Source organism: Pseudomonas sp. P4795 (genome assembly GCF_048822895.1).
Taxonomy (GTDB): domain Bacteria; phylum Pseudomonadota; class Gammaproteobacteria; order Pseudomonadales; family Pseudomonadaceae; genus Aquipseudomonas.
Genome location: NZ_JBMFBT010000001.1, coordinates 1 through 115,343, shown reverse-complemented (window position 1 = coordinate 115,343; position 115,343 = coordinate 1). Strand labels below are relative to the sequence as shown.

The 115,343-nt window shown below is 57.3% G+C and carries 87 protein-coding genes and 4 pseudogenes; 40 read left to right on the top strand and 51 right to left on the bottom strand.

The features are described from left to right. Positions 1-56 precede the first annotated feature (56 nt). Entirely contained in the window at positions 57-3,167 is a 3,111-nt protein-coding gene (locus ACOI8A_RS00455; protein ID WP_420649064.1) for a multidrug efflux RND transporter permease subunit, read from the bottom strand. Positions 3,168-3,182: 15 nt separating this feature from the next. Beyond that, positions 3,183-4,340, bottom strand: a complete 1,158-nt coding sequence (locus ACOI8A_RS00450) for an efflux RND transporter periplasmic adaptor subunit (protein WP_420649063.1) — start codon at positions 4,338-4,340, stop codon at positions 3,183-3,185. 160 nt (positions 4,341-4,500) lie between these two features. On the opposite strand from ACOI8A_RS00450, the gene ACOI8A_RS00445 reads away from it, so the two are divergent. Both ACOI8A_RS00445 and ACOI8A_RS00440 read left to right on the top strand, forming a co-directional pair. Beyond that, positions 4,501-5,202 (top strand): response regulator, encoded by a 702-nt coding sequence (locus ACOI8A_RS00445; RefSeq protein ID WP_420649062.1) that lies wholly within the window; start codon positions 4,501-4,503, stop codon positions 5,200-5,202. A 4-nt stretch (positions 5,203-5,206) separates the two neighbouring features. Continuing rightward, positions 5,207-6,508, top strand: a complete 1,302-nt coding sequence (locus tag ACOI8A_RS00440) for an ATP-binding protein (protein WP_420649061.1) — start codon at positions 5,207-5,209, stop codon at positions 6,506-6,508. 119 nt (positions 6,509-6,627) lie between these two features. On the opposite strand, the gene pncA is transcribed toward ACOI8A_RS00440, so the two are convergent. The 4 genes and pseudogenes from pncA to ACOI8A_RS00420 all read right to left on the bottom strand — a co-directional run bounded on the left by pncA (position 6,628) and on the right by ACOI8A_RS00420 (position 8,354). Beyond that, positions 6,628-7,260 (bottom strand): bifunctional nicotinamidase/pyrazinamidase, encoded by a 633-nt coding sequence (gene pncA / locus ACOI8A_RS00435; protein ID WP_420649060.1) that lies wholly within the window; start codon positions 7,258-7,260, stop codon positions 6,628-6,630. Positions 7,261-7,321: 61 nt separating this feature from the next. Next, positions 7,322-7,642 (bottom strand): annotated as a pseudogene (locus ACOI8A_RS00430) (transcriptional regulator); the annotation flags it as partial. After that, positions 7,623-8,075 carry an RNA polymerase sigma factor gene (locus ACOI8A_RS00425; protein ID WP_420649211.1) on the bottom strand — a complete coding sequence of 151 codons (453 nt, stop codon included), beginning with the start codon at positions 8,073-8,075 and terminating at the stop codon, positions 7,623-7,625. The gene ACOI8A_RS00425 and the pseudogene ACOI8A_RS00430, both read right to left, overlap by 20 nt. Before the next feature lie 57 nt (positions 8,076-8,132). Further along, complete coding sequence (locus ACOI8A_RS00420) at positions 8,133-8,354, bottom strand: hypothetical protein (protein ID WP_420649059.1); 222 nt, start codon at positions 8,352-8,354, stop codon at positions 8,133-8,135. A gap of 182 nt (positions 8,355-8,536) precedes the next feature. Here ACOI8A_RS00420 and ACOI8A_RS00415 point away from each other — a divergent pair, with 182 nt between their 5' ends. Continuing rightward, positions 8,537-9,349 carry a crotonase/enoyl-CoA hydratase family protein gene (locus tag ACOI8A_RS00415; RefSeq protein ID WP_420649058.1) on the top strand — a complete coding sequence of 271 codons (813 nt, stop codon included), beginning with the start codon at positions 8,537-8,539 and terminating at the stop codon, positions 9,347-9,349. A 6-nt stretch (positions 9,350-9,355) separates the two neighbouring features. Beyond that, positions 9,356-10,186, top strand: coding sequence for an NAD(+) diphosphatase (gene nudC, locus ACOI8A_RS00410; RefSeq protein WP_420649057.1), 831 nt, complete (start codon positions 9,356-9,358; stop codon positions 10,184-10,186). Here nudC and ACOI8A_RS00405 read toward each other — a convergent pair. The 3 genes from ACOI8A_RS00405 to ACOI8A_RS00395 form a co-directional block, all read right to left on the bottom strand. Further along, positions 10,154-10,933 (bottom strand): TSUP family transporter, encoded by a 780-nt coding sequence (locus ACOI8A_RS00405; protein ID WP_420649056.1) that lies wholly within the window; start codon positions 10,931-10,933, stop codon positions 10,154-10,156. The genes nudC and ACOI8A_RS00405 overlap by 33 nt on opposite strands. Before the next feature lie 143 nt (positions 10,934-11,076). Continuing rightward, positions 11,077-11,556: a DUF1348 family protein gene (locus ACOI8A_RS00400; RefSeq protein WP_420649055.1), complete on the bottom strand. Its 480-nt coding sequence runs from the start codon at positions 11,554-11,556 to the stop codon at positions 11,077-11,079. A gap of 54 nt (positions 11,557-11,610) precedes the next feature. Then, the gene (locus ACOI8A_RS00395) at positions 11,611-12,174 is read right to left on the bottom strand and encodes a TetR/AcrR family transcriptional regulator (protein ID WP_420649054.1); all 564 of its coding nucleotides are present in this window, start codon (positions 12,172-12,174) and stop codon (positions 11,611-11,613) included. A 613-nt stretch (positions 12,175-12,787) separates the two neighbouring features. Between ACOI8A_RS00395 and pssA the strand changes: the two genes are divergently transcribed. Next, on the top strand, positions 12,788-14,131 hold the full coding sequence (pssA, locus tag ACOI8A_RS00390; RefSeq protein ID WP_420649053.1) for a CDP-diacylglycerol--serine O-phosphatidyltransferase: 1,344 nt from the start codon (positions 12,788-12,790) through the stop codon (positions 14,129-14,131). A 150-nt stretch (positions 14,132-14,281) separates the two neighbouring features. Here pssA and efeO (ACOI8A_RS00385) read toward each other — a convergent pair whose 3' ends face one another. From efeO (ACOI8A_RS00385) to efeU, 4 genes are read right to left on the bottom strand one after another with little or no spacing between them, the layout of a single operon-like run. After that, positions 14,282-15,106 carry an iron uptake system protein EfeO gene (efeO, locus tag ACOI8A_RS00385; RefSeq protein ID WP_420649052.1) on the bottom strand — a complete coding sequence of 275 codons (825 nt, stop codon included), beginning with the start codon at positions 15,104-15,106 and terminating at the stop codon, positions 14,282-14,284. A 21-nt stretch (positions 15,107-15,127) separates the two neighbouring features. After that, positions 15,128-16,426, bottom strand: a complete 1,299-nt coding sequence (efeB, locus tag ACOI8A_RS00380) for an iron uptake transporter deferrochelatase/peroxidase subunit (protein WP_420649051.1) — start codon at positions 16,424-16,426, stop codon at positions 15,128-15,130. A gap of 17 nt (positions 16,427-16,443) precedes the next feature. Then, positions 16,444-17,643 carry an iron uptake system protein EfeO gene (gene efeO / locus ACOI8A_RS00375; protein WP_420649050.1) on the bottom strand — a complete coding sequence of 400 codons (1,200 nt, stop codon included), beginning with the start codon at positions 17,641-17,643 and terminating at the stop codon, positions 16,444-16,446. Positions 17,644-17,651: 8 nt separating this feature from the next. Continuing rightward, positions 17,652-18,491 carry an iron uptake transporter permease EfeU gene (gene efeU / locus ACOI8A_RS00370; protein WP_420649049.1) on the bottom strand — a complete coding sequence of 280 codons (840 nt, stop codon included), beginning with the start codon at positions 18,489-18,491 and terminating at the stop codon, positions 17,652-17,654. A 271-nt stretch (positions 18,492-18,762) separates the two neighbouring features. On the opposite strand from efeU, the gene ACOI8A_RS00365 reads away from it, so the two are divergent. Then, a complete protein-coding gene (locus ACOI8A_RS00365) occupies positions 18,763-19,821 on the top strand; it encodes an AraC family transcriptional regulator (RefSeq protein ID WP_420649048.1) in 1,059 nt (352 codons plus the stop codon). Here ACOI8A_RS00365 and ACOI8A_RS00360 read toward each other — a convergent pair. Continuing rightward, entirely contained in the window at positions 19,802-22,999 is a 3,198-nt protein-coding gene (locus ACOI8A_RS00360) for a dermonecrotic toxin domain-containing protein (protein ID WP_420649047.1), read from the bottom strand. The two genes, ACOI8A_RS00365 and ACOI8A_RS00360, sit on opposite strands and share 20 nt — an antisense overlap. 244 nt (positions 23,000-23,243) lie before the next feature. Here ACOI8A_RS00360 and ACOI8A_RS00355 point away from each other — a divergent pair, with 244 nt between their 5' ends. The 5 genes from ACOI8A_RS00355 to ACOI8A_RS00335 are packed head-to-tail and all read left to right on the top strand — an operon-like array spanning position 23,244 to position 28,826. Beyond that, the gene (locus ACOI8A_RS00355) at positions 23,244-24,908 is read left to right on the top strand and encodes an AMP-binding protein (protein WP_420649046.1); all 1,665 of its coding nucleotides are present in this window, start codon (positions 23,244-23,246) and stop codon (positions 24,906-24,908) included. 16 nt (positions 24,909-24,924) lie between these two features. Beyond that, entirely contained in the window at positions 24,925-25,686 is a 762-nt protein-coding gene (locus ACOI8A_RS00350; RefSeq protein ID WP_420649045.1) for an SDR family NAD(P)-dependent oxidoreductase, read from the top strand. A 12-nt stretch (positions 25,687-25,698) separates the two neighbouring features. Continuing rightward, a complete protein-coding gene (locus tag ACOI8A_RS00345) occupies positions 25,699-26,889 on the top strand; it encodes an acetyl-CoA C-acyltransferase (RefSeq protein ID WP_420649044.1) in 1,191 nt (396 codons plus the stop codon). A 20-nt stretch (positions 26,890-26,909) separates the two neighbouring features. After that, a complete protein-coding gene (locus ACOI8A_RS00340; protein ID WP_420649043.1) occupies positions 26,910-28,037 on the top strand; it encodes an acyl-CoA dehydrogenase in 1,128 nt (375 codons plus the stop codon). 15 nt (positions 28,038-28,052) lie between these two features. Beyond that, positions 28,053-28,826: an enoyl-CoA hydratase gene (locus ACOI8A_RS00335; protein WP_420649042.1), complete on the top strand. Its 774-nt coding sequence runs from the start codon at positions 28,053-28,055 to the stop codon at positions 28,824-28,826. A gap of 137 nt (positions 28,827-28,963) precedes the next feature. Here the strand turns inward: ACOI8A_RS00335 and ACOI8A_RS00330 are convergent, their stop codons facing one another. The 8 genes from ACOI8A_RS00330 to ACOI8A_RS00295 form a co-directional block, all read right to left on the bottom strand. Then, positions 28,964-30,115 carry an acyl-CoA dehydrogenase family protein gene (locus ACOI8A_RS00330; RefSeq protein WP_420649041.1) on the bottom strand — a complete coding sequence of 384 codons (1,152 nt, stop codon included), beginning with the start codon at positions 30,113-30,115 and terminating at the stop codon, positions 28,964-28,966. A 3-nt stretch (positions 30,116-30,118) separates the two neighbouring features. Beyond that, the gene (locus tag ACOI8A_RS00325) at positions 30,119-31,225 is read right to left on the bottom strand and encodes an enoyl-CoA hydratase/isomerase family protein (RefSeq protein WP_420649040.1); all 1,107 of its coding nucleotides are present in this window, start codon (positions 31,223-31,225) and stop codon (positions 30,119-30,121) included. Between the two features lie 169 nt (positions 31,226-31,394). Further along, on the bottom strand, positions 31,395-32,213 hold the full coding sequence (locus ACOI8A_RS00320; RefSeq protein WP_420651238.1) for an alpha/beta hydrolase: 819 nt from the start codon (positions 32,211-32,213) through the stop codon (positions 31,395-31,397). Positions 32,214-32,254: 41 nt separating this feature from the next. Further along, positions 32,255-32,653: a Rid family hydrolase gene (locus tag ACOI8A_RS00315; RefSeq protein WP_420649038.1), complete on the bottom strand. Its 399-nt coding sequence runs from the start codon at positions 32,651-32,653 to the stop codon at positions 32,255-32,257. Beyond that, positions 32,650-35,493, bottom strand: a complete 2,844-nt coding sequence (locus ACOI8A_RS00310; protein WP_420649037.1) for a cytochrome P450 — start codon at positions 35,491-35,493, stop codon at positions 32,650-32,652. Before ACOI8A_RS00310 ends, ACOI8A_RS00315 begins: the two co-directional genes overlap by 4 nt. Positions 35,494-35,818: 325 nt before the next feature. Then, the gene (locus ACOI8A_RS00305) at positions 35,819-36,514 is read right to left on the bottom strand and encodes an HPP family protein (protein ID WP_420649036.1); all 696 of its coding nucleotides are present in this window, start codon (positions 36,512-36,514) and stop codon (positions 35,819-35,821) included. Between the two features lie 167 nt (positions 36,515-36,681). Continuing rightward, the gene (locus ACOI8A_RS00300; protein ID WP_420649035.1) at positions 36,682-37,860 is read right to left on the bottom strand and encodes an MFS transporter; all 1,179 of its coding nucleotides are present in this window, start codon (positions 37,858-37,860) and stop codon (positions 36,682-36,684) included. A 115-nt stretch (positions 37,861-37,975) separates the two neighbouring features. After that, the gene (locus ACOI8A_RS00295) at positions 37,976-39,355 is read right to left on the bottom strand and encodes a UDP-glucose dehydrogenase family protein (protein ID WP_420649034.1); all 1,380 of its coding nucleotides are present in this window, start codon (positions 39,353-39,355) and stop codon (positions 37,976-37,978) included. Positions 39,356-39,537: 182 nt separating this feature from the next. Between ACOI8A_RS00295 and ACOI8A_RS00290 the strand changes: the two genes are divergently transcribed. Continuing rightward, positions 39,538-40,476, top strand: a complete 939-nt coding sequence (locus ACOI8A_RS00290; protein WP_420651237.1) for a site-specific integrase — start codon at positions 39,538-39,540, stop codon at positions 40,474-40,476. 3 nt (positions 40,477-40,479) lie between these two features. Here ACOI8A_RS00290 and ACOI8A_RS00285 read toward each other — a convergent pair whose 3' ends face one another. The 5 genes from ACOI8A_RS00285 to ACOI8A_RS00265 all read right to left on the bottom strand — a co-directional run bounded on the left by ACOI8A_RS00285 (position 40,480) and on the right by ACOI8A_RS00265 (position 46,652). After that, complete coding sequence (locus ACOI8A_RS00285) at positions 40,480-41,025, bottom strand: PqiC family protein (protein ID WP_420649032.1); 546 nt, start codon at positions 41,023-41,025, stop codon at positions 40,480-40,482. Between the two features lie 16 nt (positions 41,026-41,041). Next, positions 41,042-42,697, bottom strand: coding sequence for an intermembrane transport protein PqiB (locus tag ACOI8A_RS00280; RefSeq protein ID WP_420649031.1), 1,656 nt, complete (start codon positions 42,695-42,697; stop codon positions 41,042-41,044). Positions 42,698-42,796: 99 nt separating this feature from the next. Next, complete coding sequence (locus ACOI8A_RS00275; protein WP_420649030.1) at positions 42,797-44,098, bottom strand: NAD(P)/FAD-dependent oxidoreductase; 1,302 nt, start codon at positions 44,096-44,098, stop codon at positions 42,797-42,799. Further along, positions 44,095-45,183, bottom strand: a complete 1,089-nt coding sequence (locus ACOI8A_RS00270) for a polyamine ABC transporter substrate-binding protein (protein ID WP_420649029.1) — start codon at positions 45,181-45,183, stop codon at positions 44,095-44,097. Before ACOI8A_RS00270 ends, ACOI8A_RS00275 begins: the two co-directional genes overlap by 4 nt. A 110-nt stretch (positions 45,184-45,293) precedes the next feature. Beyond that, positions 45,294-46,652: a glutamine synthetase family protein gene (locus tag ACOI8A_RS00265; RefSeq protein ID WP_420649028.1), complete on the bottom strand. Its 1,359-nt coding sequence runs from the start codon at positions 46,650-46,652 to the stop codon at positions 45,294-45,296. A 161-nt stretch (positions 46,653-46,813) separates the two neighbouring features. Here ACOI8A_RS00265 and ACOI8A_RS00260 point away from each other — a divergent pair, with 161 nt between their 5' ends. Further along, positions 46,814-47,713: a helix-turn-helix domain-containing protein gene (locus tag ACOI8A_RS00260; protein WP_420649027.1), complete on the top strand. Its 900-nt coding sequence runs from the start codon at positions 46,814-46,816 to the stop codon at positions 47,711-47,713. 252 nt (positions 47,714-47,965) lie between these two features. After that, entirely contained in the window at positions 47,966-50,092 is a 2,127-nt protein-coding gene (locus ACOI8A_RS00255) for a TonB-dependent siderophore receptor (protein ID WP_420649026.1), read from the top strand. A gap of 60 nt (positions 50,093-50,152) precedes the next feature. Here ACOI8A_RS00255 and ACOI8A_RS00250 read toward each other — a convergent pair whose 3' ends face one another. The 4 genes from ACOI8A_RS00250 to ACOI8A_RS00235 form a co-directional block, all read right to left on the bottom strand. Next, complete coding sequence (locus ACOI8A_RS00250; RefSeq protein ID WP_420649210.1) at positions 50,153-51,064, bottom strand: DUF2950 domain-containing protein; 912 nt, start codon at positions 51,062-51,064, stop codon at positions 50,153-50,155. A 26-nt stretch (positions 51,065-51,090) separates the two neighbouring features. Beyond that, the gene (locus ACOI8A_RS00245) at positions 51,091-52,536 is read right to left on the bottom strand and encodes a DUF3300 domain-containing protein (protein WP_420649025.1); all 1,446 of its coding nucleotides are present in this window, start codon (positions 52,534-52,536) and stop codon (positions 51,091-51,093) included. 292 nt (positions 52,537-52,828) lie between these two features. Beyond that, positions 52,829-54,031 carry a hypothetical protein gene (locus tag ACOI8A_RS00240; RefSeq protein ID WP_420649024.1) on the bottom strand — a complete coding sequence of 401 codons (1,203 nt, stop codon included), beginning with the start codon at positions 54,029-54,031 and terminating at the stop codon, positions 52,829-52,831. A 28-nt stretch (positions 54,032-54,059) separates the two neighbouring features. Beyond that, the gene (locus ACOI8A_RS00235) at positions 54,060-55,346 is read right to left on the bottom strand and encodes a tyrosine-type recombinase/integrase (protein ID WP_420649023.1); all 1,287 of its coding nucleotides are present in this window, start codon (positions 55,344-55,346) and stop codon (positions 54,060-54,062) included. 1,786 nt (positions 55,347-57,132) lie between these two features. Here ACOI8A_RS00235 and ACOI8A_RS00230 point away from each other — a divergent pair. The 3 genes and pseudogenes from ACOI8A_RS00230 to ACOI8A_RS00220 all read left to right on the top strand — a co-directional run. Next, positions 57,133-58,434: a site-specific integrase gene (locus ACOI8A_RS00230; RefSeq protein WP_420650992.1), complete on the top strand. Its 1,302-nt coding sequence runs from the start codon at positions 57,133-57,135 to the stop codon at positions 58,432-58,434. Between the two features lie 458 nt (positions 58,435-58,892). Further along, the gene (locus tag ACOI8A_RS00225; protein WP_420651266.1) at positions 58,893-59,228 is read left to right on the top strand and encodes a hypothetical protein; all 336 of its coding nucleotides are present in this window, start codon (positions 58,893-58,895) and stop codon (positions 59,226-59,228) included. Next, a pseudogene (locus ACOI8A_RS00220) lies at positions 59,149-59,526 on the top strand (site-specific integrase); the annotation flags it as partial. The gene ACOI8A_RS00225 and the pseudogene ACOI8A_RS00220, both read left to right, overlap by 80 nt. Positions 59,527-59,791: 265 nt before the next feature. On the opposite strand, the gene ACOI8A_RS00215 reads toward ACOI8A_RS00220, so the two are convergent. The 4 genes from ACOI8A_RS00215 to ACOI8A_RS00200 form a co-directional block, all read right to left on the bottom strand. After that, on the bottom strand, positions 59,792-59,884 hold the full coding sequence (locus tag ACOI8A_RS00215) for a hypothetical protein (RefSeq protein WP_420650994.1): 93 nt from the start codon (positions 59,882-59,884) through the stop codon (positions 59,792-59,794). Further along, positions 59,877-60,101, bottom strand: a complete 225-nt coding sequence (locus ACOI8A_RS00210) for an AbrB/MazE/SpoVT family DNA-binding domain-containing protein (RefSeq protein ID WP_420650991.1) — start codon at positions 60,099-60,101, stop codon at positions 59,877-59,879. Before ACOI8A_RS00210 ends, ACOI8A_RS00215 begins: the two co-directional genes overlap by 8 nt. 476 nt (positions 60,102-60,577) lie before the next feature. After that, positions 60,578-62,080, bottom strand: coding sequence for a sensor domain-containing diguanylate cyclase (locus ACOI8A_RS00205; RefSeq protein ID WP_420650990.1), 1,503 nt, complete (start codon positions 62,078-62,080; stop codon positions 60,578-60,580). A 177-nt stretch (positions 62,081-62,257) separates the two neighbouring features. Further along, complete coding sequence (locus tag ACOI8A_RS00200) at positions 62,258-65,098, bottom strand: cation-translocating P-type ATPase (protein WP_420650989.1); 2,841 nt, start codon at positions 65,096-65,098, stop codon at positions 62,258-62,260. Between the two features lie 268 nt (positions 65,099-65,366). On the opposite strand from ACOI8A_RS00200, the gene ACOI8A_RS00195 reads away from it, so the two are divergent. Continuing rightward, positions 65,367-65,930 carry a GNAT family N-acetyltransferase gene (locus tag ACOI8A_RS00195; protein WP_420650988.1) on the top strand — a complete coding sequence of 188 codons (564 nt, stop codon included), beginning with the start codon at positions 65,367-65,369 and terminating at the stop codon, positions 65,928-65,930. Between the two features lie 70 nt (positions 65,931-66,000). Next, positions 66,001-66,927: a universal stress protein gene (locus ACOI8A_RS00190; RefSeq protein WP_420650987.1), complete on the top strand. Its 927-nt coding sequence runs from the start codon at positions 66,001-66,003 to the stop codon at positions 66,925-66,927. A 59-nt stretch (positions 66,928-66,986) separates the two neighbouring features. Here the strand turns inward: ACOI8A_RS00190 and ACOI8A_RS00185 are convergent, their stop codons facing one another. The 8 genes from ACOI8A_RS00185 to ACOI8A_RS00150 form a co-directional block, all read right to left on the bottom strand. Next, positions 66,987-67,763 (bottom strand): helix-turn-helix domain-containing protein, encoded by a 777-nt coding sequence (locus ACOI8A_RS00185; protein WP_420650986.1) that lies wholly within the window; start codon positions 67,761-67,763, stop codon positions 66,987-66,989. Between the two features lie 39 nt (positions 67,764-67,802). Beyond that, complete coding sequence (locus ACOI8A_RS00180) at positions 67,803-68,384, bottom strand: GNAT family N-acetyltransferase (RefSeq protein WP_420650985.1); 582 nt, start codon at positions 68,382-68,384, stop codon at positions 67,803-67,805. A gap of 34 nt (positions 68,385-68,418) precedes the next feature. Next, positions 68,419-69,636 carry an acetate/propionate family kinase gene (locus ACOI8A_RS00175; RefSeq protein WP_420650984.1) on the bottom strand — a complete coding sequence of 406 codons (1,218 nt, stop codon included), beginning with the start codon at positions 69,634-69,636 and terminating at the stop codon, positions 68,419-68,421. Further along, complete coding sequence (locus tag ACOI8A_RS00170) at positions 69,624-71,990, bottom strand: phosphoketolase (protein ID WP_420650983.1); 2,367 nt, start codon at positions 71,988-71,990, stop codon at positions 69,624-69,626. The genes ACOI8A_RS00175 and ACOI8A_RS00170 overlap by 13 nt, the downstream gene beginning before the upstream one ends. Before the next feature lie 23 nt (positions 71,991-72,013). Then, positions 72,014-73,501: an NAD(P)H-hydrate dehydratase gene (locus ACOI8A_RS00165; protein ID WP_420650982.1), complete on the bottom strand. Its 1,488-nt coding sequence runs from the start codon at positions 73,499-73,501 to the stop codon at positions 72,014-72,016. A 14-nt stretch (positions 73,502-73,515) separates the two neighbouring features. Next, on the bottom strand, positions 73,516-74,550 hold the full coding sequence (adhP, locus tag ACOI8A_RS00160) for an alcohol dehydrogenase AdhP (RefSeq protein WP_420650981.1): 1,035 nt from the start codon (positions 74,548-74,550) through the stop codon (positions 73,516-73,518). Between the two features lie 76 nt (positions 74,551-74,626). Further along, positions 74,627-76,009 (bottom strand): NAD-dependent succinate-semialdehyde dehydrogenase, encoded by a 1,383-nt coding sequence (locus ACOI8A_RS00155; protein ID WP_420650980.1) that lies wholly within the window; start codon positions 76,007-76,009, stop codon positions 74,627-74,629. A gap of 72 nt (positions 76,010-76,081) precedes the next feature. After that, complete coding sequence (locus ACOI8A_RS00150; protein WP_420650979.1) at positions 76,082-76,735, bottom strand: BON domain-containing protein; 654 nt, start codon at positions 76,733-76,735, stop codon at positions 76,082-76,084. A gap of 203 nt (positions 76,736-76,938) precedes the next feature. Here ACOI8A_RS00150 and ACOI8A_RS00145 point away from each other — a divergent pair, with 203 nt between their 5' ends. After that, positions 76,939-77,643 (top strand): VIT1/CCC1 transporter family protein, encoded by a 705-nt coding sequence (locus ACOI8A_RS00145; protein WP_420650978.1) that lies wholly within the window; start codon positions 76,939-76,941, stop codon positions 77,641-77,643. Positions 77,644-77,664: 21 nt separating this feature from the next. On the opposite strand, the gene ACOI8A_RS00140 is transcribed toward ACOI8A_RS00145, so the two are convergent. The 3 genes from ACOI8A_RS00140 to ACOI8A_RS00130 all read right to left on the bottom strand — a co-directional run bounded on the left by ACOI8A_RS00140 (position 77,665) and on the right by ACOI8A_RS00130 (position 80,071). Then, positions 77,665-78,108: a hypothetical protein gene (locus ACOI8A_RS00140; RefSeq protein ID WP_420651236.1), complete on the bottom strand. Its 444-nt coding sequence runs from the start codon at positions 78,106-78,108 to the stop codon at positions 77,665-77,667. Continuing rightward, positions 78,098-78,352, bottom strand: a complete 255-nt coding sequence (locus tag ACOI8A_RS00135; RefSeq protein WP_420650976.1) for an Lpp/OprI family alanine-zipper lipoprotein — start codon at positions 78,350-78,352, stop codon at positions 78,098-78,100. The genes ACOI8A_RS00140 and ACOI8A_RS00135 overlap by 11 nt, the downstream gene beginning before the upstream one ends. A gap of 120 nt (positions 78,353-78,472) precedes the next feature. Continuing rightward, positions 78,473-80,071, bottom strand: coding sequence for an oleate hydratase (locus ACOI8A_RS00130; RefSeq protein WP_420650975.1), 1,599 nt, complete (start codon positions 80,069-80,071; stop codon positions 78,473-78,475). A 349-nt stretch (positions 80,072-80,420) separates the two neighbouring features. On the opposite strand from ACOI8A_RS00130, the gene ACOI8A_RS00125 reads away from it, so the two are divergent. The 8 genes from ACOI8A_RS00125 (at position 80,421) to ACOI8A_RS00090 (ending at position 98,424) form a co-directional block, all read left to right on the top strand. Continuing rightward, entirely contained in the window at positions 80,421-82,769 is a 2,349-nt protein-coding gene (locus ACOI8A_RS00125) for a response regulator (protein ID WP_420650974.1), read from the top strand. A 221-nt stretch (positions 82,770-82,990) separates the two neighbouring features. Beyond that, the gene (locus ACOI8A_RS00120; RefSeq protein WP_420650973.1) at positions 82,991-91,630 is read left to right on the top strand and encodes a GH36-type glycosyl hydrolase domain-containing protein; all 8,640 of its coding nucleotides are present in this window, start codon (positions 82,991-82,993) and stop codon (positions 91,628-91,630) included. Positions 91,631-91,704: 74 nt separating this feature from the next. Beyond that, positions 91,705-92,430: a Crp/Fnr family transcriptional regulator gene (locus ACOI8A_RS00115; RefSeq protein ID WP_420650972.1), complete on the top strand. Its 726-nt coding sequence runs from the start codon at positions 91,705-91,707 to the stop codon at positions 92,428-92,430. A 93-nt stretch (positions 92,431-92,523) separates the two neighbouring features. Further along, complete coding sequence (locus ACOI8A_RS00110; protein ID WP_420650971.1) at positions 92,524-93,489, top strand: HlyD family secretion protein; 966 nt, start codon at positions 92,524-92,526, stop codon at positions 93,487-93,489. Beyond that, positions 93,486-96,206, top strand: a complete 2,721-nt coding sequence (gene rbbA / locus ACOI8A_RS00105) for a ribosome-associated ATPase/putative transporter RbbA (protein ID WP_420650970.1) — start codon at positions 93,486-93,488, stop codon at positions 96,204-96,206. The genes ACOI8A_RS00110 and rbbA overlap by 4 nt, the downstream gene beginning before the upstream one ends. Next, a complete protein-coding gene (locus tag ACOI8A_RS00100) occupies positions 96,206-97,324 on the top strand; it encodes an ABC transporter permease (RefSeq protein ID WP_420650993.1) in 1,119 nt (372 codons plus the stop codon). Before rbbA ends, ACOI8A_RS00100 begins: the two co-directional genes overlap by 1 nt. 243 nt (positions 97,325-97,567) lie before the next feature. Further along, positions 97,568-98,002, top strand: a complete 435-nt coding sequence (locus ACOI8A_RS00095; protein WP_420650969.1) for a YeeE/YedE family protein — start codon at positions 97,568-97,570, stop codon at positions 98,000-98,002. 2 nt (positions 98,003-98,004) lie between these two features. Then, a complete protein-coding gene (locus ACOI8A_RS00090) occupies positions 98,005-98,424 on the top strand; it encodes a DUF6691 family protein (protein WP_420650968.1) in 420 nt (139 codons plus the stop codon). A gap of 113 nt (positions 98,425-98,537) precedes the next feature. Here ACOI8A_RS00090 and arsA read toward each other — a convergent pair whose 3' ends face one another. From arsA to ACOI8A_RS00075, 3 genes are all read right to left on the bottom strand, one after another. Continuing rightward, a complete protein-coding gene (gene arsA, locus ACOI8A_RS00085) occupies positions 98,538-100,298 on the bottom strand; it encodes an arsenical pump-driving ATPase (RefSeq protein WP_420650967.1) in 1,761 nt (586 codons plus the stop codon). A gap of 178 nt (positions 100,299-100,476) precedes the next feature. Then, positions 100,477-101,409, bottom strand: a complete 933-nt coding sequence (locus ACOI8A_RS00080) for a diguanylate cyclase (RefSeq protein WP_420651235.1) — start codon at positions 101,407-101,409, stop codon at positions 100,477-100,479. Positions 101,410-101,604: 195 nt separating this feature from the next. Further along, positions 101,605-102,366, bottom strand: a complete 762-nt coding sequence (locus ACOI8A_RS00075) for a YoaK family protein (RefSeq protein ID WP_420650965.1) — start codon at positions 102,364-102,366, stop codon at positions 101,605-101,607. A gap of 167 nt (positions 102,367-102,533) precedes the next feature. Between ACOI8A_RS00075 and ACOI8A_RS00070 the strand changes: the two genes are divergently transcribed. The 7 genes and pseudogenes from ACOI8A_RS00070 (at position 102,534) to ACOI8A_RS00040 (ending at position 108,842) form a co-directional block, all read left to right on the top strand. Beyond that, positions 102,534-103,211, top strand: a complete 678-nt coding sequence (locus tag ACOI8A_RS00070; protein WP_420651234.1) for a thermostable hemolysin — start codon at positions 102,534-102,536, stop codon at positions 103,209-103,211. After that, the gene (locus ACOI8A_RS00065; RefSeq protein WP_420651233.1) at positions 103,201-104,682 is read left to right on the top strand and encodes an AMP-binding protein; all 1,482 of its coding nucleotides are present in this window, start codon (positions 103,201-103,203) and stop codon (positions 104,680-104,682) included. Before ACOI8A_RS00070 ends, ACOI8A_RS00065 begins: the two co-directional genes overlap by 11 nt. Continuing rightward, positions 104,679-105,353 (top strand): TenA family transcriptional regulator, encoded by a 675-nt coding sequence (locus ACOI8A_RS00060; RefSeq protein ID WP_420651232.1) that lies wholly within the window; start codon positions 104,679-104,681, stop codon positions 105,351-105,353. The genes ACOI8A_RS00065 and ACOI8A_RS00060 overlap by 4 nt, the downstream gene beginning before the upstream one ends. Beyond that, complete coding sequence (locus tag ACOI8A_RS00055; protein WP_420651231.1) at positions 105,340-106,149, top strand: SDR family oxidoreductase; 810 nt, start codon at positions 105,340-105,342, stop codon at positions 106,147-106,149. Before ACOI8A_RS00060 ends, ACOI8A_RS00055 begins: the two co-directional genes overlap by 14 nt. After that, positions 106,146-106,783 (top strand): annotated as a pseudogene (locus ACOI8A_RS00050) (tetratricopeptide repeat protein). The gene ACOI8A_RS00055 and the pseudogene ACOI8A_RS00050 overlap by 4 nt, the downstream one beginning before the upstream one ends. 11 nt (positions 106,784-106,794) lie before the next feature. Next, positions 106,795-107,457: a response regulator gene (locus ACOI8A_RS00045; RefSeq protein ID WP_420651230.1), complete on the top strand. Its 663-nt coding sequence runs from the start codon at positions 106,795-106,797 to the stop codon at positions 107,455-107,457. After that, positions 107,454-108,842, top strand: a complete 1,389-nt coding sequence (locus ACOI8A_RS00040) for an ATP-binding protein (RefSeq protein WP_420651229.1) — start codon at positions 107,454-107,456, stop codon at positions 108,840-108,842. Before ACOI8A_RS00045 ends, ACOI8A_RS00040 begins: the two co-directional genes overlap by 4 nt. A gap of 74 nt (positions 108,843-108,916) precedes the next feature. Here ACOI8A_RS00040 and ACOI8A_RS00035 read toward each other — a convergent pair whose 3' ends face one another. Next, entirely contained in the window at positions 108,917-110,053 is a 1,137-nt protein-coding gene (locus ACOI8A_RS00035; protein WP_420651228.1) for a nickel/cobalt efflux protein RcnA, read from the bottom strand. An 8-nt stretch (positions 110,054-110,061) separates the two neighbouring features. After that, positions 110,062-110,337: a metal/formaldehyde-sensitive transcriptional repressor gene (locus ACOI8A_RS00030; RefSeq protein WP_420651227.1), complete on the bottom strand. Its 276-nt coding sequence runs from the start codon at positions 110,335-110,337 to the stop codon at positions 110,062-110,064. A 222-nt stretch (positions 110,338-110,559) separates the two neighbouring features. On the opposite strand from ACOI8A_RS00030, the gene ACOI8A_RS00025 reads away from it, so the two are divergent. From ACOI8A_RS00025 to ACOI8A_RS00005, 5 genes and pseudogenes are all read left to right on the top strand, one after another. After that, a complete protein-coding gene (locus ACOI8A_RS00025; RefSeq protein ID WP_420651226.1) occupies positions 110,560-112,272 on the top strand; it encodes a copper resistance system multicopper oxidase in 1,713 nt (570 codons plus the stop codon). A 10-nt stretch (positions 112,273-112,282) separates the two neighbouring features. Continuing rightward, entirely contained in the window at positions 112,283-113,146 is an 864-nt protein-coding gene (locus ACOI8A_RS00020) for a copper resistance protein B (protein WP_420651225.1), read from the top strand. Positions 113,147-113,201: 55 nt separating this feature from the next. Next, on the top strand, positions 113,202-113,585 hold the full coding sequence (copC, locus tag ACOI8A_RS00015) for a copper homeostasis periplasmic binding protein CopC (RefSeq protein WP_420651224.1): 384 nt from the start codon (positions 113,202-113,204) through the stop codon (positions 113,583-113,585). A 3-nt stretch (positions 113,586-113,588) separates the two neighbouring features. After that, positions 113,589-114,524: a copper homeostasis membrane protein CopD gene (gene copD, locus ACOI8A_RS00010; RefSeq protein WP_420651223.1), complete on the top strand. Its 936-nt coding sequence runs from the start codon at positions 113,589-113,591 to the stop codon at positions 114,522-114,524. A gap of 523 nt (positions 114,525-115,047) precedes the next feature. Continuing rightward, positions 115,048-115,343 (top strand): annotated as a pseudogene (locus ACOI8A_RS00005) (hypothetical protein); the annotation flags it as partial.

The window sequence follows — 115,343 nt, the reverse complement described above, 5'->3', positions numbered from 1 at the left end:
AGGCTAAAGGCGATCAGCGAACCTGCCAAAGTTGACAGGTATAACCACCAATTTTTTTATGACGAATGTCCATTCTTGCCAGAATATTTGCGCACCAGCTTCATGACTACAACAAAGAACACCGGCACGAAAATCACCGCCAGCGTCGCCGTGATCATCCCGCCAATCACCCCGGTACCAATCGCTTGCTGGCTCGCCGAGCTCGCACCCGTGGCAATCGCCAGCGGCACCACGCCGAGAATGAAGGCCAGGGAGGTCATGACAATCGGGCGCAAACGCAGGCGTGCTGCTTGCAGCGTGGCATCAATCAGGTCGTGACCTTCGTCATACAGACTCTTGGCGAACTCGATGATCAGAATCGCGTTCTTCGCCGACAGACCGATGATCGTAATCAAGCCAACTTTGAAGAACACATCGTTGGGCATCCCGCGCAACGACACCGCCAGCACAGCACCGAGCACGCCCAGCGGCACCACCAGCAATACCGACGTCGGAATCGACCAGCTTTCGTACAACGCCGCCAGACACAGGAACACGATCAGCAGCGACAGACCGAGCAAGATCGGCGCCTGGCTGCCGGACAAGCGTTCCTGCAACGACAATCCGGTCCATTCCTGACCCAGGCCTTTCGGGCCTTGCGCGACGAGTCGTTCGATTTCCGCCATGGCTTCGCCGGTGCTGTGACCGGGTTTCGGCTCACCGGAAATCGAGATCGCCGGGTAGCCGTTGTAGCGGGTCAACTGTGCCGGGCCTTGGGTCCAGGTAGCCCTGACGAATGCCGACAGCGGCACCATTTTTCCAGCATCGTTGCGCACATGCATTTTCAGCAAGTCATCGACCTGACTGCGGTGGTCGCCTTCGGCTTGCACCACAACGCGTTGCATACGCCCCTGATTGGGGAAGTCGTTGACGTACGATGAACCGACTGCGGTGGACAGCACGTTACCGACGTCAGCAAACGAGACGCCTAGGGCATTAGCCTGCTTGCGATCCACCTCAAGCTGCACTTGCGGCGCCTCGGCCAGCGCACTTTCGCGCACGTTCATCAGCACCGGGCTTTTTTCGGCGGCAGCCAGCAGTTCGGTGCGCGCCTGCATCAACGTCGCATGGCCGAGGCCGCCGCGATCCTGCAAGCGGAATTCGAAACCGCTGGAGGTGCCGAGGCCGTCAACCGGCGGCGGTAGCACCGAGAACGCCATGGCGTCTTTGATCTGGCTCAGGGCGATGTTGGCGCGATCCGCAATCGAACTCGCCGAATCATCGCTGCCACGCCGCGACCAATCCTTTAACGTACTGAATGCCAGCGCCGCGTTCTGGCCGCTGCCGGAGAAGCTGAAACCGAGAATCACCACGCTGTCACTGATGCCCGGCTCGCCGGCATTGTGCGCCTCGAGTTGTTCGGCGACTTGCACGGTACGGTTCTTGGTCGCACCCGGTGGCAACTGGATATCGGTGATGGTGTAACCCTGATCCTCGACCGGCAGGAACGAGGAGGGCAGGCGCGCGAAGCACAGGCCCAAGCCAATCAACAGCACGCCGTAAATCAGCAGGTAACGCCCGGTGCGTTTCAACGCATAGCCGACCCAGCTCTGGTAGCGGTCAGTCAGTTGCTCGAAGCGGCGGTTGAACCAGCCGAAGAAGCCGGTTTTTTCATGGTGTTCGCCCTTGGCCAGTGGCTTGAGCAACGTTGCGCACAAAGCCGGGGTCAAGGTCAGCGCGAGGAACGCCGAGAACAGGATCGAGGTGGCCATCGACAGCGAGAACTGCCGGTAAATCACCCCGACCGAACCCTGCATGAACGCCATCGGAATGAATACAGCCACCAGCACCAGGGTGATGCCGATGATCGCCCCGGTGATCTGTTGCATGGCTTTGCGCGTGGCCTCTTTCGGTGACAGGCCTTCGGTGGCCATGATCCGTTCGACGTTCTCCACCACCACAATCGCGTCGTCCACCAGAATGCCGATGGCCAGCACCATGCCGAACATGGTCAGCACGTTGATCGAGAACCCCAGCGCCAGCATCGTCGCAAAGGTGCCCATCAGCGCAACTGGCACCACCAGCGTCGGAATCAGCGTGTAACGGATGTTCTGCAAGAACAGGAACATCACCGCAAACACCAGCAGCATCGCTTCGCCGAGGGTGTAGACCACTTTGGTGATCGAGACTTTGACGAATGGCGAGGTGTCGTAGGGAATCTTGTATTCCACGCCCGCAGGGAAGTAGCGCGCCAGCTCATCCATCTTTGCCCGCACCAGTGTCGCAGTGCTCAGCGCGTTGGCCCCCGGCGACAGTTGCACGCCGACGGCGGTGGACGGCTTGCCGTTCAGGCGAGTGCCGAACTGATATTCCTGACTGCCGATCTCGACCCGCGCCACATCCTTGATGCGCACGGTGGAACCGTCGGGATTGGCTTTGAGCACGATGTCGGCGAACTCATCCGGCGTCGACAGCTGGCCTTTGACCAGAATCGTCGCGGTGATTTCCTGAGTGTTCGGGTTCGGCAAGTCGCCGATGCTGCCGGCCGAAACCTGAGCGTTCTGCGCCACAATCGCGGCGTTCACGTCAGCCGGGGTCAGGTTGAAACCGATCAGTTTCTGCGGGTCGATCCAGATGCGCATCGCGCGCTCGGCGCCGTACAACTGGGCCTTGCCGACGCCGTCCAGACGTTTGATCTCGTTCATCACGTTGCGCGCGAGGTAATCGCTGAGCGCTACGTCGTCGAGTTTGCCGTCGCTGGAAGTCAGGCTGATCAGCAGCAGGAACCCGGCGGAGACTTTCTCTACCTGCAAGCCTTGCTGATTGACCGCTTGCGGCAGACGCGACTCGACTACCTTGAGGCGGTTCTGCACATCGACCTGCGCCATTTCCGGATTGGTGCCCGGCTGGAAGGTCGCCTTGATGGTGGCGCTGCCAAGGCTGCTTTGCGATTCGAAATACAGCAGATGATCGGCGCCGTTGAGCTCCTCCTCGATCACGCTGACCACGCTTTCATCGACGGTCTGCGCCGAGGCGCCCGGATACACGGCGTAGATTTCGATCTGCGGCGGCGCGACGTCGGGGTACTGCGCCACCGGCAACTGCGGAATGGCCAGCGCACCGGCCAACAGGATGAACAGCGCAACTACCCAGGCGAACACCGGGCGGTCGATAAAGAACTGCGGCATATAAAAGCGTCCTGCTTACTGACCAGAGGTCTGGGCAAGTGGAAGAGGGGTGTCGTCGATCTGCACGATTTCGCCGGCGCGCGCGTGTTGCAGGCCTTCGATGACAATACGGTCGCCGGCCTTCAAGCCGCCGGTAACGATCCAGCGGTCGTTTTGCACCGCGCCGAGTTGCACCGGTTGCACGGCGACGCGCATTTGCTCGTCAATCGTCAGTACCTGGGCGATGCCGGCACTGTCACGCTGCACGGCGCGCTGCGGCACGGTGAGGCCGTGCTGGATAACCGCTTGTTCGACGCGTACACGAATGAAACTGCCGGGTAGCAGATCGAGATCCGGGTTGGGAAACTCGCTGCGCAGGATGATCTGGCCAGTGCCCGGATCAACCGTGATGTCAGTGAACAGCAGTTTGCCTGGCAGCGGGTACAAACTGCCGTCGTCCTGAATAAGCGTGGCTTTGGCCTGATCGTGCCCGACCTGCTGCAACTGGCCGGAGCGGAATGCCCGGCGCAGTTCGTTGAGTTCACGGGTCGATTGGGTCAGGTCAGCGTGGATCGGGTTCAACTGCTGAATCAGTGCCAGCGGCGTGGTTTCGTTCTGCCCGACCAATGCGCCTTCGGTGACCAATGCGCGGCCGATGCGCCCGGAAATCGGTGCAGTGACGGTGGCGTAACCCAGATTGAGTTTCGCTCGTTCGACCGCAGCCTTGTTGGCAGCGACGTCGGCAGCAGTCTGGCGTGCAGCTGCGCGGGCATTGTCGTAATCCTGAGCGCTGATGGCCTGATCACCGATCAACTGGGCGTAACGCTGTTCCTGCAATTTCGCCTGAAACGCATTGGCCTCGGCCTTGCGCAGCGCGGCTTCGGCGCTGTCGAGGTCAGCCTTGAACGGCGCCGGATCGATGCGGAACAGTACGTCGCCCTTCTTCACGTCGCTGCCTTCGCGGTAAGTGCGTTGCAGCACCACACCGGCAACCCGGGCGCGGACTTCGGCGATACGCGGCGCAGCGATGCGCCCGCTCAGCTCGCTGCTGATCGACAGGGGGCGGGCTTCGAGGGTTTCGATGCGTACGGTGGCCGGTGGCGCCTGTTCTTCGGCGTTCGAGGCTTTATCACAGGCACTCAGCGTCAGCGCCAATGCGATCAGGCCGAGCCCGGCCAGCAAATTCTTCGACATGTACAACCCCCAATATTGATGGCCGCATCCTACGGACAGTCGCCGAGGGTAGCGGTGAAGCTTTGTAGCTGCTGTGTGAAATTGTGTAAGGGTTTTACTCAGTTACGAGCGAGCGCGTATATCCTTCAGGCCTTGAATTCTTTTGTGACTGTTAAGCCCCATGCCGAACATCCTGCTGGTCGAAGACGACACCGCCCTCGCCGAACTGATTTCCAGCTATCTGGAACGCAACGGTTATTCCGTCAGCGTGATCGGCCGTGGCGATCATGTGCGCGAGCGGGCGCGGCTCAATCCGCCGGATCTGGTGATCCTCGACCTGATGCTGCCGGGCCTCGATGGCTTGCAGGTGTGTCGCTTGTTACGCGCCGATTCGGCGACGCTGCCGATCCTGATGCTCACCGCCCGCGACGACAGCCACGATCAGGTGCTGGGCCTGGAAATGGGCGCCGACGATTACGTCACCAAGCCTTGCGAACCGCGCGTGTTGCTGGCGCGCGTGCGCACTCTATTGCGCCGCAGCAGTCTTGGCGAGCCGATGACCGTCAACGACCGCATTGTCATGGGCAACCTGTGTATCGATCTGTCCGAGCGCACGGTGTCCTGGCGCGACCAACCGGTGGAGCTGTCCAGCGGCGAATACAACTTGTTGGTGGTGCTGGCCCGCCACGCCGGCGAAGTGCTGAGTCGCGACCAGATCCTGCAACGCCTGCGCGGCATCGAGTTCAACGGCACCGACCGTTCGGTGGATGTGGCGATTTCCAAGCTGCGCCGCAAGTTCGACGACCACGCGGGTGAGGCGCGCAAGATCAAGACCGTGTGGGGCAAGGGTTATCTGTTCAGCCGTTCCGAGTGGGAATGCTGAGTCGATGTTCAGAATCCTGTTTCGCCTGTACCTGGTGACGATCGTCTCCTACAGCGCGGCGATCTATCTGGTGCCGGATCTGGTGGTCATGGCGTTCCGCGATCGCTTCGTCACCTACAACCTCGATTATTCCCGTGGCCTGCAATCGCTGATCACCAAGCAGTTTCACGCCGTGCCGCAGGATCAGTGGCCGGCGCTGGCGGCGTCGATGGACAAGGATTTCCAGCCGCTGCACATCGTCCTCGCACGCATCGATGAAGCCGGCTTTACCACGCCGGAGCTCGAGCGCCTGCGCCTCGGCGAAAACGTGGTACGCATTGGCGACTGGGGCTGGCGCACGCTCGCGGTCACGCCGCTGAACGACCAAACTGTGGTGCAAATGGTCGTGCCGCCGGATCCGATGGACGTGAATTTGCTGTACTGGAGCATCAACGTGCTGATTGGCGCGACCATGCTCGCGTGCCTGTTGCTGTGGTTGCGCCCGCACTGGCGCGATCTGGAGCGCCTCAAAGGCACCGCCGAGCGTTTCGGCAAGGGCCATTTGAGCGAGCGCACGCAGATCAGGTCGAGTTCGAACATCGGCAGCCTGGCCAACGTGTTCGATACCATGGCGGGGGATATCGAAAACCTGCTCAACCAACAACGCGACTTGCTTAACGCCGTGTCGCATGAGCTACGGACACCGTTGACGCGTCTGGATTTCGGTCTGGCACTGGCGCTGTCGGATGACTTGCCGACTGCCAGTCGCGAACGTCTGCAAGGTCTGGTCGCGCACATTCGCGAACTGGATGAATTGGTGCTGGAACTGCTGTCCTACAGCCGCTTGCAGAATCCGGCACAGCTGCCGGAACAGGTTGAAGTGTCGCTCGACGAGTTTATCGACAGCATTCTCGGCAGTGTCGACGATGAACAAGAATCTGCCGAAATCGTTATCGACGTGTTGTTGCATGGGCAGCTGGAACGCTTCTCGCTCGATCCACGCCTGACCGCACGCGCCCTGCAAAACCTGCTGCGCAATGCCATGCGCTACTGCGAAAAGCGTATTCAGGTGGGTGTGCAGGTGTGTCCGAAAGGTTGTGAAATCTGGGTCGATGATGACGGCATCGGCATTCCGGATGATGAACGCGAGCGGATCTTCGAGCCGTTCTATCGACTGGACCGCAGCCGGGATCGGGCCACGGGCGGGTTTGGTCTGGGGCTGGCGATCAGCCGGCGAGCGCTGGAAGCACAGGGCGGGACGTTGACGGTGGAGAATTCACCGTTGGGTGGGGCGCGGTTCAGGCTTTGGTTGCCGACCCCGTGTTGACACCGGACCACCTGTAGGAGCTGCCGAAGGCTGCGATCTTTTGACGTTGCTTTTGCGAAGACAAGATCAAAAGATCGCAGCCTCGTTGCACTCGACAGCTCCTACAGGGGGCGCGTGCGTCAGTTGTGGGGGATGTCGGTGGACTGGATCAATCCGACCCCGGATATCTGCATGCGCTCGATGGCCTGTTCCAGCGAACCATTCATATCAATCGCCCGACAGGCGTCGAGTACGACCAACGCATTGAACCCCGCCGACCGCGCATCCAGCGCAGAAAACATCACGCAGAAATCCAGCGCCAGTCCGACCATGTACACCGTGTCGATGCCGCGCTCTTTCAAGTAGCCGGCAAGCCCTGTGGTGGTCACCCGGTCCGCTTCGAGAAACGCCGAATAGCTGTCGATGTCAGGATTGCAGCCCTTGCGAATGATCAACTGCGCCTGCGGCAAGTCCAGCCCGGAATGAAATTCGGCACCGCGTGTACCTTGCACGCAATGCTCCGGCCACAGCGTTTGCTCGCCGTAAGGCAGCTGAATCACGTCATATGGCTGGCGTCCGGGATGGCTGGATGCGAATGAAGCATGGCCGGTCGGGTGCCAGTCCTGGGCAATGATCACTTGTTTGAACTGCGCGGCGAGGCGGTTGATCAGCGGGACAATCAGGTCACCTTCGGGCACTGCCAATTGGCCGCCCGGAGTGAAGTCGTTTTGCACATCGATGACCAGCAATGCAGCGCGTGGCGAAATTGGCATGAATCGTCCTCCTTGGATAATCACCGACCTAGCATAGTGAGCGTTTTCGAGATCAAGCAAGCCAGCGAACAAACAAGTGATCAGCGGCCGCACCGAGCAGCACCAGGCCGACGGCGGCCGCAGCGATCAACCAGCGTCGCAGGGTGCTCGGAGGCTTGGGGCAGGGCGCCGCATCAAGCCGCGCTTGCAGACGATCAAGCGGCGCCTGCCTGGCCAAATCATCGTAGGCGTGCTTGAACGGCAAACTGCTGCGATCCAGCCATTGCACGCGCAGGCTGAGCAGCGGATCGTCAGCAATGGCCGCGTCAATCCGGTTACGCAGCTCAGCGTCAATTTCAGCGTCCAGGTACGTCACCAGTTGCTCATCCGACAGGGTGTTCATCGACGACCTCCGGTGGATATTCGGCGAGTTTCAGACGTGCGGCGACCAGGCGGCTCATTACGCTAGCGACAGGCACTTGCAGGATGTCGGCGACTTCCTCATACGAGAAGCCTTCGACGTAACTCAGATACACAGTCTCGCGCTGGGATTCTGGCAACGCATCGACCTGGCGGATCACCTGCGCCGCCATACCATCGATTTGCGTAGCGTACTCACTGAGCCAACCTTCGGTATCCGCGCCGCGCACACGGCGCTCGCGCACTTCGTTAAGCCATATCGAGTGCAGGAGGCTCAATAACCAGCGATCCATACGCGTACGGGCGACATAGCGGTCAGCTTGCTCCAAAGCGCGCAGGCATGTGGCCTGAACCAGATCCTCGGCCACATGCCGATTGCGCGACAGCAGCAAACCGTAGCGCCACAAACGCGCCAGGTGCTGCCCGAGTTCGGCTCGAAATGCCTGATCGCTGAAGATGATGAACTCCGCTAATTAACTGTCGATCTTTTCAAGTTTCCCGGGCGCAACCATCACGTCCGGCAGCAGGTTGCTGGTTTGCAATACACATTTCTGCGTCTTGCTGTCCCATACCTGACCTTTCGAGCATTCAGGCTTCTTGACTGGCGCTTCTTCGTCGCTGGCAAACGCCAGACTGCTCGATAAAGCTGCGGCCAGCAGCCACGGGGCGGCGAACATAACGGAACGGAAGTTCATGGGCAAGGCTCCACGGTGGGTTACCTTTACTTTGAACATCACAGGTTGAAATTTAATTCATTTATTTGTCAGGTGTGGGCAGGACAATCCAACCTTGCGCCCAGTCCTGTTTTTGGCCGAACTATCGTCTTGCTGCCTTGTTATAGTTCTGGCCTCATTTCTGCCGGTAAAGGATTTCTGCCATGACTCAATACTCCGCCTTCAGCGTCGAACTGGCTGACAAAATCGCCCATGTGCAGATCAACCGGCCGGAAAAGATCAACTCGATGAATGCTGCGTTCTGGAGCGAGATCGTCGAGGTGTTTCAGTGGATCGATGACACCGACGAAGTCCGCGTGGTGGTATTGAGCGGTGCCGGCAAACATTTTTCTTCGGGCATCGACCTGATGATGCTGGCCGGCGTGGCCAATGAACTAGGCAAGGACGTCGGTCGCAACGCGCGCCTGCTGCGACGCAAAATCCTCACGCTGCAAGCCTCGTTCAATGCCGTGGATAACTGCCGAAAACCAGTGCTCGCCGCGATTCAGGGCTATTGCCTGGGCGGCGCCATCGACCTGATCGCCGCGTGTGACATGCGCTACGCAGCCGAAGATGCGCAGTTCTCGATCAAGGAAATCGATATCGGCATGGCCGCCGATGTTGGCACTTTGCAACGGTTGCCACGGATCATCGGTGACGGCATGCTGCGTGAACTGGCTTACACCGGTCGCACCTTTGGCGCTGACGAGGCGCGCACGATCGGGCTGGTCAATCGCGTTTACAGCGACAAGGACAGCCTGATCGAAGGCGTGATGGACATTGCCCGCGAGATCGCCAGCAAGTCGCCCATCGCGGTGACTGGCACCAAGGAAATGATCAGCTACATGCGCGACCATCGTATTGATGATGGTCTTGAGTACGTTGCCACCTGGAACGCCGCCATGTTGCAATCCACCGACTTGCGCGTGGCCATGGCCGCCCATATGAGCAAACAGAAACCCGAATTTCTGGACTGAGAAACCATGACATCTCGCTGGATCACCGCAGTACTGGACACCGATCAACCCGGCGGCTGGGCCGTGGCGCGCAGCCCCGAAGGCTTTCTGTTCGATGACAACGGCGTGCTGTTCCCGCGCGAATGGCTCAAGCGGCAGGACTTGTCGGTTCTGGCCGAACACGGCATTGGCCATCTCGATGGCGAGCCGGTGTATCTGCTGGAGTTGCGCAGTAGCAGCGAGGTGCCGGGTTGTAGCTGGAAAGGCCTGCGCGCATTCATGCTCGAAGGTGATCACACGATTTACAAAGTGCTGGGTTATGCCGCGCAAATCGGCACCTGGGCGCGTGAACACCGCTTCTGCGGCAATTGCGGGCAGGCGATGACGCAAGTGCCGCGCGAGCGGGCGATGTATTGCCAGCCATGCGACCTGCGCAGTTATCCAAGAATTTCGCCGAGCATGATTGTGCTGGTGACGCGTGGTGATGAAGTCTTGCTGGCGCGCTCACCGCGTTTCGTGACGGGTGTCTACAGCACGCTCGCCGGGTTCGCCGAACCGGGTGAGTCGGCGGAAGATTGTCTGATTCGCGAGGTGCGTGAAGAAGTGCAGATCGAGGTGAAGAACATTCAGTATCTGGGCAGCCAGTGCTGGCCGTTCCCGCATTCGATGATGCTGGGTTTTCATGCCGAATACGCGGGGGGCGAGATTGTCTGTCAGGAAGACGAGATCGAAGACGCCCAGTGGTTCAACGTGCATGAGCTGCCGCCGTTGCCGGCGTCAAAGTCGATTGCCCGTTACCTGATCGACGTCTATGTGGCGCGGCGTTTAGGCCACGCTGAACCAGTGTTGCCAGGCTAGACGCACGGTCAGACCCAAGACCACGGTAATGAACACCGGCCGAATGAACTTGGCGCCGCCGCTGATCGCGGTGCGCGCCCCGAAGAACGCGCCGACCATCACCGACAGGCCCATGCTCAGGCCGATGATCCAGTCCACTTGCCCGGAAAAGATGAACACCGACAGCGCTGCGATGTTGCTGACGAAGTTCATGCTGCGCGCCACGCCGCTGGCCTTCACCAGGTCGATCGGGTACAGCAGCAGACTGCTGACGGTCCAGAACGCGCCAGTGCCGGGACCGGCCACGCCGTCGTAGAAACCCAGGCTGAAGCCTTGGGTCGATTGCCATTTCTTCTTGATCGGCGCGTTGCTGTCCAACGGCGCTTTAGGTGTGCCGCCGAACAGCAGATAAAGGCCGCAGGCGAAGACGATTACCGGCAGCATCTTGTTCAGCCATTCCGCCGGCAGGTAATGCGCGACGATAGCGCCGGTCAACGCGCCGACCAGGGTGCCGACAATCGCGTGCACCCATTGCCGGGGATGGAACAACTTGCGCCGGTAGAAGGTGAAACTGGCGGTGGCCGAACCGAAGGTCGAACTCAACTTGTTGGTGCCCAGAACCAGATGCGGCGGCAGGCCGGCAGTCAGCAATGCAGGCGTGGTCAACAACCCGCCGCCGCCAGCGATGGCATCGATGAAACCGGCAACGAAAGCAACAACGGCCAGAATGGCCAGGGTAGTGAGGTCAACGCTGAGTTCGAAAGGCATGGAATCGGCTTATTCGGCAGGGCGGCGGGGGAGTGCGGGCATGTTACGCATTTCCAGAAGCGGCGGCGACCCAAATGGCCTCATCGCTGGCAAGCCAGCTCCCACATGTTGAAATGCATTCCCCTGTGGGAGTGGTGGTGTGCTTAAAGACCGAGGTCGGAAAGGCCCGGGTGATCATCCGGGCGTCGGCCCAGTGGCCAGTGGAACTTGCGTTCGCTTTCCTTGATCGGCATGTCGTTGATGCAGGCATAGCGCTGGAACATCAGGCCTTGCTTATCAAATTCCCAGTTTTCGTTGCCGTAGGAGCGAAACCAGTTGCCCGAGTCGTCGTGCCATTCGTAGGCGTATCGCACGGCGATGCGCGTGTCGGAGTAGGCCCAGAGTTCCTTGATCAGACGGTAATCCAGCTCTTTCGCCCATTTGCGCGTCAGGAATGCCTTGGCTTCTTCGCGGTTATTGGCGAACTCGGCGCGGTTACGCCATTTGGTGTCGAGGGTGTAGGCCAGCGACACACGCTCAGGGTCGCGCGAGTTCCAGCCATCCTCGGCCAGACGAACTTTTTCAATCGCCGATTCTCGGTTGAACGGCGGCAATGGCGGACGGGCTTCGGCTGCAGTAGACATATTCAATCTCCCGGTCAGTGAACTGTTGAACAACTTGTCAGGCTTATTAAGGCATTACAGGTCCAATAACTTTCGCGCCATGCATTGCGCATTATCGGCGGCGCTGTGATCACCCATCACAAGCGCTACGGTAATGGCGCCGTCAATCAGGATCAGCAGTTGCTTGGCCAGCAACTGCGGGTCCTCGGCGCCATGTTCGGTACACAACTCGCACACGTAGTCGAGCAGCTTCTGTTTGTGCTCTTTGGCGACCTGACGCACCGGATCCTGCGGGTCACCGGTCTCGCCGCTGGTGTTGATGAACGCGCAGCCACGGAAGCCTTCCGAGGCGAACCAGGCCTTGAGCACGGTAAACAGGTTGAGCAGGCGATCGGCCGGGGTTTCGGCCTGATCGACAGCGCTTCTGTACCAATGCATCCAGCGCACGTCGCGGCGTTGCAGGGCGGCGACGGTCAGCGCTTCCTTGTTGGCGAAGTAGCGGTAGATGCTTTTTCTCGAGACACCGGCGGTTTTCACCAGTAGATCCATGCCAGTGGCGGCGATGCCACTTTTATAGATCAACTTTTCGGTGACATCGAGGATGATGTCGCGGGTTGCGTTTTCAGTAATATCGTTCATGCGGCAAACAGTAGAACGTGCGTTCTCCTTGGTCAAGCGCTGATTCTGAAATGGCTTTTTTCAGGCTTTGGGGTTGTTTCTGGCTGGGTGCATAGCCGTTGCTGTGGTTATGGCTGCTTAGGGTTCCGCCCTTACGGCGGGTCACTTTTTCCAGACGCCGAAAAAGTAACCAAAAAGGCTTTGCCCTGACGTTCGGCCCTCGCTGTGGCTCGGGTTCCTTCGCTCCGGGATCGATCCGGGGGCATCGCCTCCGGTTTGCTGCGCTGCACCTCCTCTCGATGTGTTCGACTTCGTCGAACGGTCGCTGCGCTCCCACCCCCGGATCAATCCCTCCACTCAGCCTGCCGACGGGCGCTCGCGATCAAGAGCGGTACTCGAGCTAACGCTCATTGTGTTGAGTGGGGCGGCTTTGCCGCATGGGTCGCACAAAAAACTGGGGGAGCTGGCTTGCCAGCGATGGCGGCCTCTGAGCCGACCAATTTCTGGCAGGTGTACCCAGTTTCCACTGTGAGCCAGCCTGCTGGCGATGTGGCCATTACAGTCACTCACAAGACCCGAAGGAGTTGATGGTGTAAGCTCTCGGGTTCTTCGGATTCGACCTTTTGCGAGCCTTATGCCGTTGCTTTTCAAACGTTCTCTGCTGCCCAAACTGCGCAGCTTTCCGCTGACCGCCGAGGCCGTGACCATCCTTCCCGGCGCCGCCGATTTCCGGCGTTGCCTGCTGGAAAAGATCGCTCAGGCGACTCAGCGCATCTATCTCGTTGCGCTGTATCTGCAAAACGATGAGGCCGGTCAGGAAATCCTCGATGCCTTGCACGCCGCCAAGCTCAAGCGCCCGGAGCTGGAAATCGCTGTGGTGGTTGACTGGCTGCGCGCGCAGCGCGGATTGATCGGCGCCGGTAAGCAGCCGGGCAATTCGGCGTGGTATCAGGAAATGACCCGCACTCACGAGAGTGAAGTGCCGGTATATGGCGTGCCGGTGCAGACTCGCGAGCTGTTCGGCGTGCTGCACTTGAAAGGCTTCGTGATCGATGATTGCGTGGTTTACAGCGGCGCCAGCCTGAATAACGTCTATCTGCACAAATTCGATAAGTACCGTTTCGACCGTTATCACGTGTTGCAGAGCCGCGAACTCGCGGACTCGATGCATCACCTGGTCAAGCACGGTCTGATCGAATCCAAGGCTGTGCATCGCCTCGATCTGCCGAACCTGCCGACCACCCGCAGCCTGCGCAACGACATCGGCGACCTGCGCAGCCGCCTCAAGCATGCGACCTACGACACCACGGCTGGCAGCACTGAGCATGCGGGCCTGTCGGTCAGTCCGCTGCTCGGCGTGGGCAAGAACAACCCGCTGAACCGGGTGATTCTGGAGCTGATCGCCAGCGCACAGAAGCAGCTGACCATTTGCACCCCGTATTTCAACCTGCCGCTGGGAGTGATCCGCGAGATCAACCGCGCGTTGGCCCGTGGGGTGAAGATCGACATCGTAGTCGGCGACAAGACTGCCAACGATTTCTACATCCCGCCGACCGAGCCATTCAAGGTGATCGCGGCGTTGCCTTATCTATACGAAATCAGCCTGCGACGTTTCGCCAAGCGTCATCAGCGCAACATCGACAGCGGTCAGTTGAACCTGCACTTGTGGCATGAGGGCGACAACAGCTATCACCTCAAAGGCATGTGGGTCGATCAGCGTTACACCTTGCTCACCGGCAACAACCTCAATCCACGGGCGTTCCGTCTGGATCTGGAAAACGCGCTGTTGATTGATGACCCGAAAGGCGAATGGATCGATCCGCGAAGTGCGGAGTTGGAGAACATCTTCGTGCACACCAAGCGGATTGCGCAGTTTGGGGATCTTGAAGCGCTGCCGGATTACCCGGCGGGGGTGGCGAAGTTTCTCAAGCGTGTGAGCCGGGTGCGGGTTGAGCGGTTGCTGTACCGGATTCTCTAAACAAATTCGGTAGATGTACCAAGGCCTCTGACGCCATCGCTGGCAAGCCAGCTCCCACAGGTTTTTGTGTCGTTCACAGCATTTGTGTACAACGCTTTCACTGTGGGAGCTGGCTTGCCAGCGATGAGGCCCCATCAGACGCTAAAGAACTCAGTTCAGCCCCAACTTCCCACGCAACGTGGAAAGGTCTTCAGCCAAGGTATTCACCGGTCCCACCAACATCTTGCGGTCACTGTCCTTGACCTTGTCGTAAGTCTCAAACCCACCATCCCCGGTCTTGTACTTGGCCAGAATCCTGTTCACCGCCGCAAAATTCTTATCGACTTTGGCGATAAAAGCTTCGTCCTGCTGCTCGATCTGCGGACGGAACAGATCGACAATCTTCTTCGCGCCGTCGATGTTGCCCTGGAAGTCGTACAGGTCGGTGTGGCTGTAACGGTCTTCTTCGCCGGAGATCTTGGTTGCCGCGACTTCTTCCAGCAGCGCCGCAGCGCCACCAACGACTTTTTCCGGTGGAAAGGTCAGACCGGCCACACGCGTTTGCAGGTCTTTGACGTCTTTGTTGAGGCCGTCAGCCAAGTCATTCAGACCTTGGGTGCTTTTTTCCGAGAACAGCGAGTATTCGATGCGGTGGAACCCGGTGAAATCTTCGGCTTTCACGCCTTTCTCGTGGTCGTCGACGCGTGAATCGATGGACGCATCGAGATCACTGAACAGCTCGGCAATCGGCTCGATCGACTCGTAATACACGCGGGTCGGTGCGTAGAGTTTTTGTGCAGTGGCCAGATCACCTTTTTTCACGGCGTCGGTGAATTGCTGGGTGTGGCTGGCCAGTTCATCCAGCTGTTCGGTGACGTAGATCTTGTAGTCCGAAACCGGCCCCACCAGATCCAGCGGCGCCGTCGCCGCAAAAGCCGAGAGCGGGGTGTTGAGCAAACCGAGGGTCAGCAATAGCGCGAGTGGCGTCTTTTTCATGGGGGCGGCTCTTATCGTGGGTTAGGCGGTGGTTTTTGCTTGTGTGGCATCGAGCAGCGAGCGACCGATGAAATCCTTCTCGCCAATGACACCCGGCAGCGTGAAGAAATATCCGCCGCCAACTGGCTTGAGGTATTCCTCCAGCGGCTCGCCGTTGAGGCGGGTCTGCACGGTGATGAAGCCTTTTTCCAGGTCGGCCTGGTAGCAGATGAACAGCAGGCCCATGTCGAGCTGACCGTTCTTGTTCACGCCGTTGGAATAGTTGAACGGGCGGCGCAGGATCAGATTGGCCTGACTGGCGGCAGTGCGCGGGTTGGCCAGACGGATGTGCGCGTCGAGCTTGGTCAACTTGCCTTCGGGGTCTTTGCTGTAGTCCGGCACTTCGGCTTCAAGTTGGCCACCGATTGGCGCGCCAGTGGTCTTCACGCGGCCGAGAATGCTTTCCTGTTCCTGCAACGGCGTGCGATCCCAGCGTTCGACGAAGTTGCGAATAATGCGCACCGCTTGATAGCTGCCATGCGCCGCCCACGCCGGTTCATCGCTGCCGGGTTGCACCCAGACGATGCGATCCATGGCCTTGCCGTCGTTCGAATCGGGGTTGGCCGAGCCGTCGCGAAAACCGAGAAAGTTGCGCGCCGACTGCGCCGGCGCACCGGGTTTGGCCGGGGCTTGCGGCGGCACGCTGCCTTCCTGTTTCCAGCGCACCAGCAGCAGATCCGGCAGGTTCTTGATGATGTCGCGCAGGGCGTGGATGTTGGTGTCGGCGCTATTCGAGCAGAACTGCAGACTCAGGTCGCCGTGACAGCAATCCGGGTCCAGCGCATCGTTGGGGAAACCGACCATGCGCACCAGACGCTTGGGTTTGGCCGAGGCCAGGCCGAAACGTTCGTCGAACAGCGATTCGCCGACCGAGACGGTAATGGTCAGGTTATCCGGGGTGACCACCGGGCCGAGGATACCGGAATCCGGCGGCGGCAGTTTCGGATCGATCTGCGCGACCGGGCCACCCGTCATCAGAAACGCGATGCGCTGGTTGAGGGTGCGGAACAGCCGCTCCAGGTCTTCGCGATCAGCGGCCAAGACATCGAAGGACACCAGCATGCCTGAGGCCGGGCGCGGCGTGACGATGCCGCTCTGGCGCTGGCCATGAAAGTCGTGGCGGTCTTCGGTCTTGTCGCTGCTCGGGGCTTCGGTGACTTGCGCAGGTGCAGCCGCCATCGCCGGGCAGCTCAGGGCGGAACCGGCCAATGCGACACCTGCGGCGCCCATGCCCATCAAGATGCGGCGGCGTTGCAGGTTGAAGTGTTCGGAGTCATTCATTGCTATTCGTCTTCTGCTTACAGGCCGGAGAGGCCGAGGGCGGGATCAATTGCATCGAGCGCATCGGCCAGAGTTTTGGCCTTGTCGGCGAGCTGCTGGCGTTGCTCAGCGCTGACCGAGTCGTAACTGACGTAGCCGTCGTTGACCTTGAAGCCGTTCAGCGCCGTGTCGAAATCAGCCAGTGCGCTGTCGATCTTCGGCAGCAAATCGGCGGCGGATTTGACCAGCAGCGGACGCAGCAGATCGACGACTTTGTGCGCAGTCTGCTGATTGGCCGCGAAGCCGTTGAGGTCGCTGTGGCTGTAGCGTTCTTCTTCACCGCTGGCGGCGCGTACGTCGGCCAACGTGTTGAGATTGCGCACGACGATTTCCATCAGTTGCTCCGGCGGTAGCGATTGGGCGAGCAACTGCTGCTTGAGGCTGGTGACGTCGCTGAGCAGGCCCTTGGCGATCGGCGCAAGACCGTCGAGATTGCGTTGCTTGAACAGCGCGTATTCGATGCGATGGAAGCCAGTGAAGCCCGGATCCTGCTCGCGTTTTTCGAAGTAATCGGCGCGGGCGTTGATGCTGTTGTCCAGCTCGGCCAGACGTTGCGCGGCCGGGGCCAAGCGCTGATACGCGGCGCGGGCCGGCAGGTACAAAGCTTGCGCCTGCGCCAGATCACCACTCTCGATGGCTTGATTGAGCGCGCTCACGGCTTTGATCAGCGCGCTGCTCTGGCTCGCCAGATAAACGCGAAACTCCGAGAGCGGCCCGATGAACGCGACCATCGACGGCTTGGCTTTGGCAGCGGCATCCGAGGCGGCAGTCGGCGTCACGTGCAAGGTGCCGCGCGGGTTGCTCAGCAGGCCACAAGTGATCGCGTAGTCGCCCGGTTGCAGGTTGGCGTTGATCACCTGGCTCAGGCCTGGCGCGATGTTCTCGCGTTCTTCGACCACCAGCACGCCGTCGAGGATTTCCCATTCCACCGCACGATCCGAGCGGTTGACGATGCGAAAACTCGCGCGTCCGGCCGGCACGCTCAAAGCGTTCGGCTCGCAGCTGTGCGGATGGATGTTGACCACCACTTCGTCACGGTTGTGCTCACGCTTGGCTGCCGCCAGTTGCGAGGCGTAGTAGAACAGGCCACCGGCCGCGATCATCACGACCACCGAACCGGCCACCGCCCAGCGCAAGGCACGGGGAGGGGAGGCCTGGGGGATATTAGGCTTTGACATGAATGGCCTTATTGGCTGGAAACGGAAGACGATTGCGCAGAAGGCTCCGGTGCCGGCATGAAGAACATCACCAGTGCCACCAGCAGATAAATCACATACGCACCGAGGGTGCTGACGGTCGGCGCATCCTGATAACCGAACATGCCGGCCAGCACCGAACCCAACGGGCCATCCATCGGCAGCGTCGCGCTGAAATCGAAGAGCACGGTTTGCAGGTGATTCCACACCCCGGCTTCATGCAGCGCCTGTACCGAGTTGGCGAGAATCCCGGCGGCCACCACCAGAATGAACAGCCCGGTCCAGCGGAAAAACGCCGAAAGATTCAGGCGCATGCTGCCGCTGTAGATCAGGAAACCGACGATGATCGCCAGAATCAGTCCGAGCAACGCACCGATTGGCGCTGCGGCGCCTTCGCTTTGCTGGAACACCGCGAGCAGGAAGAACACGGTTTCCAGACCTTCACGGGCAACGGCGAAGAACACCATGGCGATCAGCGCAAACACTTGATGTCTGGATGAGGTCAGCGCGTGATCCAGCGAGGCTTGCAGCGAATGCTTGATCGAGCGCGCAACCTTGCGCATCCAGAACACCATAGAACTGAGAATGCCCACGGCGACCAGTCCGACTACGCCTTCGAACAGTTCCTGCTGCTTTTGCGGAAACTCGGCGCTGATCAGTTCCAGACCACCGCCAACCAGCAATGCCAGCGCCGCCGCAAGGAAAACCCCAATCCACACGGCGGGCATCCATTGGCCACGGCCGGTCTGTTGCAGGTAACTGGCGATAATGCCAACGATCAGCGCGGCTTCAATGCCTTCGCGCAGCATGATCAGAAACGGGACGAGCATTGGCCACCACGAGTGATTTAGTTAGGTGGCTAAGTTGTAACATAATGACACTCATTCCCAAATGGCATTGATTGACATTAACCTGAACCTAAGCTGAACAACCTTTAACATCCCAAATCCCCGTGTAGGAGCTGTCGAGTGCAACGAGGCTGCGATCTTTTGATCTTGTTTCTTAAGATCAAAAGATCGCAGCCTTCGGCAGCTCCTACACAGGTAGCGGTGTGCGCTAAGATGCTGGGCATTCCTAAAACGACCGGATTCAAAGCGCTCCATGTCGGAAAAAGACACCATCGCCATTCAACTGGTGCGCGAAGCACTGTTGCAAAGTTGCGCGCCGGGCGCGGCCATGGACGAAGTCTTGCGCAAGGTCGGCATCGATCCGGCGCTGCTGCTGAGCGATAACGGCCGCGTCCCAGCCTCGAACTACGCACGCCTGTGGCGCTTGCTGGCACGGCGCGGCGATGACGAGTTCTTTGGCATGGACCCGCGCAGGCTCAAGTCCGGCAGCCTGGAATTCCTCTGCCGCAGTGCGATGGCGCAACCAAATCTGGCGTCCGGTTTGAGCACTGGGCTGAATTTCCTGTCGCTGATGCTCGACCAATTGCCGGCGCAACTGGTGCATCAGCAAAGTCTTGCGGAAATTGTGCTGCTGGAAGACGACCCCGAGCCGCGTCGCGCCTTCACCTACTTCACCTATTGGATGATCGTGCATGGCGTCGCTTGCTGGCTGGCGGGGCGGCGGATTCCGATTCTGGCAATTGAGCTGCGCTGCCCGGAGCCGGATTTTTGCGCTGACTACCGGGTGATGTTCTCCGAGAACCTGCGCTTCGATCGGCCACGCACGCGGATGATTTTCTCCGCCGATTGTCTGGATCTGCCGATTAAACGTAGCGTGGAAGAGTTAAAGCGCTTTCTGGCCCACGCCCCGGCGAACATTCTGGTGAAGTACCGCGACCCGGAAAGCCTTACCAGTCGGATCAAACACGATTTGCGGCAAATGCCGGCTGAGCAGTGGCCGGAAACAGAAGCCTTGGCCCAACAGTTGTGCATGTCGGCCTCGACACTGCGCCGACGCCTGGCGGAGGAAGGGCAGACGTATCAAGGGCTCAAAGACAGTGTGCGCAAGGAGTTGGCGATCACTTGGCTGGCGGAGCCTTCGATCAGTTTCGTCGAGATTGCCGCCCGGCTCGGCTTCGCTGATGTCAGCTCGTTCTATAAAGCATTCCGCAAATGGGCGGGCTCCAACCCTGGACACTACCGTAGCCTGATCCTCAGCCAGCCAGCCGAAGCTGGCTCGACTGAGTCGTTGGTTACAGTTCTTTCACGCTGACCAGTGAGGTGGTGCCGGTACCGAACGCCGAGGCCTTGATACGTAATTGCAGGTCGTTCTTCGAACCGCGCAGGACATAGATGTGATCCTTTAGCTTCGGGCTTTCGAGCTTGTACAGCTTCACACTGCCCTCGGGATAAAGCGTGGGGTCAAGTTCCAGTACCGCGTGGATCTTGTTGGCACGGGATGAGACGTTGTAAGGGTTTTTACCAAACAGGGTCTCCGAAAGCTGCTGCAGCGGCATCGAGTCGGGAGCGAGATCGGTTACATACAGTCCGACGATATTGCGTTGCGGTCTGCCGTAAGCATCGTTGGACGAATTGTCGATGAACGCGCTTCTTGTAGCTCTGATTGTCGCCAGTTTGTCCCGGTTCACGTAGTGGTACAGACGCTTGGGCAACGGCGTGATTTCAGTTTCGACCACCGTCGGAAAACCGCTACTGTCAGCGACTGCCCGGCGTGACGGACCCGGCGCGTCGGAGTTGGAACCGTCGTGGCTACGCTTGTTCGGCGTGCCCCCCTTGAGATACATCTTGTTGTCGATAGTCCATCGCCCCTGACCGTCGGAAGTCAGAAAGGGGCCGGGACGCAGGTTATCTACCGGATCAAGGATCAGTACCGGGCCTTCTTCGATCGAAACCCGGAAGAACTGCTCTTGAACTAACGCGTGCCATTTGTCGTTATACCGATAAAGTCCTTTATTGCGTCCTTGCGCAATGGGTTCTCCGAGATCTGCAGGCTTCTCTAGCGCGAAACTGTCGAGCAGCGTTTTTTGCCCCGGGGAATAGGATGAGCGTGGCGTAGCCCAGGCGTTTTCCGTGATCGCCAAGTCCACTTGCGGGTGCTGCTCACTCGGTAAGCTACGGTTTTCGACGACCGGCACATCGGCCACACCGGGAGTGGGACTTTCGACGGAATATTCGAATACTTCCGGTTCGATCGACGGGGGCGCAACACCTTCGGCGTTTTGTGATCCCGTTGCGATGCGCCCGGCATGCATGAGCACTGCTGCCAGGTTGAGCAACAGGTCAGCCACGGCGAACGACTTGTCCTGGCCGTCCGATTGCGACAGTGCTTCCAGATCGGCCTTGAGACTCACAGCCAACTGCACTAACCACCCGGCAGTCGCTGCCGGTCCGGTCACCAGCGGTAACAAGGACTCGAATATCAGCCAGCCCAGCGTCTTGAAATGGGTCCAGCGGCTTTCGGCGTTGGACACCGATTGCCGGTCTGCCAACTCAACGAGTGCCCTGCTGTTCGCCTCATACAAGTGCTGAAATACATCGCCCTGCAACGGGGACGCTGTTTTCACCTCCCAGCGCAGACGTATTTCGTTGGCGCCCAGCAATCCGGTACGCCTGACCACGGCTTTGTACCAGTCATGGATGCTTTTCTGCAGCGGCGAGTCGGACTCAATCGCCTGTTCCAGATGACTGCGCGAAGGGTATTGGATCAATGAAGGGGAATAGAAGGGGCGATACAGGATTACGGGAGCGCCGCTCCGGTCGCCGGCAGCAATGACGAACATATTCAAAACCGGCCCCAGCCGCAGTTGCAAGGGTTCGACGACGATGTCTTTAAAGTGTTCGCCGCCATCAGCCAGTGCGATGATCAGCCCCGTGCCATATTCGTCAAAACCATGGGCGCCCGTTAGTTTGGCCTCGAGCGCCTGGAGAGGCAGCTGATTGCACAAGTGGACCCTAAACAGGTTTTGTCGGGACAACGCCTCGTTACGATTATCGAGCAGATGCTGGCTCAGATACGCCGGATAGGTGCGACCAATGTCCACTGACTGGATAAGATCCTTGAGGTACTGCGGGGTCATCCAGGCAGGTACATCGCGTTGGTGCAGGCCCTTGACGGTCATCGTGCCCCACGGCAGACCGGCGAGATTTTCCAGAGCAAAATCGATAAGGCCCAAGCGAATCGTTTCCAGGCTTCCCCATCCGCCGGGGACGCCTCGCGCAACCTTGATGTTCAGCTCAATGTCATCAGGATTTACGGGTTCATGCCCGTCACGCTTCATCTGATCGACGAGGGCTTGATAAGCGAAGTCGCGAATGGAGTTCAGATGGGTAAAAAACGTTGCCCCGTCATACTCCAGATGAGTTGCCGCCATGGCCGACACATAGCGTCGATAGGTACGGCGATCGTAAGCATCCGCGTCCTTCAGCCATTGCGGCAGATGCTTTTCAGTACTATCCGCTTGATAAGCATTCGGCTGTTTACCGGCCAACAGGCGAAGCGGATCGGTGATCTGGTCGAACTGCTGCTCCGCGCTCTCGAACATTTCATCGACCGGGATCTGGATACACTCTAGATCCACTAATTGCTGATCGATCAAGACCCGAGCGAGCTCATCGAAGATATCAGCCTCAGGCTCATAACGACTCACACTCAGGGAAGCGATGTCCCAATGACGTTGCAAGTCTCGAACAACATTTTGTATGCAGTCCGACTCGTTGGTAAATCGCTTCCAGACGCCGGATGGCCGAATCAATACGGTTCCTGATTTGTCCGTGACGAGCAAAGCAGGATAAATCAGCGAAAGACTATCGGCTCCGTCATTCAAAGTGAATTTCAATAGATAAGCCGGAGGCCGCAAAAATTCGTTAAATATTTGTCGATGTGATTTTTCTGATTTGATCACCAAACCAGTCAATGCGAAGTATAGGTCTCGATCTGATTGGTGCAGTGCATCATTGATGTTCGACGCACAAGCGTCTTTTAATACCTCTGCCAGCCACTGCCAACGGCTCATGCCGTTATCGGCGGCTTGTTGCCAGTAATCCAGTAACCGCTGTTGCAATGTGGCTAATAATGTTTGGCAAAGTTCTTCCAGGGCCAATTGAAACTCGGCAAGATCAATTCGGTCTCGGCCGTCGGCAACCACTGGAATGACCAGTGCCTCATCGCTTAAAGCAATGCAGCGTCCTTCCGTAAAGGCGTGAAGGAACGCGTCCAGAAAGGGTTTCGGCTCAGTGTTTTGGGTAAAGCGAGTATCACGATGGAAAATTGTCTCTAGCGTCAGTGAGTGTGATTCAAGACAAGTCTCTAGATAGTTGGTCAGTTGCTGCCTGGCAACACTGCGCAATGTAGGGTGATCTTTGAATTGATCAATTATTGATTGTTTAAAAATAAAACTATTGTGATCAGCTGAATTTATCAGGTGCGACACAGCGCATTCCTCTCGTGGGGAGTAAATAGTGGGCTCTTGTAATTGCAAACTATCAAGGTAGCCAACTTTGGACCACTACTTATACTTGTCGACTTGTAAGCGCACGGTTGTAGTCATTCGGGATTGGCCAAACCAGTCACTCAGATTGATGGCTTTGACCATTGCCGCCACCGCTGCGCGGCGCGACTATCTCTCTGCTGTTCAAGGTTCCCCAACCTAATAAAAACACAGAGGGATTCTGGCAATGCGCGATCACTTGTCTGCCACCACACAGTTCAACTATCAGCACACCGTGGACGCCGCGCTCAGCGGTACGCTCGAGGCGCTGAACGCCTGCGTCGAATGTTGTGACCGTCACGCATTGCCGGGGCGCATAGCGCTGTTCTGGGAGGGGCGCGATGGCGCCAGTGCGACGTACACCTTCAGCGATCTGCAACAGCAAGCCGCGCGTTTCGCCAATTTCCTCCTCGCGCAAGGCGTGCAGAAGGGCGACAAGGTTGCCGGTCTGCTGCCGCGCAATGTCGAATTACTCATCACCGTGCTCGCCACCTGGCGCATCGGCGCGGTGTATCAGCCGCTGTTCACCGCGTTCGGCCCGAAAGCGCTGGAGCATCGACTGAACAGTTCCGGCGCGAAAGTGGTGGTCAGCGATGCAGTCAACCGGCCGAAACTCACCGAAGTCGCCGATTGCCCGACCGTGGTCACCGTCGGCGGTCCAAAGGGCCAGGGCATCGTGCGTGGCGATTTCAGTTTCTGGGCCGAGCTGGCCAATCATTCCAACGTCTGCGAACCGGTCATGCTCACGGGCGAAGATCCGTTTCTGCTGATGTTCACCTCAGGCACCACCGGTCCGTCGAAAGCGCTGTCGGTGCCGCTCAAGGCCATCGTCGCGTTCCAGAGCTACACCCGCGACGCGGTGGATCTGCGCCCCGAAGATGCGTTCTGGAACGTCGCTGATCCGGGCTGGGCTTATGGCATCTATTTCGGCGTTACCGGGCCGTTGGCGATGGGGCATCCGATCACGTTTTACGATGGCCCGTTTACCCTCGAAAGCACCTGCCGGGTGATCAACAAATACAACATCAGCAACCTCACCGGTTCCCCGACCGCCTACCGTTTGCTCATCGCCGGCGGCGATGAATTCGCGCGTTCGATCAAGGGCAAATTGCGCATCGTCAGCAGCGCCGGCGAGCCGCTGAACCCGGAAGTGATTCGCTGGTTCGCCGACAATCTCGGCGTGGTGATTCACGATCATTACGGCCAGACCGAACTGGGCATGGTGCTGTGCAACCACCACGGCCTCGAACATCCGATCCACGTCGGTGCCGCCGGTTTCGCCTCGCCGGGTCATCGCATTGTGGTGCTCGATGAACAGCACCAGGAACTCGGCGTCGGCCAGCCGGGGATTCTCGCCATCGACCGCAGCCAATCGCCAATGTGTTGGTTCGCCGGATACGCGGGCGCGCCGACCAAGGCCTTCGTCGGCAACTACTACCTCAGCGGCGACACCGTGGAATGGAACCCGGACGGCAGCATCAGCTTCGTCGGGCGCAGCGATGACGTGATCACCACCTCGGGCTATCGCGTCGGCCCGTTCGATGTCGAAAGCGCGCTGATCGAACACCCGGCAGTGATCGAAGCCGCCGTGGTTGGCAAGCCCGATCCGGAGCGCACCGAACTGGTCAAAGCCTTCGTCGTGCTCAACCCGCAATACCGCGCCGAACCGGCGTTGGCCGAAGAGCTGCGCCAACACGTGCGCAAGCGTCTGGCCGCGCATTCGTACCCGCGTGAAATCGAATTTGTCAGCGAATTGCCGAAGACCCCAAGCGGCAAATTGCAGCGCTTTATCTTGCGCAACCAGGAAATCGCCAAGGCTCAAGAGGCTGCGGCGCACAACGTTTCAGCTTGAATCGAAGGAAACACTCATGCAGATCGAGAACAAGGTTTTTATCGTCACTGGCGGCGCGTCCGGCCTCGGTGCCGCCACCGCTGAATTGCTGGTGAATGCCGGCGCCAAAGTGATGCTGGTGGACATGAACGCCGAAGCCGTTGCCGCGCAGGCCGCACGCATCGGCGCGCACAGCGTGGTCGCCGATATCAGCAACGAAGCCGCCGCCGAAGCCGCCGTGCAGGCGACCGTCAAAGCCTTTGGCAGCCTCAACGGGCTGGTCAATTGCGCCGGCATCGTGCGTGGCGAGAAGATTCTCGGCAAAACCGGCCCGCATGTGCTGGCGAGCTTCGCGCAGGTGATCAACGTCAACCTGATCGGCAGCTTCAACATGCTGCGTCTGGCGGCTGCGGCGATTGCCGAAAGCGAAGCCAATGCCGATGGCGAGCGTGGCGTGATCATCAACACCGCTTCGGTGGCAGCGTTCGACGGGCAGATCGGACAGGCTGCGTACGCGGCGTCGAAAGGCGCCATCGCCAGCCTGACCTTGCCCGCCGCCCGTGAATTGGCGCGCTTCGGCATCCGCGTGATGACCATCGCGCCGGGCATTTTCGAAACACCGATGATGGCCGGCATGACCCCGGAAGTCCGCGATTCGCTGGCCGCCGGCGTACCGTTCCCGCCGCGTCTGGGCAAGCCTGCCGAGTACGCCGCGCTGGTGCGGCATATCATTGAAAACAGCATGCTCAACGGCGAGGTGATCCGTCTCGACGGCGCCTTGCGCATGGCCGCCAAGTAAGGAGGATTTGTCATGACCATTTCCCACGATCCGATTGTCATCGTCAGCGCCGTACGCACCCCGATGGGCGGTTTCCAGGGCGAACTGAAAAGCCTGACCGCGCCGCAACTCGGTGCGGCGGCGATCAAGGCTGCGGTTGAACGCGCCGGTGTTTCCTCCGATGCTGTCGATGAAGTGCTGTTCGGTTGCGTGCTGCCCGCCGGCCTCGGCCAAGCACCGGCACGTCAGGCCGCACTGGGTGCCGGGCTGGATAAATCCACCCGTTGCACCACCCTGAACAAGATGTGCGGCTCGGGCATGGAAGCAACCATTCTGGCCCACGACATGCTGCTCGCCGGCAGCGCCGATGTAGTGATCGCGGGCGGCATGGAAAGCATGTCCAATGCGCCGTATCTGCTTGATCGCGCACGCAGCGGTTACCGCATGGGCCACGGCAAAGTGCTGGATTCGATGTTCCTCGATGGCCTCGAAGACGCCTACGACAAGGGTCGCCTGATGGGCACCTTCGCCGAGGAATGCGCCGACAGCAACGAGTTCAGCCGCGAGGCCCAGGACGCGTTTGCCATCGCCTCGACCACCCGCGCGCAGCAAGCGATCAAGGACGGCAGCTTCAAGGACGAAATCGTCCCGCTGAGCGTGACCGTCGGCAAAGAACAAGTGCTGATCAGCAACGACGAACAACCGCCCAAAGCCAAACTGGACAAGGTCGGCTCACTGAAACCGGCGTTCCGCGATGGTGGTACGGTGACAGCAGCGAACTCCAGCTCGATCTCCGACGGCGCGGCGGCGCTGGTGCTGATGCGCCAGTCGCAAGCGCAGAAACTCGGTTTGAAAGCGCTGGCGGTGATTCACGGCCATGCGGCGTTTGCTGACACGCCGGGGCTGTTCCCGGTGGCGCCGATTGGCGCCATCAACAAACTGGTGAAGAAAACCGGCTGGTCGCTGGCTGAGGTTGATCTGTTTGAAGTCAACGAAGCGTTTGCTGTGGTCGCTATGGCGGCGATGAAGCATCTGGACATTCCGCACGAGAAGCTCAATGTGCATGGCGGTGCCTGTGCGCTGGGCCATCCGATCGGCGCATCCGGTGCGCGGATTCTGGTGACCTTGCTTTCGGCGCTGCGCCAGAAAGGCCTGAAACGCGGGATCGCGGCGATCTGCATCGGCGGCGGCGAAGCCACGGCCATGGCCGTCGAGTGTGTCTGAACCTGGATTAAGGATTGACCATGATTGCCAATGAAGACCAACAACAAATCCGCGACATGGCCCGACAGTTTGCCGAGGAGCGGCTGAAGCCGTTTGCCGCCGAGTGGGATCGCGAACACCGCTTCCCCAAGGAAGCCATCGGCGAAATGGCCGAGCTGGGCTTCTTCGGCATGCTGGTGCCCGAGCAGTGGGGCGGTTGTGACACCGGTTACCTGGCTTACGCCATGGCGCTGGAGGAAATCGCTGCCGGCGACGGCGCGTGCTCGACGATCATGAGCGTGCACAACTCGGTGGGCTGCGTGCCGATTCTCAAGTTCGGCAATGACGAACAGCGCGAACGTTTCCTCAAGCCGCTGGCCAGCGGCAAGATGCTCGGCGCTTTCGCCCTGACCGAACCGCAGGCTGGTTCCGATGCCAGCAGCCTGAAAACCCGCGCTCGGCTGGAGGGCGATCACTACGTGCTCAACGGCTGCAAACAGTTCATCACTTCCGGGCAAAACGCCGGGATCGTGATTGTGTTTGCCGTGACTGATCCAAGCGCCGGCAAACGTGGAATCACGGCGTTTATCGTGCCGACCGATTCACCGGGCTACAAAGTCGCGCGTGTCGAAGACAAACTTGGCCAGCATGCGTCGGACACTTGTCAGATTCTGTTCGAAGACGTCAAAGTGCCGGTCGCCAACCGTTTGGGCGAGGAGGGCGAAGGCTACAAGATCGCTTTGGCCAACCTTGAAGGCGGACGCGTCGGCATCGCTGCGCAAGCGGTGGGTATGGCCCGCGCTGCGTTCGAAGCCGCGCGCGATTACGCCCGTGAACGTGACACCTTCGGCAAGCCGATCATCGAACATCAGGCCGTGGCGTTTCGCCTGGCGGACATGGCCACGCAGATCGCCGTTGCCCGGCAAATGGTGCATTACGCCGCCGCCCTGCGCGACAGTGGGCAACCGGCGTTGGTCGAGGCCTCGATGGCGAAACTGTTCGCCTCGGAAATGGCCGAAAAGGTCTGCTCGATGGCATTGCAGACGCTGGGCGGTTACGGTTACCTCAACGACTTCCCGCTGGAGCGCATCTACCGCGATGTGCGCGTCTGCCAGATCTACGAAGGCACCAGCGACATTCAGCGCATGGTTATTTCGCGCAATCTCTGACAAGGAATTTTGCTCATGACTTACGAAACGATTTTGCTGGAAATCCATGGCCGTGTTGGCCTGATTACCTTGAACCGCCCGCAGGCGCTGAACGCCTTGAACGCGCAGTTGGTCAGCGAAGTGAATCACGCGCTGGACGGTCTGGAACCGGATTCGAATATCGGTTGCATCGTCATCACCGGCTCGAAAAAAGCCTTCGCGGCCGGCGCCGACATCAAGGAAATGGCCGATCTGACTTACCCGCAGATCTACATGGACGACCTGTTCAGCGACAGCGACCGCGTGGCCAACCGGCGTAAGCCGATCATTGCGGCAGTCAACGGTTTTGCCCTCGGCGGCGGCTGTGAACTGGCGTTGATGTGCGACTTCATTCTGGCCGGCGACAACGCCAAATTCGGTCAGCCGGAAATCAACCTCGGCGTGCTGCCGGGCATGGGCGGCACCCAGCGCCTGACCCGCGCGGTGGGCAAGGCCAAGGCTATGGAAATGTGCCTGAGCGGGCGCTTGATTGATGCGGTGGAAGCCGAGCGTTGCGGCATCGTCGCGCGGATTGTGCCGAGTGATGAGTTGCTGGATGAAGCGCTGAAAGTCGCGGCGCTGATTGCCAGCAAGTCGTTGCCGATTGCGATGATGGTCAAGGAGAGCGTGAATCGTGCGTTCGAAGTGAACCTGGCGGAAGGCGTGCGCTTTGAGCGCCGGGTATTCCATGCGGCGTTTGCGACGCAGGATCAGAAGGAAGGAATGGCGGCATTTGTCGCCAAGCGTCCTGCGGAGTTCCAAGGCAAGTAATGCTGCGCGCCGACTGACGCCATCGCTGGCAAGTCGAATCGTCGCACCGCAGCTCCCACAGGTTCCGCGTCGAACATAATATTCGTGAACGACCTCAATCACTGTGGGAGCTGGCTTGCCAGCGATGCTTTTGCTTTTTACAGTTGGTAGTTCTTCAGTTCGCGAGCAATCACCATCCGCTGTATCTCGCTCGACCCTTCATAAATCTGGGTGATCCGCGCATCCCGGTAGTATTTCTCCACCGGATAATCCTCCAGATACCCATAACCGCCATGAATCTGAATCGCCGAGGAGCAAACCTTCTCGGCCATTTCCGAAGCAAACAACTTCGCCTGCGAAGCCTCGGACAAACACGGTTTGCCGGCCGTGCGCAAACGCGCCGCATGCAAGATCAACAAGCGCGCCGCGTTGATCTGCATTTGCATGTCCGCCAGCAGGTTGGCGATGCTCTGATGCTCAATAATCGCCTTGCCGAATTGCACCCGATCCCGCGCATACACCAGCGCCGCTTCAAATGCCGCACGCGCAATGCCCAACGCCTGCGCGGCGATGCCGATACGTCCACCTTCGAGATTGGATAGCGCGATGGCCAGACCTTTACCGCGTTCACCGAGCAGATTCGTCTCGGGAATGCTGCAATTGTTCAGCGTCACCGCGCAGGTGTCAGACGCGCGGATACCCATCTTGTGTTCAGTGCGATCAACGATGAAACCTGGTGTATCGGTCGGCACCAGAAACGCTGAAATACCTTTCTTGCCCAGATCCGGATCGGTCACCGCAAACACAATTGCCAGTTTCGCGCGTTTGCCATTGCTGACAAATTGCTTGGCGCCGTTGATCACCCACTGACCGTCGCGCAGTTCGGCGCGGGTGCGTAGGTTGTGCGCTTCGGAACCGGCCTGCGGTTCGGTCAGGCAGAAGCAACCGATCACCGCGCCGCTGGCCAGATCCGCCAGCCAGGTCTGTTTCTGTTCCTCGCTGCCGTAGTTCATCACCGGGCCGCAGCCCACCGAGTTGTGAATGCTCATGAACGCGCCAGTGGCACCGTCGCCGGCAGAAATCTCTTCCACCGCCAATGCGTAGGCCACGTAGTCGACGTAAGTGCCGCCCCATTCCTCGGGCACCACCATGCCGAGCAAACCGAGTTCGCCCATCTTCGCGACCAGGGCGTCGTCGATCCAGCCAGCCTTTTCCCAGGCCTGCGCGTGCGGTGCGATTTCGCCACGGGCAAAGTCCCGGGCCATGTCGCGGATCATCACTTGTTCTTCAGTCAGTTCGAGATCGTGCATGGCTCAGCTCCCGCTCTCAGCGAATCCATGGAAGAAACTCTCGACCTGCTCGGCGTGCAGCGCCTGCAAGGTCGGCGGGTTCCAGCGTGGGGTCTTGTCTTTGTCGATGATCAGGGCGCGTACGCCTTCGATCAGGTCGCCACGGTCGAACCACTGGCGATCCAGATGCAGTTCGAGGGCGAAGCAGTTTTCCAGGCTCAGATGCCGGCCGCGACGGAGCATTTCCAGGGTCACGCCCATCGCCAGCGGCGAGCGGGTTTCCAGCAAATTGGCAGTGCTGATCGCCCAGTCATGGCTGTCGGCGACGGTCACTGCGCGTAACTGCTCGACCATGCTCGGCACGTCTGGCAGGGCGAAGAAGTGGTCGATGGCCGGGCGCAGCGCTTCGAGCGGCGCGTCCGCCAGGGTTTGCACGGCGTTTTTGGCGAGCAGACTCTGCAGATCCTTGAGCGGCGTGTCGTGCCATTCCAGTTGATCGAGCTGTTCGTTGAGGGTGGCGAGATCGCTGCTGTCCAGATACCAGTCGGCCAGACCGCAATACAACGTATCGGCAGCGCGGATCTGCACGCCACTGACGCCCAGATAAATCCCCAGTTCGCCGGGAATGCGTGACAGGAAATAGCTGCCGCCGACGTCCGGAAAATACCCGATGGCCACTTCCGGCATTGCCAGACGGCTCTTTTCGGTGACCACCCGCAAGTCAGCGCCTTGCACCAGGCCCATGCCGCCGCCGAGGACAAAGCCGTCCATCAGCGCCAGCACCGGTTTGCGGTAGTGGTGGATCGTCAGGTCGAGGGCATATTCCTCGACGAAGAAATCTTCGTGCAGCGTGTCGCCGCTTTTGTAGCTGTCGTACAGCGAACGAATGTCGCCACCGGCACAGAAGGCTTTTTCACCGGCACCACGCAGCACCACGGCATGCACATCGGCGTCAGTCGCCCAAGCGTCCAGTTGCTTTTGCAGCAAGCGAACCATGTCGAGGGTGATGGCGTTGAGGCCGGCGGGGCGGTTCAAGGTCAGGTGACCGATGTGATTGCGAACCTCGGCCAGCACTTCGTGTTGCGTGGCATCCATGGACGATGTCCGCGGGGATGAAGCCTGAGCAGTCATCAGTAACTCCCTGCTTTTATTGTTTTTTATGCAAATGCTCGCGCGCGAGCGTTGCCGGATCGTACCAGTGCAAATTTGCCGTGTACAACCGGGATATGTGCAGGTGCAGTGTGCATTTTTGCAGCGTTGCGAAAGTGGGGCCGGACTGCTCGCACGGGCCTCTGAGTCTTCAGGAGGTTTGCAAATGCTCTTGAAGAGATCTGGCGCAAAGCAGCAATGCCTGTCTGGCTTCATCATGTTGCGCAGGATAGTTGATGAAGCCGTGCGGCATGTTGTCGTACTCGAGGTGTCGCACCTCAACACCGGCCGCTTTGAGTCGCTGAACGTAATTGCGGCCTTCGTCCCGCAGAACATCCTGTCCCGACGTCAGAATCAGCGTCGGCGCTAAGCCGCGAAGATTTTTGCAGCGCACTGGCGACACCCTTGGATCATCACGCGCAATGCTTCGCGGCACATAGTGCGCGATATACCACTCAAGCATCTGGGCAGTCAGTCCAGGGCCTGAAGCAAAGTGTTCATGGCTGGGATTGTTGGTGATGCAATCGAGCAAGGGATACAGGAGTAGTTGAAAGGCAATCGGGACTTTTCTCTTTTTCCGTGCCCATTGGCAGATAACAGCGGCAAGTCCCCCACCGGAGCCGCCACCACCCACCGCCAGACGGGAGGCATCCAGACCGATGGCTGCGCCGTGTTCGACCACCCATTGCGTTGCACAGCAACAATCCTCCAGAGCTGCGGGGAACACGTACTCCGGAGGGCGTGCATAGTCCACCGCGACCACCGCGCATCCGGCCCATCCACACAGCAGTCGGCAAAAACCGTCGTGGGTATCCAGATCGCCGGTGACCCAACCGCCGCCATGAAAAAACATCAGCACTGCATGCGGTCCCGGGCCGGGCGGCAGATAAATCCGCAAGGGCAGGGGCCGTCCGTGATTGTCGATCGTCAGATCGGTCACGCGCAGCACCATGGTGGTGCGCAGTGCCATTCGAGTGCTTTCGACTGTCGGGTGGGCGGGTGAGGACGGACTCATGACTTCACTTTCCGCGCGATTGCTTCAGTGGTGAGTTCAACCACGTATTCTTTGGTGATCAGTTGCTTCACCGCCAGGCACATGAGTGTGGGTGGATGTCCCTCGAAGAACTTTTTGTGGGCCCTGGCGATCTCTGGCCAGTGTTTCATGCTGGTGGTGTAGATACGGATGCCGATGATGCTGCGCCGATCTACGCCCAGCTGTTGAATTGACCTTTCGATAATCTTCAGACAATGCAGCGTCTGCTTGTAAGCGTTCCCCGGTTTATAAGGGCTACCGTCCTTGTTGAAGGCAACCGTGCCGCCCATCAGGATTCTCTTCCCGGCGCGTATCGCTCGGCAATAACCCGCCATGGATTCCCAGGGGGCTTCGGAAAAAACTCGTTGGATTTTCATTGCGCCACTCCTTGGCCCAAGTCGATGGGCAGTGATTTCAAACCGCGAAATTGCAGGTTGTTGGTGCGCCATTCAGGAGGCTTCTGCGCAATCAGGCTCAAGTTGGGAAAGCGCTTGAACAGCGAGCTGAAGACGATTTTCGCCTCCAGGCGAAACAGAGCAGTGCCCATGCAATAGTGTCCACCAAGACCGAAGGCCAAGTGAGCGTTATGCGAGCGCCTGATATCGAAGCGGTCGGGGTCGGGGAATTTTAACCGGTCACGATTGGCAGAACCGCGCATGAGGTACACCAGTTCACCTCTGCGCATCGTCACGCCGTGCATGGCCACGTCTTCCTTGAGCACTCGATGGCTGAAAGATCCTGCCGAGTCGAAGCGCAGCATTTCTTCGATGGCAGGTTTAATCAGATCAGGATCTGCCAACAGCGCAGCTACTTGTTCGGGATGCTCAAGCAAGTGCAGCAAACCGATACACAGCTGATCGGCACTGGTGGTGTAGCCCGCGACCAGGATGAAAACAATTTGCGCCAGCACTTGGTCAATACTGGAGTTGCTGCCTGCGCTGGCCTCCAGAACGTGGCTGACCAGATCATCTTTGGGGCGTTTGCGCCGCCGGGCGATGACCTCTGCGAAATAGGCATACATTTCCTCCACGCCTTTGAGCGCTTGCTCGGGACCGTAGTCGGGGTCGAGACTTCCCACCAGAACAATCAGAATGTCGTCGGTCCAGTTCCTGAGCTTCAACGCGTCTTTAAGTGGGATCCCATAAAGTTTGGCGAGAATCAGCGCCGGTACTCGGTTGAGCAGCCTCGCCATGAGGTCGGTTCGTCCTTTGAGTTTGGCAATTTCCTTGTCAGTGATCGCCTGAATGGTCTGATGCAAGGATTCGATAACGCGAGGCGTGAAGGCTTTGCCGAGCAATTGTCGGCTGGCCTTGTGGGCAGCGCCATCCTGCGAATACATCCATTCGGAAGCGAGTTTGACGAATTGCGCCATTTTCTCGCGCTTGTCGGGTGGCAGTTGGGCATCGACCAATTGCTGCATGCGATCCGAGGAGTAGCGTTGCGAATCGCCCTGGGCTGCGGATACGTCGCTGTAGCGGGTCATGAACCAGGCGTTGAATTGCTTGCTCCAGTAGATAGGCTCGTGTTTACGCAGGTGCGCATAAGCGGGATAGGGATTGCGCACCGTGTCGCGATGGGTGAAATCGAGCAGCGCCTGCTCTTTCGCGTCGAACGCGTACAACGGGGAGGTAAGTTGTTCGATGTAGTCCGCATCAGCGATGGGCGCTGTCACCAGTTCTTTTGGCGGTTTGAGCCATTCGGCCAGCAATGCAATTCGCGTTTCTGTGGCGCGATTTACATCCACATTGGCGATAGCCAGGCCGCTTTCGCGCAGCTGCGTCGCGAACACGGCGATCAGGTCTTCCAGCAGTTGCGACGACACGCGTTTATCGCGTCCAGCCTCTTCGATCACCAGGTCCAGTGCTCGCGCATAAGCCAGTGCAACAGCCTGACGGTGCGAAACCTCCCCAGGATTGCTGAGCAGCTCGACAATCGATTTCTCGCTCCGTTGAGCAATGTTGGTCGCAGGGCGAGAGGCAAACCGAGGTCGGGTCACGGCATCTCTGGCTACCTGATAAGCCAGCACTGAATTGTCCCCGGCGAAGGTGATGCTGATCTCGCAATCGATGCATTGCGTGATGATCTGGTTGTGATGGTGAAAACCCTGGGAACCGCACAGCTCTCGGCAGTTGCGCATCACGTCGAGTCCCATCCAGGTGCCGACGCTTTTCGCGACCGCCGCGAGGATATGCAGCTCCTTGCGTTTTTCCGGTTGATGCCACAGCGTTTCGAAGTGCCGCAGGACCGCCTGCTCCAGAAGCTTGAGCGCCAGCGCCTTGAGCTGTTCTTCGTACAGACGCTGGCGGACCAGCGGGTTATTCATCAAGGTCTGGCGGGCGGTTGCAGTTTTTCTATGAGTGACGAAACGGTAGGCCAGCCAACTGCACAACCCCGCACTGCCACGGGCTGCCGCCAATAGAAGAACACGTTCCTGGATGAAGGTTTCCATGGCGGCTGTAGCGCGTCGCTCGCGGGGTACTTCACTGCTGAATTGCCCTTCAGGCGAGAATCGAGAGTGTTTTTGCATCAGCGCGTCTAGCGGGATATTCATCCCGATAAAGCGTATACCCGCCACTTGGTTGGCGTGAATTCCGCCCTTGGGGTCGCAAGCCATGACCTTGACGCCGGCTGACAACGGGCCGTTTTCCTTGTCGCGGATGCGCACGCGGAACCAGTGCAAGCCTTCGTCTTTATCGTCAACGATCAGCCGTGCCAACACCATCATCACTTGCGCCGCGTGCAAGGCATTACCGATCCAGAACTTGCAGGCAGAAAGTGTCGGAGTATTGAGAACCAGACATTGCGCCACCGGGTCATGCGTCACCGTGGTCTGCAGATTGCGCACGTCGCTGCCGCTGGAAATCTCCGTGCAGCCGAAAGCGTACACGGCACCCAGTTCGATAACCTCTTGGCGGTAATGTCGAACTTGAGCCGCGTCGCCTTGGGTGATCAACGCGTTGCCGGCGATCAAGTGATCCACAACCGAGGAATAGAGTGCGTAATCATAGGCTGCGAGTATGGCGAGACGTTCGTTGAGCTTTCTAAACTCCTTCTGTCGCGGCTGGCCCAGCCACATGTCATTAGTAATGAGCCCGGACCGCATGATGTGCCGCAGCCGTTTGATCGTCAGATTCATGTATTTTCGCAGCGTCAGGTCGTGACGAATGCGGGCGTCGAACAACGGCGTGTCGAGCATTTGCAGGAGTGATTCGGTCATGGTGATTCCCTCGTAGATTCGAATTGAGTTCGAAACCACCAGAGACGGAGGACTGAAAGCCACAGCTCACGCAGGCGTGCCTGAATCGGGCAACCTGCGTGCGCTGAATACTGAGGGGAGGACGCTGCTGTCAAAGCGAGAAGCCAGCCTTGCCACTCACTTAAAGTGAGTTTTCTCCATAGTCAGACATCCTGTGTCATCGCTACTGGGCAATACGGCGGGCCAGACTTCTAAGTGAAAGGCAGACAACTCTGTGCGGTACAAAGGTGAAATCTAGTTGCTGGTCGGCGGTTGGCAAGGTGAGCGACCCGCCATTGGTCTGAAGTTACAGTCGAGGCATGAGCACTTCACCAATGCTCCGGCGTTTGGCATGCAACTCGCTGGCGTGGATCAGCTGTTCCAGATCCTCGGGCGTGATGTCGATGAAGGCTTCCATGTCAGCCAATGCCAGTTTCAGGTCGTCGGCGGTGATGGCTTGAATGTCGACCTGCGTGACAGAGGGCACCGGTTCGGCAGGGCGTTTCGGATAGCGGATCCGAGTCAGGTTGTTGTAGGCGAGGGCGCTCAGGAGCATGCACGCCGCGCCAAGCATCACCGGCTCCATGGCTTTCCAGTCGAGGGCGATGGTTGCCGGATCGGCCAGTACCAGCGTCAGCGCCAGCGCACCGGCCGGAGGATGTAAACAGCGCAGCCAGCACATCAGGATCAGCGCCATGCCCGCCGCCAGGCACGCGCTGCCCAAGGTGCGGCCGAGTACGTGCGCCACCAGCAATGCGACTACACCCGCACACAAATAGCCGCCGATGATCGACCACGGCTGCGCCAACGCGCCAGACGACACGGCGAACAACAACACCGCCGACGCGCCCAACGGCCCGATCAAGTGATAAGCGACTTCGAGGCCGAACACCTGACTGCACGCCCACACGCTGAACAATGTCCCCAACGCCATGCCGATGGCGGCGCGGCTCCATTCGGTGGGGCGGGTGTTGATGGTGGCGGGCAACCAGCGAGCGAGCATGAAAACGCGATCCTCAAGAAAATCCGGGCAAAAAAAAGGACTTGTCCGGCATGCGGAAAGCCCTCGAAGTTGTTCCAACTATTGGGGGAGGAACGCGCACAGTGTGCCAAGCAAACTGGATGCTGACAAATTCATATTAATGCTGTTTTAGTGCATTTATTTTGTATTCAACTGATTTTACCAGCAACGCGGCGACCGCTGACAAAACACAAATACCCACCCAGTGCCGCCAGTGCACTCAAGGCGTAGAACATCGTCGGTGGCGGCGAGTGCATCAGCAGAAATCCGCAGATCACGGGACTGATCGCACCACCGACGGCTGCCAGATTCTGCGCGCCGTAATAGCTGCCGCGCAGTTCCTCCGGCGCCAGCGTGTCGACGAACAGGAATTCTGCCGGGTAAATGATCATCTCGCCCAAGGTGAAGATGAACATCGCGACGCACCAGCCAATCAGCCCGTTGGCCAGGCTGAAACCGATCAGCCCGACCACGAACAGCGCGGTGCCGCCAACGATCCACCAGCGCAGGTGCTCACGCTTGAGGAAGCGGCCGATCTGGTATTGCAACAGGATCACTGTCAGCGCGTTGCAGGCGAGCAGGGCGGCCATGGTGTCCAGCGTGCCTTGCTGGGTTTGCGTGACCAGCAGGTATTGCGACAGGTACAGGGTGAAACGTCCGTGCACCACGGTGCTGAGCAGACAACCAAGAGTGAAGAGGATCATCGTGCGATCGTTCTTCAGGATGATCAGGGTTTTGAGGAAGCTTTGCGGCTGGCTGACCGAGGCAATCGGACTGGCTTCACGTTTGACGCCGGTCAGCAAAAAGATGCTGACGCAGGCGCCGAGGCCGGCGACGATAAACGGCGCAGTCGGTTGGATCCCGGCAATCACCACGCCGATCATCGGCCCGATGGCGTAGCCGATGTTGGTCAGGGTGTAGGTCAGTGAAAAGGCTTTGACCCGTTGGCCGATGGCCAGATTTTCGCTGAGGATCGCTTTCGAGCCGATCAGGAACAGCGCTGAAGCGGTTTCGCTGATGATCAGGATCAACGTCACCAGATACAGGTTTTGCGCAAAGGTCAGCAGGATCCAGCCGATGCCGCTGGAGAGCATGGTCAGGATCAGTAACTGGCGCTTGTCCAGCCGATCGATGATGTAGCCGCCGTACAGCGACAGCAGCGTGGCGCTGAACACGGCGATGCCCAGCAACAGGCCGACATCTTGCGGGTTGAGGCCGAGTTTGTTGCTCAGGAATAGCGTCAGCAGCGGGCTGATCAACGCACGGCTCATGACGATGCTCAGTGAGGCGAGCATCAAGCGGCGAATCAGAGGCGAGTAAGTAGCCACGAGCGGGTGAATATCCTTTTCCGGTAGGAGCTGTCTCGGGAACCGAGGCTGCGATCTTTTGATCTTGAAAACGAAGATCAAAAGATCGCAGCCTTCAGCAGCTCCTACAAGGGCTTCATGCGACGTCGCAAGCTGCGGGCCATTGCTGTAGAGGAATCGGCAAGCTGCGCGATTCACCGCGACCCATCGCGAAGTAGGTGAAACCGTTGCGCGCCAGGCGTTCGGCGTCGTACAGGTTGCGGCCGTCGAAGATCACCGGGGCGTTCAGGCGTTGTTGAATCAGGCTGAAATCCGGCGCCTTGAACTGCTGCCATTCGGTGCAGATGATCAATGCGTCGGCGCCGGGCAACACCGATTCCGGGGTGCCCATCAGCATCAGCTTCGCTTCGTTGGGGTACAGATGCTGGGTTTCCTGCATGGCTTCCGGATCGAACGCGCGCACGCTGGCGCCGGCGGCGAACAGCGATTCCAGCAATACCCGGCTCGGTGCGTCGCGCATGTCGTCGGTGTTCGGTTTGAAGGCCAGGCCCCACAGCGCAAAAGTCTTGCCGCGCAATTCGCCCTTGTAGAACGCGTTGATGCGTTCGAACAGTTTGTGTTTCTGCCGCTGGTTGATCGCTTCCACCGCTTGCAGCAAATCGCTGGAGCAGTGCGCCTCTTCCGCGCTGTGGATCAGCGCGCGCATGTCTTTGGGGAAACACGAACCGCCGTAGCCGCAACCCGGATAGATGAAGTGGTAACCGATGCGTGAATCGGCGCCGATGCCCTGGCGTACTGACTCAATGTCGGCGCCCAGGTGCTCGGCCAGTTCGGCAATCTGATTGATGAAGCTGATCTTGGTCGCGAGCATGCAGTTGGCGGCGTACTTGGTCAGCTCGGCGCTGCGCAGGTCCATGAACATGATGCGGTCGTGATTGCGGTTGAAGGGCGAGTACAGATCGCGCATCACGTCGCGCACGTCTTCGCGCTCGCAACCGATGACGATGCGGTCCGGGCGGCGGCAATCGGCGACCGCCGAGCCTTCCTTGAGGAATTCCGGGTTGGAGACGATATCGAACTGCAACAGCCGCCCGACCTTGAGCAAGGCCTTGTCGATGTGCGCGCGCAAGGTGTCACCGGTGCCAACCGGCACGGTGGATTTCTCCACCAGAATCAGTGGCTGCTGACGATGCCTGGCGATGGCGTCACCGACCGACAACACGTAGCGCAGATCCGCCGAGCCGTCATCACGCGATGGCGTACCGACTGCAATGAATGCGACCTGCCCGTGCTGCACCGCAAGTTGTTCGTCGGTGGTGAATTGCAGGCGTCCGCCCTCCAGGCCTTCGCGCACCAGACTGGCCAGCCCCGGTTCAAATATGCTCACGTGACCCTGACACAGCAGCTCGACTTTTTTCTCGTCGATGTCCATGCACACCACGTCATGCCCGACCTCGGCCAACACCGCGGCCTGCACCAATCCCACGTAACCGCTGCCAAACACGCTGATTTTCATGGCGCTCTCCTGAGGCTCGACAGCTCAGGATAGGCAAGCGCATGTTTCAAATCGGTGATTGTCAGCGGTCGGGCGCGAAACGCCAGCAATTGACTTTTGCTCGTGCGCTCGGCAGGTTGTGCCCCCCGGCGGCGTGGCGTCCCGGTGATTTGTGTTGAATTATCCTCTGCAAGGCGTTTGGTTTGATTGACTTACCCTCTACTGATACCACCTCCGCGACGTCGAATCCGCTGAGCGTTTATCTGGCGCGTCTGGCGCCGTCCAGCCAACTGACCATGCGCTATGTGCTGCAGGACGCGGCCGACCGCCTCGGTTTCGAAGAAGTGAACATCGAAGAAATCCCCTGGCACGCGCTGCAACCGGAAGATGTGGTGGCGCTGGTCGCCGCATTGCGCGAAGACAACTACGCCCCAAATACTTCTTCGCTGTATGTGAACGCGGTACGCGGGGTGATGAACGAAGCCTGGCGCATGAGTTTGATCAGCCAGGATCATCTGTTGAAGATGCGTTCGGTCAAAGGCATCGCCGGCACGCGCTTGTCGCAGGGGCGCAACTTGAAGCGCACCTTGATTCACGAATTGATGGAAGTCTGTGCTGCCGACCCGCGTCCGCAAGGGCTGCGCGATGCGGCAGTGATTGCCTTGCTGTATGGCACCGGCATGCGCAAATCGGAGTCGGTGGATCTGGATTTGAATCAGGTCGATTTCACCGAGCGCAGTTTGTGCGTGATCGGCAAGGGCAACAAACAGCTGATCAAGTACGCGCCGTCCTGGGCGTTTGCCAAGCTCAATGACTGGCTGGAACTGCGTCGTTCGCAACTCAAGGAAGGCGAGAGCGACGATCCATTCCTGTTCAACCGCATCCGCCGGGGCAGCCACATCACTCGCGAGCGCATCACCAAACACGCGATTTACTACATCGCCCGCCAGCGTGGCACGCAGGTCGGGGTGAAGATCATGCCGCACGATTTTCGCCGCTCGCTCATCACGCGGGTGATCGAGGAACATGATCTGTCGATTGCGCAGAAACTCGCGCATCACGCGAATATCCAGACTACCGCCAACTACGATGTGCGCGACGACAACGAACGGCGCCGCGCGGTAGATCGTTTCGACCTGTGAAGGTCAATGCGCGGCAGGGCAGTTGCGGGAGTTGCTGGCGGCTCCCTGACTGATCAGCGCGGCCAGACGTTTGACGTTGTTCTGCTGAGCGGCCACCAGTTCGTCGATGCTCGGGCCGGACGGGGTTTGCAAGGTTGAACGGCAGGCATTTTCAGCCGCGCCGGCCTCGCGCAGGCGCCATTTGACGTCGATCAAACCGTACTGGCCAGGCACCGAGTCGAAACGTTGCACATCGATGCGCACCGACACTTTGCGCTGGCCGCCGGCGTTGCCCAGTTGATCGACCAAGGCACTGCGCAATTCATCGACGAGGCTGGCGCCCCACCATTCGGTCTCGAGAATCGCCAGACCGCTGTTGCCCTCACGAATGACAATCTGCGGCCGGTCGACTTGCGGCGGCACGCTGATGGCTTCGATGGCGATTTCCGAATCGCCGCGGCCAGCCACCGGTTGCGCCGGAGTCAGGGTATGAAAACTGATCGGGGCGCTGCTACAGGCGCCGAGCAACAGGCACGCCGCGAGCGCGGTGATCTTCAGCGGTAAAGCCATGGGTCAGCTCCTGTGCTCAATTGCGTGGCGGGCCTTTGAGATCCAGCGGCGCAGCGTTGTCGGGACGCCCGCGAATCAGTGATTCCGGATGCCGGCCCAGATAGTCCGAAAGCTCGCGCAGGGAACGCGACATGCGCCCGAGTTCATCGAGGGTCTGGGTCAGTTGTTCACGTTGCGGTGAGTCTTCGGCCAGCGTCGAACTGGCCGATTGCAGGGTTTTGCTCACCTCGCCCAGTGTGCTCTGTACGCCGGGCAGGGTCTTGGCATTGAACTGGGTCAGGCCTTTGCGCAACTCGACCAGGTTGCCGTCAAGGTTGCTGGCGATGCGCTCAACCGGCAGTTTGTTGATCTTGTTGACCATCGCTTCGAGTTTTTCCTGCAACTGTTCGAGACTGCCGGGAATGGTCGGGATGCTGATCGGCCGGGCCGTTGGATCAAACGCGACTTTCTCGGCTTTCGGATAGAAGTCCAGCGCGATGTACAACTGGCCGGTCAGCAGGTTGCCGCTGCGCGCCTGAGCGCGCAGGCCATTGTCGATGAAGGTGCCGATCAGGCGCACGCCAGCCGCTTCGTCGTCCGGATTGTGATTGAGTGCCTTGAGCATTTTGGTGTGAGCCTGACCGAGGCGCTGCGGATAAATCACGATGCCGACGTTGACCGGGAAGCTGCGTTTATTCGCGTCGAAATCCAGGTTGATGCTCACGACTCGGCCGATTTCCATGCCGAGGAATTCAACCGGAGCATCGACCTTCAGCCCGCGCAATGACTGATCGAAACGCAGGCTCAGGTATTGCGCCTTGCCATTGGGCGGGGCGAGGGCGACTTGCTGGTCATCGAACAGTTCGAAGGTTTTTTCTTCCGCAGCGGCGACATCGTTGGGGCTGTAGTCCGGGGCGCGAAAGGCGATGCCGCCGACCAGCAGCGTCGACAGCGATTCGGTTTTCACCGCGAGGCCGTTGGCGCCGAAGTTGACGTCGATGCCGCTGGCGTTCCAGAACCGGGTGTTTTCGGTAACGTAGGCGTCGTTCGGCGAGTGGATGAAGATTTCGATGGTCACGCCTTTGCCGTCCGGGTCGAGGGCGTAGGCGACCACTTGGCCTACCGGGATCTTGCGGTAATACACCGGCGAGCCGATGTCGAGTGAGCCCAGATCCTGGGTGTGCAGATTGAAGCGCTTCCCCGGTTCGCCGTAAGTGATCGGCGGCGGGTTTTCCAGGCCTTTGAAGTGTTTGGCGCGGGTGTTCGACTGGCCGATGTCGGCGCCGATGTAGTCGCCGGAGAGCAGGGTGTCGATGCCCGAAACGCCGCCCGCACCGATGCGTGGGCGCACCACCCAGAATTGCGAGTCTTCGCGGGTGAAGGTTTCCGCTTGCTTGGACAGTTTGATCGTGGCGTCGACGCTTTTCTGATCATTGCTCAGCTCGACGTCGGTAACCTGGCCGATCACCACGTTGCGGTATTTGACCTCAGTCTTGTTGGCGGTCAGGCCGCTGCCGGTCTTGAAAGTCAGGACGATGGTCGGGCCTTCCTGCATCAGGTTGTGCACCACCAGCGAAATGCCCACCAGCACCGCGACAATCGGCACGATCCACACCAGCGAAATGCTCCACCGCCGGGTTTTGATTGGCGCCTGGCCGGGTGTTCGCGGGTTATCCGTGGCTGACGACTGCATCCATGATCTCCAGGGTGAGTTAGGCACTGAGCGTCAGGAACGCAAAAGCACCTCATCAATATAGAAGTGCTTCGCGATAGAGCAAATATGAAGGTGGCTTCAGCCGAGGATTTCGCGCAATCGATACCAGAACATACCGAGAGCCAGCAGCGGCGAGCGCAACGCCGGGCCACCGGGGAAGGTCATGTGCGGCACACCGCCGAACACGTCCATGCCCTGGCTGTGACCGGCGTGAATCGCTTCACCGAGCAACTTGGCGCACCAGTGGGTGACGTTCAGCCCGTGGCCGGAATAGCCTTGGGCGTAGAACACGTTCGGATGCTGTTTCAGCCGACCGACCTGCGGGAAACGATTGGCGGTGATGCCGATCTTGCCGCCCCACTGATAGTCGATTTTCACGTCTGCCAGTTGTGGAAACAGCTTGAGCATCTTCGGCCGCATGTAGGCTGCGATATCCGCCGGATCGCGTCCGGAATAGTGGCAGGCACCGCCGAACAACAGGCGTCGATCCGCCGAGAGTCGGTAGTAATCGAGGCCGACTTTCTGGTCGCACAGCGCGAGGTTTTGCGGGATCAACTGTGCGGCGCGTTCTTCCGACAGTGGTTCAGTGGCGATGATGTAACTGCCGGCCGGCAGCACTTTGCCGGTCAGTTGCTGTTCGAGTTCATCCAGATGCGCGTTGCAACCCAGCACCAGACTGCCGGCGCGCACCGTGCCGCTGGCACACCGCACCTGCACGGTCGGGCCATGGATGATTTGCAGCACCGGACTCTGTTCGAAGATGCGCACGCCAAGTGACGCCGCCAGCCGCGCTTCGCCCTGTACCAGATCCAGCGGATGCAGGTGCCCGGAACCCATGTCGATCAGCCCGCCTTTGTAGACGCTGGCGTCCACCACTTGCTGGCGAATCTGCTCGGGCTCGACCAGCCGCGTTTCATGTGTATAGCCGAGTTGCGCGAGGCTGACTTGTTCGTCCTTGAACGCGGCGAATTGGGCCTCGGTGTTGGCCAGTTCGCAGAAGCCCCAGCGCAGGTCGCACTCGATGCCGTTGTCATTGATACGCTGGCGCACCAGCTCCACCGAATCGATTCCCGCACGGTGCAGATAGCGCACGCCTTCCTCGCCGACATAGCGCGTGAAGCCCTCGACTTCATGGCCAATGCCGCGAATCAACTGCCCGCCATTGCGCCCGCTGGCACCCCAACCGATGCGCCGACCTTCGAGCAACACCACGCTGAGGCCGCGCTGAGCCAGTTCGATGGCGGTGTTGACGCCGGTGAAACCACCGCCGATCACGCAGACATCGGCGATCAAGTCGCCATCCAGCACCGGATAGGGCGTGCTGGCGCGGGCGGACGCGGCGTAATAGGAGCGAGCGTGTTCTTGGGTGTGCTGATTCATTGGTTGGACTTCACTTTGCTCCAGGAACGGGTCATCAGACGCATGATCGGCTGGGGCGGGGTAGAGGAGATGTAGAGCTTGTCGAGGACTTCTTGCGGCGGATAGACCTCGGGATTGCTCACCAGCGCCGCGTCCATGTATTGCTTGGCTGCGGGGTTGGGGTTGGCATAACCGACCGAGGCGCTGACCTTGGCGATCACTTGCGGGTCGAGCAGGTAATTGATGTATTCGTGGGCTTGTTTGACGTTACCGGCATCGGCGGGAATCGCCAGCAAGTCGAACCACAGGTTGGCGCCTTCCTTGGGAATCGCGTAGGCGATGTTCACGCCGTTGTTGGCTTCCTTGGCGCGGTTGGCGGCCTGAAATACGTCACCGGAATAACCGAAGGCCACGCAGATGTCGCCGTTGGCCAGATCCGAAACGTATTTCGAGGAATGGAAATAGGTGATGTACGGGCGGATGCTCAGCAGCTTGGCTTCAGCCTTTTTGAAGTCGTCCGGGTTTTCGCTGCGCGGGTCCATGCCCATGTAGTTGAGGATCGCCGGGAACACTTCATCCGCCGAGTCCATCATCGATACGCCGCACTGGCTGAGTTTCTTCAGGTTTTCCGGTTCAAACAGCACCGCCCAGGAATCGATGCGATCAATGCCGAGCACCTGCTTGACCTTGTCGACGTTGTAGCCGATGCCGTTGGTGCCCCACAGATAGGGCACAGAGTGTTGGTTGCCCGGATCGTTTTTCTCAAGGAGCGCGAGCAGTTTCGGATCGAGGTTTTTCCAGTTCGGCAACTGTGCGCGATCCAGTTTGAGGAACGCGCCGGCCTTGATCTGACGCGCGAGGAAGTGGTTGGACGGCACCACTAAGTCATAACCGGTACGCCCGGCGAGCAGTTTGCCTTCGAGGGTTTCGTTGGAGTCGAAAACGTCATAGATCACCTTGATCCCGGATTTGGCCTGGAAGTCGGCGAGGGTGGTTTCGCCGATGTAGTCGGTCCAGTTGTAGACGCTGACTTGCGGTTGGGCGTGGGCGGCAGCGCTGCAAGCCAACGCCAGGGCGGCGGGGATCAGGGATTTCAACAGACGCATAACGACACCTCTTCTTGGAATTATTGGATTTTTCAGGTGGCACTTTCCCCTGTGGGAGCTGCGGTTCGACGATTCGACTTGCCAGCTCCCACAGGGTTGGGTGGTGTTGCTTAGACGCTCAGCAACAGGAACTCGCGTTCCCACGAACTGATCACGCGCTTGAAGTTTTCATGCTCGGCACGCTTCACCGCGACATAACCGCGAACGAATTTATCGCCCAGATAACGCGCCACGTTCGGGCACTCTTCCATCTGCGTCAGCGCTTCTTCGATGGTGATCGGCAGACGCAGGTTGCGGCGCTCATAAGCCCGACCCTCGACGGCCGCGCTCGGCTCGATCCCCTCGACCATGCCGATGTAACCGCACAGCAAACTCGCGGCGATCGCCAGATACGGATTGGCATCGGCGCCTGGCAGGCGGTTTTCCACGCGCATCGCCTCCGGGCCGGAGGTCGGCACGCGCAGGCCAACGGTGCGGTTCTCTTCGCCCCATTCAACGTTCACTGGCGCGGAGGTGTCCGGCAGGAAGCGGCGGAACGAATTGACGTTCGGCGCGAACATCGGCAGCAGTTTTGGGATGTACTTTTGCAGGCCGCCGATATGGTGCAGGAACAGCTCGCTCATGCTGCCGTCAGCGTTGGCGAAGATCGGTTTGCCAGTGACGCTATCGACCACGCTCTGGTGCAAATGCATGGCGCTGCCGGGCTCGTCGCCAATCGGCTTGGCCATGAAGGTTGCGGTGACGTTGTGCTTGAGCGCCGCTTCACGCAGGGTGCGTTTGAACACGGTGATCTGGTCGGCCAGGTCCAGCGCGTCGCCGTGCCGGAAATTGATTTCCATCTGCGCCGGGCCGTCTTCGTGAATCAGCGTGTCGAGATCCAGACCTTGCAGTTCGCACCAGTCGTAGACGTCTTCGAACAGCGGATCGAATTCGTTGGCCGCGTCGATGGAAAACGACTGGCGGCCACTTTCAGCACGACCGGAGCGGCCGAGTGGCGCCTTGAGCGGCAAGTCCGGGTCTTCACAGCGTTGGGTCAGGTAGAACTCCATTTCCGGCGCAACAATCGGCTTCCAGCCTTTGTCGGTGTACAGCTGCAAGACTTTCTTCAGCACGTTGCGCGGCGACAGTTCGATCGGGTTGCCAAACTTGTCGAAGGTGTCGTGGATGACAATGGCGGTCGGCTCGATCGCCCATGGAATCACGTACACGGCGTCGGACACCGGCTTGCAGATCATGTCGATATCGGCCGGGTCGAGCAGGTCGTAGTAGATGTCGTCGTCGACAAAATCCCCGGTTACCGTTTGCAGCAGCACACTTTCCGGGAGGCGCATGCCTCGTTCATTGAGGAACTTGTTGGTCGGTGCAATCTTGCCGCGGGCAATGCCGGTCAGGTCGCTGACCACACATTCGACTTCGGTAATCTTGTGATCTTTCAGCCAAGTGAACAGCTGATCGAAAGGGGCATTCATAGAGACCTCGTTATTGGTTTTGTTTAACGCCGGGGAGGGTGGTTTCATCCGCCTGCACTTCCCCTGAGACGCGTTGACGACTATCTTGGGCGTGCCTTGCGGTTCCATCTATCCACTTTCAGCAGCACCAAAGCGCACCAAAAGAGTGCGCAAGGTCACCCATGACGACGTGTAATCCGATACAGGTTCAAGCCTTCAACACCGCCGATGTCGCCGAGCAAATCCGCGCCACACCGGGTTGGGTCCAGCAGTACCAGCAGATGTCGCCGGGGCATTTCGCCGGGCAGATCCGCTATCTGGACTTGCAGGGCGTGGAGGTTTACGAAGAGCAGATGAACACCCGCGTCGAGCAGAATTTCAGCGCGCCGGAAGGTTCATTGGCGTTCTGTTTTGATCGCAGTGACAACGCGCTGTATCTGCTCAACGAAGACAGCCGCAACATCTGGATCACCCCCGAGAATTATCAGGAAATCGCCGTGGTGTTCGGCCCGGAGTTCGTCCGCCAGCACGGTCTGGATGTGGCGCGGCTCGAAGGCTTGTTCATGGCGCCGCTGAATGGCGGGCAGAACGCGTTATTCAGCCGCTGGCTCAGTTCAACCCTGACCCGACTCACGCAAAATCTCGATCCGCCGACCCGCGAAGCCCTGACTCAACAGTTGCTCGAAGACTGTCTGTTTATCCTCGATAACGCTTGTATATGCCTGGATCGTGGTGCGATGCAGCGCCGCGCAGAGGAACGCCTGATCATGAAACGCGTGGGGGACTGGGCGGCGGATTCGCCGGAAGAAACCCTCAATCTGCTTGAGCTTTCGCAAGTTGCCGGCGGTTCACTGCGCCAGTTGCAACAGACGTTCAAGGCTTACACGGGGATGTCGCCGACCCAGTGGCTGCGCCTGCGCCGCCTGAACAGCGCGCGGCGCGAATTGCTCGTGCGTAGCGCCGCGGAAACCACGGTGGCCGAGGTGGCGATGAACTGGTCGTTCTGGCATCTGGGGCGGTTTTCCAGCAGCTATCGCGCGTTGTTCAAGGAGTTGCCGAGTGAAACGCTCAAACGCGGTTGACTGCCACGCGGGCTGGAAAGCCGGCTGCCGGACTTGAGCCAAGACACCTCGACTGCTGTCGGCGACGGCTGATTTTCGATCCAGCGCTCAAGCGCTGCGGCCTCAGCCGCTGGTGGCCGAGATATGAACGCCGCACGGCTATCGCGTTAATGGGAATAGATGTTAATTGCGAATTTGTTCGTATAGCATGCACGGGTATTTGTTGGCGTATTTACCTCCTGTATTGGCCTATTCGTAAAGGTTGTCTCTTTCATGCGTCGAACCCTGCTTTCCTTTTGCATGCTGCAAGCGTTCTCGTCTTCCTCATGGGCTGAACAAACGGACGTGGCCCCCGCAACCCTTGAGTTGGACGCAACCGATATTGTCGGCGCCGCGAATTATGAAAGGGCCGATGGCCCGGTGCAGGGTTATCGCGCGACGCGCTCGGCCAGCGCCACGCGCACCGACACCTCGATCCATGAAACTGCGCAATCGATCAGCGTGGTCCCGAAGGATGTGGTCGAGGATCTGGGTGCCACCCGCTTGCAGGACGCGCTGGATTACGCTGGGGGAGTAGGGCGGGCAAACAACTTCGGTGGGCAGGGCCTGACCACGTTTACCGTTCGCGGCTTCACCACCGGCGAGTTTTACCGCAACGGCTTTCCGATCAACCGCGGTTACCCGAACATGCCGGATGCCAACTCGATCGAGCGACTCGAAGTGCTGCGCGGTCCTGCGACCATGCTCTATGGCCGCGGCGATCCGGGTGGAACGTTCAACGTGGTGTCCAAGCAGCCGCTGCCCGAGCGCACCGTCACGCTAGGCAGTCAGTTGAATGATCAAGGGATGCAGCGCGGCACGCTCGACGCCTCCGGCCCGCTCGACGAAGACGGTCGCCTGGCTTATCGACTGAACGTGATCGGCGAGGGCGGCGACACCTTCCGCGATCATGTTGAAACCGAACGTTACGGCATCACGCCGGTGCTCACGTGGCAGGCCACCGACGCGACCAAGCTGATTTTCGAAGGCGATTTCATGCGCAACAACGCGCCGCTGGATCGTGGCGTGACGCGCTATCCGCGACAGATCGGCACGGCCTCGCGCGACACGTTTTTCGGCGAGAAAGATGTCGGCAAACTGCACAATGACAACAACATGGCGCAGCTGCGTTTCGAGCATATGCTCAATGACGACTGGACGCTGGGCGGCGGCTTCCAGTGGCTCGACGGTTCGCTCAAGGGCGACGCAATCGAGGCCAACGGCATCGCTGCCGATGGGCGGACCCTGGGACGCAACTTCAACTATCGCAAGCTGGAGTGGACCGACAAGGACACGCAGCTCAACCTGACTGGCCATTTCACTACCGGCGGTTTGCAACACACTTTGCTCACTGGCATCGAGTACGAAGATTACGACTACAAGTCGATCATTCAACGTTCCAGCGGTGCGGTCGGTGCCTACCCGATCGACATCTTCAATCCGGTCTACGGCCAGCCGCGCCCGGCATTGACCCGCACGCCAACGCACGACAAGGAAAACCTCAAGACATACGCCGCGTTCGTGCAGGATCAAGTGGCCCTGACCGACAAGCTGAAAGTGCTCGCCGGCGCACGTTTCGAACGCTTCGAACATGACTACGAAACCTACGTGCCGGGCGGTAAGAGCTGGCAGGCCAGTGATAATGCAGTCACTCCGCGCATCGGCGTGACCTACGACTTGACCGAGACGCTGGCGGTGTACGCCGACACTGCGCGCTCGTTCAAACCGAACACCGGTGCCAGTCGCGTTGGCGGTGGTTTCGCGCCGGAAAAGGGTAAGTCATACGAGATGGGCATCAAGTGGGAAGCGCTGGATCAGCAGTTAAGCGTTGACGCGGCGATCTACCAGATCGAGAAGCGCAATGTGTTGACCACCGACCCTGTGGACTCGACCTTCAATGTCGCCGCTGGTGAAGTGCGCAGCCGTGGTTTTGACGTCAACGTCGCCGGCAATCTCACCCCCGAATGGCGGGTGATCGGCGGCTATGCCTACGTCGACGCCGAAGTCACCAAAGACAACGTGCTGCGCTCTGGCACGCGGCTGTTGAACATCCCGAAGAACAGCTTCAGCCTGCTCAACATGTATGAATTCCAGGATGGCACGCTCAAAGGCCTCGGTCTCGGCACCGGTCTGAAGTACATCGATGAACGCGCAGGGCAGACGGCCAACACTGCATTCTCGATGGGCAGTTATACGGTCGTGGACTTGCTGGGCTTCTACAAAGTCAACGATAAGGTGCGGCTCAACCTGGACCTGAAAAACGTATTCGACCGCGATTATGAAGAAGGCGCGTTCGGCAACGTCTATGCCTATCCGGGGGCGCCAAGAACCGTTCAGGTCGGGATTTCTTACACGTTGTGACCCTCGTTCCCGGCAGGCGTCACGCGCCGTTAAGAAAAGGGGATGCGCGAGTCTCGCTGACTACGGTCGGTGAGGCTCGTCTTGCTCCGCTGGATCTACAGTGACCACCTGCCAGCTGTCATCGGGATCAAAGCGCTGCAGCGACTGGGCAATTTTGGCCCCGTCGGCACCCAGGTCTTTCTCAAACACCGTTCCTTCATGGCTGATCATGAAGCTCATCACCCCGGTATCGTTGTATTTTGCCGGCCAGGCGATGAGCGCAAAGCCCCGGCTCATCTTGTCACCGATCAGGTAGCTGTAAGCGCCGCCAGGGGCTGAAGGGCCTTGACTTTCCAGAATGCGGAAGTGGTAACCATGCCAGTCTTCGCCGGCAATGGTTTGCCCGAACTCAGGCCCTAGCGGGCTGATCTGACCACTGTCGTCGTCCGCCCAATACAGTCCGTCGTGCTTACCTTCGGTGCTGAAGATCTTTCGCGCATATTCAAGTGCACCGTCGCCGTCGCGATCTTCTGAGGCGTAGTCCATCTGGGCATCGTGATAGGTCAATGCCGCTTGCACCGCAGCCAGTTCATTGCGGCCAATGCGTCGAGCGCGGATTTCAGCGCTGCCGGCCTTGATGTCGAAACGCCAAGCGTTATCGACTTTGATCAGCGGGATGGGCAATGACCAGTTGGCATTGCCCACCGACAGGACTGCCTTGCCTTCGCCGGTTTTTTCAATGTGGTGCTGCTCGTGGTATTGCTGCAAAAACGCGTCCACATCGCTGCGCTCAACCCCTTTACGGGGGATGTACGTGGGCCATTCCTTACCCAGCAATTCGGTGAGGCGTGCCTGATCGGCATGTTCCGTGCCCAAGGCTTCGACAAAGGCTTCAGCGGCCTTTTCCGGTGTCGGAAATGATTGCTGTGCCGCCGCGATGCACGACCATGCCACGCCGAAGGCGAATGCTCCGATATGAGGGAGCACGCCCATGAGTAACTTCATTCGAGGAATGTATTTCATCGGCGGCCCCCTCTGGAGCGTGCTGGTGAACTGGCCGGCCGACTGATCTGATGACCGGCCGCCCGCGAAGCGCTGGGCCTCTGGGCCGAAACCTGGCTGGCCCGGCCACGATTGGCTTGAGCGTTGGATTGTGACGGCGAGCGCGCACCCGCGAATGCATTGTTGCGGGCACTGCCGGCGGACGGTCGTTGCTGCGCTGTTTGACGCACCTGCGAGGCATCCCGGTTGCGCTGATTTACCTGAGCATTCTGTCTACCGGCCGGCTGATTCTCCCGCGTGTTTCTGGGAGTGCCCTGGCCTCTGTCAGATGCTCCGGGCCTGTCTCCACCGGCTTGCATGCGATTGCCTGCGGCATTTCCACTTTGCGCCGCACGCGCTCGATCGCGGGCTTCGCGATTAGTCGTGGCAGGTCGTTCAATACCGGCTCTGTCCATGGATCCCCGGGCTTTCTCACGGGCCTGGGCTCGCTGAGCATTGTCCCCGCGATAGGCCTCGCGTTGATTGGCGCCGTCCAATTGTCGGCCGTATTGCGCGCGGCTTCGATTGTCTCGATAGGGCACGCCATTACGGTGAGTGGTGTTGTGTTGCCACTTGTTATTAGTGATTCGATTGTTGCTATTGATGCTGTTGTAGCGATTGACGTCGATGTCGATGTCGTTATTGCCCCAGTCGCAATCACCCCACAACGAGCCAATGATCGCGACACCGGTACCGAACGCCAGCCCCGCCACCAAGGCCTGACCGGGGTAATAGGCGGGTGGAGGCGGGTAGTAGACGGGCGGCGAGGCAGGGTAGGCCCACGTGCCGTAGGTCGTGGTCGGATTGTACGTGGGGACGTACACCACCTGCGGATCGGCGGGCTGAATGATGATGGTCGAGGTGTTGGCCGGGGCAGGGGACACGGCAGCAGGGGGCGGGGCCGCAGCCGCCTGAACTGTCACGTTTTGATATTGATTGCTCTGCAGGTTGCCGGCTGTTTGCGCTTGTCGGCGCAAGCGTTGTACGCCGCCCATGACATCATCGGGTTGCGCCAGGAAGGCATCGCCCAGGCGTTGCACCCAGACCGGATCCTGTCCCAGCGTTGCCAGTACTTGGGGGAAAGCGACCAGCGCCTGCACGCTCGGGTCCCAAGGCTGGCTCGCCACTTGTTTGACCGCGTCATCGCCCTTGGCGTCGGGGTGAGCCTTGGACCAGGTTGCTGCCTCGGTGACTTCCCCGGGGTACGTGGTCGCCATCAGAACCTGTGCCAGCAACGGGTCCGGGTAAAGCGCGACCGGAGCCAACATTTGATCCAGCTGCTCTTGAGTGAATACCGCATCTTTGGCCGCCGTAATGGACGCAGGAGCGGCAGCGTTGACCGGCGCATCCGACGATTGCGCCAGACACGAAGATCCACTGATAAGCAGTAAAGCTGACACCGCGTAAAACAATGAAGTAGGCATTGCCTTACCCCTTGTGGACGAGCAGGTGACTGGAGCAATCGGAAAATTAGAGCAGGTAGCCTCGAGGACTCAGGCTAAGGGTAGCAAACAATTTTTTATCGTGAGATGAGCGTCGCCGCTTCGCAGAGTGAGGATTGGTTATCGACCGAGAGCCTGTGGATCAAGGTCTGCGCACAGATAATGGGCGTGGTCTTTGAAGTGATTAATACTAACTCTACTAAACGGCCATTTAGTTGAGCTAAAAAGCTTACTGGAAACAACCCATGTAACGAGCAGGGCAGCCTGCTAAATTCTAACCACGCCACGCAAAGAAACGTTGGTAGGCAGTTTCGGCGTTTGATTTTCGCACAAGTCTGATTACGTCATCCATTCCCATTGTCCTTGCGCTATGGTGCATACCTGTTTCTCGCAACCAGAACAAACTCGCTTTACGGAACCCTGACTCAGGCGAGACTTCATATCCGCTTTCGGTAAGCCGATCAATGACAACCTGACATACAGCTCTGAATAACAGTCTCGCGTGAGTTGAACTTATCGAACCCTTCCCACGAATCTTCCCGAACAACAATGTGTGATCACGCTCCAGTGGAAGGGATTTTCGGCCAAAACTTTCACGATAACGATTCACGTACTTAGTCACAAACTCGGAATGGATTTTCCACGCGCGATTGCCCGGGAAATGATCCTCCACTAAATCGTAAGTTCCATCGCGCATGAGCCCCAGCGCACTGAACGTTAGTTTACCCCCTAAGCTGTCGATCTCAGATGGCTGCATCCTAAGATAATAAATTGATGCCATCATGAGTAGCGTACGTTCATTTTGTATGTCCTCATCCGCCATGTCACTGAGCGTCAACATCAAGACCGCAAACTCTTCGTCAGTGAAAACATGCCCACCTGTGTGAATGGGAAGACTTAAAGCGTGAAAGCCGGCAGCGTGGAGCCTTCGGGCAGGATTGACTGCTATAAGTTCACTGTAGTGCAGATGCAGAAAAAAAGTCGCAATCACAGACCACTGTTTAGCGAGCGCGCCTCTACCAGCTATGTACGTTAAGCGAATACCGTCTTCCCCAACAGAAGTCTTATCAAAGCTAAACGGACGCCAGGCGGGGTTAATTCCTATCACCTGTTTCGTGTCGCCGAGAGTGAATCGCCGACATGACTTAACTGCCACCCAAGAGTCGGGGGGAGATGTGCAGAAACTCATAAATGCTTGAAGGTCGCCTTCATTCAAATCGGTTATGGGTTTTTTGGCCTCCAAAATGCTCCAGAGCAAAAGTCGCTCGATATACCTTCGGTAGTTCGAATAGCGGGTAGGTTCGGCATGTTTAATCAAATACTGCTTCACCAACAGGTAGCTTTTTATCGGCAGACTGCTGGCTGGGCAAATGTTTAGAAAACGCTGAATTACAGGCAGCTCATCATCAAGGGTGTCTGGGTCTAGCCGTGAAAATTCTTCCAGCGGTTCAAAGCAAGGGTGGGGCATTGATTCCATGGCTTTTTCTACCAATTGTCATTGAGGATTATTCGCGATTTTTCAAGCCCAGCTTTTTAAGCGAGTAGGAGCGCTTGTTTTCATAACTGCTGTAGTAGATGTCCTGAGTAGTAGACAAATTGTTGTGACGTAGATCCATCTGCAAGTCTTTAGGGTCTCGCCAAGGGGCATCAAGTGTCGCAGCCGTATGCCTAAGCCAGTGTGTGGAGGCCAGTCGCAGAGCCTCAATCTCGGCAGGTTGGCGATCTTCGTTCACCATTTCATTAATAGCCTGGTCGAACAGCTTCTGGATGATCGAATGAACCATTCGAGTGGATAACCCTGGACGACCATTCAAGGTCGCAATCAGAGGGGTCTGTTCATTAGGTATTGGCAGTTCAGGCAGCCCCATGAAGCGTCGGTAGCGCTTTAGGTAACGATCAATGTATTCCGGCCTTACAGCTACCTTGGCGGCTTTGTCACCCTTACCAATGAGGTAGAACCACCAGTTGCCTTCATGATCTGTCTTGAAGGAACCCATTGTGGGCTGCCAATTCACCCGACCACAGAGATCTGAAACGCGTAGGTACATCGAAAACAACGTCGCGGCGATGAACAGGGTGCGTTCATGGTGTTCAGGAGCAGTTGCTGCCATTTTTTCAGCGGTGGTCAGTACGAAGTCCCATTGAAGAGGCGTGAGGGCGCGTCCTGTTTGCTCCATTGAGCGCGACGCTTTGAAGCGCGATTTCTGTTTGATCGCTCTGAAGGGATTCGTCGACGTCAGGCCCTCATCAAGGCCGTATTCGTACAAGCTGCTGCAAACCGAGAAAACTTGGGAAATGCTCCCTCGTGATGGTTGGTATGGAACGCCAGTAACTGGGCGGTCAGGATCAGCCGGATTACTCATGTGCTTCGATGTTTTCACCGAGAATGGATGCCAACGTGGATTTGGGCACAGCTCTGCATCTTTGTTGGATGCCACGATCAGAAACCTACTGCGTGTCACGGGGCCGAGCCAACCTATGGGTGGAGCCATGCAGAACTCCAAGAAGGCTTCAGCGTCTGCGCGACGCAGCTCCATCAGGGGCTTCTTTCTGATTAACAATGCCCAAAGCAGCAGGCGCTCGGCATGGGTGCGATATGAAACGAATGTGGCCTCGACGTTGGAGTACGAACGCAGAAAACCACGGACGGCTTCGAAACCATCCATGGATTTGAGATGTGCATCAAAATTCGCTAGATAGTTCATCACCAGCGGTAGGCACGGGTCGGGTTCATCGCTAGTGTGATTGACGAATTCTCTATAGGTGTTAAACAGCGGATACGGGCTCGGCATCTTGCTATCCTTTACGGGATACTGCATTGCAGACTTCCGATTCTGGGAGTTATCGGAAGTAGGGGGCGTATCCTTCCGTTTGTTCGAGGCGAACGTGTCCGCCTGCCTGGATGAATCACTCATCACCTAGCCATTACCATTTGATCGATGTCATCTAGGTTATACATAGCAAGCCTGGCTTTGCAAGTAAGCCCTTGGAACGCTTCACTGACGGCAGGCAACTAACTCCCCTTTAGTTATACATTGAGAGTTATGGTCGAATCTGAATTGGGAAATTCCGACCGCACGGCTGCACGCCCCAAGCGGTGCGGGTTCAGCACTTTAACCTTCCAGATCTTGAGAGGCGCCACTGCTGCTTTAGATGGCTGGACTGGTGTTCACGAAAGACGTGACCTAGGAGGCCCCTTTTAAAAGATTCGAGCATTTTTAAAAGTATTTAGCCGAACCGCTCCGGAAATACAGACGCTCGGCGGTTCTTCGCCATATTTAGCGGACTTGATCATTTTTAAAAGTTTCGGTCATTTTTAAAAGTTAATGTTTTGAATATGCAAGGGCGCTTGAGGGCGACCAGTTATCAGCCCGCGAAAAAGACTATTGAAATCCTAAAGCATTAGTGACGTATAATGAAGCTTCTTCGAAGCTTCTGTAATTAAGCCACCTTTAGATAGTCTCCTTCCGCGTATATAGCGCTGTTCTAAACACCTGAATCTCTCCTAAGCTGACATATTGCTCACGCGCTCCAACATCTATCCACGCTACGCACGCCGACGGAGTTAGTCCGCAACTAGGCTGAGTCCTCACGCCGAGGGCGAGGTTCACATCACCTCGGCATGACTCCCGAGTTTTCTCCTTGATATTCGACCTTTGTAGATCATCGCGCACCGGCGGATGAGACTGAAACGATCTGAGGGCGAGCGATTGAGCCTATGCGGCATGTCACGTGTTTCGAGCGCGTCTCAGCTCTCAGCAAATCGCAAACCGTCGCATTCATTGGGCTACAGACGTGGTCACTTTTGAAGGGTTCAGCCATTTTTAAAAGAGGTCTCGCATCCTGGCTCTTTGTTGCACTGAACGAGCCATGTCGAAATGGGCGCTTACCAGGACGCATGGAAGCCTATTTGCTCGGCATGCGGCGTTTCTATCCCACAAAAAATGACCAAACTAAGCTTTATGGCCGATGTCGCCAAAATTAAAAACACTGAAATGGAGATCTCCGAGGGGGTTGATTGCTCGCGAAGGCGCGGATTGCGAGGCTTTCGTGGTGGAAACGCTAGGCGCCATCTTAGGCGCCATCTTTAAGGGAGGGCCACAGATCGAAAGGCTGACACGTGAAGATGCTTGAACAGGAAAGCTATGAGGCTGGGTTGAAGGTCGTTTCGCAGATTCAAATCTGCTGTGCAACCGGGCTGATCCCGCAATACGCTGTTACGTGTAATGTATATTATGTTAAATAATGTATCTGAAGGGAACTCCCTTCGCTGCGGTACGGCACACTTGTGACCGTTGACTAAAAATGATAATCCACTGCTTAAAAATGATGCCGACATTTCAGTGGTTTACATGTATCCGTATGATGATGGTTCTAGTTTGTCATTTAAATTGGATACTTTTTCTGGTGTTTAATTTGGATAATCATTCTTTAATGGTGCATACCACTAATCGGATATCGTTGGACCCGCCTAGCAACTTGCCTTTAGTTATCTATGATCTTGCATTGTAGTCTCCGCACAATCAGATACTAGTACCAGTGGATGATGTGCGACCAACGTAGGGAGGGAGCTACTTGATGAGCCTTCACATTCTACCCAGGCCTCTTTTCGGTGACGCAGCATCTATAGGTGGCCCTATTGAGTTTTACTACGAAAAACACCGCACCTTGGAGAAGTACCTGTCTCAGTTTTCCGCGACTTTTAATGTAGAATGCGACTTCGAGTGGGCTCGTTCATTTTTGACATTGCATAATATGGTTGCTGGGACTTATGGAAACTATAGGGCTTTCGTTGAGCGCTTACTTTTATGGAGCTGGATATATAAAGAGAAATCGATTAGCTTTGTAACTCGCAGGGACTTCGTGGAGTTTATTTCATTCAATAAAAATCCACCCGAGCATTGGGTGGGAGACGTTGCCCGTCCCCGATTCTTTGGGTCAATATTAGGGCTTGTCCACAACGACTCTTGGAGGCCAATAAATTTGACACGGTCCACTTCTGCTTGCAAAAACTTTCAGAGCGATACAGAGAGGTTTTCAAATGTTAACTTTCTTTCTGAGGCAAACATGGGGCAGTTAATCAGAGTTTGTAGCTCTTTCTATCGATACCTTATTGCTATTGATGTAACAAGGGAGAACCCGGCCGCGGCAGCCAGAGATAAAATATTGCCAGCTAGCACGCCGTCAAATCAAGCAGCTAGAGATTTGACTCGTGAACAGTGGGTCTGCGTTATTAATGTTGCGGAAAGCATGGCTAATACAGATTCAAAGTATGAGCGTGCACTATTTATAGTTGTTTCGATGTTTTCCTTTTATTTAAGGGGGGCGGAGCTCTCTGGAAATGTAAGCTGGACACCTACTATGGGTGCATTCGTAGAGTACAGCGGTGTTTGGTGGTTTGAAATTGTAGATCGCAATCATCAAATGGCAAAAATATCCGTGAGACCTGATTTTATTCCCTACTTAATACGTTATCGGAAAAGCCGTAATTTACCCCCCTTACCTACTCGCGGCGAGCAAACTCCCCTACTTACCAAGCTGGATGGACGCCCTGGCCTAACAGATCGACAAATAAGAACAGTTGTACAAGAGGTATTTGATAGGGCACGCGTCAAAATGATAGGCGATGGTTTTAGTGAAGAGGAGTGCTTGTCGTTGCACGCGTCAGTCGCATGGTTGCGAAATACTAGCGCTGTATTTGATGCGCCAATTAGGAATGCAATACATCTTAAACAAGACTTGCGATATGCGAGCATATTAGATGCTATAGATCGCTATTATCCTCAGAGTGAGGACTCCGTAAAAGAGCGAGATCATGGCGTGGAAATCAACGCAAAAAAAATTGGAAAGCGTTCTATTGGAAGTGAAAACAACGACTGAGGGATTTTCGCTCTCAAATTTTCGCAACTTAAAATTAATAGTCTCGCCCGATTGGTGTTGATCATTCGTGCTTTTGCACTGCCGCATGTTTTTATGGCATTCAAATGCCGCAGTAAATTTCTTGCCACTCGGAATGTTGACACAGCAAATTATGAGCAGTAAGGTCGGATCACTTGCTCTGGGACTCGCGGGCGTATAGCCTCCCCCCGGAGACACAAGGCAGGCTCCCTTTTTTAGTGGGCCTTTTTTACATCCGTATCCAGGAGGCTGGTCTGTCAACGTTCTATAACAGATGATGATTTTGTGGGCACGGTATGATTTAGGTTGTAGGGTGACTCGATCTTAAAGACAGTCTGGATCAACTCCATGCAATATCCGATAACTGTCAGACCCGGATGTTGCATAACGGTAACGATACACGCAAGCTAGAGCCACTCCAGTAACGTATTGGCCATTGCATGTCACGTCTCCCGCAGCCGCTGTTCGACACCTTCGAGTGCTTCCACGAGCTCAATTTTCTCCAGCTCAGCAACGAACGTTCTACTGTCCAGGAATATCTCAAAAGTTTCGATGACAGCTGCCGGGCCATTGAGAGCTATCTGATTGTGCGGAGTTTTTTGAAGTCCTACGCCGGCAACCAGTCAACCTTCAACTCCTTCAGAACGCATGTCGAACGTTTACTGCTTTGGACGTTGATTGTGGCTCGTAAACCACCTCGTGAGGTATCGCCAGTTCCTGAGGCTCTCTCCCCTGCCCTCACCACAGGAACAAACTCCACTGATAAGCACGCTTAAGGGTCGTGGTGGATTATCAGATCGGCATGTAAGGACACTGCTTCAAGCAGTGTTTGATAGGGCCTTGCAACGCATGCAGAGCGAAAATTGGACTGAGGATGAAATTGACCATCTGCGTTCTGCGTCGCTCCATTGGCTACGACATACGGCCGCGACGTTCGATGCACCGCTTCGCGATATGAAAGACCTCCAAGCGGACTTACGTCATAACAGCCTCAGCACAACGCAAAACACCTATTACAACAGTTTGGATGAACACCGGGCCAGATCAGTAAAAGAGTTGAAAATGCGGAAATAATTCGCTGAAAATGGGACCTCGGCAGAGCTGTGGTCAGTTATGCTTTTGGCGAACAAGTCATTAAGGGCAGAGAATATTAGCGACAGACTGTGAATTTTCCGCATGGGCCGTGCTGAGCTGGGCGCATCTTTAAATCGGACTATTTTCTCACTTGGGCTCCTAAAACCGCAAAACGGTTTCGCGCGGTTGGTTAAGCCAGAAAACAGTATTGATCTTAGCGATACAATCTCTCCACTAGCTTGGTGGCAACGCATTGCCGAATGCCTTAATTGAGCGACGCCCATTGCACCACAGCAATCAGTAAATCCTCGCCCTGTGGAACAAACTCCAGGACGATGGCAGGCGCTTCATCAGTTATCAGATTGATCCATAGAATCTGCGTGGCCAGCAGTTGCAGCAGGAGTATTGCACTTTGGCTTCAAGACTAACGCGCCATTTAGCACCTCGATGGTCAACTCGTCTCCAATGCTTAAGCCTAGTGTTGCAAGCAGTTTTGGGGGCAAGTCGACCATGACGTCGCCACTTCCATCTGCAGTGTCCTGGCACTTGACCGTCCAGCGTTCGCGCTCGCTCATAGTCGTTTACTCTTATTCTATCGATGGAGATAGCCTTATTATGCCTGTACCGTGTGCTGCGCGGATGGATATTTCGAGGGGGGTTACGGGAGCTAGGCCTACCAGCAAATTTGAGCTTGAGTGACGTGGGTGGCCGAAAAACGAGCTCCTCGCGTAGTGCATCGAACATTCTAGGAATGTTTTTTCGTTACGGCAATGTGTTTGTATTCATATGTAGTGCCCATGCATTCGGCAAACAGTTATTGTAACTCAATTACACCAAGCATCTATTTGATCGAGTTAACATTTAGCAGTCATATGGCCCGTTTTCGGCAATCTCTCATATAATATTCAAAAGGAACCTTTGCGCTTGTCGGAGATGAGGACGAAAAACACCTGAGCCACGTGTATCAATGTATGGCTATCTGTAGATATTCCGAATTTTCCACCGTCGTTCAATCTATGCGCGCAATCGTTCACAAACCAATTCTTCAATCTCAATCAGCAATTACGGACTTGTTCCGTCCGCTGTTCTTGGCGACGTATAGCGCCTTGTCAGCGGCACCAGTTAGCTCGTCCGGTGTGTCCTCGATTTTTGGGCAACAGGCGCTTACGCCAATACTCACCGTCACCAACCCCTCCCCGCTGTCCAGGTGTTCAATCTGAGCTTGTTGGACGGCTTTACGGATCTTCTCGGCGACGATAAATGCCCCAACGTAGTCGGTGCCTGGAAGTACGACCGCGAACTCCTCACCACCAAATCTTGCAGCCAAATCACCTGGTCGTCTGATGTTTTCTTTGATGATCGCGCTGAGCCTGCGTAAGCATTCGTCACCTACAAGGTGTCCGTACCGATCATTAAAGCGTTTGAAGTGATCAACATCGATCATCAGCAGGGCAATTGTGGTGCGGCCGCGTTTTGCCCGCCCCATCTCAGCCTGTGTGAATAAATCGAATTGGCGACGATTTGCCAGTCCTGTCAAAGCGTCCTCCAGAGCGAGCAACTCCAGCGTCCGATTGACCTCAAGCAGTTTGTCTTGAGCACCTAGCAATTCGTTTTGAATGTGGTTCTGTTGCTGCATCAGTCGAATAAAGCGATAGCCAATCCCCCCCAAAATGCTCATGAGCAAAAAGACTATTGCCGTGCTCATCAATGTTTCTTCGCGCCAGCTTGCCAGAACCTCTTCCTTATTCATGGCTGAAAAAATCACAAGGGGGTAGTCATCGAGTCGACGAAATCCGACGACACGCTCCACACCATCCACATAGGATCTTACGGTGGCAGTTCCAGATGCTCCCTTCGGTAATAATTCGGTGAAGAGCGGACCTTTGGCAACACTAGTGCCAATGACTGCATCATTGAAAGGACGCCGCAGGATGATCTTGGCGTCGGCGGAGATAAGGTTGATTACCCCATTGCTGCCGATATCGATGCTGTTGTAGAGCTTGAGAAAATGATCGAGGTAGATCGTAGCCAGTGCGACGCCGCCAAAGCTGCCATCAGGGTTATTGATCCTGCGCGAGACGGGCAGCACCCATTCATCCGTTGAACGACTTTTGATGGACAGCCCTACGTGGGGGCCGCGTTCAGGATGATCACGATGGTAAATAAAATATTCGCGGTCGGAGTTGTTTGCATTCGGCGGTAGGATCCCGCTCGAATTCGCTATCCAAGCGCCGTTTTGATCATAAATGAACAACCCGTGTAACTGGAACAATTCATTACGCTGAGCATTGAGCAGACGCTTCAGAAGAGGCAAATCAGACCTCATTCCTTCCGTCTCTATTCGATCAACCAAGCTGAATAGTACGGTATCCGCCTGCTTGATTGACGCTTGAGCCTGTGACGACAAAGTTTGCGCGAGATTCGCCATCGCGATTTCTTTGTCATGCAGGCGGTACTGTCGAGAGCTCCAACCTTCCCAAGTAGCAACCACAATGAGAGAAAGGCAGACCGTTAACAGAAATCTAATTGCGGCTCGAGACTTGTCTTTAGTCACAACGTGCTCAAACGTTGCGAGTACCGGTTCCTGTACTTTGGCGAGACCAACTGCGAAAGACTTATTAGGCATAATGCGCCCTTAATGGTTTCGATCCACGACACATTCTAGGTGGAGGCGCACCCAGTCAAGGACGATGCCTTTCTCTCTTTGGAAGGCAGCCGAGATCACTGCCTTCTAGGGTCTTTTCGGTACTTCAATGTCTTTTCTTTCCGCAGAGTCCTTCAACCGCAAGATGAATTTACGCACTTCGCTAAACCAGAACACGCTACTCGCCATTGCAAGACACAGACCCCACTGACTAGGAGTCAATGGACTCGTGCCAAATGCCTGGTTTAGCGGGGACCAATGGACCACGGCGATCTGCAACACCATCGCGAGAGCAATTGCTCCCCAAAGCCATCGATTTGAGAATAGCCCGATAAATCCGCTGGCTGATTCTGATCGCGAACTCAACGCATTAAACAGCTGTGCCAATACCAGTACTGTAAAACAGGCAGTGCGTGCCTTGTCCAGCGACTGACTACCTGGAATCAGGCCGCCTGGCAGCATCCAGTCGACGGTAAACAAACTTGCCAGCGCCATCACCAGTCCCACTTGAAGCACGCCCGTCCACATGCGGGTATCAATGATTCGATCCGTTGGCTTGCGTGGGCTGCGCCGCATGACATCCTCGTTGTGCGGATCAAGGCCCATGGCGATGGCTGGCGCTGCATCCGTGATGAGGTTTATCCATAGAATCTGCGTTGCCAGCAGCGGCAGAATTATCCCGCCCTCCCCATCCACCAATCCGATGAGGCCGGCTCCCAAGACCGCAAGGAAGATTGTCAGAACCTCTCCCATATTCGATGACAGGAGGTAACGAAGGAACTTGCGGATGTTGTCCAGAATCCCGCGTCCTTCCCTGACAGCCAATATAATGGTCGCGAAATTATCGTCGACCAGTATCATTTTCCCTGCCTGCTTGGTCACCTCGGTTCCGGTTATGCCCATGGCAATGCCGATGTCGGCAGACTTCAGGGCTGGCGCATCATTCACGCCATCTCCGGTCATCGCCACCACATGCCCTTGCGCTTGAAGCGCATCGACAATCCGCAGTTTGTGCGAAGGCGCCACTCGTGCGTAAACCGATGTTGATTTGAGCGCCTCGGCCAACGCCGTGTCGTCCAGTTTATCGAGCTCGGCCCCGGTCAATGCCCCTGCACCGGCCTGAATGATGCCCAAATCTTCAGCGATTCGGGTCGCCGTACGTGGGTGATCTCCGGTGATCATGATGATGCGGATGCCCGCGCTGTGAGCTTCAGCGATGGCCGGTGCGACCTCTTCGCGCGCTGGGTCGATAATGCCGACCGTGCCGATGAAAACAAGCGCAGTCTCGAGCGATTCACCAGCGGTATGACTCTCGCTGCTCTCCAGGTGACGATAGGCAACCGAGAGTGTACGTAATGCGGCGTCGGAGAGTTCATTCACACCCGCCATGGCGTTCGCGCGCAGATCGTCGTCAAGTGGACTGACATCCACACCGACCTGAACGTGTGTGCAATGTTTAAGCAGTACGTCCGGAGCGCCTTTGCTGATCAGCAGTCGCGCGTCGTTGTGCTCGTGATCAATGACCACAACCGACATCATTTTTCGATCAGACGTAAATGGTATCTCCGCCACGCGCTCAAAGCGCTCAATGCTGTGGGCAGGAGCATCCAGCTTGCGCTGCGCCACGAGGAACGCTGCTTCGGTCGGGTCACCCTGAATCGACCATGTTCCATCCTCCTGCTGTGCGAGACCGGCATTGCTGGCCAGGCTCCCGCCATGCAGCAGCAGAATGTTTTCACTGTGCACCGACCCCTTGCTCAGGGGCAGGTCCTGGTGACTAATTTGCCCCTGTGGATCGTAACCGACACCGCTAACAGTCGTTTTGCCAGAGGCCGTTATGGTCTGCCGAATCGTCATTTGTGAGCGCGTCAGCGTACCGGTCTTATCGGTGCAAATGACCGAAGCAGACCCTAAGGTCTCCACGGAAGAAAGGCGTTTGATGATGGCGTTGTTGCGAGCCATCCGCTGAACACCGAACGCCAATACCAGAGACAGAACGGCAGGCAGGCCCTCCGGCACTGCAGCGACCGCCAGGGAAACACCCAGCAGCAAGACTTGCAATACATCGTCGACGCCGTGAGTGTCAGTGAGCATGAGCACCGTCGCGATGACCACCGCAGCGATGATCAGTACCGCAATACCGAGCATGCGCCCAATTTGACGCACTTCTTTTTGTAGGGGGGTCACTTCTTCAGGTGTTATATCCAGCAGGTGAGCAATCGTCCCGATCTCAGTCTTCATTCCCACAGCAGTGACAATTCCAAGCCCCGAACCTTGAGCGATGGCTGTGCCTTTGAAGACCATATTGGAGCGCTCTGCCAAAGGTACTTCCTGAGGCAAACGCGCTACGCTCTTCAAGACGGCTTCACTTTCGCCAGTCAGCGAGGCTTCCAGTACCCGCAGTGCGTTAGCTTGGATAAGTCGAGCATCGGCACCCACCGAATCGCCTTCGGACAAGATCAACAGGTCCCCCATCACCAATTGGTTACTGGGGATGCGCACCGATGTGCCGTTGCGTATTACGGAGGATGTGGTTTGGGTCATTTTGGCCAGTGCGGCAACTGCTCGCTGTGAGCGGGCTTCCTGGAAGAACCCAAGAAATGCGTTTGCCAGCACGATCAGGGTAATGACCACTGCATCAATGGGCCATTCACGGCCATCCCCAAGCAGCCATGTGCCCAACGTGATCGCCACTGCGATAAGCAGCAGATAAACCAGCGGGTCTTGAAATTGTGCCAACAGATAGTGCCAGGCGGGTTTGACCGGCGTGTTGTTCAGCTCATTTGCGCCGTTACGACTCAGACGAATCTTGGCTTGCGCATTAGACAGCCCGGCACGTATGTCAGAGTCAAGTCTGATTACAGTCGTGGTTACCTCTTCGAGGTACGGAGAAACTAGGAACTGTTCGACAGGCTGAACCGCGTTCATCATTCATCCCCTTCACAACGTTCGGACATTGCAGATTGAGGATTACGTCTACTTGCATCTTGAAGGGAGTGTGCCGCACTTTGCGCCGTCCTAATCTGAGCCAGATCAGGAAAGCCCGCGTCTCATATCACCTGAAAAGCACCGCACCGAACAGTTCCGGCAGAACCTGATCCACATCAGCTTCTACCGTCTCCAGCGGCGTAGAAAGGAATGAACGGTGCCTTAAGGCATCACGCATTTGCTCTCGAACCGTATGGAGGATCACCCTGTGCTTACTGTCAAAGACCACAATGATCGGGCCACCGCTGCTTACGCAGCGGTAGTTGGGAAATACTGGATTGAAGAACTCAAAGACGGCCGTCACGTATTGATTCGCCCTCTTGCCGAACAAGACCGTGAACGTGAAAACACGTTCATCAAACGTCTGTCGCCCGAATCGCGGCACATGCGGTTTCTGGCGCAGATCCGCGAACCCGGCACCGCCCTGCTCAACCAATTGATGGACACCGACAATGAGCGGCGGACCGCTTATATCGCGCTGGTCCATGAGGATGGCCAACTGATCGAGATTGGCGTCAGTCGTTATGCCGCCACCGGAGAGCGTGAATGCGAATGTGCGGTGACTGTTGCTGATGAATGGAAACACTTGGGTCTGGCTTCCGCGTTGATGGAGCACTTGATCAAATCCGCGCGCAAGAACGGATTTCAGCAAATGTACTCGGTTGATGCCTCAAGCAACGCACCGATGCGCGAACTGGCCAAAGCCTTGGGTTTCGTGACGGAAAATGATCCTGACGATGTTCGTCAGGTCATCCATCGCCTTGAGCTGTAAATCGATTCGGGGTGGCGGTGTTTCCAGGCTGCATTCCCGGTAACAGGCACAACTCAAGGGAAATTTTCGAATGAATGATCAATTACGCTTCATGCTGATCGTCACGCCCCTGATGGAGCATAGCCCTGCTTTCGACCGGGCCGCCGCGCTGGCCAAGGCGTCAGGCGCCGCGCTGCACATCGTAGCTTTTGATTATCTTGAAGGACTGGCGACTGCCGACATGGTCAACGAGCAGGCGCTTGAGCAGATGCGCATCGGATACGTAGAGCGCCACCGCCAATGGCTTGAAGACCAGGCCCGTCCTTTACGCAACATTGGTGTGCATGTCACCACCGAAGTGGTCTGGGTGGAAAATCCGTTGCAGGAAATCCTTATCCATCTCAAAGAGCAGCCGATGGCGCTCCTGATCAAGGCACTGGAACACCCGTCGATGCTTTCCAGATTGATGTTCACGCCTATCGATATCCATCTGCTACGTGAATGCCCGGTACCTCTGCATTTTGTCAGCCATATGCAGCATGCCTCACCGCGAAGAATTGTGGCGGCTGTCGATCCATTCCATCGCGACGGTCAGTATGCAGGCTTCAATGACCGGATTCTGCGTGAGGCCTCAATATTGGCCAGCACCTGCAACGCACAACTGGATGTGATCTATGCGTACGATCTTTCATCCATCAGCGCGCACGAGTTCGGTACCGATACTGCCTCGATGTTTTTCTCGTCAAACAAAGCCAAGTCATTGTTTGACGCACAGGGCGACGCCTTCCGCGAACTGGCCGAGCGCAATGGCGTTGCGCCGCAAAACCAGCACATGATCATGGGCAATCCGGCCAAAGTGCTCTGCAGCTATGCCGATGCTTACGACATCGACGTGATCGTCATGGGCCGCGTTGGGCATCATGGTCTGAGTCGACTGATTGGAAGCACCGTGGAGCACCTGCTGTACAAAATGCCTTGCAGTGTGTGGGTGATTTCGCCTGAAGCACTCGACGATTGAAACAAATGGAGCTTGGTTCAGCTTGTACCGCCATTCACCGGCTCGCAGAGGATTGTCATCTATTTTTCAGGCGCTCTGACAAACTCTTCGAGCAGCGGCAGATTCATGATTTCCACGCTCCGACCTTCGAATGTCATTAACCGTAAATCGCGCAGGCGCGCAATGGCACGGCAAATCGTCTCGGACCTGACGCCAATTGCCGATGCAATGTCTTCACGCGACATCCGCAGGTGGAAACAGTGAGCGGAATACCCCCTAAGTGCAAAACGCCGGGAGAGATCAAGCACGAAGATCGCCAACCGCTCTTCTGCATTGCAGTTTCCAAGAGTGATCAGCATGTGCTGCCCGCGAATAATCTCGCGGCTCAACAATCTGCCCACATTCAATTGCAATGCAGGCATTTGCCGCGCGAGATTTTCAAGGCGTGGATAAGAAATCAGATTCACTTCACTGTCTTCCAGCGCTGACACCGTGCATAGATGCGGCTCCCCGGTAACGGCTTCCAGCCCCATGATGTCACCGGACATGTTGAAGCCGGTGACAAGACTGTGTCCTTGTTCGCTCACGAGAATGGTTTTGAAACTGCCAAGCCGCACGAAATACAGGTACTGGGAATATCCTCCCGCGTGGTAAAGATCAGTGCCCTTGGCAACGCGAACCTTGCGCATGATCAATTCGTCAAATCGCTCCCGTTCTTCTTCTGAACAAGTCGACGACAAAAACAGGTCGTGAATCGAGGACTGATCAAGGGTTTGTATCAAGGGAAAAGTACGCGCGCAATGTGGCGCTACCAATCTCGTTTGTTCGGTGTTTGACAGCATTTCAATCTCCAGCATTTGTGGCGCGGCAGTCTGGTAAGCCCATCAGGAGCCGCGTCAGCCTGTTGTCGGCGCCAGATCAAGTTCATGGATGATTTCGCTATCGCCGGTGGCCGGATAGCGGCTGTGAAAGCCGAGGCTTCGCGCCATGCGATGCATGCCAAAATTGTCAGTCTGATGGATCGAAATCATCGTTTTGAAGCCATTGCGTTGCGCGGCAACGATAAGGTGTTGCATCAGTAGCATCCCCATGCCCTGACGCTGCCAACGATCCGCGACAACCACCGCGCACTCACATTGCCGACCGTCGGCACTGGCGACGTAACGACTGATTCCAACCTCGGTCAAATGACCACTTTCATGAACCATCGCGATATAGGCCATGCGTTTGTGATAGTCCAGATCCATCATCTGATCCAGCATCGGCACGCTTTCTGGTACCAGAGAACCAAATGAACGGGTGCGGAACGACTCCGCGGACAGCTGATTGATGAACTCAAATTCAAGTTGGCGATCCTGCCGATGCAACGGACGAATAAGCACATGGCTCCCGTTGTTCAACGCCTCGATCCAATGCTCATCGGGCGACGGGTGACCGAGGGTTGCGAGAATCTTTTCAACTGCATGGTCAGTAAACATATTGGGAGCCCTTTTTAAGCCGTGAGAAAACGCGTCAGTGAAGGAGTTGCCAGGTATGGCGAGCAATTTCTTCGTCTTCTTGAGAGGGGAAAACTTGCACCGTGCAGGTGGACTCACTGGTACTGATCAAAGGCTGGCTTGCTTGATTCAGCTCGTTATCCAAGACCAGACCGGTCCACTGCAAACCCTCGCAAATCTGCGCACGTGTCTGAGCATCGTTTTCACCGATTCCGCCGGTGAAGACGAGTGAGTCGATTCCACCAAGTACTGCCATCATCGCGGCGATCTGCTTGCAAGCGCAGTAGCAGAACATCTGTACCGCCAATCGAGCATCAGCCTGATACAGGGACGCATTTCTGAGTGCACGCATATCACCGCTGAGTCCAGAGATCCCCAGCAGACCGGATCTCCGGCTAACCACTGTCTCTAGTGCGGCGGCATCAAGTCCTTGCTCGCGCATCAGATAAATCAGCACGCCGGGATCCATGTCGCCCGTGCGAGTACTCATGATCATCCCGCCGCTGGGTGTCAGGCCCATGCTGGTGTCCACCGATTGGCCATCCAGCACGGCGGTGATACTTGCCCCGTTGCCCAGGTGAGCGATGATCAGACGCCGAGGCAAATCGGGCCCGAACCGCCGGACAATCGATTGGCAGGAAAGGCCATGGAAGCCGTAGCGCTGAACCCCCTGTACACGTAGCTCTTGGGGTAATGCCAGCACACTGGCAACCGCTGGCATCTGTGCGTGGAATCCGGTATCAAAACAAGCGGTCTGAGGGATGTCGGGAAAATGCATACGCGTCTCATCGATCACCGATAGCGCCAGTGGCATGTGCAAGGGCGCAAAGGTTCTCGCGTGTTGCAGTTGTTCAATTATCTGCTTATCGATAATGCAGGGGGCGCGTAACGCTGGACCGCCATGAACCACTCGATGCCCGATACCTTCCAGAGCACCGGCTCGCGACTCTTCGAGCAGGCGCTCGATTTCGTGCAGCGCTTGTTGGGTCGTGAGCATCGGTAAAGGCCGTTCGACTACTGATTGCTGCTGGGCATCGAACGCCTCAAAGCGCCCGGCCGGAGTGCCGACTGCCTGTGCCTCACCTGACATGAGCGTCTGGAGCTGAGTGGACGAGATCCGATACACACCGAACTTGAGCGATGACGAACCGCTGTTCAACGCCAGGATCAGTTTCGCTCGTGCAGGGTCCCCTGCTCTTTCGCGAGCAAGATTCATGGCGCTCAAACTGTCCATTGCCAATCCCGCACATCTGGCAGGTCTTCGCCATGTTCGCTGATGTAACGCTTGTGTCGCTCGATCATCGTCCAATAGCGCTCACGCGCGTGGTCGACCTCATTGCGCAGCCGAGGGATGCGCTCAATGGCGTCCAGAGCCAACTGATAGCGGTCAAGATTGTTAAGCACCACCATGTCGAAAGGCGTAGTGGTGGTGCCTTCATCCCTGAAACCGCGCACGTGGAAATTGTCATGATTGGAGCGGTTGTACGTCAATTTATGGATCAGTGAAGGGTATCCATGGAAAGCGAATATCACTGGCCTGTCGTTGGTGAAGAGTTCATCGAAATCAGTCTCCTGGAGACCGTGTGGATGTTCGCAGTTGCGTTGCAAAACCATCAGATCAACCACGTTGACCACGCGGATTTGAATATCCGGTATGTATTCGCGCAGTAGCGTCACACTCGCCAGCGTCTCGAGGGTGGGAACATCGCCGGCACACGCCATGACGACATCCGGGCCGTCTGGCCCCTCGTTACTCGCCCAGCGCCAAATCCCTACCCCTGCGGTGCAATGGCGAACAGCGGATGGCATATCCAGCCACTGCCACTCGGGTTGTTTGCCGGCGATGATCAGGTTGATGTAGTCCTGACTGCGCAGGCAGTGATCGGTGACGGACAGCAGACAATTGGCATCTGGCGGCAGATAAATGCGTACGATATCTGCCTTTTTGTTGGCCACATGATCGATAAAGCCGGGGTCCTGGTGCGAGGCTCCGTTGTGATCCTGGCGCCAGGTGTGCGACGTCAGCAGATAGTTGAGCGAGGCGATTGGCTTGCGCCACGCGATAGCCTTGGATTCCTTGAGCCATTTCGCGTGTTGATTGAACATCGAATCAATGATGTGGATGAACGCCTCATAGCAGGAAAACAAGCCGTGGCGTCCCGTCAACAAATAGCCCTCCAGCCATCCCTGGCACAGATGTTCGCTCAAAACCTCCATCACTCGGCCTTCACTGCTGAGATTGCAGTCCACCTCCTCGATTGCAGACATCCACGCTTTTCCGGTCACCTGATAAACCGCATCCAAACGGTTCGACGCGGTTTCGTCAGGCCCGAACAGACGAAAATTGGCGGATTCGAGATTACGTTGCATGACAGTGCGCAGATAACTGCCCAACACTCGAGTCGCTTCGGCCTTGACTGAGCCTGGCTTGATAACGTCGACGGCATAATCGTGAAAGTCCGGCAGCGACAAGGTGCGCCGCAACTCTCCTCCATTGGCGTGTGGGTTTGAGCCCATTCGCTGGTGACCGGTTGGCGCCAGCTCAGCCAGTTCGGGACACAGCTGGCCATTGCTGTCGAATAATTCGTACGGCCTGTAACTGCGCAGCCACGCTTCCAGCAGTTCGAGATGTCCGAGTTGAGTGAAGTCCGAAATCGGAACCTGATGCGCCCGCCAGGTGCCCTCGACCGGCAATCCGTCGACACTCTTGGGCCCGGTCCAGCCTTTGGGAGTGCGCAGAATAATCATCGGCCAAACAGGACGCTGTGGACTTTCACTGTCCAGTGACCCGCGGGTACTCGTCTGAATGTCGTAGATGCGCTCCATAACCGTATCCAGCGTCGCAGCCAGGGCTTCGTGCACGCGCATAGGGTCATCGCCTTCGACCAGAAAAGGTTCGTAGCCATAGCCGCGCATGAGTGCAATCAACTCTTCATGAGGAATGCGGGCCAACACGGTGGGGTTGGCAATCTTGAAGCCGTTGAGATGAAGAATCGGCAATACCACGCCGTCCCTGATCGGATTGAGGAATTTGTTCGAATGCCAACTCGCGGCCAGAGCGCCAGTCTCGGCTTCTCCATCACCAATCACGCACGCCACGATCAATTGCGGATTGTCGAAGGCTGCCCCGAAGGCATGCACAAGCGAATAACCCAATTCACCGCCCTCATGAATCGAGCCAGGTACTTGCGCGGAGACATGACTCGAAATTCCGTTCGGCCACGAGAATTGCCTGAACAGCCGTGAAAGGCCGTTACGATTACGTTCGATCGCGGGATAGCGCTCGGTATAAGAACCTTCGAGGTAAGTTTGTGCCACGACTCCGGGACCGCCATGACCTGGGCCGGCGATAAAAATCATGTCGAGGTCATACGCTTTGATCACGCGATTGAGATGCACGTAAAGCAGGTTTAAACCTGGCGTGGTCCCCCAGTGTCCAAGCAGCCGTGGCTTCAGGTGCTCCAGCAGTAAAGGCACTTCAAGCAAGGGATTGGCTTGCAGGTAAATCTGTCCTACAGACAGGTAATTGGCTGCACGCCAGTAGGCATCCATGTTCTGCAATTGCTGCGTGGTGAGTTCCTGGCGCATTGTTCTCTCCTTCTCGGATGGTTTCAGCTGTACAAGCGACCAAGCACCGCCGGTAGCAAATCCGGCAAATCGTCCGCCAATAGGCCAGGCCCAAATTCAGCCGCAGCCGCTCCCTGCAGCCAAACGCCGGCAGCAGCACTGGCAAAAGGCGTCATACCCTGCGCCAGCAAGCCCAGAATGATCCCGCTCAGTACGTCTCCCGTGCCTGCCGTGGCGAGTGTGGGAGGAGCATTGGAATTGATGATTGCTCTGCCATCGACGGCCGCGATAACCGTGTCACTGCCTTTGAGGACGACCACTGCGCCGCAACGCACAGCGGCGGCGCGCGCGCGAGTCAATTTGTCAGCGAAGTGATCGAAGATCCGCTCAAACTCACCCTCATGGGGTGTCAGCACACATGGGCCTTGAATTGCGCGATCCAGCGCGCGGGGGGCATCCTGAAACGCGCTGATCGCGTCGGCATCGATAACGGTCGGACGGCCAGTGGCGAGCATTGCCAGGACGTGGCCAAAGGTTTCCTTGTCAACGCCTGCGCCTGGACCGATCAGCCAGGCGGAAAAATCACTGGCATTGAGCAAGTGACCAAAATCTTCCGGGGCCACCCAAGGACGCACCATGATGCTTTGCTGGGTAGCGGCATAGATGGGAAACGCGATTTCAGGTACGGCAATAGTCGTGAGACCGGCGCCGACTCTTGCGGCACTTCGGGCGGCCAATCGAGCAGCACCCGTCATAGGATAACCGCCAAAAATCAGCGCGTGCCCCCGACTGTGTTTGTGGCTTTGGGCGGTGGTGCGCGGCAGGTCGGCGAGCCACAACGATGGATGATTCTCGAACGTCTGCGGCGTGATGGCGTCCACCACAACACGTGGAGTTCCAATATCCGCAACAACGACTTCACCGCAGAGGTCCCGCCCCGGCAACAGTAAATGGCCCGGTTTTTTGCGCAGAAACGTCACCGTCAGCGCTGCCTGGATTGCCCCAAGTGCTTCGCCGGTATCGCCCATCACGCCACTGGGCGTGTCGATCGCAATAATGGTCGCAACGCCGTGGCTCGCTGCCGCAAGCGTATCCAATGCCTGTCCTTCCAATGGACGACTGAGTCCCGCACCAAACAGGGCATCGACGACCAGTTCTGCCCCCGCAAGTACACGAGGGCTTAATGCTTCCACTTCCCCTTCCCACCGCTGTGCATGCTGTCGCGCTTCATCCTTGAGGCTGAAACGGCTACCCAACATCGCCACTCTTACCGGCCAGCCGGCCTCTGCCAGCAAACGGGCTGTGACGAAACCATCACCACCGTTATTGCCTGGTCCACACAGAACTAGCAGGGGTCGTGGAGTCCAGCGACGTTCGATTTCCTGCACCACTGCAGCACCGGCGTTTGCCATTAGCTCATAAGACGACACACCGGCATCAGCGGATAACCTGTCGGCATCGGCCATCTGGCGCACAGTCAGCAATGCCGCCGTGTAATTCGTCATTGAGGGCGCGCAAATCAGGCTATTCATGCGTGTTCACTCTCTCAAACCGCACTGAAATCGATGACTACGCGCGAAGGCACATCACCGCGTTCGAGACGTTCGAAAACTTTGTTGATCTGCGACAGCGGCTGGATTTCGATGTCTGCCTTGACCTTGCCTTCGGCGGCCAGAGCAAGCGCTTCGGCCATGTCCTGGCGGTTGCCGACAAACGATCCGCGAATTGTTATGCAATTGGCGACCACATCGAACAATGGAACTGGAAACTCTCCGGGTGGCAGACCCACCAGCACGCACGTCCCGTGCTTGCGCGTCATGGCTACGCCCTGATTGAAAGCACCGAGCGATGGTGCAGTGATGAGCACACCGTGTGCGCCGCCATCCGTCGCTTCTCTGACGGCCTCAACTGGATTGCCCTTTTTGGCGTTGACTAGCGCATCGGCGCCGAGCTTGCCGGCGTGCGCAAGTTTGCCGTCGTCAATATCAACCGCACAAACCTGCAATCCCATAGCTTTGGCATATTGAACTGCCAAGTGACCGAGCCCACCAACCCCGGAGATTGCGATCCACTGCCCTGGGCGGGCACCGGTTTCCTTAATGCCCTTGTACGTCGTAACCCCTGCGCAAATGATCGGTGCAGCTTCGGTGGGCGTGAGGCCGTCGGGAATGTGAGCCACATAGTTCGGGTCAGCGAGTATGTACTCTGCGAAGCCACCATTTTTGGTATAGCCTCCGAACTGTGCTTGGGCACACACAGTTTCCCACGCAGTTAAACAATGCTCACAATGCCCGCAAGCGGAATATAGCCAGGGCACGCCGACACGCTCGCCAACTGTCACGCTGGTAACGCCCGCGCCGATCGCAACCACCACCCCGATACCCTCATGGCCTGGAATAAAGGGTAATGTCGGCTTCAGCGGCCAGTCCCCGCGAGCGGCATGAAGATCGGTATGGCAGACCCCACAGGCTTCGGTCTTGATCAAAATCTGGCCTGCCCCAACCGCAGGAACTTCGCACTCCCGAACCACTAGCGGTTGACCGAATTGCTCGACAAAGGCTGCGCGCATTTTCAGACTCATGGGAAATTCCTCCTGGATGCCCGTCAGAGCCCCAGCAAAGTTAAAAGAGTAGAGCGCCAATAGCTGCGCTTCGCGGTCAGCGTGCGGGATCGATCGAGGCATAGCGCACCAGTTTCTTATTGACGAATGTCTGGATTCCCTCCTCGCCCAACTCCCGTCCATATCCGGACTGCTTGATACCGCCAAACGGCAATTCAGCGTCTGACCAGTTGATGTTGTTGACGAACACCATTCCAGACTCAATGCGACTGGCGATGCGTAGGCCCTCCGCACCATCACGAGTGAATACAGCCCCACCCAAGCCAAAATCCGAATCGTTGGCGAGCGCTATGGCCGCTTCCACATCCGAAACCTGAAAAAATAGTGCGACGGGACCAAAAAACTCGGCCCTGAACGCAGAATTTTCAGGGGCGATGTCTGTGAGGATGGTGGGCGCCATAAACGATCCCGGCCTGCGAATTCGCTCCCCACCGATCACCACTCGAGCGCCATCAAATACCGCGTCGTCGACTTGTTTGATCAGCAGTTGCAATGCTGACTCCGTTGAAAGTGGACCAAGCGTCGTCTGGCCACTCATAGGGTCACCGGGTTTCAGACTGGCCAGCGCCGCAGCGAATTGGCTAAGGAAAGCATCAGCAATCGACGCCACCACAATAAAACGCTTAGCCGCGCAGCAGGTTTGCCCGCAGTTGTACATGCGCCCCCATACCGCCCAGTTGACGGCATGCTCAATATCGGCGTCTGCCAAGACGATGAAGGCGTCACTCCCGCCCAGCTCCATCGTCGATGGTTTGAGGTTGGCCCCCGCGCGAGCCGCAATACTGCGACCCGTCGTAACACTTCCGGTTAGTGCCACGCCCTTGACGCGCGGGTCATCTATCACACTGTCAGACTGTTCCTTAGAGATCAGCAGGTTGGTGAATAGCCCTGGCGGCGCGCCCGCGTCTATGAAAACTTGCTCAAACGCGATAGCACATTGGGGCACGCAACCGGCATGTTTGATGACGAGGACGTTGCCTGCCATCAATTGCGGCCCCACGATGCGAGCCAGTTGGTAGTAAGGGAAATTCCAAGGCTCCACACCAAAAATGATCCCCAATGGGCTGCATTCAATATGCGCATCGCCATTGATGGGACTGAGTTTTTTGCGCGTAAGAAAGCGTTCAGCGTTGGTGGCGTAGTAGTCGAGAATATCGGCACTGAATGTCACTTCGCCTCGGGCTTCAGTGATCAATTTGCCCATTTCAAGCGTCGCCAGACGGGCCAGTTGATCCCTGCGCGAACGCATCAGGGCTGCAGCAGCCTCAATCACTTGCGCACGTTGACCATAGGTCAAATGCTTCCAACTGCGAAAACAGAGATCGGCAGCGTGAAGTTTCTCTTCCAACTGAAGATCGGTGATTTCGTCAAAGCTCTCGAGAAGCTCACCGTCGTAAGGATTAACGCTTGAATAGGCCATGATCAAAAGATCCTGAATTAGCATCTGAAGCCGTAAAGCTCGCGAACCCAGCTATCGGGCAGATATGAATGGTCAGAAGGAAACGATGATGTTGTTCTGCACATTCTTGACACCTGCCGCGCTCCAGGCTGAATGCATTGCCAATTCACGCTCTGCCCAGTTGTCGACCGTCCCGGACAACGTCACATCCGCCCCCTGTACGTCGACGGTGATTTTTTGCGAATCAATGATTGCGCGACGTTTAAGGGACTCGGTTATTTCACTCTTTACGCCTTCCGCCGAAACCGCCGACTTAAGCAAAATATTGTTCGAGATACCCTTCACTCCCATCAGGTTACGAACCGCACCTACGGCCTCCCGCCGTTGGTATTCCCACTCCACTTCTCCCGCCAGTGTTACCCAGCCATCCTCAACCTGGATTTTGATCGCATTTTTGTTCAGGTTGGTCGACCACTCCAGTGCACCTCCGGCAGAACGTGCAATATCCGTATCGTTACGCTGACTTCCTCCTAGAAGCTTGACGTCCATTTCCACGGCAACCGCCCGAACCCCCGATACTTTCTGCGCTGTTTGTTCCGCAGCCCATTTTTCAACGTAGCTACTCACATGTCCGGCGAGCGTCACGATGCCGTCTTTGACCTCGACACCGATTTGTTCTGCACTGACCGAGGGTTCCCAGCGCAGCTCGGCGAGGATGTCATCTTTTAACTGTTTATCCGTTTTCATGAGTTCAATCCCAAGTGATGTGATCGCCTGAGCTGCGCGTTATACGATGAGATTTTTCCAGTAATCTCGTACTTCCAACCAAATGCTCGTTGATGTTGCGCAGTGGCAGAGTCCATCAAGTTAGGCGCCTGGATAACGCGTGGATAGCCTCGGAAAGTACCTACACTCAGGGTTCAAGACATCGCGTAACAGGAGCAATTCTCGTGAGTAAGCTCGGACATGGTCGTGTGGAAACTCATAACAGCAGCCGTATCGGCTGGCTCAGGGCGGCGGTGTTGGGGGCGAACGATGGAATCGTTTCGACCGCCAGCCTTTTAATTGGAGTTGCAGCGGCCAATGCTGCGCATAATGTGCTCATCGTGACGGGTATAGCCGGGCTCGTGGCGGGTGCCATGTCAATGGCCGCAGGCGAATATGTTTCAGTGCATTCGCAGGCCGATACCGAGCAAGCCGACTTGAACAAAGAGCAAAAGGAAATCAAGGCAAACCCTGAGACCGAGCATCGAGAGCTGGCACAGATCTACATTAACCGAGGAGTCGAGCCAGAGCTGGCCAGGCAGATAGCCGTCCAATTGATGGCGCATGATGCCCTCGGTGCACATGCCCGAGATGAGTTGGGTATATCGAAGGCACTGAGTGCCAAGCCGTTGTCGGCCGCGTTTGCGTCTGCTATTTGCTTCGTCGCCGGTGCGATTTTACCCGTCACCGTCGCTGTGTTGATCCCGACTCAGCACGTGATTATCGGCTTATCAGTCATGTCACTGTTTTTCCTCGCCACATTGGGCGCAATCGCCGCAAAGACTGGCGGAGCGCCCTTGCTTCCGGGCGTTTGGCGCGTGACATTTTGGGGCGCGCTGGCAATGCTGATCACTGCGGTAGTTGGTCGAATATTCGGCGCAGTTGTCTAGCTGGAAAGTGCCTGCTTGCGCTCAGGAGTGCGAGCAGATCATCGTCAGAAACTCATTTTCCACGCTAACGCCAGAAGGCGCCTTTTCATCCGAAAGGAGTAATTCGCCGCTGTAGTAGGCGAAATATATCGAGCTATTAGTGACTTTCTGACGGGCGAAGCCACATACGGCAAGGTCACGCCCCTGAGCGTTCACTGCAGTCGCATATAGCGGGTCGAACACCCAACCGTCACCTTCAAGCCCTGCAAGGGCTTTGCTCTTTGCGACGTGTGCCTGCTCGGCCGTGACCGGCATCCTGATGCGAGGCTGGTTGAGGTTGTCGATTGAGTCCGGTGTAGTTTGGGCTTCTTCTTTTAGGGTGTATCCACAGCCCGCAAGGCAAAACAACGTCAGACCGAGCAAAATGACTTTTTTCAAAATGACACCACTCCAGACGGCTGAAAGACGAGTGCGCTCAATTGGCACGACCCGCTTTCTTTAACAATAGCTGCGCCCGCTCATTGGCTTCGTCTGCCGACTTCTTTGCATCTAAAGCTGCCCGCAATGCCTGATCGGCCTTGAGCGCTGACGCGTCCGAATGAACTCTGGCCGCTGTTGCCATGTCTTCCGCGCCGCTCAGTCGGGCATCGATCTCCTGGCGCCGATGACTGCATCCAGCGGTCGCCGTCATTATTACAATCAGTAAACATGGCAGGATGAATTGCCTCATGGTGTCACTCCTCGGTACTTGCAAAGCCATTGTTCGATCTCACGATCCCGATACTCACCCTATGCGGTTACAGCATCTGGCAGAAGGCTCGGAAACTACTTACGCGTCGGTGCATCGGATTCACTTGACGCCCATGTCGTGTAACGCTTTGAAGGCCTTGAACAAGACACGCGGGTCTGTCGTGCCCTTGTATACCCTCGGTGGTTTACGTTTGAGTTTGAGCAGACTGGAAACTGCGCACTGTGCGGTGCGTATCGAGTATTCCACGGTGAAGACCACGTCATTCGGCAATTCACAGTACTGCCCGATGAATGCCAGGTTTTTGTAGCCCGCTGGCACGACTTGAGGTCGGTCGCCCTCTTCACGTGGCATAAATTGACTGGTAACGAACGGCATCATGCAAGGTATGCAGATCGCGCTGTTCAAAATCGACTGACTGTCGGAGCCGAACTGCAGATGCCCGAGCAATTCCGACATGATTTCGCGCCCGGTGCAGGCCGACATCGGGATACTGACAAAATTGTCCGGGGTGTCGACATGCAACCCGTAGCCCCAAAACACGCTGACTTGGTCAGGCTGATCAATGAAATGGGGCTGAAACGGCACCACAATCGACATCAGCCAGTTCGAATCAGGGAAAGTGATCAATCCGCCCTCACCCGGTGCGTTGCCCGTAAACTCCACCGTCCGCCGCAAGAATGTCGCATCGTTGAGCGTCGTAGTGAACGACACCCACTTGGTTGCGTCGATATGATTTGAGAACACTTGCGGATGGCCGAACTCAGGCCGGCCTTTTGCCAACGTTTCCCATAAGGCCCAAGCACCTTTAATTGCTTTGCCGTTCAACTGGGGGGCCTGGTCCATGCCTCCGATACTCGCCGCTTCGGTCATGGAGCCAAGCGTCACCAGTACACGATCACAGCGTTGCACATCGACAAATAGGTGATCGTCTGCGCGGTCGTACAGAATGCGCTTTACGCTTTTGCCGTCGATCTGCTCGCGCAGATGCATATCCGTCACGCAGGCACCCAGCTCAAAAACTACGCCTCGCTCAGCCAGCCATTTGTGCAAAGGCCTGATCAGGGAGTCGTATTGGTTATAGACCGTGCGCATGATGCCTTCGAGTCGATTAAAGCCGGCGACCATGTGTGCGAAACGCACGATGTATCGGCGGAACTCCGCTGCGCTATGCCAAGGTTGAAATGCAAACGTCGTGCACCACATCAACCAGAATTGAGTCTGGAAAAACGACTCAGAAAACTGGTCGGCGATAGTCGTGCGCCCCAAAGCCTCTTCCGACTCGATCGCGATCCTTTCAATAGTCAGAATATCGCCCTCAGTCAGCCCGAACTCGGGAGCGGTTTCCCTCAAGCCATTACGCGCGAGCCGTGATTTCGAAGAGGTATGGATACGCTCGTTCCAGGCAAGGGTTTCCAGGGTTACAGTTGTACTGCTGTCCAGCGTCGGAATAGAGGCGAACAGCTCCAGCGTGCATACGTACTTGCTTTCGAACATCCGGCCGCCACGCATTACATAACCCGCTATCGCGGACCCGCCGCCGTCAAGACTGCCGCCGGGTCTGTCGAGCTTTTCGAACAGAGTGATGTTATGCCCTGAAACATCGCCATCCCTGATCAAGAAAGCAGCTGCAGCCATCGCCGCGATTCCGCCACCCACCAGATAGAAGTGAGGATCAGGCTCTCTCGGTTTATCGGTCATGGGGCGTTACCTGGATGTTGAGTGGGCGCGATAACGTCAACGAAGTGCCGCATTCACGGATATCCAACAATATTAGAAATGACGGTCGCAACGGCAGACTCGGAAACTACTCATGGGGTAATCATGCGTTACTCCAACCGCTGGTCGGAGAACCACGCGTACTCGGGTTAGTGCTGGCTGTGATTGCACTCAGCAAAGCCGGGGGGCCCCTAGCCTCGTCAACAGCATATCCCGGTTCTCGCCGTCTTAACGGCACCGCGATGCTGGCGTGGACGTTGCGCAGGGGCGAAAGCGGTGTAGGATCCAAAGAGAAGTTTTCCTTCGGAATTCATTGCTGCGGAAGATCAAAATGCCGGTTCGCGTTCCACTTACCGCTGGAACGGACAAGCCCAAGGTGATCACCCCTTCCCCTCTGGCTGACGGTGCAGCGCTGGACACTGAGCGTTCACCGCCGCCGGATGCTGCGCAATCCATCGATCAATTGCGCTCGCTGAACAGCGAGCTGAGCGACATGAATCAGCAGCTGCGTGCGTCGCTCGAACGGCAGAAAACCGTCTCGCTGGAGTCACTGAATGTGCTCTACAGCATGAACATCGCAATCATCCTGCTCGATGCTCAATTGAATATCCGACTGTTCACCCCCGCCAGCCAGGTGCTGTTCAATCTCCTTGCTCAAGATATCGGCCGACCGCTGGCGGATTTGCGTCCAATGGCCAATGACGCCAACTTGATGGACGATGCGAAAACGGTCATGCGTGAGCGGACACCGCTGGAACGAGAAGTCGAATCGCGCAGTGGCGTGTGTTTTACCCGTCTGATTTCTCCCTTCAATCAGCAAGACAGCTTCGTCGAAGGGGTAGTCATCACGTTTACCGATATACGTGAAAAAAAACACGTCACTCGCGCGCTCGAAAAAGCCACGCACAACGCGGAGCTGGCGACGGCGACACGTTCAAGTTTTCTCGCATCTGCCAGCCATGATCTGCGTCAGCCTTTACAGACTCTCAAGTTGTTGCAGGGGCTTCTACTGGACCTTCTTAAAGATGAGCAGCCCCGTAAGTTGACGGTCAGAATTGGCGAAACAGTGGGCGCAATGTCCGGAATGCTCAATGCCCTTTTAGACATCAACCATATTGATTCCGGCTTCGTTCTGGCAAACCCGGTCGGCTTTAGAATGGGTGATCTTCTGGAGCGACTCGCAGATGAGTTCGGCTACAAGGCCGGCGCCAAAGGTTTAAAGCTGAAAGTCGTGCCCTGTCATCTGATGGTGGAAAGTGATCCACGCTTGTTGGAACAAATGCTTCGGAACTTGCTGACCAACGCACTGAAACATACTCATGAGGGCCGGATACTCTTGGGTTGCCGTCGCCACGGCGGCTGGCTCAGCGTTGAAGTCTGGGACACCGGGACAAGTTTCTCGTCAGCCCAACTGCATGCACTTCTCGAGGACAGCCCGGATAGCGACGACTCTGGTCTGGAAGGTAGCGCAGGCCTGTTGATCGTTAAACGCCTGTGCAGCGCGCTGGGCCATCGACTACGTGCACAAACTCGCGTCGCGGGAGGGTCTGCATTCTTCATCGACGTTGCCCTCTCTCGTGATAACCACTCGCTGGCTGATACCAGCCTGGACGACGAGCGTCACGAATACGGCCGGGCTACGAACAATGAAATGATTCTGATCGTTGAAGATGACATTGAGTTGCTGGAGCTGCTGGGCTCACTGCTCAAGGCCGAGGGCTACCAGATTGCAATGGCGATTGATGGATTGTCTGCATTGGAGAGCGTCACTCACGGTGGCGTACAGCCAGATCTGATTCTTGCAGACTTCAATCTGCCGGGTGCGATCAATGGTTTGCAAATGATCACCCAGTTGCGAACAACGCTGCATCGCAGCATACCGGCAATCGTTCTGACCGGTGATATTTCACGGCGAACCTCGCGTGAAGTGGCGTTTGAGCATTGCACTCAACTGGACAAGCCAGCGAAGCTCAAGGAAGTTGTATTCGTCATCACGTCCTTGCTCGCACAGCAGCGCTTGAAAAATGTCGACAAGCAGTGCGAAAAAAACGAGCTCAACGACTCAACGGTGTCGATCGTTTTTGTAGTGGATCGCGACGAATTGTTCCGCGATACGATCCGGGGCGTCCTTGAGTCCAGCGACTATCGCGTTCGCGATTACGCCTCATGCGAGGCGTTCCTCGATGACTACTCACCGGGGGCGCGCGCATGCTTGTTGGTGGATGCCCATCTGCCGGGGATGGATGGCCTGAAACTGCTACATCGACTGCGAAGCAGCGGCGATGATTTGCCGGCCGTGATAACCAGCGCCAGCAGCGAGGTTTCAATTGCCGTAGATGCAATGAAGGCAGGAGCGTCGGATTTTATTGAGAAGCCCTTTGAGCGTACAGAGGTACTTCAAAGCGTCGCCAGGGCCTTGGAGCATTCGCGTGACGCAAACAAGAAAATGGCCTGGGTTCAGGAAGCCACACAATGCATCAACAACTTGACTGCCCGTCAGCGTCAGATCATGGACCTGGTGCTTGCCGGTTACCCCAGCAAAAATATCGCGGCTGAGCTGGGTATCAGCCAGCGGACGGTGGAGAATCATCGCGCCTCAATCATGTCCCGCACCCACTCCAAATCCATCCCAGCATTGGCGCGTATTGCCCTTGCCGCGGCGTCTGAAACACCTGCGTAGGCAGTCCTGATGCTGCGGCGGTGAAGCGGCCGCAGCTGCTTCGCAACTTGCCTCACCCATCCTCTATGTTCGACAGCGAACAGACAGCACTTCAATGAAGTACTCACACTGGAAGTGCTCCAAAGCTTCGGTTTCGAAGGCACGGAACGGTGCCAGCACCCCGCTGTGCACACCGGTTGATATGGCGCGATTGCGAGCATGCGTGTCAATTAAAGGAAATCATGACAAGCATATGGACACGCACGAGGCGGCTGTTTTCGCGTCTCCAGAACTACCTGCGCAGCGGCAAGCGCCCTGCGCTCAAGTTTACTTATGAGCGGATCCTGCGCTCCGAGCTGTTCAATGCAGATCAAATGGCCAGTCACGGTGTCGCTCTGGCCGGGCAGCATCAGCTCAGCGCATTGTCCGCGCGCGATTCCCTGCTTGATCGGCTGGACGACAACGAAACCCTGCTCATCCGCAGTTGCAGCGCTCTGACTCAGGCGCCGCCCTCCAGTCGACGGATTACCCCAGCCGCCGAGTGGCTGCTGGATAATTACTTTCTCATAGATGATCACATTCGAACCGCCAGGACGCATCTGCCCAAAGGCTACAGCCGAGAGTTACCACGCCTGGTCAACGGCCCTTCGGCCGGCCTGCCGAGAGTCTATGACATTGCGCTGGAGACCATATCCCACGGCGATGGCCGGTTCGATGAACTGAGCCTCAGACGTTTTATCGTTGCCTATCAAACGGTCATGCCGCTTTCACTTGGTGAGCTGTGGGCTGTGCCGATCATGCTTCGGCTCGCTTTGATCGAAAATCTGCGACGCGTTGCGTCACGGGTCATGGCCAATTGGGACGACGCAAATCTGGCCGATGACTGGGCCGAGCGACTGATCGATATCTCCGAGCGCGACGTGAAAAGCGTGGTACTCACCGTCGCCGATATGGCCCATTCGGCACCTCCGCTGACGGGTGCTTTCGTTGCCGAGTTCGCCCGTCGATTGCAAGGCCAAAGTGCCGCCTTGGCCCTGCCTCTGAATTGGATTGAGCAAACACTTGTTGAAACCGGCTCCAGCATCGAGCGGCAGGTGCAACTCGACGCTCGACAACAATCTGCCGAACAGGTGTCCATCAGCAACAGCATTGCAAGCCTGCGGTTGTTGTCTGCAACCAACTGGCGGGAGTTCGTCGAGTCGATGAGCCTGGTTGAACAGACTTTGAAAACTGATCCGGCGGCCGTTTACCTGTCCATGGACTTTGAAACTCGGGACAGCTATCGGCATGTGATCGAGCGCCTGGCCAGGCGCAGCCAATACTCTGAAATTCGTGTTGCCGAAATTGTTGTCAGTCTGTCGCGAGAGCAGAGTAGCGCTGCCTCCGACTGTGTGCTGGTCAACCATGTAGGCTATTTTCTGCTGGGTGCCGGCCTTGGCGTTCTTGAGCAAAAGCTCGATGCCCATGTGCCGTTGCACGAACGCTGGAAGCGTCTGGTGAGGCGCTCTCCACTGCTGTTCTACCTCATCCCGGCCGGGTCTTTAACGCTGATTTTCGCCTTGCCCTTGCTTGCCTCAGCGGGTCGCGACGGCCTGCCTGACGCAGCGCTGCTAGCGTTGGCGGTGCCCTGCCTGATCATGACCAGCCAACTCGCATTCAGTCTGATCAATTGGCTGGTTTCGTTCAGCCTGCTGCCGGCAATGCTGCCGAAACTGGACTACTCCGAGGGTATTCCTGATGACGCCCGTACTCTTGTCGCGATTCCAACACTCATTGACTCGCGTGCTGATGTCGATGAGCTGATCGAGGGGTTGGAAGTACGTTTCTTGGCCAACCGTGACCACAACCTGTTCTTTGCGCTGCTGACTGACTTTGGCGATGCTTCCGAAGAGGTTCAGCCTCGCGACGCCGAGCTGCTCTCACATGCTTCTCAGGCGATCAATCTGCTCAATCGTAAATATTTCGAGGGTTCGATAGAGCATTTTTTCCTTTTGCACAGACCGCGTTGCTGGAATCCTGGTGAGCAGGTCTGGATGGGGTACGAGCGCAAACGAGGCAAGCTGAACGATCTGAATGCGCTGCTGCGCGGACGATCTGCGCAGCGCTTCACGACGGTGGTCGGCGACACACGGACGCTACAATCGGTGCGCTATGTGTTGACCCTGGACACTGACACTCTGCTGCCCAAGGATGTCGCCCGCCAGTGCGTGGCTGCAATGATGCATCCCTTGAATCGACCGATATTCGATAACAGCAACGAAAAAATCGTTTCGGGTCACGCCCTTCTGCAACCACGGGTCGGAGTAAGTCTGGCCAGCACTCCCCGCTCCATCTATTCACGCCTGTTCGGCACTAACGGTGGCGTCGATCCATACACCCGTGCGGTATCGGATATCTATCAGGACCTTTTCCATCAGGGGTCGTTCATTGGTAAGGGCATCTATGACGTCGACGCCTTTACATGCGCTCTGGAAGAGCGTCTGCCGGATAACCAGATTCTCAGCCACGACTTGATCGAAGGCTGTTACGCACGCTCAGGTCTGTTGAGCGATGTGCAACTGTACGAACAGTATCCGTCACGCTACGTCACTGACGTCAAACGTCGGCATCGCTGGATCCGCGGCGACTGGCAGTTGATACCTTGGGTTCTGCCGTGGACGCGTACCGCGCGCGGTGAATGGACCCGCAATCGTCTGGACATCATGGCGCGCTGGAAAATTCTCGACAATCTGCGCCGCAGCCTTGAACCACTGGCGGTGCTGGTCATGCTTGCATGGGGTTGGTTTGCCAGCAATGAACCTCTGGCGTGGACGCTGGCAGTGGCAGGTCTGCTGTTTTTACAACCGTTACTCAAAACGCTTGCGGACGTTTTGCAACCACCATTGAACGTGCCCTACCGTCAGTATGTCGGGGGCCTGATGGGCGGGTTGGCGCAAGATTTGGCCCAAGTCGGTGCAACCATTTCCTGGCTGCCGTTCGAGATGTACTACAGCACGGGCGCAATTGCACGCTCGCTCTGGAGGATTATTTTCAGCAGACGTTTGCTCTTGCAATGGCAGCCATCCCGCGAGGTGGAGCGCACCGCGACCAATCTTCTCAGCGGGCACTATCGTCAGATGTGGATTGGCCCGCTGTTCGCCTTTATCGGCCTGACAGTATTGATCACGGAGCCTGTCAGGCTGTTAATTGCCGCCCCGTTCCTGCTGTCGTGGCTGGCCGGCCCTTGGATGGCTTGGCGATTAAGCGCAGCACCCCGCCACACATTGTTCGAACCGTCTGCCGAAGCACTGCGGTTTCTGCGCGTCCTGGCTCGTAGAACTTGGGCGTTTTTTGACGACTTGGTAGGGCTGCAGAACAACTGGTTGCCGCCTGACAATATTCAGGAAGAACCCAAGCCGACGATCGCCCACCGCACATCGCCGACAAATATGGGCATGGCGTTGCTAGCAAATCTGGCAGCGCACGACTTTGGTTATCTGAGTACTGAGCGCATGTTGCGGCGATTATCGGCATCACTGGACAGCATGAGCGCGCTGGAGCGTCACCAGAAACATTTCTACAACTGGTATGACACTCAGACATGCGAGCCGCTACGGCCACACTACATTTCCACCGTCGACAGCGGCAATCTGGCCGGGCTGCTGCTAACGTTGCGCGCAGGTCTGGTGCAAATGCAGGACACACCTCTGTTCGGTCTCTCGATCGTCAGCGGGCTGCGCGATACCCTGGACGCGTTGGACGACAACCAACATTCTTCTAATGAAAAGGATCTGTTGCGCACACTGCTCGAGCGTGCAGCAGAACATCCCGATGTCGACTCACTGCTGAATACGTTGCAGACCGCCCGCGCGCTCATGGCTCGAGCGCCGGCCGATGTTCAGGGCGACAGCAGTTATTGGCAAAGCGCATTCACCGAGCAATGCAGTGACTGGATTGAAGCACTTGAGCGCTTTCGTTTGCCCGCCTCAATCAATGGCAGCGCATCGGCACGGCAATCTTTGCGGCAACTTGCGCAGCTGGACTGCACTGATTGGTCTGGCGAGCATCACGCGCGTGTTACGCAAGTACGCGCTGCAGCATGTGAATCGAGCGTTAGCCTAGAGAGGCTGATAGACCAGACAACCGTTCTGGCGCAGATGGACTTTTCACTGCTTTATGACAGCAAACGCGACCTGTTCGTTATCGGCTACAACGCAGAAGAACGTCGACTCGACAGCGGCTACTACGACCTCTTGGCTTCCGAAGTGCGGCTGACAAATTTCGTGGTTATTGCGCAGGGCCAGATTCCGCAGCGTGCATGGTTTACGCTGGGCCGATTGTCAGGAGAACACGATGGTGTGGCGACATTGATGTCTTGGTCAGGCTCGATGTTCGAGTACCTCATGCCAATGCTGGTAATGCCTGATTATGAAGGCAGCCTGCTGAACCAAGGATGCCGCGCTGCTGTGACCGTACAAATCGAACAAGGCCGTCGTCTCGGGATACCTTGGGGCGTGTCGGAGTCCGGTTACTACACCGTAGATGCGCATTTCAACTATCAATACCGCGCTTTCGGGGTACAGGCGCTCGGCCTCAAGCGTGGCTTGGGCGATGACATCGTCGTAGCGCCTTATGCGAGCGCTTTGGCGCTGATGGTTGACCCCGAATCTGCCTGCGAGAACTTGCAGCGACTGGCGCAACAGGGGGCTGCTGGCCGTTACGGGCTGTACGAAGCAGTCGATTACACCGAAGCACGCCTGCCGCGCGGCCAGCGTTTTGCTCTGGTGCAGTCGTTCATGGCGCACCATCAGGGAATGAGCCTGTTGGCACTGACCAGTGTGTTGCTCAATCAGCCGATGCAAAGGCGTTTCGAGTCCGATCCGGGGCTGCAGTCTGCCCTCCTGCTGCTACAGGAACGGGTCCCCAAGGCAGCAGCGCCTTACCTTCAAACCGCGCAATCCTCCGCTCTCAGTGATGAGGGACAGAGCCTGGATAATGACCTGCGAGTGTTCGTCCATCCCGGGCTGAAACGCCCTGCTGTGCAGTTGCTCTCCAACGGCAACTATCACGTAATGCTCAGCAGTGGCGGTGGTGGTTACAGCCGGCGCAACGAAATGGCAGTGACCCGTTGGCACGAAGATACGACTCAAGATAACTGGGGCACGTTCTGCTATTTGAGAGACGTCGAAAGTGGATCATTCTGGTCGGCAGCGTTCCAGCCTACGCGGCGTCGTACTGAAAGCCACGAAGCCATTTTCAGCGATGCGCGTGCGGAGTTTCGCACGCGGGAGCTGGACTTCGATTCGCACATGGAAATCGTCGTCTCGCCAGAAGACAACATCGAGCTGCGCCGACTGCATCTCTCTAACCGTGGATCATCTGCAAAAAGCCTGGAAATCACAACCTATGCAGAAGTAGTGCTAGCCGCGCCCGACACGGACGCGATGCATCCGGCCTTCAGCAAGTTGTTCGTACAAACCGAGGTGTTGCTGCCTTTGCAGGCCATTGTCTGCAGCCGTCGGCCACGGGCCAGCGACGAGCCGACACCCTGGATGTGCCATCTGCTTGCAGCCCATGATGTCGATATCCAGGATATTTCATATGAAACCGACCGCGCCCGCTTCATCGGTCGCGGCAAGGATCTTGAGTCGCCGGCGGCCCTGGATGGCGAATGCACACAGCTTTCCGGTACCGCCGGGCCGGTGCTTGATCCGATTGTCGCGATTCGCTGTCGCATCACCCTGCAACCGGGGCAGCAGGCGACGATTGATCTGGTGACAGGTGCGGCGACCAGTCGCGACCACTGCCTGTCGCTCATCAACAAATACCGTGACCGGCATCTGGCCGACCGAGTCTTCGATCTGTCGTGGACTCACAGCCAAGTGCTGTTGCGCCAGTTGAACGCCTCGCCTGGCGATGCGCGACTGTTTGAACAAATGGCCTCCTCGCTGCTTTACGCGAACTCGGCGATGCGCGCGGACAGCGCAGTGCTGATGGAGAATCGGCGCAACCAACAGGGACTTTGGGGGCAGTCCATCTCTGGCGACCGGCCTATCGTCCTTTTGAAGATCAAGAGTCTGGAGAATATCGAACTCGTTCAGAAAATGATCCAGGCACACGCATATTGGCGCCAGAAGGGCCTGGTGGTTGATCTGTTGATCTGGAACGAAGACCAGAGCGGTTATCGGCAGCAACTGCAGGACGCGATCATGGGCCTTGTCACTTCGGGTAGCGAGGCAACGCTGGTGGATCGCTCCGGAGGGATTTTCGTTCGCACCGCCCAGCAGATGTCCAATGAAGATCGCACGCTGATCCTGTCTGTCGCGCGCCTGGTGTTCAGCGAAGGACTCGGATCGTTGAGTGAGCAAATACTTCGACGGCGTGTGGCACCGGTGTACGCCCCTTTTGTCGCACCCCGCCCGTACATACCAACTCACAACAACTCGGGAGCACTCACCGCACCTTTGGCTTTAGCCAACGCCTACGGCGGTTTCAGTGAAGATGGCTGCGAGTATGTCATCAGCTCAACGAGTAGCCGCCCTACTCCGGCGCCTTGGGTCAACGTCATCGCAAACGCACATTTGGGCACCGTAGTATCTGAAGCCGGCAGCGCCTACACCTGGGCGGAAAATGCACATGAGTTCCGTCTTACTCCTTGGCACAACGATCCGATAATGGACCCTGGCGGCGAAGTCATTTACCTGCGCGATGAGGAAACGGGGCATTTCTGGTCAGCCACGCCGAAACCTTGTCCGGGCAACGGCACCTATAAGACACGACACGGTTTTGGCTACAGCGTGTTCGAACATGAAAGCGAGGGTGTCCGGACTGAGCTGTGGATTTTTGTGGCCGTCGATGCGCCGATCAAGTTTTCAAGGCTGATCGTGCATAACGTGTCCGGTCGTAGCCGAAAGTTGACGGTGACCGGTTATGTGGAGTGGGTGCTGGGAGACCTGCGTAGCAAGTCGGCAATGCATATTGCGACCCAGTCGGACCCTGAAAGTGGAGCGCTTTTCGCGCGCAATGCCTATTCGGTCGAGTTCAACGAGCGCGTGGCATTCTTCGACACCGATGGCACCGACCATGGCATCAGCGGTGATCGCACCGAGTTCATCGGCCGCAATGGCAGCCTCGAATCACCCTCAGCATTGCAACATGCCGGGTTATCGGGGCGTTTAGGGGCCGGGATGGACCCTTGCGCTGCGATCCAGATCACGTTGGCACTGTCTGAGGGAGAACGCACAGAAGTGGTGCTGCGCCTCGGGGCGGAGAAAAACGCTCACGCGGCGACACAACTGGTGCACCAATACCGGGGGGCGCGAGTCGCCGCGATGCAGTTGCAGAAAATTCAAGATCACTGGCGTTCGCTGCTTTCAGTGATCCAGGTGCGCACACCGGCGCCAAGCTTCGATGTCATGGTCAATGGTTGGTTGATGTATCAAGTCATCGCCTGCCGCTTCCTCGCCCGTAGTGGTTTTTACCAGTCTGGGGGAGCTGTAGGCTTCCGTGATCAACTTCAGGACAGCATGGCCATGATCCATGCAGATCCAGCAACTGTGCGGACACACCTGCTGCTGTGTGCGAGTCATCAGTATCAGGAAGGCGATGTGCAGCACTGGTGGCACCCACCGCTGAATCGCGGGGTGCGCACCGCCTGCTCCGACGATTTTTTATGGCTCGTGGCTGCGACCAGCCGTTATGTGGAAGTCACCGGTGATCTTTCGGTACTGGACGAAGCCGCCGGCTATTTAGAGGGGCGCGCGCTGGACTCTGGTGAAGAGTCCTACTACGACTTGCCGCATGTGTCGGATTTGTGCGAGCCACTTTACCGGCATTGTGTGCGTGCCATTGAACATAGCTTGAGGCGAGGCGTACATGGATTGCCACTGATCGGAAGCGGAGACTGGAACGACGGGATGAACCGAGTGGGCTACCTCGGCGCGGGCGAAAGCGTCTGGTTAGGGTTTTTTGGTTGTGATGTGCTCAAGCGCTTTGCCCTCCTCGCGCACCGGTACGGCGATGGTGAATTTGCTCGACGCTGCGAAGAGCATGCCGAACTGCTGCGCGAAAGCCTGGAGAGTGCAGCCTGGGACGGCGCCTGGTACCGTCGAGCCTGGTTTGATAACGGGCAGCCATTGGGATCGTCGATCAATGATGAATGCCGCATAGATTCCATCGCCCAGAGCTGGTCAGTGTTGTCTGGAGCCGGGTCGGAACAACGGCAGATCCTGGCTATGCAGGCGCTCGACCGGTATCTGGTCAAGCCTGAAATACGCGCGATCCTGCTGCTCGATCCTCCATTCGACAAGGGCGAACAGGACCCTGGATATATTAAAGGCTACGTCCCCGGCGTCCGCGAAAATGGCGGACAGTACACCCACGCCGCAGTCTGGGCGGCTATGGCATTTGCGCAATCGGGGAACTCTGCGAAGGCGTGGGAATTACTCAATCTGATCAATCCGGCCGTTTCCCTGAGCAGCGCGGGGGTCGAAACGTACAAAGTTGAACCTTATGTAATGGCGGCTGATGTTTACGGCATTGCCCCCCACGCCGGACGTGGTGGCTGGACCTGGTACACAGGCTCCGCAGGATGGATGTATCGTCTGGCGGTTGAATCGCTGCTGGGCCTGCAACGCGACGGCAACACGCTGAGACTGGAGCCATTGATTCCCGACGACTGGCCGGGCTTCACAATGACTTATCGATTCGGGTTGACGCAGTACCATTTCGACGTACGACAAGGAATCACGGCGTCGACTTCAATGACACTTGATGGTCAGATCCTGCAGGGAGGCGTACTGATGCTTATGGATGATGGCATCGAGCGGCGGATTTTGGTCGAGTGCCGTGCGCCTAGTGCGAGGTCTCAATCGGTCAGACAAGTGCAGGCTGTCGATGATTAGACATTGGTCCCCTACTCGGAACTCACAGGTGTACCCTGAGTCAGCCTACCCATCCTCTCTCAGGGAGCCTGCTTATGTCTGCTTCGCCGCAGCCGACTCACAATCATCTGCTCGCAGCGCTCGCCAGCCAGGAACTCGAGCGCCTTGCTCCGCACCTGGAATGGGTCGACCTTGAGCTGGGAGAGGTGCTCTATGAGCCGGGCGACGCATTGCGTCACGTGTACTTCCCCACAGACTCCATCGTGTCCTTGCTGCACGTGACGGAAAGCGGCGCCTCGGCAGAAATTGCCGTGGTGGGCAATGAAGGTCTTGTGGGTATCGCCGTATTCATGGGGGGCGAGAGTACGTCAAGTCGCGCCGTGGTCCAGAGCGCAGGCGCTGCGTTTCGTCTACCCGGTCAGAAGCTCAAAGATGAGTTCGATCGCCATGGCGACCTGCTGTTGCTGATGCTTCGTTACACCCAGGCGCTGATTACGCAAATGTCACAGACCGCTCTGTGTAATCGCCATCACTCGATAGATCAGCAACTATGTCGCTGGTTGCTGTTGTCACTCGATCGCTTGCAAGGCAATCAGTTGAACATGACTCAGGAACTGATCGCCAACATGCTCGGTGTACGCCGTGAGGGCGTGACCGAGGCCGCCGGCAAGCTGCAACGTCAGAGCGTGATCGAATACAGCCGTGGCCAGATCAAAGTTCTTGATCGTGCGCAACTGGAACGCCTCAGCTGTGAATGTTACTCGGTGGTAAAGACTGAAACCGACCGATTGCTGCATTACACCCGACGCCAGGACAAGTGATCCTCAGCTACGGCCCCCCGGTTGCAACTTGATCTAGGTCAGACTCGCCGCTCCGCACTTCCCCATACTTGAGTATTCACAGGGAGAAGTGCAATGCCGACGAAGCACCGTAAGCTCATTGCATCCACTTTGGTGATACTCGTCCTGTTGCTGGCCGGGAGTGCGTTCGGCTATTGGCGCTGGAGTCATCCGTCACTGCCTGAGCAGTTTCACGCCGCGAATGGGCGGCTGGAAGCCACCGAAGTTCAGATCGCAAGTAAAACCGCCGGGCGCCTTGCGCAAGTGCTGGTGAATGAGGGGGACAAGGTCAGCGCCGGGCAACTGCTAGCGGTGATGGATACGAAAACCCTTGAAGCAAAATTGCAGCAAGCACTGGCGGGCGTCGCCGGTGCGCGTCAAAACGTGGCCGTGGCGCAAGCCAATGTGCAGCTTCGCCAGAGCGAGCAACGGTTGGCGGGACAAGAGCTCAAACGCGCACGTTTGATGTTCGAGCGTGGCTACTACAGCGCTCAGCTGTTCGATCAGCAAAAAGCACGATTCGACACCAGCAGTGCCGCCGTTCGGTCGGCACAAGCTCAGGTGTTGGCCCTCGTTGCCGGGATCAGCGAGGCTAAGGCGCAGGCCGCCAGTCTGCAGAGCGAGATTGACGACAGCAGTTTGCGCGCACCCATTGACGGCTCGATCCAGTTACGCATGGCCGAACCCGGCGAAGTGCTGGGCGCGGGGGGCCAGGTTTTCGTGCTGATCAACCTCCAGGATCAATACATGAATCTGTATTTGCCTGCCGCCACGGCAGGCAAATTGGCCTTGGGCGATCAAGCGAAAATCGTTCTGGATGCCCTCCCCGACCAACAGCTTCTGGCGCGTATTACCTTCATCGAAGATAAATCTCAGTTCACACCCAAAGCGGTCGAAACCCAGGATGAGCGACAGAAGCTGGTATTCCGCGTCAAGGCCCGCCTGGTCAATCCCAAAGACACTCCGCAGGCGAAACCCGGTATGCCAGGCGTCGGATATGTCCGAACCACACCGGAGCCCTGGCCGGTAATGTTTCCATGACGAACTCGGTGATAAGGATTACCGGCCTCAATCACACGTATGCCACGCAGCATGCGCTGTTCGATATCAACCTGGAGCTGCCTGCGGGCATTCGCTGCGGACTGATCGGGCCGGACGGCGCGGGCAAGTCCACGTTGCTGGGATTGATTGCAGGCGTCAAAAAACTTCAAACCGGCGAGTTGTCGGTCTTGGGCGGCCTGATTGATGACGCCGCCCACCGCAGGACACTGTATTCGCGCATTGCGTTCATGCCACAGGGGCTTGGCAATAATTTATACCCAGACTTGAGCATTGCTGAAAACGTGCGCTACTTCGCGGCCCTGTTCAGTCTGCAAGGCCCCGCCACAGAAAAACGTCTGACGAGCCTGTTGGTGTCGACCGATCTGGAGCGCTTCAAAGATCGCCCGGCGGGTAAGCTGTCAGGCGGCATGAAACAGAAACTGGGCTTGTGCTGCGCCCTGATTCACCAACCCGATCTTTTGATTCTCGATGAGCCCACGACGGGAGTTGACCCGCTATCGCGCCGGCATTTCTGGGAGTTGATCGACGAAGTGCGCGCACTGCGACCGCAGTTGACCGTGCTAGTAGCAACCGCCTACATGGAAGAAGCGGAGCAGTTCGAGAAATGCCTGATGCTCGATCAAGGAAAACTGATCGCCTCAGGCCTCAGTACCGAGCTTGCAGCGAGCACTTCCAGTGGCAAGCTCGATGATGCGTTTACGCACTTCCAGGGAGGTACAAGAAAGGTCTGGCAGGCATCGGCCGCCACCGACAGCCAGTCCTCTGCCAAACCGGTTGCCATCGAAGCAACCGGGCTGACCCTGCGCTTCGGGGACTTCACGGCCGTCGACAACGTTAGTTTTTCCATCAGCAAAGGTGAGATTTTCGGATTTCTGGGCTCTAACGGCTGTGGCAAAACCTCGACCATGAAGGTATTGACCGGCTTGATTCCTGCGACTCAGGGTGAAGCCGTGTTACTGGGGAAACCTGTGGACGCGACGGATCTGGAGACGCGCAAGAAAGTCGGTTTCATGTCCCAGAGTTACTCATTATACGGCGAATTGACCGCACGCCAGAATCTTGATCTGCATGCCCGGCTTTACGACATGCCCAAGGCTGCGAGCACTGAACGCATCGACGCGCTACTGGCTCGTTTCAACTTATCCGATGTCGCCATGCAAGCCTCGGGAGCGCTGCCGCTCGGGGTGCGTCAGCGCCTGTCACTGGCGGTCGCAGTGCTGCACAAGCCTGAAGTACTAATTCTTGACGAGCCCACATCAGGCGTCGATCCGGTAGCCCGGGACGCGTTCTGGACATTGCTGACCGAACTTTCACGCGATGAAGGCGTGACCATATTTCTGTCTACGCACTTCATGAATGAAGCGTTGCGCTGCGACCGGATTTCCTTCATGCACGCCGGTCGAGTGCTGGCCTGTGGCACTCCGCAGCAACTACAGGAGCAATACGCTGCCGAGACGCTTGAGCTGGCGTTTATCGAATGTCTGGAGCAAGCGCAGGCACCAGACGAAAAGCCGCAATCGACTGACGAGGCGTTCACCCCCGACGAGGCATCCGTGTCCATCCCCAAGCGCTTTCGTCTGCGTCGTCTGTGGGCCGTAGCGCGCAAGGAAACTCAGGAGCTGCTGCGTGATCGGGTACGGCTGGCGTTCGCATTTTTGGGCGCGCTGTTCATGATGATCATTTTCGGCTTCGGGATTTCGCTGGATGTCGAAAATCTGGAGTTTGCAGTCTACGATCAGGATCAAACGCCACAGAGCCGCGCCTACCTCGAGGCGTTCCGTGGTTCTCGCTACTTTTCCGAACGTGCACCGATCCAGGACCCGGTCCAGTTGCAGCAACGCTTGCAGCGCTCGGAGATCAAGTTGGCATTGGAAATTCCTCCGGGTTTTGGGCGGGACTTACATGCCGGGCGCGCGCCCACGGTTGCCGCATGGCTGGAAGGCGCAATGCCATTTCGTGCCGAAACCAGCCGTAACTATGTGGAATCGGTACATGCAGAGAATCTGCAACGTCTGGCCAGCTCCACCAGCCACCCCCACGACGTTCGCCCGATGGCGAATATGCAAATCCGCTTTCGGTACAACCAGGACGTGGTCAGTGTCAACGCAATCGGACCTGGCGTCATGGCGCTGATTCTGGCATTCATTCCGGCCATGCTCACCGCATTGGGTATCGTGCGAGAGAAAGAGCTCGGGTCGATCACTAATTTCTACGCCACCCCTCTTTCGCGTCTGGAGTTCTTGCTGGGCAAGCAAATGCCTTACGTTGTAGTCAGCGTGATCAACCTGTGCATGCTGACCGCGATGAATCGATGGCTCTTCGACGTGCCGTTCAAAGGCAGCCTGCTGATGCTCGCTCTGGGCGGTTTTCTGTATGTCCTCGCCACGACCAGTCTCGGCTTGCTGATTTCCGCGTTTACGCGAACCCAGATCGCCGCCATTCTGGGCACGATGATCATCACCAGTCTGCCCACTATCCAGTTCTCCGGTTTGATCGTACCGCGCTCATCGCTGGAGGGCGGCGCAGCGATCATGGGGGCGCTGTTTCCTGCCGGCTACTTTCTGGACATCGCAGTCGGCACTTTCACCAAGGCATTGGATCTGCGCCAACTCTGGCCTCAATGCCTTGCATTGCTAGGGTTTTTTGTATTCTTCAGCGGCGTCAGTCTGCTGATGCTGAAAAAGCAGGAAGCATGATGAATAAACCTGCACACGTTCTCGCGCTGGCACTCAAGGAGCTGACCAGTCTGCGGCACGATCGCGTACTGCTGTTGTTTTTGGCCTATGCCTTCAGCGTGGCAATTTATATGCCCGCCGCCGGTTCAGTCATCGGCGTGCATCACGCCAGTGTGGCGATCGTGGATGAAGACCGCAGCTATCTGTCACGGCAACTGTCGGCAGCCTTGTTGCCGCCAGAATTTCAGGTCCCAATGCCCCTGAACTACGATCAGCTCGATGCTGCCATGGACAGCGGGCAATACACTTTCATCATCGACATCCCGCCGCACTTTCAAAGCGATTACAACGCTGGTCGCAGCCCTGACCTGCAAATCAACGTAGATGCGACTGCGATGAGTCAGGCATTCATGGGCGCCGGTTACATTGCGCGAATATTTGACCGGGAGATGCGCAAGTACCGTACTCGGGATAACGATTCGGCCCAGACGCCAATCGCACTGGTGTCTCATTCACTGTTCAATCCCAATCTGGAGGGCGGCTGGTTTCTGGCGGTGATTCAGATCGTCAACAACATCACTATATTGGCGATCGTACTGACGGGCACCGCGCTCCTTCGCGAGCGAGAGCACGGAACACTTGATCACTTGCTGGTGCTACCCCTCACCCCCTTCGAAATCATGGTCTCGAAAATCGGCAGCAATGCATTGGTCGTAGTCGGCTGCACGTGGGTGTCGCTGGAGGCTGTCGTGAGGTTCGCTTTAGGCGTGCCACTGACAGGCTCTACCGTTTTGTTCCTGTCAGCTACCGCGCTGTATCTGTTTGCCGCCAATTCACTCGGCATCTTTCTCGCGACACTGGCACGATCAACGCCACAATTCGGGCTGCTGGCGATCCCTGTCATCATTCCGATGCTGCTGCTGTCGGGCGGCAGCACGCCGTTGGAAAGCATGCCAACCTGGTTGCAGTGGGTTATGCAGATTTCCCCTTCCACCCAGTTTGTCAGCCTGAGCACGGCAATTCTGTTCCGCAATGCAGGGCTCAATCTGGTGTGGCCGGAGTTGCTGGCACTGGCAGTCATAGGGTCGGTTTTCTTCGGCATCACACTGTTGCGATTTCGATCGAGTTTGTCTTCTTGATGACTGAAATATCGGGTTCAACTCTAAAGTGGTCCCGCGCAGCAATACACCGAACACTGGAGCGCCCTAGACCTGAACGCCGAGCGTATTCGCGCGACTCTTTTTCGACAGTTGGCGTGGCTTCGCCGCGAAGGACTGAGGAACCCGCGGTGACGCAAAGCAAGTGTTCCATCGCATCAGCAGTCCTGAAGCATTAACGGTAATCCAAACCCTGTCTCAACATTTTTGCGCTGGAGAAGCTTCGTGAATGTCGACTGGATCAACTTTACTCCCTGGTCATCACTTGCCGGAGGCGCATTGATTGGCCTCGCAGCCACTCTATTCGTCGTCGCCAACGGGCGTATCGCGGGAATCAGCGGCCTGATCGGCAACCTTCTACAGCGTGGCAGCGAGGGGGCTGACGAGAAAGTGCTGTTTTTGCTGGGTCTGCTCGTCGCGCCGGTTTTATGGGGCTTGTTTGCCACGCTGCCGCAGCTTGATTTCCAGAGTGGCCTGTTCGGACTGATCGTCGCCGGTGTATTGGTGGGTATCGGCACACGCTACGGTTCGGGTTGCACGAGCGGTCATGGGGTTTGCGGCATATCACGCCTTTCGCCGCGCTCAATCATAGCCACTGTATGTTTCATGCTAAGTGGTTTCGCTACAGTGTTCGTCCTGCGTCATCTCATGGGGAACTGAACATGGTCAAACTGACTGCATTCGTCGCAGGCCTTCTGTTCGGCTTCGGCCTGCTTCTCGCGGGCATGGCTAACCCGAAAAAGGTGCTGGCTTTCCTGGATTTGACGGGGGCTTGGGATCCTTCCCTCGCGCTGGTCATGGTGGGGGCAATTGGCGTCGCTACCGGGCCGCTCACGTGGGCACGCCAACAATCCAGCTCGCTGCTGGGAAATCCAATGCAGTTACCGATCAAGCGCGAGTTGGACCCGCGCCTGATCGGCGGCAGCCTGTTGTTTGGTATCGGCTGGGGAATAGCGGGTATCTGTCCCGGCCCCGCCGTTGCAATCCTGCTGACAGGACACTGGCAAGTAGTCGTGTTCATATTGGCAATGCTGGCTGGCATGCTGTTGTTTAATGCACTGGAGAACCGGCGCAGTCATTGATTGTGAGATCGCCAGAACGCGAACAGCAGAACAATTGACCGTAGCCTGCGCTTTGTCGCGGGTTAACTTGTCATAGCCCCAGTGTCCAGTGTGATCGGAGCGACACTGGCGTATCAATCCAGTAGGTGTTTTAGCGCAGTGACGCCAACAGGTGGCTCTGCGGTCCAAGGCACAACGATGACAGCATGTCGGGTTTGGTCGACTACCCGCGCCATTTGTTTTCGCTCACTGTTTAAACGCGCTTGCAGTAGCGGGTCCAAGGTGCCTGTGGCCAGAAGCGACTTGTTGACCACCCATGCAAACGGTTCGATGTGAGCCCTGCGTAAGTCCTCCTGTAGCGCTGTCGCCTGAGACACCGGCGTTGCTTCGGGCAGCGTCACGAGAATGATTTTGGTGTAATCGGCATCCTGCAGTCGCATCAATGGCGTGACGATGTGGTCCGAGGCCTTGCCTGTAAACTCACGAACCATTTGGCGGTGATAAGCACCTGTCGCGTCCATCAATAGCAGGGAGTGACCCGTTGGAGCGGTATCCAACACCACGAACGAGGTTCTGGCTTGAGAAACCACGCGCGAGAATGCATGGAAGACCGCGACCTCCTCGGTACAGGGGGATCGCAAATCCTCAATGAGCAGGGCCTTTTCATCTCCCGTCAGTGTTGGAGCGCGGGACGCTACAATTTTGTCCACGTATTTTTGGGTCTCGACCTTAGGGTCGATGCGGCCCACGCTGAGTCCTTGCACATTGGCGTTAAGGGTCACTGTCAAATGCGCCGCAGGATCCGTTGTGCTCAAATGCACCGACTTGCCGTGCTGGACCAGGCCTAGCGCGATGGCGGCGGCAATGGTAGTTTTTCCAACACCACCTTTGCCCATGACCATGATCAACCCGCGTTCGTCATGTGCAAGCTCGGCAACCAGCTCCGAGAGCTTGTGATACTCCAGGCGCGAGGGTTCCTGCGATTGTGTGCTTGTTGGCCGATCAAGCTCCGGGGTAAGCAGCCCGCGTAGGGCGGGCAAGCCAACGGAATCCACGGCCTTTAGCGGAATGTAGTCAGCTGCAAGCTTGCGCAGCGAAACCGGCATCTCGTCGAGCGCCTGCTGGCCCAAGGCCTCGATTGCTGCTGCGGTCGGGTCATTCAAGTCGCTGCGTTTAAAGACAGCATTCACCACTAGGCGTTGGTTTTCCAAACCCAATTCACGGAGCTCATCGGAGGAGCGAGCGGCCTCGCCGAGCGCGCCTTGGTCTGGGCGAGCGACTAGTACTACGGTGGTCAGGGCTGGGTTGTTGAGCGCGGCCAACGCCTGATTGAAAAGCTGCTCCTGCATTTTCAAACCAGAGTGTGGCCCCAGACATGAGGCACCACGATCATTGCCTTCCAAAAATCCACTCCACGCTTTAGGCAGGCTCAACAGCCTGAGCGTGTGTCCCGTAGGAGCGGTATCGAACACGACGTGGTCATAGGCCGCCCCGCCCTGCGACAGGAGGTGCGAAAACTCATCGAACGTTGCGATTTCGGTCGTGCACGCCCCCGAAAGTTGCTCACGTACGAGAGCAATGTCTTGATCGCTCGCCTTGGAACCCATTTGTTCGACCACTCTGGCTCGGTAGTCGATTGCTGCGACCCCGGGGTCAATGTTGAGCACGAACATTCCAGGCACGTCCGGCACCGCCACAGGCTGATTGCTCAACTCGACACCGAGCATCTCATCAAGGTTCGAGGCGGCATCTGTGCTGACCAGGAGCACTTTCTTGCCCGCATCAGCCAATGCGATTGACACCGATGTGGAGACCGACGTTTTTCCAACCCCGCCCTTCCCGGTGAAGAACATATATCTGGTGGGATGATCCAGCAATTTGATGGTCGGTTGCATGACACTCTGGCCTCGCTTGCGGACACATGAAACAGGGAGTTTGCTCGCCCCTGTCAGAGAGGGCAGATAGCGCTGGTTACACACTCACCCGTAGAGCAACGCCTGAGAACTTGGCGTTTTATCAAAAAACGTTTGCACTGTGATCACCGCCACTCTATGCATGTTTTTCGTGCTGAACCTAAAGACTAAAAATTTGATCTTTACCCCGCTCTTTTGCGGTATAGAGCGCTTTATCCGCCCGTGCCAGCAGCAGATTAGAAGGATGCTGCGGACCAAATGTATGCACAGAAAAACCGATGCTCACAGTTAAATAACCCGTACTGGAAGCGGAGTGCGGGATTTTTAAATCTCGCACTCGCTGGCATAGCGTATTGACATATAAAGCTGCCTGGTTTTCCGTCATGCCGTTGGAAAGAATTACAAATTCTTCACCGCCATACCTGGCTGCAAAATCAGAGCCGCGCTGAAAGGATTTACTCAAACTGTCAGCGATACGTATTAATGCGCCATCACCTGCCTGGTGTCCGTAAATATCATTGAATAATTTGAAGTGATCAACATCAATCATGGCAAGCGTTAATGAGTCGCTAGTGCGGCATGCAATTCTGCATTGGATTTCAAACTGCGTGTCAAAAAAGCGACGATTGTAAATTCCCGTGAGCCCATCTTTAATTGATAGTTGCTCGAAATGTATTTTCATCTCTTCAAGTGAATGATGTTCATCACGCAGCTGTTGCTGTATTAATACTCTGGCTGTTACGTCCTTCTGGATTCCAATGAAATTAGTGACAATCCCTTTGTCATCATGAATCGGCGAGATACTTAATTCATTCCAAAACATCGTTCCATCCTTGCGGTAGTTTCGCAAGGTGACAAGGCAATACTCCCCATTTTTTATGGCATTGTGGACAACATCCAGCTCGGGTTGTGATCTGTCGTCATTCTGTAAGTATCGACAGTTTATATTCGTTATCTCTTCAGCTGAGTAACCGGTCATGCGCTCAAACGCAGGATTTACGAAAACCAGCGGATTGTCTTCGATGCCGTTATCAGAAATGGTAATTCCGTCTCGTGAATCCATAACTGCTTGTTTGAGAATTTCAATCTTCATGCAAACTCCGTTATAGGATCGAACGCAAACGAATATTTCCAACACGCGTGAGGCGGAGATACAGAAATAATTAGAGTTAGTGGTCCCCAGTATAGTCGCTGAGAAATAGTTTGCATGCTGGATCTTTGCTAGCCCAAACAGGATTTCATCAGATATGAAACGTTATTTGCAGGCCATCTGCCCTCAAATACCGAGTCACTTGCGCACCAGATGCCGAATATAGCGTCTGAGATCGTCCAGAACCGGCACGATCGCCAGTGTCAGCAGAACCATCGCGAGCGGTACGGTTGCGATATACCCGATGTAGTTGAACCCGAAAGCACCTGCCACACCACCCGCAAAGAAGTTCAGCGCCAGCAAGATCAAGATCCTCAGGCGGGGGCGATCCGCGAGAACTTTAGGGTGCCATGCTGCATCCACGGCATTCCAATAGACGAGTTTCCCTAACTCAATACCGATGTCAGTGATGATTCCGGTGATGTGCGTTGTTCGAATCTCTGCTTTGGAAATTTTAGTAATCACGGCGTTCTGCAGACCCATGATGAAGCAAAGCAGCATCACGGTGACGGATACGAACAAGCCATCCACGGTCGAGAGCTGCGCCCCCAGAAAACCAAAGCCAATCAGTAGAAAAGCCTCAAACAGAAGTGGCAACGCGAACTCGCTGTGCATTCGCCGTCGCCGGGAGTAATTGACCATGATCGCCGAGCAAGCTGCCCCGACGAGGAAAGACAACAAGGCTCCGGCACCACTCAGCACCGGACCGTAGGCCCCCAGCACGCTGTTGTCCGCCATTGAGGAAACGATGCCGGTCATATGAGAGGTGTATTGATTAACTGCCAGGAAGCCACCGGCGTTGATTGCCCCCGCGACAAAAGCGAGGGCAAATCCAAGGTGACGGTTAGCGTCGGGGGTGCGCCTACGCCCAGTGAGGCTGCGAACATATTTGATCGGCAATTACTCGCCCCTGCATTAACCGCATGAGTACAAAACGACAATGACACATAATCAGTAAGCCCGGGGCTGTGAAGCATCAACCGGCCGGTTAACTCGTTCACCTTCAGACTTCGCTAAGAAATGGCTCAGATACTCCACTCAACCCAATTGAGTGAGGCGTTCAGCCCATGCCCGATTCTGACTGGAACATCCCCCTGCCCTTGCGCTTCGGCCAGACCGGAGCGCCGCAGATGAGCTTGTCCAACGCCCTGCCGGGCGATGTGCAGCGCGCCGTTTTCGAAGCGTTTATCCAGCAACGCTTTCGCAAGGCTCATCACGCCGAGATACGCCATTTCATGCCTGAGTTGTTCGGCGTACACAACGATGAAGGCCAGTTGTGCGCAGTGGCTGGCGTGCGCCGTGCCCATCGCGAGCCGCTGTTTCTCGAACGTTATCTCGACGAGCCGATCGAGTCGCTGATCAGTGCCGCTGCCGCCCGCACGGTGAACCGCAACGCGATTGTCGAGGTCGGCAACCTCGCCGCCAGCGACACCGGCAGCGCACGCTTGAGCATCATTGCGATCACCTACCTGCTGGCCATGGGAGGCCGGGAGTGGGTGACGTTTACCGGCAACATCGGACTGGTCAACAGCTTCCATCGTCTTGGCTTGAAACCGCTGACATTGTGCGCCGCCGATCCCGAGCGACTGGGTGATGAGCGTCAACACTGGGGCAGTTATTACGAGAGCAAACCCTGGGTGCACGTCGGCAACATCCGGGCCGGGTTCATTCATCTGCGTAACACGGGTCTGTTCACTCGGCTGGGTTTGCCTGCTTCGATTGAAGGTGCCTGCCATGTCGCTTGAACTGCAACGTTTCAAGGAAACCTTGCGCAGCCATGCCGGGCGTAACCACAGCACCGCAGCTTTATGGGGCGACACGCTGAAGATCGATTATCCGACGCTGTACGCCGAGTTGCTGTACCGCCAGGAGCGTTTGCGCGATGAACAAGTGCAAGTGATTGCCCTGGCACTGGACAACGGTGTCGAAGCGCTGCTCTGGGACTTGGCCGTGCTGTTCGAAGGCCTGACCTGCGTGACCTTGCCAGCGTTTTTCAGCCCCGCGCAGCGCGCCCATTGTCTTGAGCAAAGCCAAGCCGAGCGGGTGATCGCCGAGCCGGAGCTGGAAGACGAATTGCTCGCCGCCGGGTATGAAAAGCGCGGCGATTTCTGGTGCCGCGCGGCCACCGCCCCCAGCTGCATGCCCGCCGGCACCGCCAAACTGACCTTCACTTCCGGGACCACTGGCACCCCCAAGGGCGTGTGCCTGAGCGCCGAAAGCCTGCTGCGCGTGGCGCGAGAGCTGGAACTGGCCAGTCTTCCCACAGCTGCGCAGCACCACGTCGCGCTGCTGCCGCTGGCAATTCTGCTGGAAAATCTTGGCTGTTACGCGGCGCTGTACGCGGGTGCAACGCTGAGCCTGCCGAGCCAGAAAACACTCGGCATTCAGGGCGCCAGTGGCGTCGATGTGCCGCGACTGCTCGGTTATCTGGCCAGCCGTAAGCCCCAGAGTCTGATCCTGGTGCCGCAATTGCTCTTGCTGCTGGTCAGCGCCGCCGAACAGCAAGTCTTCGATGCGCAAGCCCTGCGCTTTGCGGCAGTGGGCGGCGCAAGGGTTTCCGAGGATCTGCTGCTGCGTGCGCAACGGGTCGGTCTTCCGGTCTACGAAGGTTATGGCTTGTCCGAATGCTCATCGGTGGTGTGCCTCAATCGCCCCGGTGCACGGCGTCCGGGCAGTGTTGGCCGGCCGTTGCCGCATGTTGAAGTAAGGCTGGCCGAGGACGGCGAAGTGCTGATCAAGGGCTCGCCGCTGCTGGGTTATCTGGGCGATGCGCCGTACGCCGAAGAATGGTGGCCGAGCGGTGATCTGGGCGAGTTTGATCCGGAAGGTTTTCTCTACCTCAAGGGCCGCAAGAAGCATCAGTTCGTCACCAGTTTCGGGCGCAACGTTAACCCCGAATGGGTCGAGTCGGAACTGACCCAGCGCCGCCACATCGCCCAGGCGTTCGTCTATGGCGAGGCGATGCCGCACAACCACGCCCTGCTCTGGCCGCACCGCGCCGATTGCAGCGACGCGGATCTGGCCGCCGCCGTCGCCGAAGCCAACGAAGCCTTGCCCGATTACGCCCAAGTGCATCGCTGGACACGCCTACCCCACCCCTTCACTGCCGCCAATGGCCTGCTCACCGCCAATGGCCGCCCGCGCCGCGAAGCCATCGTCGCGCATTACCACACCCAATTAACCGAATCCGTTATCTGCGAGGCATGCGCATCATGAGTTTTTTCGACACCCTGCAAGAAGCCACACAGCAGGAACGCCACGAGCTGTTCAACCTGCCGATCATCGTTGATGCGCTGCAAGGCAAGGTCAGCCTTGAGAGCTATCGGGAATTTCTCGCCCAGGCCTATTACCACGTGCGCCACACCGTGCCGTTAATGATGGCTTGCGGCGCACGTTTGCCGACACGCCTGGAGTGGCTGCGCAAAGCCGTGTGCGAGTACATCGAAGACGAATACGGCCACGAACAGTGGGTGCTCAACGACATTGCCGCCTGTGGCGGTGACCGCGATGCGGTGCGCGATGGCCAGCCGTCGCTGTCGATCGAGTTGATGGTCAGCTTCCTCTACGACCTGATCGCCCGGGGTAATCCTGTCGGGCTATTCGGCATGGTCAATGTGCTTGAAGGCACCAGCATTGCTTTGGCCACCCACGCGGCGGGCAGCATTCGTGAGCGTCTGGCGTTGCCGGAAACGGCGTTCAGTTATTTGAGCTCCCACGGCTCGCTGGACATCGAGCACATGCAGACCTACCGCCGACTGATGAACAAACTGGAGGATCCAGAAGATCAGGCGGCGGTGATCCACGCCTCGAAAGTCGTCTATCGCCTGTACACCGACATGTTCCGAGGCTTGCCGCGTGACGCGGAGGCTCAACATGCAGCTGCGTGACGCGCGCGTGGTCTTGACCGGTGCCAGCGGCGGCATCGGCATGGCCATCGCCAGTGCCTTGTGCGCCGCCGGTGCCCAGGTGTTGGCCGTGGCCCGGCATCAGGAGACGCTGCTGCCGCTGCTTGAGCGTTATCCGCAGAACCTGTGCTGGGTCGCTGCCGACCTGACCTTCCTCAGCGACCGACGCAAAGTGCTGGCCGCCGCTGAAGGCATCGGTGGCATCAACCTGCTGATCAACGCGGCCGGGGTCAACCACTTCGCCATGCTCGAACAGCTGGACGACAGCGACATCAACGCGATGCTGGCGGTGAACATCAGCGCGCCGATCTGCCTGACCAAGTTGCTGTTGCCCCTGCTCAAACAGGCCGACAGCGCCATGGTGGTCAACGTCGGCTCCACCTATGGTTCGATCGGTTATGCCGGTTACGCCAGTTATTGCGCGACCAAGTTTGCTTTGCGCGGGTTTTCCGAAGCATTGCGCCGGGAGCTGGCGGACACCCGCGTGGGCGTGCTTTACGTCGCACCACGCGCCACCCGCACCTCGATGAACAGCGCCGCTGCGCAAGCGCTGAATGATGCGCTCAAGGCCAACGTCGACGATCCGCAAACCGTGGCCTCAGCGGTGATTCATGCGATTGCCGGTGATCACCGTGACCTGTATCTGGGCTGGCCGGAGCGCTTTTTCGTGCGCCTCAACAGTCTGTTGCCCAACTTGGTGGACCGCGGCCTGCGCAAGCAATTGCCGCTGATCCGTCGCCTGAGTGAAAAACCCGAGAACGAGACTCAAAAACCATGAAAAAACTCTTCGCGTGTCTGCTGCTGGGCGCTCTCAGCCAAAGTGGCTGGACGCCACCGATCAGCAACGCCTCAACAGCATTCAGCAGCGCTGGGCGCACATCCAGTACGAAACGCCGGAGAAACAGCGAGCTGCCGCGTTCGAGCAACTCTCTGGCGAAGCCACCTCCTTCACCGCGCAGCGTCCAGCGGTGGCTGAAGCGTGGATCTGGAAAGGCATCGTCACCAGCAGTTGGGCCGGTGCCGAGGGTGGACTCGGTGCGCTGAGCAAGGCCAAGGATGCCAGGGCCGACCTGGAAAAATCCCTGACCCTCGACCCGAAAGCGCTGCAAGGTTCGGCCTACACCAGCCTCGCTGCGCTGTATGACCGCGTACCGGGCTGGCCGATCGGTTTCGGAGACAGCGACAAGGCTGAGCAATTGCTCAAGCAGGCGCTGCAACTCAATCCCGAGGGCATCGACAGCCTGTACTTCTGGGGCGATCACCTCTACCGTCAGAAACGCTACGCTGAAGCCAGGGCAGCGCTGCAAAAGGCTCTGCAAGCCGCGCCTCGTCCGGGTCGCGAAGGCGCCGATGCCGGGCGTCGCAAAGAGATCGCCGCGTTGCTGGTGGACGTGAACAAAAAACTCGACTGACAGGAGTCCAGGTGCGTCTATTACTGATTGAGGATGACGTGGCCCTCGGCGAGGGCATTCATCAGGCGCTCGTGCGCGAGGGTTACACCGTCGACTGGCTCAAAGACGGCAGCAGCGCCCTGCACGCGTTGCTCAGCGAAACCTTTGACCTGGCCGTGCTCGACCTCGGCTTGCCCCGCATGGACGGCCTCGAAGTGCTGCGCCGCCTGCGTGACAGCGGCTCGAATGTGCCGGTGCTGATCCTCACCGCCCGCGATGCGACCGAGGATCGCATCGCGGGGTTGGATGCAGGCGCCGACGATTATCTGGTCAAACCCTTTGATCTCGCCGAGCTCAAGGCGCGCCTGCGTGCCTTGCTGCGACGCAGTGCCGGGCGCGCCCAGGCGTTGATCGAGCATGCCGGCATCAGCCTCAACCCCGGCACTCAGCAAGTCAGTTACCACGGTGAGGCTGTGGCGCTGACGCCCAAGGAATACCAATTGCTGCACGAACTGCTGTCGCCACCAGGCCGGGTCATCACCCGCGATCACCTCATGCAGTTGCTTTACGGCTGGAGCGAAGAAGCCGAAAGCAACACGCTGGAAGTGCACATCCATCACCTGCGCAAGAAATTCTCCTCCAACCTGATCCGCACCATTCGCGGCGTGGGCTACTTGGTCGAGGAACGCCGATGACCTCGATCCGCCGCCGCACCCTGACCCTGATCATCGGCTTGCTGCTGGCCGGGCTGGCAGTGCTCAGCCTGTTCAATCTGCATGACAGTAACCACGAAATTGCGGAAGTCTACGACGCGCAACTGGCGCAAAACGCGCGGCTGCTGCAAGGGGTGATGCGCATGCCGCTGGCGAGCAATCAGCACGCCGAACTGTACCGCGCGTTCAACAGTGCATTGGGCGAAGCGGTTCCTCGCGGTGATGGCCATCCCTACGAACGCAAGATTGCCTTTCAGGTGTGGAATCCCGCCGGCGACGTGCTGGTGCACACCGCCAGCGCGCCCTCCTTCAGCACGCCGCCGACTCAGCCGGGTTTCAGTGATGTGGTGGATCTGAATAACCGTCACTGGCGCGCCTTCATCCTTGAGGATAAACAGAACGGGCTGCGCATCTGGGTCGGCGAGCGCGACGACGTGCGCGCTGATCTGGTCGACCGCATCGTGCGCCATACGTTATGGCCGAACATGATTGGCAGCCTGCTGCTCGCGGCCATGATCTGGCTCGCCATCGGCTGGGGTCTCAAGCCACTGGCGAACATGGCTGCAACCCTGCGCGCGCGGCACAGTGGCTCCCTCGAACCGCTGCAACTGACACCGCTGCCCAGCGAACTGGAGCCGATGCAAGCAGCGCTCAACCGCATGCTCGCGCAGATCCAGGAAGTGCTCGGTCGCGAACGCCGCTTCATCGCCGACGCCGCTCACGAAATGCGCACGCCGCTGGCGGTGCTGCGGGTGCACGCGCAAAACCTGCAGGAGGCCGGCACCGACCAGGAGCGCCGTGAGTCGCTGGCGTTTCTGATCGCCGGGGTCGATCGCACCAGTCGGCTGGTCAACCAGTTGCTGACCATGGCCCGCCTGGAACCCAAAGCCAATTCGCCTTCCCTGCAATGCATCGACCTCAGCGAAACCGTGCGCAACAGCCTGGTGCAGCTCACGCCATGGCTTTTGAGCAAACGCCTGGAGCTGGCTTTCGACGTCAACGACCATACGTTCAATGTGCTCGCCGACGCTGCTGCCATCGACATCGGACTGAGTAACCTGATTACCAACGCCGCGAATTTTTCCCCGGAGCATGGTGTCATCACCGTGCAACTGACCGAGGCCGACGGGTTCTGTCAGCTAAGCGTTGAAGATCAGGGGCCGGGGATTGATGAGGCTGACAGGGCGCGATTGTTCGAGCGGTTTTACAGCCGGGGTAACGCACAGGGCGCAGGGCTCGGGCTGACCATCGTCAGCGCCATCGCCACGCGGTTGGGTGGACGAATCGAGCTCGTCAACCGGGTGGGGGGCGGTCTGCGCGCAACGTTATCGATACCTGCGAGCGCGCAATCCGTCAGGGTCAATTGACGGCGTTGTTCAGTTTCATATGGACGCCACGAAAGGCGGAATATCGGCCAGAAGCGGCCATTACTGCAAGCGCCTTAAGCGTTCAAACCGATCCAGCCATGGAAGCCCAGATATAGGCCAACACCGATAATCAACACGCTGGACAGATACGGCGCGCGGCGCGCCACAGTGCCGAGCCACGGCCAGCGGTTGGAAGCTTGTTTGGCACCAATCGCCGCAGCAGCTCCCACCGCCACCAAGGTGATCGCCAAGCCGATGCTGAAACATAGGACGAGCACGCCTCCCAGTGCCACTTCTTTAACCTGAAGGCACAGCAGCAGCACGGTGATGGCAGCAGGGCACGGAATCAGACCACCCGTCAGACCGAACATGACGATCTGGCCAGTGGTGACCTCACGATTGGTAAAGCGTTTGCGGATATCATTGGCATGGGCACGCTCATGTGCATCCTGATACCCATCTATCGACAGTTCCAGGCCTTCCAGCTCGGAATGCTCGTGACTTTGTCCGTGCTCCTGATAATCCAGATCGTAATCATGGGAATGGCCCGCGTGACCAAGACTCAAGCGAGCACTAAACTCATGAGGCTCAGGAATGTCGACGGTCGATTCCAGGAAACCATCGCGCTCGACGAACGAGAACGCTTGAATGCTGCCGTCTGAGCGGGTAGTCGTCAGTCGAACCTCTGCCGCTGGCCAAGCATGTCCACTCAACGCCTTCATGCGCCAGCGTGGGGGCATTCCCTTTTCGAAGATCGACAGTTCGATCCGCCCGTGGCCCGTATCAATACGTTCAGTTTCATCGTGATGACCATGGTCATGGGCGCCGTGGTGGTGATCATCACCTTGCTCGAATTTGAACATCTGTTCGCCGCGCCATGTACGCCAAAGCATCCAGAGTGCAATTACTATGATCAGCGCGGAGGACGCGAGCTGGAAGTATGGCTCAGTCGTTTGGGCGTCCAGACCTTTGCCCAAATACATGCCACCGATGGCAACCAACCACACCACTGCGGTGTGCGAGAGCGTTGCGGCCAAGCCCAGCAAAACGGCCTGCTTCACCGATCCACGGATTGCGACGATGAACGCCGCCATCATGGTCTTTGAATGGCCAGGCTCAAGTCCATGCAACGCACCTAGCAGTATCGCGCTCGGGAAGTAGAGCCACGCGTGGGTGCCACCCTGTTGAAGCAGTTCTGCAAAATTTGGCATGACAGTATCTACTTCGAGTAACGACGGATGGCTTCGAGCAACTCTTCAACACCTTTAGAGCGCTCTTCATCGCTCAGCTCAGGATTGGCGACGTGTGCGTGGGCATGAGCTTCGATAATTTCATCCATCAGGCCGTTCATTGCCCCGCGAGTTGCCGCGACAAGATGCAGCGTTTTAGCGCAGTCAGCGTCTGACTCCAAAGCTCGCTCTATCGCCTGAACCTGTCCGGCAATACGCCGAACACGCTTTAACAAGCCGTCTTTTTGTCCATGAACATGCGACATACCATACCCCCCCCACCCTATATTTCTGAGCATCTTCACTCACAAGCCAGTCATGTGGCAAGCCGTCATTCCAGTTGAGTCACGGCCAGATATGCGGGCGAACCTGACAAAACCGTAATCTTAGGCTCAGTCTTCTGAAAGGTTGCACTCACTACACTACTCATCGAACCTGGCTGTATCTCCTGCTTGCTCTGTCATTCGACTGACTAGGAAAAAAGCGCCATGCAACCTGAAACAACAAGACGAACCTTTGTGAAGGGAATCGCCGCCGCCGGGATTCTCGGTGGTCTGGGGCTATGGCGCACACCTGTCTGGGCGATCACCAGTCCCGGCGAGCCGAATGTCCTGGCGGGGACTGATTTCGACCTGTTCATCGGCGAAACCCCGGTCAACATCACCGGCAACCCGCGCACCGCGATGACCATCAACGGCGGCATTCCCGGCCCCCTGCTGCGCTGGCGTGAAGGTGACACAGTGACGTTGCGGGTGAGGAACAAACTCAATGCCGACACGTCCATTCACTGGCACGGCATTCTGCTCCCGGCCAACATGGACGGCGTGCCGGGCCTGAGCTTTCATGGCATTGAACCGGGCGGGATGTACGTCTATCAATTCAAGGTCCGGCAGAGCGGCACTTACTGGTATCACAGTCATTCGGGGCTTCAGGAACAATCCGGTGTTTACGGCCCGTTGGTGATCGATGCCAAGGAGCCAGAGCCGTTCGAGTACGACCGCGATTACGTGGTGATGCTGACCGACTGGACCGACGAAGACGCGGCCGGCCTCATGAAGACGTTGAAAAAACAGTCGGATTACTACAACTATAACAAGCGCACCGTGGGCGATTTCATCCACGACGTCAGTGAAAAAGGTTGGGGTTCCACGGTCGCAGATCGAAAGATGTGGGCTGACATGAAGATGAACCCCACGGACCTGGCCGACGTCAGCGGCGCGACTTACACATACTTGATGAACGGCCAGGCGCCTGACATGAACTGGACGGGGGTATTCCGCCCCGGCGAAAAACTGCGCCTGCGCTTTATCAACGGCTCGGCCATGACCTACTTCGACGTACGCATTCCCGGTCTGAAAATGACGGTGGTCGCCGCCGACGGTCTGCACGTCAAACCGGTGAGCGTCGACGAGTTTCGAATCGCGGTGGCGGAGACGTTCGATGTGATCGTCGAGCCGACCCAGGATGCGTACACCGTGTTCGCCCAGTCGATGGATCGCACGGGCTATGCCTGTGGCACGCTGGCGGTTAAGACGGGGGTGTCCGCGCCGATACCACCGCTGGACCCCAGGCCGCTGGTGACCATGGATGACATGGGTATGGGCGGCATGGATCACGGCGCTATGGGCGGTGACATGGCAGGCATGGATCACAGCGCCATGGCTGGAATGGGCGATATGCAGTCCCATCCCGCGACGGAAAGCAACAATCCGCTGGTGGACATGCAAGCCATGACCACCTCCCCCAAACTCAATGACCCTGGCCTCGGCCTGCGTGACAACGGTCGCCGCGTCCTGACTTATTCCGACCTGCGCAGCACTTTCGAAGACCCGGATGGCCGCGACCCCGGCCGCACCATTGAACTGCACCTCACGGGCCACATGGAAAAGTTCGCCTGGTCATTTAACGGTGTGAAGTTCTCCGATGCCGAACCGCTGCGCCTCAAGTACGGCGAGCGAATCCGCATCGTACTGGTCAATGACACGATGATGACTCACCCCATCCATCTGCACGGCATGTGGAGCGATCTCGAGGACGAAAACGGCAAGTTCATGGTGCGCAAACACACCATCGACATGCCACCCGGCTCCCGGCGCAGTTATCGCGTAACCGCCGACGCACTCGGCCGCTGGGCCTATCACTGCCACCTCCTGTATCACATGGAAATGGGCATGTTCCGTGAAGTTCGCGTGGAAGAATGAGGCGCTACCCATGATCAGGATCACTCCAGTTTCTTTAACGCTCGTGACCGCGAGCCTGACACTGTCCTCGGCGATGGCGGCCACAGACGGCATGCAGAACATGGACCCCAGCCAGATGCAGAGCATGGACGAGGGGCAGATGCAGCCCGCTGCGCCGACCGAAAGCCGCACGCCGATTCCGGCGTTGACCGATGCCGATCGCGCCGCTGTGTTTGTCAGTCCGGGTGGGCATAAGGTGCACGACGCCGCGCTCAACACGTTCTTTCTCGCAGAAAAACTTGAGTGGCAGGACGCCGATGACGGCAGCGCCTTGGCCTGGGATCTCTCCGGCTGGATCGGCGGCGACGTCGACCGTTTGTGGCTGCGCTCCGAAGGCGAACGCACCAACGGCAAGACCGAAGATGCGGAAGTCCAGGCGCTGTGGGGCCACGCCATCTCCCCGTGGTGGGACGTGGTGACCGGCGTTCGCCAGGATTTCAAACCCGGCGCCTCGCAAACCTGGGCGGCGTTTGGCGTGCAAGGAATGGCGCTGTACAACTTTGAAGCCGAGGCCACGGCGTTTATCGGTGAAGGTGGCCAAACCGCCGCACGACTGGAAGGCGACTACGACATCCTGCTGACCAATCGACTGATTTTGCAGCCAACTGCCGAACTTAATGTCTACAGCAAAAACGACCCGCACCGCGGCATCGGTTCTGGCCTGTCCAACACTGAAGCGGGCCTGCGCCTGCGTTATGAAATTCGTCGTGAGTTTGCGCCCTACATCGGTGTGACGTGGAACCGCACCTACGGCAAAACAGCTCATTATGCCAACGACGAAGGCGAGGATCGCAGCGAAGCACGTCTGGTCCTGGGTATTCGGCTGTGGTTCTAAAACGCGTCAACTTACAATCACAATAATTACCGCTAGACGCGGTCAGAGGTCTTGTATGCGCCCGATCAAAACCACCGTTGTTGCCATCGCACTTTCCACCGGGCTGCTGCTAAGCTCATTCGCTCAGGCGCACCCTAAACTGCTTTCCTCTACCCCGCAGGAAGGCGCGGACGGCGCGGCCCCCAGCAAGATCGAACTGCACTTTTCCGAAAATCTCGTGACCCAGTTCTCCGGCGCGAAACTGGTCATGACCGAAATGTCCGGCATGGCCCACGCCCCGATGCCCATGAAGGCCAAAGTCTCTGGCGGCAGCGACCCGAAAACCATGGTTATCACGCCGCTCTCTCCTTTGCCCGCTGGCAGCTACAAAGTCGTATGGCGCGCGGTGTCATCGGACACTCACCCGATCACCGGCAACGTTACGTTTAAAGTGAAGTAATTGATGAGCGATTGGGCCAGCATTGCCCTGCGGTTCGGCTTGTATCTGGATTTGATGCTGCTCTTTGGCGGGGCGCTCTTCGGCTTGTACAGCCTTAAAGGACGAGAGCGGGTGTCGGGTGTCGTGCTGCCGTTTCGCTCTATGTTGGCGGCGACGGCGACGCTGGGTGTGCTGGTGTCGGTCGCCAGCATGGTGATGATGGCGAGCACCATGAGCGGCGAGTCGGACTTCGCCGAGTTGCGTCCGCATATTGAAATGATGGTAGTTGAGACGGACGTAGGGTTGGCCTGGATCGTGCGGATCATCGCGTTGATCGTTGGCGGTTTAGCGGTGCTGCTCAACCTGCGTGCGCCTGGCTTTAGCCTGGTGGTCACCGCAATTGCGGGCGGGGTCGCCCTCGCCAGTCTGGCCTGGAATGGTCACGGGGCAATGGATGAAGGCAGTCGTCGTTTTTTTCATTTTGCTACGGACATTCTGCACCTACTGGCTGCGGGAGCCTGGTTCGGCGCATTGGTCGCCTTTGCGATGATGGCAAAGCTCGACACAGTACAAACTGAAGAGCGCATCCGATTGCTCGCTCGGGCCGTCACTCGATTCGAATTGGTGGGCGCTTTGATCGTAGTTGTCATCACGTTCACAGGCGTCGTGAACTACCTGTTTATTGTCGGCCCAAAACTTGATGACGTAGTTCTAACTACCTACGGGACTTTGCTAATCTTTAAAGTGGCGTTGTTTACTGGGATGTTGGTGCTGGCCGCACTGAACCGATTCCGTCTTGGCCCGCTTCTGGAGCGGTCATTGCGGAAGGGGGAGTATCGAATGGCGGCGAATGCGCTCAGGCGTAGCGTGTTTGTCGAGTTATCGACAGCGGTTGTGATTGTGGGGCTAGTGGCTTGGTTGGGTACCTTGAGTCCTGAAATGGAGATAGCATCACAATAGTGTTGCTAAATTTGCGAACTGCTCGCCTGGTCTGGAGTCCCTGCCCACTAGCTGTCGGCTAAGATGATGGACAAGCCAATTCGTTCGTAAAAATCTAAATATCGCGTTGCTAAAAAACCTTTCAAATCTAGAAGCACTCCGAGGAAAACTCCGTCCAACTCTTAGCCGTCCTCTAGAAAAAGCTGCGTTGTATCTGGCAGGTATTCATGAAGGTTTAGTCTGGTTTAAGCGCGACACAAACCATGTTAATTACCATTACTACCACCGCATCTAAATCCGCACAGCTTCACTGCTTGGCTCTGCAGCAGTGATCAGTCAATAAAAGCAACCACTGCTATTAAACTATTGCAACATAGAAGCACCCATCCAAATCTAGCCACTGCTGACCGGCAGCAATGGGTCGATTGCAGCCCTGCGCGACAGGCTGCAATCTGCCAAAAGCGCTCTTTGGGAACGACGCTTTATCATGTTGAAATCGCACCCGGTTAATGATTAGGTTGTTCATTTTCAGGAAGCATCGTGAATGCCTGTTTTTGAAGTTTTGCCGCTGGTAGCAATCAGCCCCGCGCGGCTTGGCGCTTCACGCGCAGCAGCAAGGGAAGCAATGTCTGTGAATGGACTCCCGTTTGAACGATCCGATGGCCGCGTCGATTATTTCTGCGAAGCTTCCATCCAGCTTGAGTACGGCCCTAGCGATGAAGTCCAGTTCATAGGCGTCTCCGGAAACTCTCAGCTCAATTTCACGTTTAGAGGGGTTGATGTTTTTGCTATCTCTGCGGCTGAATTGTTTTCACTAATGGCTGTCTCGGACGATTCCGG

Coding starts and splice junctions, on each gene's coding strand:
- ACOI8A_RS00455 (WP_420649064.1), bottom strand. CDS start 3,167: ATGCCGCAGTTCTTTATCGACCGCCCGGTGTTCGCCTGGGTAGTTGCG.
- ACOI8A_RS00450 (WP_420649063.1), bottom strand. CDS start 4,340: ATGTCGAAGAATTTGCTGGCCGGGCTCGGCCTGATCGCATTGGCGCTG.
- ACOI8A_RS00445 (WP_420649062.1), top strand. CDS start 4,501: ATGCCGAACATCCTGCTGGTCGAAGACGACACCGCCCTCGCCGAACTG.
- ACOI8A_RS00440 (WP_420649061.1), top strand. CDS start 5,207: ATGTTCAGAATCCTGTTTCGCCTGTACCTGGTGACGATCGTCTCCTAC.
- pncA (WP_420649060.1), bottom strand. CDS start 7,260: ATGCCAATTTCGCCACGCGCTGCATTGCTGGTCATCGATGTGCAAAAC.
- ACOI8A_RS00420 (WP_420649059.1), bottom strand. CDS start 8,354: ATGAACTTCCGTTCCGTTATGTTCGCCGCCCCGTGGCTGCTGGCCGCA.
- ACOI8A_RS00415 (WP_420649058.1), top strand. CDS start 8,537: ATGACTCAATACTCCGCCTTCAGCGTCGAACTGGCTGACAAAATCGCC.
- nudC (WP_420649057.1), top strand. CDS start 9,356: ATGACATCTCGCTGGATCACCGCAGTACTGGACACCGATCAACCCGGC.
- ACOI8A_RS00405 (WP_420649056.1), bottom strand. CDS start 10,933: ATGCCTTTCGAACTCAGCGTTGACCTCACTACCCTGGCCATTCTGGCC.
- ACOI8A_RS00400 (WP_420649055.1), bottom strand. CDS start 11,556: ATGTCTACTGCAGCCGAAGCCCGTCCGCCATTGCCGCCGTTCAACCGA.
- ACOI8A_RS00395 (WP_420649054.1), bottom strand. CDS start 12,174: ATGAACGATATTACTGAAAACGCAACCCGCGACATCATCCTCGATGTC.
- pssA (WP_420649053.1), top strand. CDS start 12,788: ATGCCGTTGCTTTTCAAACGTTCTCTGCTGCCCAAACTGCGCAGCTTT.
- efeO (WP_420649052.1), bottom strand. CDS start 15,106: ATGAAAAAGACGCCACTCGCGCTATTGCTGACCCTCGGTTTGCTCAAC.
- efeB (WP_420649051.1), bottom strand. CDS start 16,426: ATGAATGACTCCGAACACTTCAACCTGCAACGCCGCCGCATCTTGATG.
- efeO (WP_420649050.1), bottom strand. CDS start 17,643: ATGTCAAAGCCTAATATCCCCCAGGCCTCCCCTCCCCGTGCCTTGCGC.
- efeU (WP_420649049.1), bottom strand. CDS start 18,491: ATGCTCGTCCCGTTTCTGATCATGCTGCGCGAAGGCATTGAAGCCGCG.
- ACOI8A_RS00365 (WP_420649048.1), top strand. CDS start 18,763: ATGTCGGAAAAAGACACCATCGCCATTCAACTGGTGCGCGAAGCACTG.
- ACOI8A_RS00355 (WP_420649046.1), top strand. CDS start 23,244: ATGCGCGATCACTTGTCTGCCACCACACAGTTCAACTATCAGCACACC.
- ACOI8A_RS00350 (WP_420649045.1), top strand. CDS start 24,925: ATGCAGATCGAGAACAAGGTTTTTATCGTCACTGGCGGCGCGTCCGGC.
- ACOI8A_RS00345 (WP_420649044.1), top strand. CDS start 25,699: ATGACCATTTCCCACGATCCGATTGTCATCGTCAGCGCCGTACGCACC.
- ACOI8A_RS00340 (WP_420649043.1), top strand. CDS start 26,910: ATGATTGCCAATGAAGACCAACAACAAATCCGCGACATGGCCCGACAG.
- ACOI8A_RS00335 (WP_420649042.1), top strand. CDS start 28,053: ATGACTTACGAAACGATTTTGCTGGAAATCCATGGCCGTGTTGGCCTG.
- ACOI8A_RS00330 (WP_420649041.1), bottom strand. CDS start 30,115: ATGCACGATCTCGAACTGACTGAAGAACAAGTGATGATCCGCGACATG.
- ACOI8A_RS00325 (WP_420649040.1), bottom strand. CDS start 31,225: ATGACTGCTCAGGCTTCATCCCCGCGGACATCGTCCATGGATGCCACG.
- ACOI8A_RS00320 (WP_420651238.1), bottom strand. CDS start 32,213: ATGGCACTGCGCACCACCATGGTGCTGCGCGTGACCGATCTGACGATC.
- ACOI8A_RS00315 (WP_420649038.1), bottom strand. CDS start 32,653: ATGAAAATCCAACGAGTTTTTTCCGAAGCCCCCTGGGAATCCATGGCG.
- ACOI8A_RS00310 (WP_420649037.1), bottom strand. CDS start 35,493: ATGACCGAATCACTCCTGCAAATGCTCGACACGCCGTTGTTCGACGCC.
- ACOI8A_RS00305 (WP_420649036.1), bottom strand. CDS start 36,514: ATGCTCGCTCGCTGGTTGCCCGCCACCATCAACACCCGCCCCACCGAA.
- ACOI8A_RS00295 (WP_420649034.1), bottom strand. CDS start 39,355: ATGAAAATCAGCGTGTTTGGCAGCGGTTACGTGGGATTGGTGCAGGCC.
- ACOI8A_RS00285 (WP_420649032.1), bottom strand. CDS start 41,025: ATGGCTTTACCGCTGAAGATCACCGCGCTCGCGGCGTGCCTGTTGCTC.
- ACOI8A_RS00280 (WP_420649031.1), bottom strand. CDS start 42,697: ATGCAGTCGTCAGCCACGGATAACCCGCGAACACCCGGCCAGGCGCCA.
- ACOI8A_RS00275 (WP_420649030.1), bottom strand. CDS start 44,098: ATGAATCAGCACACCCAAGAACACGCTCGCTCCTATTACGCCGCGTCC.
- ACOI8A_RS00270 (WP_420649029.1), bottom strand. CDS start 45,183: ATGCGTCTGTTGAAATCCCTGATCCCCGCCGCCCTGGCGTTGGCTTGC.
- ACOI8A_RS00265 (WP_420649028.1), bottom strand. CDS start 46,652: ATGAATGCCCCTTTCGATCAGCTGTTCACTTGGCTGAAAGATCACAAG.
- ACOI8A_RS00260 (WP_420649027.1), top strand. CDS start 46,814: ATGACGACGTGTAATCCGATACAGGTTCAAGCCTTCAACACCGCCGAT.
- ACOI8A_RS00255 (WP_420649026.1), top strand. CDS start 47,966: ATGCGTCGAACCCTGCTTTCCTTTTGCATGCTGCAAGCGTTCTCGTCT.
- ACOI8A_RS00250 (WP_420649210.1), bottom strand. CDS start 51,064: ATGGGCGTGCTCCCTCATATCGGAGCATTCGCCTTCGGCGTGGCATGG.
- ACOI8A_RS00245 (WP_420649025.1), bottom strand. CDS start 52,536: ATGCCTACTTCATTGTTTTACGCGGTGTCAGCTTTACTGCTTATCAGT.
- ACOI8A_RS00240 (WP_420649024.1), bottom strand. CDS start 54,031: ATGGAATCAATGCCCCACCCTTGCTTTGAACCGCTGGAAGAATTTTCA.
- ACOI8A_RS00235 (WP_420649023.1), bottom strand. CDS start 55,346: ATGCCGAGCCCGTATCCGCTGTTTAACACCTATAGAGAATTCGTCAAT.
- ACOI8A_RS00230 (WP_420650992.1), top strand. CDS start 57,133: ATGAGCCTTCACATTCTACCCAGGCCTCTTTTCGGTGACGCAGCATCT.
- ACOI8A_RS00225 (WP_420651266.1), top strand. CDS start 58,893: ATGTCACGTCTCCCGCAGCCGCTGTTCGACACCTTCGAGTGCTTCCAC.
- ACOI8A_RS00210 (WP_420650991.1), bottom strand. CDS start 60,101: ATGAGCGAGCGCGAACGCTGGACGGTCAAGTGCCAGGACACTGCAGAT.
- ACOI8A_RS00200 (WP_420650989.1), bottom strand. CDS start 65,098: ATGAACGCGGTTCAGCCTGTCGAACAGTTCCTAGTTTCTCCGTACCTC.
- ACOI8A_RS00190 (WP_420650987.1), top strand. CDS start 66,001: ATGAATGATCAATTACGCTTCATGCTGATCGTCACGCCCCTGATGGAG.
- ACOI8A_RS00185 (WP_420650986.1), bottom strand. CDS start 67,763: ATGCTGGAGATTGAAATGCTGTCAAACACCGAACAAACGAGATTGGTA.
- ACOI8A_RS00180 (WP_420650985.1), bottom strand. CDS start 68,384: ATGTTTACTGACCATGCAGTTGAAAAGATTCTCGCAACCCTCGGTCAC.
- ACOI8A_RS00175 (WP_420650984.1), bottom strand. CDS start 69,636: ATGGACAGTTTGAGCGCCATGAATCTTGCTCGCGAAAGAGCAGGGGAC.
- ACOI8A_RS00170 (WP_420650983.1), bottom strand. CDS start 71,990: ATGCGCCAGGAACTCACCACGCAGCAATTGCAGAACATGGATGCCTAC.
- ACOI8A_RS00165 (WP_420650982.1), bottom strand. CDS start 73,501: ATGAATAGCCTGATTTGCGCGCCCTCAATGACGAATTACACGGCGGCA.
- adhP (WP_420650981.1), bottom strand. CDS start 74,550: ATGAGTCTGAAAATGCGCGCAGCCTTTGTCGAGCAATTCGGTCAACCG.
- ACOI8A_RS00155 (WP_420650980.1), bottom strand. CDS start 76,009: ATGGCCTATTCAAGCGTTAATCCTTACGACGGTGAGCTTCTCGAGAGC.
- ACOI8A_RS00150 (WP_420650979.1), bottom strand. CDS start 76,735: ATGAAAACGGATAAACAGTTAAAAGATGACATCCTCGCCGAGCTGCGC.
- ACOI8A_RS00135 (WP_420650976.1), bottom strand. CDS start 78,352: ATGAGGCAATTCATCCTGCCATGTTTACTGATTGTAATAATGACGGCG.
- ACOI8A_RS00130 (WP_420650975.1), bottom strand. CDS start 80,071: ATGACCGATAAACCGAGAGAGCCTGATCCTCACTTCTATCTGGTGGGT.
- ACOI8A_RS00125 (WP_420650974.1), top strand. CDS start 80,421: ATGCCGGTTCGCGTTCCACTTACCGCTGGAACGGACAAGCCCAAGGTG.
- ACOI8A_RS00120 (WP_420650973.1), top strand. CDS start 82,991: ATGACAAGCATATGGACACGCACGAGGCGGCTGTTTTCGCGTCTCCAG.
- ACOI8A_RS00115 (WP_420650972.1), top strand. CDS start 91,705: ATGTCTGCTTCGCCGCAGCCGACTCACAATCATCTGCTCGCAGCGCTC.
- ACOI8A_RS00110 (WP_420650971.1), top strand. CDS start 92,524: ATGCCGACGAAGCACCGTAAGCTCATTGCATCCACTTTGGTGATACTC.
- rbbA (WP_420650970.1), top strand. CDS start 93,486: ATGACGAACTCGGTGATAAGGATTACCGGCCTCAATCACACGTATGCC.
- ACOI8A_RS00100 (WP_420650993.1), top strand. CDS start 96,206: ATGAATAAACCTGCACACGTTCTCGCGCTGGCACTCAAGGAGCTGACC.
- ACOI8A_RS00090 (WP_420650968.1), top strand. CDS start 98,005: ATGGTCAAACTGACTGCATTCGTCGCAGGCCTTCTGTTCGGCTTCGGC.
- arsA (WP_420650967.1), bottom strand. CDS start 100,298: ATGCAACCGACCATCAAATTGCTGGATCATCCCACCAGATATATGTTC.
- ACOI8A_RS00080 (WP_420651235.1), bottom strand. CDS start 101,409: ATGAAGATTGAAATTCTCAAACAAGCAGTTATGGATTCACGAGACGGA.
- ACOI8A_RS00070 (WP_420651234.1), top strand. CDS start 102,534: ATGCCCGATTCTGACTGGAACATCCCCCTGCCCTTGCGCTTCGGCCAG.
- ACOI8A_RS00065 (WP_420651233.1), top strand. CDS start 103,201: ATGTCGCTTGAACTGCAACGTTTCAAGGAAACCTTGCGCAGCCATGCC.
- ACOI8A_RS00060 (WP_420651232.1), top strand. CDS start 104,679: ATGAGTTTTTTCGACACCCTGCAAGAAGCCACACAGCAGGAACGCCAC.
- ACOI8A_RS00055 (WP_420651231.1), top strand. CDS start 105,340: ATGCAGCTGCGTGACGCGCGCGTGGTCTTGACCGGTGCCAGCGGCGGC.
- ACOI8A_RS00040 (WP_420651229.1), top strand. CDS start 107,454: ATGACCTCGATCCGCCGCCGCACCCTGACCCTGATCATCGGCTTGCTG.
- ACOI8A_RS00035 (WP_420651228.1), bottom strand. CDS start 110,053: ATGCCAAATTTTGCAGAACTGCTTCAACAGGGTGGCACCCACGCGTGG.
- ACOI8A_RS00030 (WP_420651227.1), bottom strand. CDS start 110,337: ATGTCGCATGTTCATGGACAAAAAGACGGCTTGTTAAAGCGTGTTCGG.
- ACOI8A_RS00025 (WP_420651226.1), top strand. CDS start 110,560: ATGCAACCTGAAACAACAAGACGAACCTTTGTGAAGGGAATCGCCGCC.
- ACOI8A_RS00020 (WP_420651225.1), top strand. CDS start 112,283: ATGATCAGGATCACTCCAGTTTCTTTAACGCTCGTGACCGCGAGCCTG.
- copC (WP_420651224.1), top strand. CDS start 113,202: ATGCGCCCGATCAAAACCACCGTTGTTGCCATCGCACTTTCCACCGGG.
- copD (WP_420651223.1), top strand. CDS start 113,589: ATGAGCGATTGGGCCAGCATTGCCCTGCGGTTCGGCTTGTATCTGGAT.